The following is a 115343-nucleotide window of genomic DNA, read 5'->3' as shown; positions in this document are numbered from 1 at the left end:
GTTGAGCGACCACGTCGTCGCCTTCCACTCGCGTTTCAGCGCTTTGCTGCGTTCCAGGCGTGGGAAGACGGGGCGGGGCGCGATCGAGCACCAGCCGACTGGCGTGTCGCCATCAAAGGCGAGAACGCCCGAGGCCTCGCCGGATTCGACCAGCTCACGAAACGCCTTGCGATTTCGAGCGCCCTTCGCCTCGTCCCAGGTCTTGCCGCCCATGGGCACGCGCCACCACATGCACCAGCATCCGCCGCAGGCGCCGTTGGCGCCGAACAAGGCCTCGATGACGGGCCAGTCGGTGCGTCGCAAGGGGCGGGTACGCAACTCGGTCATGGGGCGATGTTGGCATGACGCATCAATCGGCCGGCGTTAAAGTGCGCGCCATGAAGAATCTCCGCGTCTCCCTGGTCCAGGGCGAAACCCGTTGGCACGACCCGTCCGGCAACCGCGACTATTACGCCGCATTGATCGAGCCCCTGCACAACACCACCGACCTGGTCATCTTGCCGGAGACCTTCACCAGCGGTTTCAGCAACGACGCGATCGCCGATGCCGAGACCATGCAGGGCCCGACCATCGACTGGTTGCGCGAGCAGGCCGACAGCATCGATGCCGCCATCTGCGGCAGCGTGCAGATCCGCGATGGGCAGGGCGTGTACAACCGCATGCTGTTCGTGACGCCCGATGGCGAAGTGCGCAGCTACGACAAGCGCCATCTGTTCCGTTACGCCAAGGAGCACGAGCGCTACGCCGCCGGCCGCGACCGCCTCACGGTGGAATGGAAGGGCTGGCGCATCTGCCCGTTGGTCTGCTACGACCTGCGCTTCCCGGTGTACTCGCGCAACCGCTTCGACGTGGAGCGCGCGGGCGGGCTCGACTACGACCTGCTCATCTACGTCGCCAATTGGCCCTCCGCGCGCAACTATGCGTGGAAGACCTTGCTGCGCGGGCGTGCCATCGAGAACCTGTGCTACGTCGCCGGCGTCAATCGCGTCGGTACCGACGGCAACGGCCTGCATTATTCCGGCGATAGCGCCATCGTCGACTTCCTCGGCCATCCGCTGACCGAGGCGACCGACGAGGAGGTCGTCTCCACGATGCTGTTGCAGGCGGCGCCATTGCTGGAACACCGCGAACGGTTCCCGGCGATGCTGGACGGGGATGCGTTTACGCTGCAGGGGTGAGCAATGCGGCGCTGGTGCACGCCACGGTGACGGCTACGACGTCGGATCGCCGATGTACCGCGCGGGCTCTGCTTTGAACTTCTGCAAGCACCGCAGCGAGCAGAAGTAGTAATCCTGATCCGCGTAATCCAAGTGATACGGAATCGGCACGGGTTCGACCGGCAGTCCGCACACGAGATCGACCGGCGCGCACCATGGCCGCGTGGAGGCAATGTGAGGTCGGGAGAGTTCCACGGTCGCTCCTCCGAGCATGCAGCACCTGGACGACGGGCTGTCGTCTCATTCGCGAACCTCTCATCACGCCTGGCCGCGTCGCCCATGCGTCACGCGGCCATGACGGCCGAGGTTGTAGCGCAGTGTGCGTCCGTGGCCGATACGGTCAATCCCTCTCTCGGGTGTCTCGGCGAATTTCATTCGCACTGAACGGTCGCTTACGCGAAGGCCCGCATTCAAACATGACGTTAACAACCGCTATGCGATTCATCTTCCTCCATTAATGAATCCCCCTGCGCCTTCCCAATGAGGCTTTCGAGTTTTTGCGATGGGCGTGTCATCGACTGGAGAGTGCCATGCCCCGCAACATCCTTCGCAGTACCGCCCTTGCCGCCGCCGTCGCGACGGTCACGCTTTCCGGTTGCGCCAGCTACATCAAGCGCGACGAATTCGATCGGACCGTCGCCGAGTTGCGTGCGGCCGACCAGCATCTGCAGCAGCAGATCGATGAGCTGGGCCGCAAACACGATGCGCTGGTCACGGAGATGCAAGGACGCATCCGCGTGGATGCCAGTGCGCACTTCGCCACCAACGAATCCGTGTTGAGCGATCAGGACAAGCCGCTGCTCGACGACTTCGCGCGCGTGATAAAGACCAGTCACACCGATGCGGTGGTGACTGTGGAAGGCTTCGCTGATCCGTCGGGCGCCACTGGTTACAACCAGCGGCTAGGTCAGCGCCGTGCCGAGGCCGTGCGCGACTACCTTGTCGGCACCGGCGGCATCAATGACGCGCAGATACGTGCGGTGAGCTATGGCGAATCGCGCAACCGCCAGGTGCGTCCGGGTGCGGTCGGCGAGGCCGGGCGCGACAATCGCCGTGTTTCGCTGGTGATCGACTACGCGGGTGCGCAGGCGATGCCGGCGGCGGCGCCGATGGAGCAACCGCAACCGCAGCCGCAGCCGGAGCAGGCGCCGCAGACGAACTCTGGGATGTGAGGTTGGTTCGCGCCTTTGACGTTTACGTTTATTAAGAGCGTCTGGGCTTCTTAAGAGCGTCTGGGCTTCGGTAGGACGCGCTACCCGACGGGACGGGGGTGCTCCGCCCCTCCGGACGGCATCCCTGCCTTTAGTCGGGGCCGCGGACCATCCTGGTCCGCTCTCCGCACCCCCATCCCATCGGGCAGCGCTTATCGCGAGCGTGCAGCGCGCCGCTTCGGCGCCGGAGCCCTTCTTCTCCCCGCGCGCGGGGAGAAGATGCCCGAAGGGCAGATGAGGGGAGCGAGCGCAGCGAGTTGCCTTTAGCACTTAATCAAAGCGCCCGAGATGAGTGGGAGGGCAGGCGGTGCCGGTGGGTAGGCGCGACTGTCAGCGGCATGGATGCCGCTGACCAAGCCTCCAAGGACGGATTCACGGCGTGTCGCGACTACCCACCGGCGCCGCCTGCCCGTGCCGAGATAGCCACCGCCGACGCACGTCAACTCAAAGTCAACAGCGCCGCTTGTGAAAGTAGACCTGCTCCGCAGCCCACCGCAGCGGCGGCGAATACAGCAGCAAATCGAAAGGCCAATCGAACTGCAACTTGTCGTAAGCCCAGCGCAGAGCGCGCTTGGTACGGAAGCGCGGCGCGGATTCGATGGCGATGCTTTCGGGCGACGGGCCGTCATCGCGCAGATGCGCGGCGATCGCGCGGCCTACGGTCCAGCCGTGTTCCCAGGCGGAGTGAATGCCGCCGGCGGTCACCGGCGACACGATGCCGGCGGCGTCGCCGGTCAGGATTACGCGCGCGTCGGCCATGTGCTGCACCGGCCCGCTGCAGGGAATCAATCCGGCGCGCGTGTGGCCGGGTTTCAGATGACGCGGCAGGCCGCCGGCCACGCCGACCCGTAGCAGGAAACCGTCGATGTCCGGCACGCGTGGATGGGCCGGGTCGTGGCGCAGTGCGAGTCCCGCCTGCACGCCGGTCGGGCTCTGCGCCACCCAGCCGATGTAGCCGGGTGCGTAGCGCTTGCTGATGAAGCAGTGCAGGGCGTCGTCGTCGGCGAGCCGTGCGCCTGGAAATTCGTATTCGATGCCGTAGAGGAACTGGCGCACGTGGCCCAGCCCGCAGCGCTCGGCCACGCGCGAGCGCGCACCGTCGGCACCGACCAGATAACGCGTGCGTCCCACGCCTTCGATCTGCCATCCCCCGTCGATGCGCTCGCAGCGGGTGAAGGCCGTGCCCAGGCGCAAGTCGACGCCGTTGTTGCGCAGCTCGTCCGCGAGCCAGCGCATCACGCCGGGCGTGTCGGTGGTGAGGAAGTAATAGCCCGGCGCGGCCAGCGCGATCTGCTTGAGGCTGGGCGCGTACAAGCGCACCTGCTCGATGCGGCGGGTGAGGTGCGCGGGGAGCTGATTTAGCAGGGTCTGCTCGGCGGCTTCCTTCACGATGATGCCGGTGGTGCGCAGCTTGTCGCCCGGATCGTGCTTGCGTTCGAGCACGCACACGCGCAGGCCGCGTTGCGCCGCGGCGAGGGCGGTGGCCGCGCCGGCGAAGCTCGCACCGACGACGAGAACATCGAAATCGAAGAAACCTGCTGCCATTGCCTGCCGCCGAGTCGTGATGGAGGCAGGATCGCGCCGCGTTGCGAAGCGGCTGGGGCGGCTGTGTGAAGCGGATGCGAAGTGTGGCCGCGCAGCTCAATCCCGCTGCATGCCGGGGCTAAACGAGTCGCCTGCGGCCAAGACGCGAACGCTCCAGCCACCACAGCACGGCAGAAACGAGCAGCCACGCGAGGAACCAGGGCCAGCGTCTTCCCGGCGCCGTCGTCATCGAGCCGGCAGAACTCGCCGGTTGCAGTGCTAGACGCTGGGTTGCGTCGTGGATTTCCCGCGCGGCGATGCCAGGCAAAGTCTGCGCATCACGAACGAAGAATGCAGCGCTCGCAGCGCCGTCGTGCAGCGTGTGCCAGCCGGACCTGCGCGGCCGATAACCGGCGCAACGGGCCGAACCGGTGGCCTGATCGATCAGAAGCGGGTCGGCTTGCTCGCCCAACGCAGCAACGCTCGCGCCATCCTTCAGTCCGCACAAGACCATGCGCGTGCCCTGGCGCCCATCCGTGGGAACGGCGAGCGCCGGACGCGCGAGCGGGCGCGCGACTTCAGCCACAGCGTCGCTCCATAGCTGCGCATGCAGATCGTCGCGACCGGCCAGTACGAGTTGGAACGTATCCATCGGCAACCAGGCGGCGATGCGGCCGCGGCCCAATGGACGCCATGCGGCGAGCGCCCGCCCCGCGTCGTCGCGCAGCCAGACCTGGGCATCGATTCGTAGCGGTTGGCGCGAGAGTTCGGGAAGCCGATCGGTGGCGATGGCGGTCGGCGCATCCGCCGAACCCGGGCCGAGGCGGGCCGCGGCGAATTCGTCGCCATCTTGTTCCGGCAGCTTGAATGTCGCCGGCGAGCCGTCGCTGGCCATGCGCAACCCCGAGACCGCCAGCGCGTTGCGCACGTTTGCCGGCGGTGCACCATCGATTCGCAACAGTAGACCAAGCCCGTTGCGCACCCCGTCGAGCAGCACGCGACGGCGTGCCTCGCCGAGCGCATCCCATGCGCGCTCGTCGGTGACCACGGCATCGAAGTTCTTCAGCGTCGCCGCATTCAAGGCGATCGGCGCGTCGCCCAGCTGCAAACCGGCACCGAGCTGGATCTGCGCCGTCATGCGTACGCCGCTGTCCAGGCCCCAGCGGCGCAGGTATTTCACTTCCGCATCCGGAGCACCGGCGAGCACGAGCACGCGCATCGGCGTCGGGGCGAAGACGTCGACAGGCAATGCGGCTTCTTCGACGGTTTCGCCCTGCGTATCGATGACACGTACGCGGAATTCGGCGAAGCCCGCCGTGCGCGTCGCACCGGTCAGCACGAAGCGGCCATCCGCTGACAGCGGTTGCCGGTCGATGCGCTGGCCGGCGGGATCGAGCAGCTCGACGTGGCCGCTCGCGACGCCATGCATGCGTCCCTTTACCGCGAAGTCCGCGCCCGACTGCGCCCGCAACGAAGCCGGAAGCTCGATGAGTCCGCGAGGCAGCGGCGCGGCGACGAAATCGAAGGGCAGGCCCGGCACGCTGTCGCGATCGCGCGCCGTAAGTCCGCGGCCGACGATGCGCAGACGCGCGGTGTCGGGATGGCGCCGCAGCGCGGTGGCGAGGTCGGGAACGGGCTCCGCCGATGCTGTCGCGCCGGCTTCGGGCAGCGATACCAGGCGCTCGTTCGCTGTCAGCGTCGTGCCGAGATCGGACGGCGCCAGAGCGGTGGCTACCACCAAGGTTTCGCTGCCGGTCTTGATGGCCGGCGGAAACAGCGTGCGGTAAAGCAGCGCCGCCGACGCCAGTTGCAGCAGCAAGAGCACCGCGACGCGCCAGGCCAGCGGACGCGGTGTACGGCGCCACGCGAACCACGACGCGCGGGCACTGCCGACGACGACGGCGAACACCAGAAGCAGCACGGCCCACCGTTGCATTTCCATCACGGCCGCTCCTGCAACGCGTCGAGATACGCCTGGCCGCTGCGATCCGGCTGCGGACGAGGCGCGGGCTGCGCCGGTGGACGTTTCAACAACGGCCACAAGCGGCTGCGCAGCAACTGCCGGCACGCGGCGCACGCCGGATCGCTGCGCACGCCATCGATCGCGGCGATCACGCCCAGTGCATCGGGTATGCGGCGCTCGTTCGCGCGCAGCCAGCGTTCGGCCCCATCGAGGTCGAGTGCCGGCGCGGTGCGGCCCGGCGGCACGGCGAGTGCGCGCCACAGCGTATCCAGCAAGGGCGACGCGGGCGTCGCGGCCGTCAACAGATCGCCGCGCGGTGCGAGGTTGTTGCGTTCGCCGCTGAGGCGCCGGCTTTCGTCGATCGGTGGCAATTCGGAGCCCACGCGCGCCAGATAAATACGACCGGCTTGCTGGACCTGCTTGATGTAGTCCAGCGCCTTGTATTCGTAGGGCAGGGCGAGATCGGGGCGGCCCTGGCGCAGATGCAGTTCCGCCTGCCACATCTGGTCGAGCGCCGACTTCAGCGTGCGGCGCGTTTCGGGATCGAGCAGGGTCGCGGCTTCGGCATTGTCGTGGGTGTGGCCGAATTCACTGAGCACGTCGCCGGCCTGGCCGAAGACCGTCGGACTGCTGGCGTCTTCGTGGTCGTGCGCGTCCGCGGTCGGCGTGGACGCGCGTTCTTCATGCGCCGGTTGCTCGCGCGGCGCCTGTGCGCGTGCCGCATCGGCTTCGTCTTCGGCGTCGGCCGTGGGCAACAGGGGGCGCGGTGGCGCGACGGGCTCCGCATCGGCTTCGGCGGTGGGCAGTGGGCGCTTGGGTGCCCCTTCGGATTCTTCGCCGAGGAACTGACCGTAGCGCAGGCGCAACAGGCGCTGGTCGACGCCGATGCCGTCGGAACGTTCCAGGTATTGCTCCGCGGCGAGCTTGCGGCGCTGCGCGAGCAGGGCTTCGCTGTCGATGATGATCTGTCGCTGGCTGCGGAAGTAGGCCGGCAGCGCCTTCTTGACCAGACCGTCGAGGCCGCTGGTTTCGGTCGTGTCTTCCGGCGGCCAGCGCAGGATGTAGCTCGCGCTGCGCGTGGTCTGCGGACTGGCCGCGCGGTTGTCGGTGACCGCGAGCTGCACGACGAAGTCGCTGCCCGGCGCCAGTCCCAGCGCCGCGATGTCGAAGCGATGCGTATAGCGCTTGCGCGTCGCGCTGCCCTGGCCGGCGAGCACCAGCATGCGCTCCTCGAAGCGGATGGATTCGCCTTCGCCCTGCGCAAGGGTGATCCGCAGCGGCGCGGAGGCTGCGAGCCCGTAATCGTCCTGCGCTTCGAAGGACACACTCCAGTCGCGTTGCCCTTCGCGGCGCAGCGTCAGCGTGTCTTCCGGCGTCAGCGCCTTGACCTGCGGCGCCTGGTCGGCCGCGACATCCAGGCGATACAGGCGATCGGGGCGCAGCGGCGGCGCAGCGTCGAGCACGATGCGGTACAGCAGGGGCGAATCGATCCGGCGCGAGGCGGTCCACGTATCGCCGTCGCGTACCAGCGCGATGCGCTGGCCGTCGTGGAAGGCGAGGGCCGCGCTCTTCGGCATAGGATCGAACTGCAACCTCCAGCGCACCTGTGAGCGCTCGGGCACTTTCGCTTCGAAAGTCGCCTCGTTGTGCGCGGGCAGCTGCGTGTACGCGGGTGGCGTGATCTGCAAGCGCACCTGCGTCACGCGCGTGTGATCCGGACGCGTCTTGTCGTTTGGCGCAGAGGCCGCAGCGGAATCGGTGGCGTGCGAAGCCGAGTGCCGCGGCCACAGCAGCAAGCCTGCCGCCAGCACGACGGCCAGCAACGTACAGCCCACGAGTCGCGACATCGGCCACTGTGGTCGCAGGTCGGGTGACGGCGCGAGTTGCAAGCGTTGCCGAAGCCGTTCCTGCTGCAAGCGTTGCAGTGGCGTGAGGTGCGCGGCATCGACGAACAGCAGCGCCGCGCTATCGTCCATGCGCGGGTCGCGCGCATCCAGGCGCCGGGCCAGCCAGTCCGTGCCGATGCGGCGCATCGCGAACGCAGCGACCGCGCAGGCAATAACCAGGCCGGCGACCAGCGTCGCCCACGCCCACGGTGTGCCGCCCAAGCGCCATGCGAGTGCCACCAGCACCGCGACCGCGGGCAGCGCGAACGCAAACGCGCGGGCCGCCACGCGCAGTCGCGATGCACGCAGCAACGAAGACAGCAGCGAGACCGTCGAGGTCGTCATGCCGGCGCCGCCTCGCGACGCGCGGTGGCGAGCAGGCGCTCGATAACGAACAGTGCCGCGATCAGCACGATCAGCCATGGCTGCAAGTCACGCGGCTGCTCCGGCCAGGCGCGCGCGCCGGTACGCGGCGCGTAGTCCTGTGCGGCTACGCGGGTCGGCAACGGTGCAGCGGGTGCGAACAGCGCCCACAGCCGTTGCGGAAAGTCCGCTTCCAGCAGTTGCGGCAGGGCCGAAGGCGTCAACGCTCGGGTCCACTGCAGGATGCGTCCGCGGCCGTGCGCCCATCCGCGGACGAGCGTCGCACCGGCGGCGTCCTGCCAGAGCGGAACACTCGTATCCGACGGCATCGGCACCTGCGCCGCCGCATCGACCAACACCACGCCGCCCTTGTCGACCCAATCGATCAGTGCCGGCGGCAAGGCGTCCGATGCGAGCCACACCAGTGGTTTGTCGGTTGCGGGCAATGCTTGTGCAGTGGCGCCCACGTCCACTTGATCGTTCGACGCTTTACCCGCAGGCGAAGCCGTCGCCTGCCAGGCGATCGCGGCCGCGCGCAGATAGCGCAGGCCCGCGGCGTCGTTCGTCGCATAGCGAATGATCAGCGGCGGGCGCTTCGTGGATTCATTGGTTTGGGAAACGGACGCGGGCGATTCCGGTGTGGCGTTGGCTACTACCCGCCACTCCACGCGCCGATGCAAAACCGGCGCGACCGCATCCGCGCCGTCGAGCAGGGCAGGTACGACGACCGTGACTTGCGTGTCGGCAGGCAGGGCCGCGTCGAGTTCACGCAGGAGGCTGCCGACGGCTTGCGAACGCGCGGGCTCGCGGCGTTCCAGCTCGGGAAAGCCGGGCGCCAGCCAACGACGTTCGCCGTGAAAGGCGTCGGCTGGCGGAACGGCGCCGGTGTCCGCGCCAGGCACTACGACCAGCCAACGCTTCGCCTGCGGTCCGCCGAATAACAACGGCTGCGCGAGCAGCAGCGCGCATACGACTAGCAGCAGTATCCGCACCAGCAACAACGGCCACTCCTCGAAGCGCAGCCGCGTGCGTGGCCGCGCACGCGCCGGCAACCAGCGCAATGCCGCGAACGCGGTGCGGTGCTGCTCGCTGCGCCGGCGTAGATGGATCAGCAGCGGCACGATCACCGCAGCGAGCGCGGCAAGTCCCAGCGGCAGCGCGAAGGCCAAGTTCATGCCGACTCGGTGTCCCCATACATGGCGAACAGCCGCCGCAAGGGCGCATCCAGCGCTTCGTCCAGGACGTATTCGACCTGCCGGATGCCGTTGGCCGCGAGCTGCAGCGCCAGGGCGCGGCGCGCCGCGGTGAAGCGGGCGAGGAATTCGCTGCGTACCGAAGGCGCATCCGTGAGCAGCTCGGCCCCGGATTCGACGTCGACGAAACGATGCCCGCCGCGGAACGAGAAATCGCGCTCTTCGCTAGTGAGGATGCGGATGGACACGACCTCACGACGCGCAGCGGACAGGCGCTGCGCGAACGCGATGGCGTTGTCGTCGAAGCCGTCGCCGAGCATCACCACCAGTGCGCCAGGCGCGATGCGCTCCCACAGCGGGCGTAGCGTCGTCTCCTCGGGCCAGGTCCCGGCCGCGCGCAGTTCGCGCAGGGCCATCAGGCAACGGTCGCGGTGGCGCAGTCCGGCATTGGCGGGCACGACCTCGAGGCCGTGCCCACCCAGCGAAGCGATGCCGAAGCGATCGCCCTGGCGCAGCGCGACTTCGATCAGGCAGGCGGCCAGGCCGCGCGCGGCATCCAGTCGCGTCCAGTGTTTGCGTGCCTCATCGCCTTGCGCCATCGAGGCCGTGGCATCGATGAGCAGCCAGACCGGAATCGGACTCTCGCGTTCGGATTCGCGCACGAAGAAGCGGTCCGAGCGCGCATAGAGCTTCCAGTCGATCTGGCGCAGCTCGTCGCCGGGTTCGTAGGCGCGGTACTGCGCGAACTCCAGGCCGGCGCCGCGGCTGACGCTGCGGTGCAGGCCGAAGCCGTGCGCGCCGGTGGCGCGGCGCGGTATCAGGCGCACGTCCTTCAGGCGGGCGCGTACCTCGCGCGGAATGAAATCCGGAGCCGACATCGCGACTGACTCAGCAGACCCGAGCGATCGTCACGCGCCGAACGGCACGCTGCGGATCAGCGCGGCGACGACGTCGTCGGTGCTCTTCTGTTCCGCTTCGGCGGTGAAGGAGAGCAGGATGCGATGGCGCAACACCGGTGCAGCGAGCGCCAAGACGTCGTCGCGCGTGGCTGCCAGGCGCCCGTGCAGCAGCGCACGCGCCTTGGAGGCGAGCACCAGCGATTGCCCGGCGCGCGGACCCGCGCCCCATTTCACCCACTGGCGGATGTCCGCGGGCGCCTCGGCACCATCCTTGGACGAGCCTGGACGCGTGGCGCGCACCAGACGCGTGATCCACGCGAGCAGGTCGTCGCCCAGGTGGATGTGGCGCACCAGCGCCTGCAGTTCGAGCACGTCCTCGCCCGACATCACCCGCGGCACGTCGGCGCTGCGGGTGCCGGTGGTCTGGGCGAGGATGCTGCGCTCCTCGGCTTCGTCGGGATAATCGACGCGCACGTGCAGGAGGAAGCGGTCGAGCTGCGCTTCTGGCAATGGATAAGTACCGGCCTGTTCGATCGGATTCTGTGTGGCGAGCACGAAGAACGGCGCGGGCAGGGTGTGGGTCACGCCGGCGTAGCTCACCGTGCGTTCCTGCATCGCTTCGAGCAGCGCGGCCTGCGTCTTCGGCGGGGTGCGGTTGAGTTCGTCGGCGAGCAGCAGGTTGGTGAAGATCGGGCCGGGCTGGAACTTGAACAGACGCCGCCCGGTGCCGTGGTCTTCTTCCAGGATCTCGGTGCCGAGGATGTCGCTGGGCATCAGGTCGGGCGTGAACTGCACGCGGCGGAACTGCAGCTCCAGCGCCTGGCCCAGCGAGCGCACCAGCAGCGTCTTGCCCAGACCGGGCACGCCTTCGAGCAGACAGTGGCCGCCGGCGAGCAGGCCGATGAGCAACTGCTCGACCACGGTTTCCTGGCCGACGATGGCCTGCGCAATGGCCTGGCGCAGCGTGGTGATCTGCGCGAGTCGCGTACGGATGCCGGCTTCGGTGAGGGTGTCGTTCATGGGTGTTCCTGGCTACTCGGCCATTAGTTGTTCAGTGCGTACATCACGATGTTCACCGCGAACTTGGTGTTGTCCTCGGCAAGAAAACGCTTGTTGCGCCAGTCGTAATCCCATTCGCAACCGTAGTCCTTGTTGCTGTAGAGAACGCCCAGGCGGCCGTCGATCTCGATGCCCTTGAGGTATTCGTGGACGATGTCGTCGCCCCAGCCGTTGAGTTCCAGCGCGGTCGCGGGCGGGCCGTCGAACTTGAAGAAGCTGCGGTAGAGCGGGTGATTCGCCGGCAGCTTGCGCAGTGCCGTCTCGCCGAAGATCGAGCGCATCTGCGCTTCGAACGAACGGGCGAACATGCCATCGATATCGTGGTTGCAGTCGTCGACGAGGACGAAGCCGCCGTTGCGCACGTAGCGTTCGAAATTACGCCGCTCGGCCGGATTGAATTCGACCAGCTTGTGGCCGGCGAGATAGCAGAAGGGGGCGCTGAAGATCTGCGCGTCGGACAGCGCGACGACATGCTCCTTGGGGTCCACGCGCAGGTTGGTGTAGTCGATCAGCGCGGTGATCAGGTTGGAGGGCATGCGCTGGTCGACGTCCCAGTCACCGGATTCGTATTTCAGCCGGGTGAAGCGAAAATCGTAGGCGCCGGCCGCCTGCGCCAGCGGCGCCACGGCCGCGGCCGTCGCGCCCGTAAGCAACAGGCGGAGGAACTGCGCGCGGTTCATAACGACCGCGCGGTATTGATGACATTGATGCCGTTGAAGCGCGCCGTGCTGGCGCCGTGCGACACCGCGGAAACCTGGCTGGGCTGGCCCTTGCCGTCGAAGAACGAGCCATTGAGGCGGAAATCGCGTTCGTCGCAGATCGCCACGCAGGCATTCCAGAATTCCGGTGTGCGGATCTGGTAGGCCCCGTCTTCGACCAGTCCGGTGACCTGTCCGTTCTTGATTTCGTAAAACAGCTGCCCGCCGAACTGCGCGTTGTAGCGCTGCTGGTCGATGGAGTAGGAGCCGCGACCATGGATGTACAGGCCGTTCTCGACGTCCTTGACCATCTCCGCCACGCTCAACGTTTGCTTGCCCGGCATGAGCGAGACATTGGCCATGCGCTGGAACTGCACGCTCGACCACGAGTCCGCGTAGCTGCAGCCGTGCGATTCGGCGTGGCCGAGGATATGCGCTTCGTCGCGCGTGGCCTGGTAGTCGACGAGGACGCCGTCGCGGATGAGGTCCCACTGCTTGGTCTTCACGCCTTCGTCGTCATAGCCGACGGCGCCGAGGCTGCCCGCATGGGTCTTGTCGGCGACGAAGTTCACGATCGGACTGCCGAAATGGAAGCCCGCGTCGCGCTTGTCCAGCGTGGCGAAACTGGTGCCGGCGTAGTTGGCTTCGTAACCGAGTACGCGGTCGAGCTCCAGCGGATGCCCGACGCTTTCGTGGATGGTGAGGAACAGGTTGCTCGGGTCGATCACCAGGTCGTACTTGCCCGGCTTCACCGACGGCGCCTTGAGCTTGGCGCGCGCATCGCGCGTGGCGGCCAGCGCATCGGCCATCACGTCGTAACTGCGGCCGTAGCCGACGATGCCGCCCGGCTGTTCGAAACGGCCCGCAGGATCGGCGTCGAGGTATTCGTAGCCCATGCCCATCGGCGCGGACAGGCCATTGCGCGTGCGGAACTTGCCGCTGGCCTTGTCCACCGCGGTGGCGGTGATCGGCAGCCAGATGCGGTGGATATCCTGGTCGATGTAGCTGCCGTCGGTGGAGGCGAAGTACTTCTGCTCGTTGATCAGGAACAGGGTGGAATTGAAGAAGTCCGCGCCGGCCTTCATCGCCGCGGCATTCACGCCGAGCAGCAGATCGACTTTCTCCTTGAGCGGCACGGCCATGCCGTTCTTGCGGATCGGCGTGGCCCAGCGCGCTTCACCGACACCGCGCACGGGCGCGAGTTCGACCTTGCGGCTGGAGGTCTTCGCGTTGGCGCGGGCGATCGCGAGCGCCGAGCGCGTGGCTTCGACCACGGCCTCGGGCGTTTGCCGGTAGGTGGCGGCGAAACCCCAGGCACCGTCGGCGAGCACGCGCACGCCGACGCCCGCGGACTCGCTGTTGACCACGTTCTCCACCCGGGTTTCGCGGGTGATGATCGACTGGCGCAGGTAGCGGGCGACGCGTACGTCGCAATAGCTCGCACCGCCCTTGCGGGCGGTGGCCAGTGCTGCATCGGCGAGTTGTCGACGCAGCGCTGTATCCGCAGGTTCCAGCAGGGCTTCGGCGGCGATGCTGCGGCCGTACGGCAGCAGCAGTCCGACAAGGCCGAGCCCCGAGAGGCTCAGGAAGTCACGGCGCTGCACGATGGGTCACACCGCATCCGAGAGCGAGGTGAAGGTGAAGTCGCGCAGCTTCATCGGCGGGATCATCATCACGAACGGCGATTCGTCGTCGCCCACGCGCACCGGCTTGCCCAGCTCTTCGATGTTGTTGAGCATGATCACCGGCGATTCGTTGAAGCGCATGTTCTTGATCGGATGCTTGATCTCGCCGTTCTCGATGTAGAACGTGCCGTCGCGGGTCAGGCCGGTGAGCAGCACGGTCTGCGGATCGACCATGCGGATGTACCAGGTACGTGTGACCAGGATGCCCTTCTCGGTGCCGCGGATCAGGTCGGCCGTCGACTTGTCGCCGCCGGCCATGATCAGGTTGCCGGGCTGGCCGACGGCGCGCTTGCCCTTCTGCTGCGCCCAGTAGCGCGAGTACTGCAGGAAGGACACCTTGCCGTCTTCGATGATCGGCGTCTTCTCGCGCGGCAGGCCGTCTTCGTCCCACGGATACACCGCGGAGTCGGCGTCCCACGGATCGGCCCAGATGTTCACGCGCTTGTCGTAGACCTGGTCGCCGAGCTTGTTGCCGCCGCCCTTCTTCGACAGGAAGCTGCGGCCTTCGTCGGCCTGGCGCGCGTCGAAGGAGAACATCATGAAGGAGATCAGGCCGGCGGACGCGGCCGGTTCCAGGATCACGGTGTACTTGCCGGGCTCGATCGCCTTGGCCTCGGCGGAATCCTTGGCCTTGCGGATCGCGGTGCGGATCTCGCGGCTGGCGTCGAAGCGCTCGACGTCGCGCAGGTTGCGGGCAACCCAGCCCGAACCGTGGCCGTCGTCGGTGCGCACGGTGCAGGTGTAGTCCACGCCCGTCGCCTTCTGATAGCAGAAGTTGCCGTTGCTGTTGGCGGAGGCGAAGAAGTTGACGTTGTCGCTGAGGAAGCCCGCGGCGACCAGCTTGTCGGCCTTGCACGGCGCGATCGAATCGGCGGCGACCTTGGCGCGGTAGTCGGCGGTGATCGCGGCGGTGCCTGCGTCGAAGGTCGGCGTCGGCTTGTAGGTCTGCTTCGGAATCGCCGGCATGAATTCCGGGTTTTCCGGCGCGAGGCGGGCGAGGTCTTCGGCGCGGCGGACCACGCGTTCCAGCGAGGCGTCGTCGAAGGAGTTGATCGTCGCCACGCCTACGCGCTTGCCGAACGCGACCTGCACGGCCAGGTCGACGTTGTCGACGATGCCGCTGGTGGTGACGTTGTTGAGGGCGAAACGCACGTTGCCGTTGGTGGAGCCGGTCAGCGTGGCGGTGCACTCGTCGGCCTTGGACAGCTTGACGACCTTGTCGAGGATGGCCTTGGCTTCGGCTTCGGTAAAGATGCTCATCGGGTTCTCCTAAAGTCGATCAGCCGAGCGAACGGGCCGTGTTGATGACGTTGATGCCGTTGAAGCGGGCGGTGGCCGAACCGTGCGACACCGCCGACACCTGGCCCGGCTGGCCCTTGCCGTCGAAGAACGATCCGCCCAGGCGGTAGTCGCTCTCGTCGCAGACCGCCGCGCAGGCATTCCAGAATTCCGGCGTGCGCAGCTGGTAGGCGACGTCTTCGATCTGCTGGGTGATCTTGCCGTCCTTGATTTCGTAGAACAGCTGGCCGCCGAACTGCGCGTTGTAACGCTGCTGGTCGATCGAGAACGAACCGTCGCCGATGATGTAGATGCCGTTCTCGACGTCCTTGATCATGTCGGCGACGCTGAGCTTGTCCTTGCCGGGCGCGAGCGAGACATTGGCCATGCGCTGGAACTGCACGCTCGACCACGAGTCGGCGTAACAGCAGCCGTCGGATTCGCTCTTGCCGAGGATGTGCGCCTGGTCGCGGATCGCCTGGTAGTCGACCAGCACGCCGTTCTTGATCAGATCCCAGCGCTTGGTCTTGACGCCTTCGTCGTCGAAGCCGACGGCGCCGAGGCTGCCCGGCTGCACCTTGTCAGCGAAGATGTTGACCTTGTCGCTGCCGTACTTGAACTTGTCCTTCATCTTGTCGAGCGTGGCGAAGCTGGTGCCCGCGTAGTTCGCTTCGTAGCCCAGCACGCGGTCGAGTTCGAGCGGGTGGCCGACGGACTCGTGGATGGTGAGCCAGGTGTGCGAAGGATCGAGCACCAGGTCGTATTTGCCCGGCTTCACCGACGGCGCCTTGAGCTTGGCGCGCGCCTGCTTGGCGGCCGCGACGATGTCCTCGCGCAGATCGTAGGAGCGGCCGTAGTTGACGACGCCGTTGGGCGAGACGAACTTCTGCGAGGGATCGGCGTCGAGGTATTCGAAGCCCATGCCCATCGGCGAAGAGAGTTCGGAGCGGGTGCGGAACTTGCCGCTTTCCTTGTCCACCGCGGTGACGGTGAAGGGCGCCCAGATGCGATGCACGTCCTGGTCGATGTAGGAGCCGTCGGTGGAGGCGAAGTACTTCTGCTCGTTCACCAGGAACAGCATGGAGTTGACGAAGTCGGCGCCGGCCTTGAGCGCGTCGGCATTGGCGCCGAGCAGCAGGTCGACCTTGTCCTTCAGCGGCACCGCCATCGAATTCTTCTTGATCGGCGTCTTCCACGCGACTTCGCCCACGCCTGGCGCCTTGGCCAGGTGCACCGGCTCGGTGCGCGTGCCCGAATTGGCCTTGGCGATCGCAGCGGCCTGTTGCGCGGCCTTCACTACGCTCTTGGGCGACAGGTCGTTGGTCGCGGCGAAGCCCCAGGCGCCGTTGGCGATCACGCGGATGCCAACGCCGGTGGATTCGGTGTTGACGACGTTCTGGACCTTGTTCTCGCGGGTGATTACGAACTGGCGCAGATAGCGCCCGACGCGCACGTCGCAGTAAGTCGCGCCGGCATCGCGCGCCGCCTGCATGGCGGCGTCGGCGATCGACTTCTTCATGCCGACGTCGAGGCTGGTGAGCAGGTCTTCGGCGGCGATGGCATTGCCGTAGAACGGAAGCGTAAGGCCGGCGAGGCCGAAGCCCGAAGCCTTGAGAAAATCACGTCTTTGCATCGCGATGCTCCGCTGTTGTGGGCCCGACGGCGTCATGCCTGCAGGCGCGCAAGTAGAAAGAGGGTGCTCGGCGACTTTCGCCGCCGCTACGCGAGGGCGTCAAGGGTGACTAATGGGCTATCGCGGCTTCGGTGTGAACGAAGCAGCTATTGGTGCAAACGAATATGTGATGCCGCGCAGCAAAGGCGATCCATCCATGAAGGTTTGTCGGCGGCAGCCATGCCGTATCGGCGAGGGCAGGCGGTGCCGGTGGGCATGCGTGACACGCCGTGAATCCGTCCATGGAGGCTTGGTCGGCGGCATCCATGCCGCCGACAGTCACGCATGCCCACCGGCACCGCCTGCCCTCCCACACATCGCGGGTGCGTTGGCAAAAAGCGGGGAAGAGCGAAGAGCGAAGAGCCCAGCAGTGCACCGCTTTTCTTCGAAGCGGCGATCTGCACGCTCGCGATTAGCGCTGCCTGCCGGGCTGGGGGTTGCGGAGAGCGGACCATGGATGGTCCGCGGCCCGACTAAAGGCAGGACTGCCGTCCGGAGGGTCGGAGCAACCCCCAGCCCGGCAGGCAGCGCGTCCTACCGAAGCCGACGCTTTAGTGCCCAATGCCCAGTGCTCAGAAAAGCGAAGGGCGCCCTAAGGCGCCCTCGCGAGTTGCTTCATTGTGCGGTGCGATCAACCACCGGAGTGACGACCGCCGCCCGGACGGCCACCACCGCGCGGGCCACCGGGACGCGGACCACCCGGGCGCGGGCCGCCAGGACGTGGACCCTTGCCGCCGGGGGCGTTGCCGCCCGGACGGTTGCCGCCGGGACGGTTACCGCCCGGCCGGCCGCCAGCGGGACGCGGGCCACGCGGCTTGTCGCCATACGGATTGAAACCGCCGCTGCCGGCGTGATCGGACGGGAAGTTCGGTGCGTTGCCCGGATGGCCGTAGGGCTTGGGTGCGCGCGGCTTGCCCTGGGCGCCGCCGCTGCGTTCACCGCCGTAACCGCCACCACCACTACGTTCGCCGCTGTAGCCGCCACCGCCGCTACGTTCGCCGCCGTAGCCACCACCACCGCTACGTTCACCGCCGTAGCCGCCGCCACCGGAACGCTGGCCGCGTCCTTGGTAGCCACCACCGCCGCCGCCAGGGCCGCGTGCGCCTTCACCCTGGCCGAAACCACCACCGCCCGGACGCGGCTTGTTGCCGAACTTCTTCGGACCGCGGTTTTCCGGATTGCGATGACCGGTGGGACCGGTGTCGACGCCTTCCGGCACGTACCAGGTGCGGAACGCGGCGGGATTGCCTTCCGGCAACGGCCGGGGACCCTTTTCCTTGCGCTGCTTGAACGGCTTCTGCGATTGCTTGGCCGCCATTTCGCCGCTTACGGTCAGGCCGCCGTGCGGCTTCTTGCCGCCGCGGCCGCCGCGGCGGTCTTCGCGCACATGGTCGAAGCGGCGCAGCTCGCGGCCTTCGTCGGCGGTGTTGTGGCCGCCGACATAACCTTGCGAACGGCTCTTGCCGGTGAGATCGATCGTGGATTTGGTCGCCTTGCGCTGGCCGATCACAGGCTGCAGCGTCAATGCCGAAGGCGTGTCGCTTTCCAGGCCGAGTTCGCTGCGCAGCGCCTCGACCTTGTCGGACGCCACTTCCTGTGAGTGACCGCGCAGCAATTCGCGCGGCAGGGAAACCTTGCCGTAGCGAATGCGCTTGAGGCGGCTGACCTGGCAGCCCTGCGATTCCCACAGGCGGCGCACTTCGCGGTTGCGGCCTTCCTTCACCACGACGCGGAACCAGTCGTGCGAGTCGCTGCCGCCGATGCGTTCGATTTCGTCGAACTTCGCCGGACCGTCTTCCAGGGCGACGCCGCGGGCGAGGCGGTCGACGATGTTGTCCGGCACCACCTCCTGGCCTTCCGGCGCGCGCACGCGGCAGACGTATTCGCGTTCGACTTCGTACGAGGGATGCATCAGTGCATTGGCCAGCTCGCCGTCTGTGGTGAGCAGCAGCAGGCCGGTGGTGTTGATGTCGAGGCGACCGATCGCGATCCAGCGCGCGCCCTTGAGCATGGGCAGCGATTCGAACACGGTCGGACGGCCTTCGGGATCTTCGCGCGTGGTGACTTCGCCTTCGGGCTTGTTGTACATCAGCACGCGCGCGGGTTCGGTCAGCGCGGTCGCGACGAAGGTCTTGCCGTCGATCTCGACCTTGTCGCCGCCGGTGACGCTCTGGCCGACCTGGGCGGTCTCGCCGTTGATCTTCACCAGGCCATCGGCGATGCGCTGTTCGAGCGCGCGGCGCGAGCCGAGGCCGGCCTGGGCCAGCACCTTGTGCAGGCGTTCTTCGAGACGGGGTGCGTCGGGCGTGGCGCCGGGACGCTTGAGGGTGAGCTTGCGGCTCTTTTCTTCAGTCATTTCTTTCTTGCTCCGACGAGGCCAAAGCGTCGTCATCGGTGGTGCTGTTATCAGCAAAGCCGGGCGTCATCGCGACGGCGTGGTCGTGCTCGTCTTCTGCGTAGTCTTCGTCATCGCTTGCGGCGGCTACGAAGTCGTTCTCGTCTGCCGCGGACTCGCCCGTCGCGGCTTCGGGTTCGCCATCGCTGGCGGTGTCTTCATCGTCGGCGTCATCGCGCACGTCGCCGGCGGAATCTCCGGACTCGCCGTGGCTCGCTTCGGCTTCCACGCCCGCCTGGGCGCCGATGCCGCCGGCCTCGATCGGTGTCGGATCGATCACGTTGTCGAACTGCAGCTGCGGTTCGAGCTCGCCGATGTCCTTCAATTCCGACAGCGGCGGCAGCTCGTCCAGGCGCTTGAGGCCGAAGTAGTCGAGGAAGCCTTTGGTGGTGCCGTACAGCGCCGGCTTGCCGGGTACGTCGCGGTGGCCGACGACGCGGATCCACTCGCGTTCTTCTAGCGCCTGGATGATGTTGCTGCTGACCGCCACGCCGCGGACCTGTTCGATCTCGCCGCGCGTGATCGGCTGGCGGTAAGCGATCAGGGCCAGCGTTTCGAGCGTGGCGCGCGTGTACTTGGTCTTGCGCTCGGTCCACAGGCGCGAGACCCACGCATGCACGTCGGCCTTCACCTGGTAGCGGAAACCGGAGGCGAGTTCCACCAGTTCGACGCCACGGCCGGCGCAGTCTTCACGCAGGGTTTCCAGCGCCTGTTCGACGGCGTCGTTGGGCGCCGGCTGGTCCTCGGGGAAGAGCGAATGCAGCTGCGCCAGCGTCAGCGGCTGGTTGGCGGCGAGCAGCGCCGCTTCCACGATACGGTTGATTAGGTCTTGGTCCATCAGGGTCAAATTGCGGTGTGGACGGTTGGGGTGTTCGAGTTCAAAGGCGGGAGCCGAGTGGTCCATTGAAGGTACCTGGGTGTTTGCTCGCAGCGAATCAGGCGCGCGAGTCGTCATTCGCCGCCGGCTCGTCGAACTCGCTGCTCAGTTCGATCTGCTCGCCATCCTTCATCAACGCGAGCGACTTTACGTAGATCGGCTGCAGCGGGCCTTCCTGGACGATCTCCACCAGCTGTTCCTTGGCCAGCGTGAGCAGGCCGAGGAAGGTGACGACCACGCCGAGCTTGCCTTCCTCCGCCGTGAACAGCGATTCGAAGCGGTGGAACACGCCATCCTTGAGCGCCTCCAGCAAGTCGCCCATGCGCTGGCGCACGCTCAGCGCGTCGCGCTTGATCGCGTGCTGGGTGAACAGCTCGGCGCGCTTGAGCACGTCGTGCAGGGCCAGCAGCATTTCCTTCAGCTCGACCGGCGGCGGCAGCTTGATGCTGGCGCGGTCGGGCACGAAGGCGGTTACCGGCGTGGTATCGCGGTCCTGGCGGGGCAGGGCGTCGATGTCCTCGGCGGCCTTCTTGAAGCGCTCGTACTCCTGCAGGCGGCGGACGAGTTCCGCGCGCGGATCGTCTTCCTCGGCATCCTCGGTCGCCGCACGCGGCAGCAGCATGCGCGACTTGATCTCGGCCAGCATCGCGGCCATCACCAGGTACTCGGCCGCCAGCTCGAAGCGCATCTCGTGCATCGTCTGGATGTACTCGACGTACTGGCGGGTGATCTCCGCGACGGGGATGTCGAGGATGTCCAGGTTCTGCCGGCGGATCAGGTACAGCAGCAGGTCCAGCGGGCCTTCGAAGGCCTCGAGAATGACCTCGAGCGCATCCGGCGGGATATACAGATCCTGCGGGATCTGCAGCACCGGCTGGCCGAGCACCATCGCCAGCGGCATTTCCTGCTGCTGCGGACGCTGGTTCCCGTTGCGATTGTTCTGCGGCGCGGCGGGCTCATTGCCGCCGCTGTTTACATCGCCGCTGGTTACTTCGTCGGTCATTTCGAAGCCGGCCCCTCCGGGCCCTGGCGTTGGCTTACGGCATCGGCGGTGCGGGCAGCGGGACAGAGCCCAGGCTGCGAACACGGCCGCAAGGTGCTACGGACAGCAAAGTCGAGAGCTGATTCGATAAAAGCTGGCCCCGGTGCCCGAATGGCCTTCAGCCTGCGCACCCGCGGGGCGGGGCGATGAGGCGGCGTGGCTTGCGGGCGTGGGCCGGGAGGGGCAGCAACGCACATCGACGTGCGTGTGCGACGGCGTGGGGAGGCCTGTCGCGACGGCCGCTGCTTCCGGCCTCAGGTTAGTTGTCGCCAAGGGTACGGGGTGGGGCTGGGCGTGTCCAGCCGGTTTGCGCCCGGAATGCGACCAAATCCCGCGCATCGCCCGCGCAGCGAGGGCGCGCCAGCTAAAATCCACGGCTTGTCCGCATCGGGAAGAGTAAAGGCATGTGGTACGTGATCGAAGGCCATGACGGCCCGGATGTCCTGTCCAAGCGGCTTGCGGCACGGCCGACCCACCTGGCCAGGCTCACGGCGCTGCGCGACGAGGGTCGCCTGATGCTGGCCGGCCCATGCCCGGCGATCGATGCGGAAGATCCGGGTCCGGCCGGTTTCAGCGGCAGTCTGGTGGTGGCGGAATTCCCGTCGCTGGACGAGGCCCGCGCCTGGGCCGACGCAGACCCGTACGTGGCGGCGGGCGTCTACGCTCGCGTCGACGTGCGCCCGTTCAAGCGAGTGCTGCCGTGATGCTGCCCAGGGCAGAGCGGGTCGAGGCGATCCGCGCGGCCATCGCGTCCGCGCTGGCCCCGGCGTCGCTGGAGGTCGAAGACGAAAGCCACAAGCACATCGGCCATGAGGGTGCGCGCGACGGTCGCGGCCATTTTCGTGTGGACGTGATCAGCGCGGCCTTCGCCGGCATGACGCCGATCGCCCGCCATCGCGCGGTGTATGCCGCCGTGGGGGAGCTGATGACGACCGACATCCATGCGCTGGCCATTCGGGCGCGTACGCCGGCCGAAGCCGAGAAAGGCTAATAATTGCCGCGTTGCAGCAATCGGTGATGGCAGAAAAGTCTTTGCAATACAGTTAGATGGAGCGTTTTTCAGGGTCGGGTTACGGCAAATTTACCCTTTGCCCTGAAAACGTTTACATTTCGTGACGCGTCCACGGGAACGGAAACGTTACATGGCAGGTGGGGTCACCATCAGAGACGTCGCGACGGCCGCCAACGTATCGGTGGCGACGGTGTCGCGCGCGCTCAATGGCCAGGCCAACGTCACCGCCGAGGTGCGCCAGCGCGTGCTGGAGGTCGCCCGGCGCCTGCAGTACTCGCCGCACGCCGCCGCGCGCAGCCTCAGTAGCAAGCGCACGCACATGCTGGGCGTCGTGCTGCCCGATCTGTATGGCGAGTTCTTCTCCGAACTGATGCGTGGCATCGATCAGGTCGCGCGCGAACACGGCATGCACCTGCTGGTGTCGAGCTATCACGGCCATCGCGACGAGCAGGGCGCGGCGATGCGCTCGATGCGCGGCCGTGTCGATGGATTGCTCGTGATGTCGCCGTACGCCGCTTCGCCGGCGGCTTCGGACGATGTCGCGCCGGGCTTGCCGGTCGTGCTTATCAACAGCCAATACGCCGGCGAGAACTACCTCTCGCTCGGCATCGCCAACTACGAAGGTGCGCGCGCGATGATGGCGCACCTGATTTCCACCGGATACCGGCGCATCGCCTTCATCGCCGGTCCGGAAGACAACTTCGACGCCTACCAGCGCCTTCGCGGCTATCAGGACGCGATGGCCGAGCTGGGGGCGCAGGAATGGGTGCTGCCCGGCGCATTCGATGAGGCCTCCGGACATCGCGCCGGGCAAGCACTCCTCGCAACCGGCGAACGGCCCGACGCCGTGTTCGCCGCCAACGACATGATGGCGTTGGGCTGTCTATTCGCGTTTTCGCAGGCGGGCGTGCGCGTGCCGCAGGACATCGCGATCGCGGGCTTCGACGACATTCCGCTGGCCGGATTCGTCTATCCGGGCCTCACCACGATGAACGTAGATATCAGCGGCCTGGGCGCCGCCGCCGCGCGGATGCTGCTGGGCCGGTTGGGTAAAGAAGCTGCGACCGAGCCTCCGGAGCCCATGGTTCCGGAACTGGTGATCCGCGAGTCCAGCCGCCGCCCACTCGACCGCGACAGCTCCTGACGGCCACTTTTTTCAAGACGTGATGTAACCGTTTACATGCCAAAAAACCCTGGGAGGGGGAGACGTATGAAACACCGCACTGGAAACATCCTTCGCCCCACGCCGACGCTGCTGGCGTGCGCGCTGGCGAGCTGCCTGTTCGCCGCAGCGACACCCGTATTCGCCCAAAGCACCGCCGCCACCGTGCGCGGCCAGGTGACCGTCGATTCCGGTCCCGCCGCGCAGGCCAAGGTCACTGCGACCAACGTTGCGACCGGGTTGGTCCGCAGCGTCGAAGCCTCCGGCAACGGCAACTACTCCGTCGCGGGTCTGCCGCCGGGTACTTACCGGATCGACGTGCAAGCCGGCGGCAATACCACTTCCAAGGTGGTCACGCTGCAGGTGGGCCAGACGGCGACGTTGAACCTGGCGGCCGGCGGTGTGGCCGAGTCCGCTGCGACCGGGCCGGTGACGGAGCTGGGGGCGGTGACGGTGACGGGCGTGCAGTTGGCGGAAACCAAAACGTCTGAAGTCGCGACCTATATCAGCAACAGGCAGATCGAGAAGCTCCCGCAGTCGTCACGTAACTTCCTCGCCTTCGCCGACATCGTGCCTGGCGTGCAATTCAAGCGGAACGAAAACGGCGAAACCTCGCTCCGGGGCGGCGCGCAAAGCGCGAACAGCGTCAACGTCTTCATCGATGGCGTCGGTCAGAAGAATTATGTCCTGCAGGGAGGCATCTCCGGCCAGGATGCTTCTTCCGGTAATCCCTTCCCGCAGTTGGCGATCGGCGAGTTCAAGGTCATCACCCAGAACTACAAGGCTGAATTCGACCAGCTGAGCAGCGCGGCCATCGTGGCGGCCACGCGGAGTGGTACGAACGATTTCGAGGGCAGCTTCTTCTGGGACAAGACGACGACGGCATGGCGTTCGCGTAACGACTTCGAAGAGCGCGGCAATTTCAAGCAGGAGTCGGGCGAGGAGCAGTACGGCGCCTCCTTCGGTGGCCCGATCGTGAAGGACGTGGCGCACTTCTTCGTGACGTACGAGCGCAAGGAGTTCAATCGCCCGCGCGACGTCATTCCAGGACGCGGCTATGTCTTCGCCAACGGGTTCGAGGGGTTGGGGCACGTCAGCGTGCCCTTCGAGGAAGATCTCTATTTCGGCAAGGTCGACTGGCAAATCGGCGAGAACCATTACTTCGAACTGACCGCCAAACGTCGAGAAGAAACGGAGGTCACCGGTGTTAACGGCACGGTCACGCTAGAACACGGCACAGCCAAGAAGAACGACGAGACTAGATTGGACCTGCGCTATCAGCTGACGCTGGGCGACTGGCTCAATGATGCGCATTTGACCTACGAAGACTCGTCGTTCAACCCGCGCCCGCTCAACGGTGGCGTTGGTTATGTGCTGACTCAGAACAACGAATGGTGGAATCCCATCATCCAGTTGGGCGGTGGCGCCGACTTCCAGGACAAAGGACAAGACGGCTGGGCATTCCAGGATGACCTGGCTTTCACCGGCATCGACGGCCACGCGTTCAAGGTGGGCATCAAATACAAGGAGGTCACTATCAAGGCCGCCGAGCAGCAGCCCTACAACCCGCAGTTCTATTACAACATCGACCAGAGCACGACGGTGCCGTTCACGGCTCGGTTCGGCGCGCCGCTGGCTGGCGTAGGCGATGGCAGCATTGAATCCGACAACAAGCAGTTCGGCATCTATTTCCAGGATGATTGGACGGTCAACGACCACCTCACGCTGAACCTTGGCCTGCGTTGGGACTACGAACAGACGCCCGCGTATACCGACTATGTCACTCCTACGTCGGTGATCGATGCCTTGAACGCGGTGGATCCGCGCGGCAACGGCACGCAGACCTATGCGCAGTCCCTGGCGCTGGGCGGCATCAACATCAACGACTTCATCAGCAACGGCCATAACCGCAAGGACTTCAAGGATGGCTGGCAGCCCAGGCTGGGCTTCTCGTACGACCTCTTCGCCGATCAGCGGCACGTGATCTTCGGAGGAGCCGGACGTTCCTACGACCGCAACCTGTTCGACTGGCTGCAACTGGAGAACACCAAGGCGACGTTCCCGACATATCAGTTCTACTTCAACTCGCCCACGTATTCGTGCACCGTCGGGGTCAACAACTGCTATCAGTGGGATCCGAACTTCTTCAATCCGGCCTCCCTGTACGCGCTGGCCTCATCGACGGGCGCCGGCCGCGAAATCGACATGCTCAGCAACGATCTGAAGACCCCGTATTCGGATCAGTACAGCCTGGGCATGCGCAACCTTTTCCAGCTGTGGGGCGCCCAATGGGCGTCGTCGGTGACGTTGTCGCGAATCGAAGGCCATGACGGATTCGCCTACCTGCTCGGCAATCGCAATCCGGACGGCAGTTTCTTCGCGCCGGGCGCCACTTGGGGACCGCCGTGGGGTGCGGGCGTTCCTGGATTTGGCGCCCTGATCCTGGGCATCAACGGCATCGAAACCCGCGCCAACTCGGTGCTGGTGAGCCTGGAGAAGCCGTTCACCAGCGCCTCGCCCTGGAGCGCCACGTTCGCTTACACGTACACGGACGCCAAGGAAAATCGGCAGTTCGGCGAGCACTATTCCTTGGACTATCCGACGCTGGCCGGCTACGGGTGGCGTAAGGCAGGCGGTGTCCCCGAGCACCGGTTTGTCGCGACCGGCATCTACGCGGCGCCGATGGGGTTCACCTTCTCGGGCAAGCTGACGCTAGCCTCGCAGACACCGCGTTACGGCACCAACTGCCTGGCCGGCGGCAACGATTGCACGGTGGACCAGTACGAACCAGATGGCACGTATGGCGAAAAGCGGCTGGATCTGGCGATGGAGAAGCAGTGGGATACGGGTAGCGATATCAAGTTCCGCGTGCGCGGCGATGTGTTCAACGTATTCAACTGGACCAACTACACCGGCTATGACGATTGGTGGGGTTTTGCCGGCGTCGCCAATCCGACCTTCGGCCATCCGAACTCCGCGTCCTACAAGACGCGCGAGTTCAAGCTGACGCTGGGCCTCAACTGGTGAGCGGTCGGCGACACGTGCGAGGCGCATCGACAGTGATGCGCCTCGTCCTCCCGCTGTTGCTGGCGGGAGGCCTGTCGGCATGCGGTTCGAGTAATTCGATTACCTCGTCGCAAGCTTCGCCGCCGGCACCGCCGGCGCCGAAGCACGCCTCAGGCAAGGCTCTCCCGCCGCTCTTCGACGACATCGAAAAACGCACCTTCCAGTTCTTCTGGGACACCACCAACGAGAAGAACGGGCTGACGCCGGATCGCTATCCGTCGCGGCCGTTCTCCAGTATCGCGTCGGTGGGCTTCGCGCTGACCACATATCCGATCGGGATCGAGAACGGTTGGGTCAGCCGCACGCAGGCGGTCGATCGCACGCTGACGACGCTGAAGTTCTTCCGCGATCTGCCTGCTGGACCGGAGGCGACGGGGAAGGGCGCTTATCACGGCTTCTACTATCACTTCCTTGACATGCAGTCGGGCCAGCGCTTCGACAAATGGGTGGAGCTGTCGAGCGTCGATACCACGCTGCTGATGATGGGCGTGCTGTTCGTGCGTGAGTACTACACCGGCGCGGATCCACGCGAACAGCAGATCCGCGCGCTGGCGGACGAGCTGTACCGGCGCGTCGACTGGACCTGGATGCAGCGCCGTGCGCCGCTGGTCTCGATGGGCTGGAATCCCGAGAAGCAGGACTTCATCGAGCACGATTGGCAGGGCTTCAATGAAGCGATGATGGTGTACGTGCTGGCGCTGGGTTCGCCCACGCATCCCATCGGTCCCGAGGCGTGGACGCAGTGGACCAGCACCTACGACCGCACCTGGGGCAAGTTCCAGGGGCAGGAATTCCTCGCCTTCGGTCCGCTGTTCGGCCATCAGTACAGTCACGTCTGGATCGACTTCCGCGGCATCCAGGACGACTACATGCGCAAGCGCGGCATCGATTACTTCGAGAACAGTCGCCGCGCGGTGCTGGCGCAGCGCGACTATGCGATCGCCAATCCGGATGGCTGGAAGGGCTACGGCAAAAACGTCTGGGGCCTCACCGCTTGCGATGGTCCGGTCAACACGCGTCAATCGTTTGATGGCAAGGAGCGCGAGTTCCGCGGTTACTCCGCGCGCGGCGCGGGACTGGGCGACAACTTCGACGACGGCACGCTCGCGCCGACGGCGGCCGTCGCCTCGCTGCCGTTCGCGCCGGACGAGGTGATTCCGGCGACGCTGGAAATGCACAAACGCTACGGCGAATTCCTGTACTCGAGCTACGGCTTCCTGGATTCGTTCAACCCGAGCTTCAGCTACGAAACGCCATTGGTAACCGGCCGGATCGTGCCCGGTCAGGGCTGGGTGGCCAGCGACTATCTCGGCATCGACCAGGGCCCGATCGTCACGATGATCGCCAACTACCGCAACGAATTCGTCTGGAACGTGATGAAGCGCAGTCCGTACATCCGCGCCGGCCTGAAGAAGGCGGGCTTCCGCGGCGGGTGGCTCGATGCCTCCGCGCCGGCGCAACCGGCTTCGGGGCAGAATGCGGACGGGTCGCAAGCCGGAAACTGAGCGGATGTCGATGCGAGGGTCAGGCCAGGGTCGTGCAATCCGCACCGTCTGTCGGGTACTCGGCGCGGTGCTGCTGGTGCTGGTCCTGGCGACGTGCACGCGCAAGCAGGATCAGCGCGAGGTCGTGCGCTTCTGGGCGATGGGCTACGAGGGCGAAGTCGTCGCGCAGCTGATTGCGGAGTTCGAACGCCGCAATCCCGGCATCGACGTGCAAGTGCAGCAGCTGCCGTGGACGGCTGCGCACGAGAAGCTGCTTACGGCGTTCGCGGGCGATGCCTTGCCGGACGTGTGCTCGCTGGGCAATACCTGGATACCCGAGTTCGCCCAGCTGGGTGCGCTGACGCCGCTCGACCCGTACCTCGCGTCCTCGACCGAAGTCGACGCGAAGGACTATTTCCCCGGTGCCTGGGATTCGGGCGTGATCGACGGCCACGTGTACGCCGTGCCGTGGTACGTCGAGACGCGCGTGCCGTTCTACCGCATCGACCTGCTGCAGGAAGCCGGCGTGAAGCAGCCGCCCCGCACCTGGGACGAATGGCGCCAGGCGCTCGCGGCGGTCAAGGCCAAGGTAGGGCCGGACCGTTACGCGATTCTGCTGCCGCTCAACGAATTCGAGCCGATGTTGAATCTGGCGATCCAGCAGCCCGATCCGCTGCTGCGCGACGGCGGCCGCTACGGAAACTTCCGCAGCCCCGGCTTCAAGCGCACGCTGGCCTTCTACAAGGAAATGTTCGACAAGGGCTGGGCGCCGCGCGTCACTAACGTGCAGATCTCGAACGTATGGGACGAGTTCGGTCGCGGCTATTACACCTTCTACGTCAACGGCCCCTGGAACATCGCCGAGTTCCGCAAGCGCTTGCCGCCGCGGTTGGCGCATTCGTGGATGACGATGCCGTTGCCTGGACCCAATGGGCCCGGTGCGTCGGTGAGCGGCGGCACCAGCTTCGTGGTGTTCAGTCAATCCAAGCACAAGGATGCGTCGTGGAAGCTGGTCGCCTTCCTCTCCGAGCCGGCCATGCAGACACGCTTCCATGCGCTCACCGGCGATCTCCCGCCGCGACGCAGCGCGTGGGCGAGTCCGGCGCTTACCAGCGATCCTTATGCGCGCGCATTCCGCGAGCAGCTGGAACGTGCCCGACCTACGCCCAAAGTGCCTGAGTGGGAACGCATCGCCCAGGAGATGCGCATCATCGGCGAACAGATGGTCGGCGGACGCTACAGCGTCGATGAAGCGGCGGCCGAACTCGATCGCCGCGCCGACAAGATGCTGGAGAAGCGGCGCTGGATGCTCGATCACGCAGCGACCGGAGCCGCGCCGTGATCCGCGCCTCCACGGCAGGCTGGATCTTCGCCGGGCCGGCGCTGGCGGTGATCGCCTTGTTCTTCGGTATTCCCGTGTTGGCGGCGCTCGCCCTGAGCCTCACCGATTTCGATATCTATGCGCTGGCGGATATCCATAACCTGCGCTTCGTCGGCCTCGACAACTACCTCGGCCTGTTGCAGAACCCGTTGTTCTGGAAGGCACTGGGCAACACGCTGTACTTCGTCGCGGTCGGCGTACCGCTGTCGATCGCGGTGTCGCTGGGTGCGGCGCTGCTGCTGCATTCGCGGGTCGGGTTGTTCAAGCCGTTCTTCCGTACGGCGTTCTTCGCGCCGGTGGTCACCACCGTGGTCGCGGTGGCGGTGATCTGGCGCTATCTGTTCCACACCCGCTACGGCCTGGTGAACTGGGGCTTGTCGGGGCTCGGCATCGATCCGATCGACTGGCTGGGCGATCCGTCGTGGGCGATGCCGACGATCATCCTGTTCGCGGTGTGGAAGAACTTCGGCTACAACATGATCATCTTCCTCGCCGGCTTGCAGTCGATCCCCGAGGATCTGTACGAAGCCGCGCGGATCGACGGCGCGTCGGCGCCGCGGCAGTTCTGGCATGTGACCCTGCCCATGCTCGGGCCGGTGCTGCTGCTGGTGAGCATCCTGACGATGGCGGGCTACTTCCAGTTGTTCGCCGAGCCTTACGTCATCACCCAGGGCGGGCCGCAGCAGAGCACGGTGAGCGTGCTGTACCTCATGTACGAGGAAGGCTTCCGCTGGTGGAACCTCGGCAATGCTTCCGCCGTGGCGTTCCTGTTGTTCGCGCTGATGATCGCGGTGACCAGCGGCCTGTTGTGGTTCGCGCGGCGGAAGGGAGCGGAGTGATGAATCCTCGCCTGGCCAAAGCCATCATCAACGGCTTGTTGATCGGACTGGCGGTGCTCAGCCTGGCACCGCTGCTGTGGATGCTGTCGGTGGCCTTCATGCAGCCCGGCGAGGCCAGCCACTATCCGCCGCCGTTCCTGCCGCAAGCGCCGACGCTGCACAACTTCCACGAGCTGTTCGCGCGCGCCGGCATGGGTCGCTACTTGTTCAACAGCTTCCTGATCGCCTCGCTGACCACGCTGATCGCGCTGCTGCTCAACACGATGGCGGGTTACGCTTTCGCCAAGCTGCACTTCGCCGGGCGCGAGCGCTTGTTCCGCGGCCTGCTGGCGGCGCTGGTGATTCCGGCGCAGGTGGCGATGATGCCGCTGTTCCTGATGCTCAAGCAGCTCGGGCTGGTCAACAGTTATGCCGGTGCGATCGTGCCGGGCATGGCCGGCATCTTCGGCATCTTCCTGGTGCGGCAGTACACGCGCTCGATTCCCGACGAGCTGCTGGAGGCGGCGCGGATCGATGGTGCTGGCGAGTTCCGGATCTTCTTCCAGATCATCCTGCCGGTGCTGAAGCCCATTCTGGTGACGCTGGCGATCTTCGTGTTCCTGGCATCGTGGAACGATTTCATGTGGCCGCTGATCGTGCTGAGCGACGGTCACCTGTTCACCTTGCCGGTCGCCCTGGCTTCGTTGTCGCGCGAGCACTACCAGGACAACGAAATGATGATGGCCGGGTCGGTGGTCACGATATTGCCGGTGTTGCTGTTGTTCCTGGTGCTGCAGCGGTACTACCTGCAAGGCTTGCTGGTGGGGAGTGTCAAGGGATGAGGCTGCGTCTGCGGATCGTTGCGCTGCTGGCTCTGCTCCCTGCGACCAGCGCCTTCGCCACTGACCTGCTCGACAATTTCGAAGACGCTTCGCCCTGGCGCGTGATCGCCTCCAACCAGGTCAGCGGAACCCTGCGCCAGACCGAAGGCGCCGACGGCCGTGCTCTGTGCCTGGACTACGACTTCAACGGCGTCTCCGGCTATGTCGGCCTGCAGCGCGATCTGCCGCTGGAGTATCCCGACGACTACGAATTCTCCTTTCAACTGCGCGGCGACTCGCCGGGGAACGACCTGCAGTTCAAGTTGATCGACGCCAGCGGCGACAACGTCTGGTGGGTCAACAAGCCGCGCTATGACTTCCCCAGGCAGTGGACGCGCGTCGTCTACAAGAAGCGGCACATCGGCAAGGCGTGGGGCCCTGCGCCGGATCCGGTATTGCATGCCAGCCGCAAGGTCGAGTTCACGGTTTACAACAGCGCGGGCGGCAAGGGCGCGGTGTGCTTCGACTCGCTGGAATTTCGCGCGCGCCCGGTCGAGACATCGCCGCCCCCGCGTCCTCAGGCGACGGCGACGGCATCACTCGGCAACAACGTGCCGGCGAACGCCGTGGACGATCGCGCCGATACCGCGTGGCGGGTGGGTAGCAAACGTCCCGCGACGCTCACGCTCGACTTGGGCCGCCCGCGCGAATTCGGCGGCCTGCGTCTGCACTGGAACCAGGGTGAGGCCGCCACGGCTTACGACATCGCCGTTTCGCAGGACGGGAAGCAGTGGCAGGACGTGCGCCGCGTCGCCGCCGGTAATGGCGGCGACGATCCCATTGCCTTGCCGGAGTCGGAGGCGCGTTACCTTCGCCTCGAACTGAAGAAAGGGCAAGGTGCGCGCTACGGATTGGCGGGCATCGATATCGAGCCTTTGTCCTTCGGCGCCACCCCCAACGACTTCGTCCGCGCACTGGCGAAGGACGCGCCGCGCGGCCAGTACCCGCGGGGCTTCCATGGTGAGCAGCCGTACTGGACGATCGTGGGCATCGACGGCGGACGCGAGCAGGGCCTGATCGGCGAGGATGGCGCGGTCGAAGTGGGCAAGGGGCGTTTCAGCATCGAGCCCTTCGTGATCAGCGACGGCAAGCTCGTTACCTGGGCCGACGTGCAGGCGACGCAGTCGCTGCAGGACGGTTACCTGCCGATCCCGAGCGTGCTGTGGCGGCATCCGGATTTCGGTCTGGAAATCAGCGCATTCGCCAACGGCGAGCCTGAGCAGTCGCAACTGCACGCGCGCTATCGCCTCACCAACACCGGCGCGCGTGCGCGCGATTTCACCCTGGTGCTGGCGGCGCGGCCGTTCCAGGTGAATCCGCCATCGCAGTTCCTCAATACCGTGGGTGGTGTCAGCGCGATTCGCGATATCGCCGCCGGCAAGAAGGGCTTCGCCGTCGACGGACGCGCGGTGCAGACGTCGCGGCCGGGAACGATCGCCATCGCCTCCACGTTCGACGAGGGAGAGATCGTCGATCGCCTGCGTAGCTGTTCCGCGTGCGGACAAGACGATGCCCGCGCGGCGGACGCGACTGGGATCGGCTCGGCGGGGCTGCTTTATCGGGTGAGTCTTGCCCCGGGTGAAAGCTACGAACTGGATTGGCGGACGGCGTTGACAGGCGAGCTGCCGCCGTCGGCGCTGCCGGCCGCTGCCGTGCAGGCGGATGTTGCGCGGACCTGGCACGACAAGCTGGATCGCGTGAAGCTGCAGGTACCCGCGCAGGGTCAGCCGCTCGTCGATACCTTGCGCACCGCGCTGGCACACATGCTCATCAGCCGCACGGGGCCGCGCCTGCAGCCGGGCACGCGTTCGTATGCGCGTGCGTGGATCCGCGACGGCGCGATGATCGCCGAGGGCCTGTTGCGCATGGGGCGCGAGGATGTGGCCGAGGACTTCCTGCGCTGGTACGCGCCGTACCAATTCGACAACGGCAAGGTGCCTTGTTGCGTTGACGATCGCGGCAGCGACCCGGTGCCGGAGAACGACAGCAACGGAGAACTGATCTTCGCCGTCGCCGAGCTCTATCGCTACACGCGCGATCGCGAACTGCTCGAGGCGATGTGGCCGCATGTCGCGGGCGCAGTGAAGTACATGGACGAGCTGCGCCTGAGCGAGCGCACACCGCAGAATCGCGCGTTGAACGCTGCTTTCTACGGAATGATGCCGGTGTCGATCAGCCACGAGGGCTACTCGGCCAAGCCGATGCACTCGTACTGGGACAACTTCTGGGCATTGCGCGGTTACAAGGACGCGGTGGATATCGCACAGTGGCTAGGCAAGGAAAAGGAAGCCGCGGCGTTTGCCAAATCGCGCGACGAGTTCCGCTCCGACCTCCATGCATCGCTGGCCGCCGCCGCCAGGCAAAAGGGCATCGACTTCCTGCCCGGCGCCGCCGAGCTGGGCGACTTCGATGCGACCTCGACCACCATCGCGCTCGCGCCGGGTGGTGAACAGGACGCGCTGCCGCAAGACCTGTTGCTCAACACCTTCGAGCGCTACGGGCGCGAATTCGTGGCGCGCCGCGACGGCACTCGCGAGTGGAAGGACTACACGCCGTACGAGCTGCGCACGGTGGGGGCCTTCGTGCGGCTAGGCTGGCGCGAACGTGCGCACGAGGCCCTGGATTTCTTCTTCGCCGACCAGCAACCACGCGGCTGGAACCAGTGGGCCGAGGTGGTCTCGCGTACGCCACGCACGCCGTTCTTCGTCGGCGATCTGCCGCACGCGTGGGTGGAATCGGACTACGTGCGCTCGGTGCTCGACATGTTCGCCTACACGCGCGAGCGCGACGATGCGCTGGTGATCGGCGCAGGCCTGCCGGCGGAATGGCTGGAAGGCGAGGGCGTCTCGGTGGAGGGGCTACGCACGCCGCTGGGAACCTTGTCGTATTCGCTGCAGGCCAAGGGCGACAGTTTGCGTCTGGCGTTGCGCCCGGGTCTGTCTCTGCCAAAGGGCGGCGTCGTGCTTTCGCTGCCGCCGCAATGGCGGAATGCACGTAGTCGCGGTGGTGCGCTGGTGAAGAACGGCGAGGTGCGCATCACGCGTGTCCCGGCCGAGGTAATTGTCGAGCGATAGCTGGGGCCTTTGCTCGTCATCCCCGCGTAGGCGGGGATCCAGCGACTTTGCTTTTATTTCTGCTGGTTTTGAAGAGCGGCCGGCTTCGGTAGGACGCGCTACCCGATGGGGTGCGTAAAGCGTCGGCTTCGGTAGGACGCGCTACCCGACGGGACGGGGGTGCTCCGCCCCTCCGGACGGCATCCCTGCCTTTAGTCGGGGCCGCGGACCATCCTGGTCCGCTCTCCGCACCCCCATCCCGCCGGGCAGCGCTTACCGCGAGCGTGCAGATCGCCGCTTCGGTCACGCTGCTCCTTCTTCTCCCCGCGTGCGGGGAGAAGATGCCCGAAGGGCAGATGAGGGGGAGCGAGCGCAGCGAGTTGCCTTTGCTCTTATCAAAGCGCCCGAGATGAGTGGGAGGGCAGGCGGTGCCGGTGGGCAGGCGCGACTGTCAGCGGCATGGATGCCGCTGATCAAGCCTCCATGGACGGATTCACGGCGTGTCGCGACTGCCCACCGGCGCCGGCTGCCCGTGCCGGGATCGCTACCGCTTATAGCAACGTCCCCTCACCCTGCTTCGCTGCGCGAAGCTGTCCCTCTCCCCGCAAGCGGGGCGAGGGGGTTAGTAGGGCAGCGGATCCGCCAACGACCGTCCATGCGTGGCGATCACCTTCGAATACCAGCGCGCACTGTCCTTGGGCGTGCGCTCCTGGGTCACGTAGTTCACGTGCACCATGCCGAAGCGCTTGGAATAGCCCAGCGACCATTCCAAGTTGTCCATCAGCGACCACAGCATGTAGCCGCGCACGTCCACGCCCGCCTGGATCGCATCGTGCACCGCCGAGATGTGCTTGCGCAGATAACCCATCCGCAGAGGATCGCGCACACGGCGGTTGCCGGCGTCGTCGACCTCAGCCGTCGGCGGATCGAAGAACGCCGCACCGTTCTCAGTGATGTACACGGGAAGATCGCCGTAAGTCTTCTTGAACCACAGCAGCAGATCAGTAAGACCCTGCGGAAAGACCTCCCAACCCGTTTCCGTGTACGTCCCCAGCGGCTGCTTCACCACGCCGGTATTGAGCGGATAACTCTCCGCCGCCTTGGTCACACTGCGCGTGTAGTAATTGATGCCGACGAAATCCAGCGGCTGATTGATCAGACGGAAATCGTCTTCCGGCCACTCCGGCCAAGCCTCGCCGAAGATCTCCTTCAACTCAGGCGGATAGTGTCCGAGCAGAGCAGGGTGCAGGTACTGCTCGTTCATGTAGGCATGCGCGCGACGTACCGCCGCCGCGTCTTCCGCCGAATCCGACGCCGGGTACTTCGGCTCGATGTTCACCACCAGACCGATCTCGTGCTTGCCCAGCTCGCGATATGCCTTCACCGCCGCGCCGTGCGCCCGCATCAGATTGTGCGAAGCGATCGGCGCCTCGAACTTGCTGCGATGCCCCGGCGCCAGCGCACCGTGCAGATAACCCCCGTCGGTGACCACCCACGGCTCGTTGAGCGTCACCCACTTCTTGACCCGGCCGTCGAGCGCGCGGAACAGCACGCTGCCGTATTCGGCGAACCAATCCGCGATGTCGCGGTTGAGCCAACCGCCGCGATCGTCGAGCGCCGCGGGGAGATCCCAATGGAAGAGCGTCAGCAACGGCTCGATGCCGTTCGCGAGCAACTCGTCGACCAGGCGCGAATAGAAGTCCAGCCCCTTCTGGTTGATACGCCCCGTGCCCTCCGGAAGGATGCGCGACCACGAGACGCTGAAGCGGTAGGCCTTGAGGCCCAGCTCGCGCATCAGCTTCACGTCGTCCTTCCAGCGGTTGTAGTGATCGCAGGCGACGTCGCCGGTGTCGCCGTTGAGCATCATCCCCGGGGTATGCGCGAAGCGGGTCCAGATGCTCGGTCCGGCGCCGTCGGCCAGGGGCGATCCCTCGATCTGATGCGCGGCAGTGGCCGCCCCCCACAGGAATCCGTCGGGAAAGACAGGGGCCTGGTTCTTGGGCGCATTCATCGAGAAGGGTCTCCGTGGCCGGGGGCCGTTGATTACTGGGCATGAAAACGGTTACATGGCGCAGGATAGCCCACGATTCGGTCGGATGCATGTCCCCGCGCGGGACGGAGGGAAACGGCAAGCCATGGCCAAGGTCACACTCGATCGCCTGCGCAAGGTCTACGCGAACGGCTTCGTCGGCGTCGCCGATGCGAGCTTCGAAATCGCCGACGGCGAGCTGATGGTGCTGGTCGGCCCGTCCGGCTGCGGCAAGTCCACCCTGCTGCGGATGATCGCGGGCCTGGAAGCCATCAGCGGCGGCGAACTGCGCATCGGCGAGCGCCGCGTCAACGAGCTGCCGCCCAAGGAGCGGGACATCGCCATGGTGTTCCAGAGCTATGCGCTCTACCCGCATATGACCGTGGCCGAAAACCTCGGCTTCGCCCTCAAGCTGCGCGGGATGCCGAAGGCCGACATCGTCGCGCGCGTTGCTGAAGCGGCCGCGATGCTGGAGCTGGACAAACTGCTGGAGCGCAAGCCCGGCGCCCTGTCGGGCGGGCAACGGCAGCGCGTGGCCCTGGGGCGGGCGCTGGTGCGCCATCCGCAGGTGTTCCTGCTGGACGAGCCGCTGTCGAACCTCGACGCCAAGCTGCGCAGCGGCATGCGCGTCGAAATCGCGCGGCTGCACCGCCGCCTCGGCACGACCATGGTCTACGTCACCCACGACCAGATCGAGGCGATGACGCTGGGGCAACGCATCGTCGTGCTCAAGGACGGGCAGATCCAGCAGATCGACACGCCGATGGCGCTGTACGCGCGGCCGGCGAACCTGTTCGTCGCGACCTTCCTCGGCAGCCCCGCCATGAACATCCTGCGCGGCCGCCTGGTTCGCGCGGATGGCCTGGCGCTGGAGCTGGGCGAGGGACGGCGCGTCGCCCTCGACGGTGCGGCCGCCACCGTGCCGGAGTCCTGGCTGGAACGCGACGTGGCCGTCGGCGTGCGCCCCGAGCACCTGCTTCCCGTCGCTCCCGGCCCTGCCTCGGCCTTCTCCGCGGAAGTGGAAGTCGTCGAACCCGTCGGCAGCGAGACCTACATCAACCTGCGCCACGGCTCGCAATCGCTGGTGGCCCGGCTGGCCCCGGACGTGCCCGTCCGGGCCGGTCAGGCGATGGCTCTGGGCCTGGCCCCGGGCTCGCTGCACTTCTTCGATGCGCCGAGCGGACAACGCCTGAAAGCGGGCGGCTGAGCCGCGCTCCGCGGGCATCGCCCTAGCCGGTATACTCCCGGCAAGCTTGTGTCATTTGGCGCAAGACTGTCTAAGTCAATCAATGGCTTAGACAATAATTCTAATTAGTTTTGACAATCAGCGGCGCTGCCTCCGGGGCGGCGTCAGGGGCTGCTCTGCCGCATGCGTCTTTCCACCATCAAGCTCTCCGGCTTCAAGTCCTTCGTCGACCCGACCACGTTGCACCTGCCGACCAATATGACCGGCGTGGTCGGCCCGAACGGTTGCGGCAAGTCCAACATCATCGACGCCGTGCGCTGGGTGATGGGCGAGAGCTCGGCCAGCCGCCTGCGCGGCGATTCGCTGACGGACGTGATCTTCGCCGGCTCCTCGGCGCGCAAGCCGGTGTCGCAGGCGCAGGTCGAACTGATCTTCGACAACTCCGATCACACCATCGCCGGCGAGTTCGCGGCGTTCAACGAAATCTCGGTCAAGCGCGTGGTCAGCCGCGACGGCCAGAGCCAGTACTACCTCAACGGCGCCAAGTGCCGCCGCCGCGACATCACCGATCTGTTCCTCGGCACCGGCCTGGGTCCGCGCAGCTACTCGATCATCGAGCAGGGCATGATTTCGCAGGTCATCGAGGCCAAGCCCGAAGAACTGCGCGTCTATCTCGAAGAAGCCGCCGGCATCTCCAAGTACAAGGAGCGCCGTAAGGAAACCGAGACCCGCATCCGCCACACCCGCGAGAACCTCGACCGCCTCAACGACCTGCGCGAAGAAGTCGGCAAGCAGCTCGAACACCTCAAGCGTCAGGCCCGCCAGGCCGAGCAGTACCAGGCGATCCAGGCCGAACGCAAGGTCAAGGACGCCGAGTGGAAGGCGCTGGAACACCGCGCCCTCGACCAGAAGTTGCAGACCCAGCGCGAGAAGCTCGGCCAGCAGGAAACCCGCCTGCAGCAGCTGATCGCCGAGCAGCGCGAAGCCGAACGCCAGATCGAAACCGGCCGCGTGCGCCGCGAAGAATCCGCCGAAGCGCTCAACAAGGCCCAGGCCGCCAGCTACGAAGTCGGTGGCGCGCTGGCCCGCATCGAACAGCAGATCCAGCATCAGCGCGAGATGTCCACGCGCCTGCAGCGCGCCCGCGACGAAGCCGCGAACCAGCTGGCCGAGATCGCCCAGCACATCGGTAGCGATCAGTCCCGGCTTGACGTGCTGCGCGCTTCGATCGAGGAATCCGAACCGCGCCTGGAACAGCTGCGTGCCGAGGACGAAGCGCGCCAGGATGCATTGCGCGACGCCGAAGCCAGGCTCAACGACTGGCAGCAGCGCTGGGACACGCACACCCGCGCGCAGGCGGAGGCCGCCCGCGCCGCCGACGTCGAACGCACCCGCATCGAACACCTGGATCGCCAGGCCCTCGACGCCGATCGCCGTCGCGAAACGCTCGCGACCGAACGCGCCGGCCTCGATCTGACCGCGCTGTCGGAAGCCTTCGCCGGCATCCAGGAACAGCACGACACCCAGAAAGAGTCGCTGGACACGCTCACCACCGAGCTGGAACAGCGCAAGCACACGCTCACCGAACTGCAGGACCAGCAGCGCGCCGCGCAGACCGGGCTGGCCGAAGTGCGCAAGCAGGCGCAGACCTCGCGCGGCCGCCTCTCCTCACTGGAAACCCTGCAGCACGCAGCGCTCGGCCAGGAGCAGGGCGCCGCGAGCGAATGGCTGCGCCAGCGCGGTCTCGACAACGCGGCCCGCGTCGGCGAGAAGCTCGTCGTCGAAAAGGGCTGGGAAAACGCGGTCGAAAGCGCGCTGGGGCAGTTGATCGAAGGCGTGCTGGTCGAAGCGCCCGAAGCGCTCGTCGACGCCATCGGCGATCTGGGCGAAGGCCGCCTGGCGCTGGTCGATCCGCACAACGACGCGGTGTCTTTCGCGCCGACCTCGCTGGCCTCCAAGGTCACCGGCCCGATTGCCATCCGCCGCATCCTCGCCAAGCTGCACACCGCCGAAACCTTGGCCGACGCGCGCGCACTGCTGCCGCAACTGGGCGAGGGCGAGTCGATCATCACCCGCAACGGCGAGCGCCTCGGCGCCGGCTGGGTGCGCGTGCTGCGTTCGGGCGCCGCCAAGCAGGGTGCCCTGCTGCGCGAGCGCGAGATCCAGGAACTGCGCGCGCAGATCGAAGAACTGCAGCAGCGCGAACACGAACTCGAACGCGGCATCACCGCGTGGCGCGACCGCCTGCTCGCCGCCGAGCAGCATCGCGAAGACGCGCAGCGCGCGTTGTACATGGCTCACCGCGGCGTGTCCGAACTCGCCGGCCAGCTGCAGAGCCAGCAGGGCCGCCTCGACAACGCCCGCAACCGCATCGAGAAGATCGACGCCGAACTCGCCCAGCTCGCCGGCACGCTCGACGGCGCACGCGAGCAGGGCAGCGAAGCGCGCGCCCGCCAGGAAGAGGCGGTCATGCGCATGGCCGAACACGAAGACAACCGTCTCCAGCTCGACGCCGAGCGCCGCGCGCTGTTCGAGGCGCGCGAGCAGGCGCGCACCATGGCTCGCGAATCGCGCGACGGCGCGCAGGCGCTGCTGCTCAGCGTGGAGACCCAGCGCGCCCAGATCGCCGGCCTGATGCAGGCGCTGGATCGCATGGGCGGCCAGCGCGGACAGCTCGATTCGCGCCTGGGCGAACTCGCCGAACAGCTCGCCGAAGGCGACGAACCGGTGCACCAGTTGGAAGAACAGCGCCAGGTCGCGCTGGAACAGCGCGTGCTCGTCGAGCAGAACCTCACCGCCGCGCGCACCGCGCTGGACGGCATCGACAACGAGCTGCGCCAGTTCGAACAGACCCGCCACGCCCGCGACGACCAGGCGATCGCCCAGCGCGAAGCCATCGGTCAGCGCCGCCTCGAACAGCAGGCCCTGGTGCTGAAGGCGGAAACGCTGAGTGCGGCCATCATCGAAGCGGGCTTCGTCATCGAAGACGTGGTCAACACGCTGCCCGACGACGCCGACGCATCGGTCTGGGAACGCACCGTCAGCGACCTCGACGGCAAGCTGCGCCGCTTGGAGCCGGTGAATCTCGCCGCGATCCAGGAGCACGCCGAAGCCGCCGAGCGCAAGGACTACCTCGACTCGCAGTTCACCGACCTCAACACCGCGCTGGACACGCTGGAAGAAGCCATCCGCAAGATCGACCGCGAGACCCGCGGCCGTTTCAAGGACACCTTCGACCGGGTCAATTCCAGCGTGCAGGAACTGTATCCGCGCCTGTTCGGCGGCGGTCACGCGTATCTGGAGCTCACCGGCGAAGACCTGCTCGACACCGGCGTGACGATCATGGCGCGCCCGCCGGGCAAGCGCGTTTCGAACATCTCGCTGCTCTCCGGCGGCGAGAAGGCGATGACCGCGGTGGCGCTGGTGTTCGCGATCTTCCGCCTGAATCCGGCGCCGTTCTGCCTGCTGGACGAAGTGGACGCACCGCTGGACGAAGCCAACGTCGGCCGCCTGGCGAACATGGTCAGCGAGATGAGCGAGCAGGTGCAGTTCCTGTTCGTCACCCACAACAAGGCGACGATGGAAGCCGCGCAGCAGCTGTCCGGCGTCACCATGCGCGAGCCGGGCGTCAGCCGCCTGGTGTCCGTCGACCTGGCCGAGGCCACGCGCCTGGCGGGTGCGGCTTAAGACAAAACGTTACATTCCCGCCTTTGGAATTCGTGAGGGAGTTCGCCTGATGTCCGACGTAACCCTGCTCCGCATCGGCATCCTGATCGCCGGCCTGATCCTGATCGGCGCGATCATCTTCTTCGGCCGGCCGCGCAAGCAGGAACAGGGCAAGCGCGTGCCGCGCCCGAGCATTGCCGATGCCTTCGCGCCGCGCATGGAGCCCACGCTGAGCACCCGCAGCGATGAAGTGCCCGCGGACAACTACGACGAGCGCGCCACGCAGAGCGAACTGGCGCTGGACAGCGCAGCGGGGACACCTGCCGCCGCGGTCTCCAACGACCTGGGCAAGCGCAACGAGGAATCGTTCGAAAAGATCGTCACCCTGTATCTCGCCGCGCGCGCCGGCGCCCGGCTGCACGGCCCGGACATCGTCGTCGCCGCGGAAAAGGCCGGGCTGACCTACGGCCACATGGGCGTGTTCCACCGCCTGATCGACAATCACGCCGAGCGCGGTCCGGTCTTCAGCGTGGCGAACATCATGAAGCCGGGCAGCTTCGACATGGCCACCATCCAGTCGATGGAGACGCCGGCGATCGCCTTCTTCCTGACCTTGCCCGCATCCGTGCCGGCGCTCGACGCCTGGGAAACCATGCTGCCGACCGCGCAGCGCATGGCCGAACTGCTCGACGGCGTGGTGCTGGACGATTCGCGCAATGCACTCGGCCGCCAGCGCATCGCGCATATCCGCGACGAACTGCGCGCCTACGACCGCCAGCGCGAAGCGCCGCCATTGACCAAGCCGGGGCGGTGGTGAGACCCGCAGCCCGCATCGCCGACCTGCGCCAGCGGATCGAAGACGCCAACTACCGCTACTACGTCCTGGACGATCCCAACATCCCGGACATCGAGTACGACCGGCTGCTGCGCGAGTTGGAAGCGCTGGAAGCCGAGCATCCGGAACTGGCATCGCCCGATTCGCCGACGCAGCGCGTCGGCAACGTGCCCTCCGGAAAGTTCGCCGAAGTGCGGCATGCCGTGCCAATGCTGTCGCTGGCCAATGCCTTCAGCCCCGAAGAGATTCACGAGTTCGTGGCGCGCATCGGCAAGGAAACCGGCGACTTCGAACCGACATTCTCGGCCGAGCCCAAACTCGATGGCCTGGCGATCAGTCTGCGCTACGAACACGGCCAGTTCGTCCGCGGCGCCACGCGCGGCGATGGCGCGACCGGCGAGGACGTCACGGTCAACCTGCGCACCGTGCGCGCCATTCCGCTGAAACTGCGCGGCAAGGCACCGGCCGTGCTGGAAGTGCGCGGCGAGGTCTACATGCCGCGCGCCGCCTTCGAGCGCTACAACGAATGGGCGCGCGAGAACGGCGAAAAGACCCTGGCGAATCCGCGCAACGGCGCGGCCGGCTCGCTGCGCCAGCTCGATCCGCGCGTGACCGCGCAGCGCCCATTGAGCTTCTTCGCCTACGCGCTGGGCGAGGTCGAGGGCATGAAGCTGCCGCCCACGCACTCGCAGACGCTGGCGTTGCTGCGCGACTTCGGCCTGCCGGTGTGTCCGCAGACGACGACTGCGCAGGGCGCCGAAGGTCTGCTGGCGTATTTCGAAGACATGGGCCGCCAGCGCAACGGGTTGCCGTACGACATCGACGGCGTGGTCTACAAGCTCGACCGCTACGACCAGCAGCGCGCGATGGGTTTCGTGTCGCGGGCGCCGCGTTGGGCGATCGCGCACAAGTATCCGGCGCAGGAAGAAGCCACCACGGTGGAGTCGATCGAGGTCAGCGTCGGCCGCACCGGCGCGGTGACGCCGTTCGCTGTGTTCACGCCCACTCACGTCGGCGGCGTCACGGTAGTGAAGGCGACGCTGCACAACGCCGATCAGGTCGCACGCCTCGACGTGCGCAAGGGCGACGTGGTGATCATCCGCCGAGCCGGGGATGTGATTCCCGAAGTCGTGCGCGTGATCGAGGAACGCCGCCCGACCGACGCGAAGGGCCGCCCGCTGAATCCGCCATTCGTGATGCCCACGCATTGCCCGGCCTGCGGCTCGGCGGTGGAGCGCGAGGAAGGCGAGGTCGTTGCCCGCTGCACCGGAGGCCTGTTCTGCCCGGCGCAGCGCGTGCAGGCCCTGTTCCATTTCGCTTCGCGGCGCGCGATGGATATCGAGGGCCTGGGCGAGCAGTTCATCGCAGCGCTGGTCGAATTCGACTACGTCCACACGGTCGCCGACCTCTACAAACTGACACTCGAGGACTTCCTCGAGATGAAGCGCCGCGCTGATGAGTCGGCGGGCGCGACGCCAGCCACGGTGAAGTCCGGCAAGGTCGCCACGCGCTGGGCCGAAAACCTGATCGCCGCCATCGACGCCAGCCGCAGCACAACGCTGGAGCGCCTGCTGTACGCGCTGGGCATCCGCGACGTCGGCGAATCGACCGCGAAGACGCTGGCCAAGCACTTCGGCGCGCTCGATCCGATCATGGCGGCGGACGTGGATACGCTGCGCACCGTGCCGGACATCGGTCCGGTCGTCGCCGCGCGCATCGCGCACTTCTTCGCCGAGCCGCATAACCGCGAAGTCATCGCCGCGCTGCGCGCCAACGGCGTGCATTGGAAGGAAGGCGCGCCGCAGCGTGCGAGCGAAGGGCCCTTGTCCGGGCAGACCGTGGTGCTGACCGGCGGCCTGGCCGCGATGTCGCGCGACGAGGCCGGTGCCAAGCTGGAAGCGCTGGGCGCCAAGGTTTCGGGCAGCGTGTCGAAGAAGACCTCGTTCGTCGTAGCGGGTGAAGCCGCGGGTTCCAAGCTCGCCAAGGCTCAGGAGCTCGGCGTCGAGATCTGGGACGAAGAACGGCTGTTGGCGTTCCTCGCTGAGAACGGCCAGTGAGCGAAGCCTGGCGGTCGTCAGCCAGTTTCGAAGCACTGCGGCTGCGCGCACGACTCAATGCTGCCATCCGCGGTTTCTTCGCCGAGCGCGGCGTGACCGAAGTGGAAACGCCGGTGCTGTCGCGCGCCGGCAACACCGATCCCAACATCGCCTCGTTCTCGCTGGAATTCAGCGGCCGCACCGACGGCGCGCCGCGCACGCGCTGGCTGCGCACATCGCCGGAATACGCGCTCAAGCGATTATTGGCCGCCGGTTTCGGCGACTGCTACGAGCTCGGCCGCGTGTTCCGCGACGGCGAAGCCGGCGGCCGCCACAATCCCGAATTCACCATGCTGGAGTGGTACCGGACCGGCTGGGACCATCGCCAGCTGATCCTGGAAACCGCTGCGCTGGTAAACGCTGCGCTGGCGCTGGTCGGCCGCAGCGCGCAATTGATCCAGGTGAGCTATCACGAGCTTTACCAGCAACGGCTGGGCATCGATCCGGCGACCGCGAGCGATACCGAGATGCGCGCCGCACTGGGCGACGTGGTGATCGATCCGGCCGGATTGACGCGTGACGACTGGCTGGATCTGCTGATGACCCACCGCCTGCAGCCGGCGTTCCAGGCCGATCAGTTGCTGGCGCTGTACGACTATCCGGCTTCGCAATGCGCGCTGGCGCGAATCCGCGACGACGGCGACGTGCCGGTCGCCGAGCGTTTCGAGTTGTACCTGGGTCCGCTCGAACTCGCCAACGGCTACCACGAACTCGCCGACGCGGTGGAGCAGGGCGCACGTTTCGACAGCGACCGACAGCGGCGCCAGGAGCGCGGCGATGTGCTGCCACCTCGCGATGACAACCTGCTGACCGCGTTGGCTGCCGGTTTCCCAGCCTGCGCCGGCGTGGCGCTCGGCATGGATCGGCTGATGATGGCGATGCTCGGCACTGCGCGGATAGCCGATGTGCTGGCCTTCGATTTCGCTCGAGCGTAGTTCGTTACCGGCTTCGGTGGACAGCGCTCACCGCGAGCGTCGTGGCTTCTTTGCTTCTGCTTCGCTTTCTATCGACGCACCCGAGATGTGTCGGGGCAGGCAGTGCCGGTGCGTATGCGTGACTGTCGGCGGCACGGATGCCGCCGATCAAGCCGCGCCCCCGCAAAAAAGCAGTTGCGATTGCGTTGAGCGCGCCGCAGCGCGTGTCTGCGGTTGAACGATGGGACAATTCACGGCGTGTCACGCATACGCACCGGCGCTGCCTGCCCGCTAGCAAAAGCAAAGTCCCTGGATCCCCGCCTTCGCGGGGATGACGAGCAACAGCGAAGCAAAAGCACCGGCGTTCGCCGGAATGACGAGCGAGGATTAGAATCCCAAGCATGAACGACACCTTCGACTTCGACCGCTACGACCGCATCCGCCCCATCCGCTGGACCGGTGATGCACTGGAACTGCTCGACCAGCGCAAGCTGCCGTTCGAGGTCGAGTACGTGCGCTGCGAAACCAGCGACGAAGTCGCGGCCGCCATCCACTCGCTCACCGTGCGCGGCGCGCCCGCGATCGGCATCGCCGCCGCCTGGGGCGTGGTGCTCGCCGGCATGAAGATCGAGGCCACCGACGGCGCCGAAGCGGTGCGCAAGCTCGAACCCGCCATGCAGCGCCTCAACGATGCGCGACCGACCGCCGTGAACCTGGCCTGGGCACTGGCGCGCATGCGCCGCGTGCTCGGCGCGGCCGGCCCCGACTGGCGCGACGTCATCGCGCGCGAGGCACAGGCGATCGCCGATGAAGACCTCGCCGCCAACCGCCGCATGGGCGCGCTGGGCGCGGCACTGATCACGCCGGAAAGCGGCGTGCTCACGCACTGCAATACCGGCTCGCTGGCGACGGCGGGCTTCGGCACGGCGCTTGGTGTGATCCGCGCCGGCGTCGCGCAAGGACGCATCGGCAAGGTCTACGCCGGCGAAACCCGGCCCTGGCTGCAGGGCGCGCGCCTGACCGTGTGGGAGCTGCAGCAGGACGGCATCCAGCCGACCCTGATTGCAGACTCCGCGGCCTCGCACCTGATGAAGACCGGCGCCGTGCAATGGGTCGTCGTCGGCGCGGACCGGATCTGCGCCAACGGCGACACCGCCAACAAGATCGGCACCTACCAGCTCGCCATCGCCGCGCGCCACCACGGCGTCAAGTTCATGGTCGCCGCACCGTCTTCCACCGTGGACATGGACACGCCCAACGGCGCCGCCATCCACATCGAGGAGCGCGACCCCGGCGAGATGTTCGCCATCGGCGGCGTGCGCACCGCCGCCCACGACATCGGCGCCTGGAACCCCGTGTTCGACGTCACGCCGCACGAGCTGATCGACGCGATCGTGACCGAGAAGGGCGTGATCGAGCGACCGGACGAGGCGGCGATGCGGGCCGCTTTCGGCGGCTGATTTTCGGTGATCGGGCGGGCTCGGACCCGCCCGCGTTCCAACCCCGCCGAAGGCCGTGAACAGCGGGTTAGGTTGAATCCATAAAAAGCCTCGTAACCCATTGTTTCCACGTGGGAATCAGGCTGTCTCGATATCACGTTTTGTGATACGATTTCACGTCTTTTGAAGCCGCCCCGAGCGAGCCGCAAAACACGCCCGCTCCGGGCGCGTTTTGCCTGGGCTTTTTTGCCCCGCGCCTGGCGGTCCGCACACCGCAAGCACACGGAACCCGAATGGCAGAGCTCGCCAAGGAAATCATCCCGGTCAACCTCGAAGACGAGATGCGTCGCAGCTACCTCGATTACGCCATGAGCGTGATCGTGGGGCGTGCGCTGCCGGATGTCCGCGATGGTCTCAAGCCCGTGCATCGCCGCGTTCTGTACGCGATGAACGAACTGGGCGCGCACAGCAACAAGCCGTACTACAAGTCGGCGCGTATCGTCGGTGACGTGATCGGTAAGTACCACCCGCACGGCGACACCGCGGTGTACGACACGCTGGTGCGCATGGCGCAGCCGTTCTCGCTGCGCTACATGCTGGTGGACGGGCAGGGTAACTTCGGTTCGATCGACGGCGACTCCGCCGCGGCGATGCGTTACACCGAAGCGCGCATGTCGCGCCTCTCGCACGAGCTGATGGCGGACATCGAAAAGGAAACCGTCGACTTCCAGCCCAACTACGACGAAAAGGAACTCGAACCCACGGTCATGCCGACCCGGGTGCCGAACCTGCTCGTCAACGGCTCCGCCGGCATCGCGGTTGGCATGGCGACGAATATTCCGCCGCACAACCTCGGTGAAGTCGTCGACGCGACCATCGCGCTGATCGACAACCCGGCGCTGGACGTCGACGGTCTGATGGAATACATCCCCGGTCCGGACTTCCCGACCGCGGGCATCATCAACGGCACCGCCGGCATCCAGCTCGCCTACCGCACCGGTCGCGGCCGCGTGCGCATGCGCGCCAAGGCCGACATCGAAGTGAACGAGGACACCGGCCGCGAAGCCATCGCGGTGACCGAGATCCCGTACATGGTCAACAAGGCTCGCCTGATCGAGAAGATCGCCGAGCTGGTGAAAGAAAAGAAGCTCGAAGGCATCAGCGAGCTGCGCGACGAGTCCGACAAGGACGGCATGCGCATCTTCATCGAGGTCAAGCGCGGCGAGTCCGCTGAAGTGGTGCTCAACAACCTCTATCAGCAGACGCAGATGGAGTCGGTGTTCGGCATCAACATGGTGGCGCTGGTCGACGGCCGCCCGCAACTGCTGAACCTCAAGCAGATCCTCGAAGCCTTCGTGCGCCATCGCCGCGAAGTCGTCACCCGCCGCACCATCTTCGAACTGCGCAAGGCCCGTGCCCGTGCGCACATCTTGGAAGGCCTGACGGTCGCGCTCGCCAACATCGACGAGATGATCGAGCTGATCAAGACCTCGGCGAATCCGAACGAGGCGCGCGAACGCATGCTGGCGCGCACCTGGGAGCCGGGCCTGGTCGCTTCGCTGCTCGCCGCCACCGGCGCCGATGCATCGCGTCCGGAAGACCTGCCGCAGGGCGTGGGCCTGATCGACGGGGGCTACCAGCTCACCGAGACCCAGGCGCAGCAGATCCTGGAAATGCGCCTGCACCGCCTGACCGGCCTGGAGCAGGACAAGCTCACCGACGAGTACAAGGAACTGCTCAAGACCATCGCCGGCCTGATCGAGATCCTCGAGAACCCGGCCGTGCTGCTCGAACTGATCCGCACCGAGCTGCGCAACCTCAAGGAAGAATTCAACGACGCCCGCCGCAGCGAGATCCGCGCTTCGGAAGAAGACCTCGACATCCTCGACCTGATCGCGCCGGAAGACGTGGTGGTGACGCTGTCGCACTCCGGTTACGCCAAGCGCCAGCCGGTCAGCGCCTACCGCGCGCAGAAACGCGGCGGCAGGGGCCGCAGTGCGGCGTCGACCAAGGACGAGGACTTCATCGACAAGCTCTGGCTGGTCAACACCCATGACACGTTGCTGACCTTCACCAGCGCCGGCCGCGTGTTCTGGCTGTCCGTGCACCAACTGCCGGATGCTGGTCCGAACGCCCGTGGCCGCCCGATCATCAACTGGATTCCGCTGGAAGCCGGCGAACAGGTCCAGGCGGTGGTGCCGGTGCGCGAGTACGCGGAAGGCAAGTACGTCTTCTTCGCCACCCGCAACGGCACGGTCAAGAAGACCCCGCTCACCGAGTTCGCCTTCCGCCTGCAGCGCGGCAAGATCGCGATCAACCTCGACGACGGCGATGCGCTGGTCAACGCCGAACTGACCGACGGCAGCCGCGACATCATGCTGTTCGCCAGCAACGGCAAGGCCGTGCGCTTCGCCGAGAGCGAAGTCCGCTCGATGGGCCGTACCGCCACCGGCGTGCGCGGCATCCGCCTGGCCGCGGGCGAAGTGGATAGCGAGGGCGAAGGCGAGGGCGACGAGACCGCCGCCGCGCCGGCAGCCGGCGCGCGCGTCGTCAGCCTGATCGTGATCGACGGCGACGGCGACATCCTCACCGCCAGCGAGCGCGGTTACGGCAAGCGCACCCCGGCGTCGGAATACCCGCGCAAGGGCCGCGGCACCCAGGGCGTGATCGCACTGAAGACCACCGAACGCAACGGTTGCTTGGTGGGCGCGGTGCAGCTGTCCGATCACCACGAAGTGCTGCTGATCTCCGACGGCGGCACCCTGGTGCGCACCCGCGCCGCCGAGATCTCGCAGGTCAGCCGCAACACCCAGGGCGTCACCCTGATGCGCCTGGCCGCGGACGAGTCCCTGCAGGCGATCGAGCGGCTGGATGCGTCGCTGGATGACGATGGCGAGGTGGATGCGGTGATTCCGGGGCCGATGGAAGTCGTCCCGGATGCGGCGCATCCCACAGAACAGGCTGACTAAAACTCGCTGATCTCTCGCCCGTAGCAGGGTCGAAAACGCCGCCTTCCCAGGCGGCGTTTTTCTTTTTTGGGTCAGAGAACTCGTGTGCCGAAACCGGTTGGCCGGCGCCGCCGCGAAACCACGTAAGGCTGCATCTTTCGGGCGCCCTCGTTCCCGGCGAAGCGATGCTAAACGCCAGTTCACTGGCACGTTTTCGCACGCGATCGACGCCATTGTGTGACGCCATTCCGGTTCTATACGCTTGTGCGCAAACCTGGGGAGAGTCGCATGAAGCGCGTTACGTGTTCGGACGGATCCGTGCAGTGCCGTCCGCTGTCTGGTCGTTCGATTTCCAAGCATGTGGTGTGGCAGGGGCTGGCGCTTTTCGCCCTGGCGGCGATGCTCGCCCTCGGCGGGTGCAAGCGCGACGCCAACGGGCAGCTGCCGCAAGTCAGCGGCGAGAAGATCGCCGCCAAGCGCGAAGCGGTGAAGGGCTTCGGCCTGGTCGCCGCGTATCCCGATCAGGCCAGCGACGACGAACTCGCGCTCGCTCTGGAGTTCAGCCGCCCCCTGGTCGGCACACAGGAATTCGACTCGCTGATCGCCGTGACCGACAAGGACGGCGCGCCGGTCAAAGGCAGCTGGGTGCTCGACGACGACGGCGCGGACGAAGCCAAGGTGTTGCGCTTCCCGCACGTGGAAGCGAGCAAGGAATACATCGTCACGCTCAAGGCCGGCCTGACCGCCGCCGACGGCAACCGCCTGGGCAAGGAAGAGAAGCGCACCATCTACACCGGACCGCTGGAGCCGGCGGTCGCCTTCGCCTCGCAGGGCAGTGTGCTGCCGGCGCGCGAGAGCCGCGGCCTGCCGGTGGTGTCGGTGAACGTGTCCGAGGTCGACGTCGAGTTCCTGCGCATCAAGGAAAAGGAACTGCCCAAGTTCTTCGCCGAGTTCCAGCGCGGCGGCCGCCGCAGCGCCTGGGACCTGGAGCGCGAGTATTCCTGGGACGACGACGAGGGCATCAGCCACGGCCGCACGCCGCTGTCCAAGCTGGCCGAGCCGGTCTACGTCAACCGCTTCGTCCTGGGCGGCAAGAAGAACGAGCGCGTCCTCACCTACCTGCCGCTGCAGGACATCGAGGAGCTGCGCGAGCCGGGCCTGTATTTCGCGGTGATGAAGAAGGCCGGCACGTTCAAGGAGGAATTCGACACCGCCTTCTTCACCGTCAGCGACCTGGGCCTGCATGCGCGCGCCTACAAGGATCGCCTGTTCGTGCACGCCGCTTCGCTTGAAAGCGGCGCTGCCATCAGCGGTGTCGAGCTGAAGGTGCTCAATGGCGACGGCGAGGCCGTGCTGAAGTCGACCACCGACCGCAACGGCAACGCCATGCTCGACTACAAGCTCGACGCCGCGCACGTGCTGATCGCGCAGCGCGGCAGCGACGTGTCGATGCTGCCGTTCAACCAGCCGGCGCTGGATCTGTCCGAGTTCGCGGTCGCAGGGCGCGAGCAGGCCTGGTTCGACGTGTTCGCCTGGTCCGGCCGCGATCTCTACCGCCCGGGCGAAACCGTGCGCCTGTCGGCGCTGCTGCGCGACCAGGACGGCCAGCCCATTGCGCCTAAGGGCAAGAAGGGACTGCAACCCGTCTTCGTGCGTTACGTCCAGCCCGACGGCAAGACCTTCCTGGAAACCAGCCTGCAGCCAGACGCGCAGGGTTACGTCCGCCACACCCAGGTGATTCCGGTCGATGCGGCGACGGGCCGTTGGCGCGTGGAGTTCCGCACTGACCCCGCGAGCAAGGAAGCCGTGCAGGGCATGACCCTGCGCGTCGAGGAATTCCTGCCCGAACGCATGAAGCTGGATCTGGCCGCGCAGGAAGTCATCAAGCCGGGCGAACCGCTGCGCCTGCAGGCGACCGGTGCCTATCTCTACGGCGCGCCCGCCGCGTCCAACCGCTTCACCGCGAAGCTCACCGTCGCGGTCGAGCAACATCCGCTGGAACAACTGCCGGGCTGGTTCTTCGGCGATCCCACCCTCGATCTGCCCAAGGAAGCCAGGGACGTCATCGACACCAGCCTCGACGCCGACGGCAAGCTGCAGCAGGACATCGCGCTGCCGGCCGAGGCCAAACCGGTCAGCACCATCGCCGCGATGGTGACCGGCAGTGTGTTCGAAACCGGCGGCCGCAGCGTCAACCGCAGTCTCAAGCGCGTGCTGTGGCCGGCGGACAGGCTGGTCGCGGTGCGGCCGCTGTTCGACGACAAGGAAGGGTCGGACGCCAACGCCAACGCCGCCTTCCAGATCGCCCGTTATGGCAGCGACGGCAAGCTCTATCCGGGCAATGGCCTGCGCGTCACCCTGGTGCGCGAACACCGCGACTACCACTGGAACTGGGAAGACGACGGCTGGGATTACGACTTCACCCGCCGCTACCAGGACATCGCCACCCGCACCCTCGATGTCGGTGTGTCGCCGGCCAAGATCGACTTCCCGGTGGAGTGGGGCGATTACCGGCTCGATGTCTATGACCCGGCGACCAAGCTCACCACGCGCTATCCGTTCAAGGCCGGCTGGAGCTGGAGCGACGAGAACCGCGGCCTCGATGCGCGGCCGGACAAGGTCAAGCTCGCGCTCGACAAGACCGCCTACAAGGCCGGCGACCTGCTCAAGGTCACGCTGACGCCGCCGCACGAAGGCAAGGGCCTGCTGATGGTCGAGAGCGACCACATGCTCTATGTGCAGGACATCGAGGCGAAGGCGGGCAGTACGTTCGAGGTTCCGGTGACCAAGGATTGGGAGCGCCACGACGTTTATGTCACCGCGCTCGTGTTCCGCGGCGGCACCGCCTCCGACAAGATCACCCCGGCGCGCGCGGTCGGCATCGCGCACGTGCCGATGGATCGCCGCGAGCGCACGGTGGCGGTTGGCCTGGCGGTGCCCAAGCAGATGCGTCCGGAGCGCGATCTCGCGGCGACCGTGAGCGTGCCGCAGCTGGCTGGGCAGGAGGCTTTCGTCACCGTATCGGCGGTGGATGTGGGCATTCTCAACATCACCCGCTTCCCGGTGCCCGATGCCGGTAAGCACTTCTTCGCCCAGCGTCGCCTCGGCGTGGATGCGTACGACGTGTACAGCCGCGTGATCGAGAGTTTCGACGGCGGCACGGCGAAGATCCGCTTCGGCGGCGACATGGCGCCGCTCGCCCTGCCGCAGGCGCGCCGGCCGACGGCGCACGTGCAGACCGTCGATCTGTTCACCGGTCCGGTGAAGCTGGACGCCAAGGGCCTGGCGCGAGTGAAGCTGGCGGTGCCCGATTTCAACGGCACGCTGCGCGTCTCGGCGCTGGTGTTCGCGGGCAATCGCTACGGCAGCAAGGACGACGAAACCGTCGTGCGCGCGCCGGTACTCGCCGAGGCGAGCCTGCCACGCGTGCTGGCGCCCGGAGACCGCAGCAGCGTGACCCTGGACGTGCAGAACTTCACCGGCAAGGCCGGCGAGTTCAAGGTCCAGGTCGACGGCATCGGTCCGTTGTCGCTGGCGGATGGCACGCGCAGCGCGAAGCTCGGTGTCGATGGCAAGACGACCTATACCTTCCCGCTGGTCGCGCGCGAGGGCTACACGACCGCGCAGGTGCGAGTGAGGGTGAACGGCAACGGCTTCAGCGTCGATCGCAAGTACGACCTGCCGGTGCGGCCGGCGTGGTCGGCGGTCATGCGTTCGCGCACGCGCGTGCTCAACGAGCTGGGCCCGGTGCCGCTGGGCACCGATCTCGCCGACGGGCTGATGCCCGGTTCGGTGCAGGCGCGCATGGTCGTCAGCGCATTGCCGCCGATTCCCTTCGCCGCGGCGCTCGAAGACGCGCTGAAGTATCCCTACGGCTGCGCGGAACAGACGACCAGCAAGGGTTATGCGGCGCTGAAACTGGATGAGGCGACGGCGAAGATGCTCGGCGTCACCGGTCTCAACGCGAAGCAGCGCCGCGAGCGCATGGAAGGCGCGTTCGGCCGCTTGGCCTCGATGCAGGTCAGCTCCGGCCACTTCTCGATGTGGGGCGACGGCGATTACATCAACCAGGCGCTGACGCCGTACATCGTCGAGTTCCTGCTGGACGCGCGCGAAGCCGGTTTCGCGGTACCGGAGACCATGCTGCAGAAGGCGCTGAAGGCGCTCAACGAGGACCTGCTCGCCGGTGGCGCGCCGTTCTACGGCTACGACAATCGCGACCACCTCAAGTTCGCCTACCAGGCGCATGCCGGCTACGTGCTGGCGCGCGTCAACCGCGCGCCGCTGGGCACGCTGCGGGCGCTGTACGACAACAACCGCAAGCAGAGCATGACCGGCCTGCCGCTGGTGCATCTGGGCCTGGCGCTGTCGTTGCAGGGCGACAAGACGCGCGGTGCAAAGGCGATCGCAGCGGGTTTCGCAATGGACCCGAAGGAACGCCCGATCTACCTGGCCGACTACGGCACGCGCCTGCGCGACGACGCCCTGATGATCGCGCTGCTGCATGAGCGCGGTTACGCCAAGCCGGAATACGACGCGCGCTCGGTGGCATTGGGTCGCGAACTCGATGCGCGCCGCAACATGCGCTGGTTCTGGCTGAGCACGCAGGAGCAGGTGGCGCTGGCACGCCTGGGCAAGGCGCTGATGGCCGACCAGAAGAAGATGGTGTCGGGCCAATGGAAGATCGCCGGCGAGACCTTCGATGTCGCCGAAACGCGCATCACCGGCCGCACGGTCAACTACGACGCCTTGTCGCGCGGCGTGAGCTTCCTCCCGCAGGGGCAGCCGCCGCTGTACGCGAGCCTGGAAGTGGCCGGCGTGCCGCGCACGGCGCCCGAGCCGGATGCCACCCTCGTCACGGTGACGCGCAAGTACTACAACACCGACGGCAGCGAGTGGAGCGGCGGCACGCTGGAAGAGGGCGACAGCCTGATCGTGCAGCTGACCATCAAGAGCCGCGAGAACATTCCCGATGCGCTGGTGACCGATCTGCTGCCCGCTGGCCTGGAGATCGAGAACTTCAATCTCGGCGATGCCAAGCAGTGGGCGGGCGTGGTTGTCGACGGCATCGAGATCGCCGACCGCGACGAGGCCGCCGAGACGCGCCACGAGGAATATCGCGACGACCGCTACGTGGCCGCGCTCAAGCTCAACACCTACGACACCGCGAAGCTGTTCTATCTGGTGCGCGCGGTGACGCCGGGCACGTACACCGTCCCGCCGCCGCTGGTCGAGGACATGTATCGCCCCGATATGCGCGGTGTGGGCAAGGCGAGCCCGGCGATGTTGACGGTGAAGCAGCCGGGGCGGTGAGGGTTGAACAGCAAAATGGATCCCGGCCTACGCCGGGATGACGAACAAGAGCGGCCAGCCTTCCGTTCCTTCGGAAGGCTCCGCATCCACCGCCGCTTCCCGCTCCAATTCGCACTGGCGGCATTGCTGCTCCTCACCGCGGCGATGCTGCTCGACCTGGCCTTTCCGCTGCCGTTGCCGAAGCAACGCGACGCCGGCGCGGTGGTGCTGGCGCGCGATGCCACGCCGCTGCGCGCGTTCGCCGATCGCGGCGGGATCTGGCGTTACCCGGTAACGACCGAGCAGGTCTCGCCGCTGTATCTGCAAGCTCTGCTCAACTATGAGGACCGCTGGTTCTGGCGCCACGCCGGCGTCAACCCCTTTGCGTTGGCGCGTGCGGGCGGGCAGTGGCTGCGTCAGGGCCGTGTAGTTTCCGGCGGTTCGACCTTGACCATGCAGGTCGCGCGCATCCTCGACCAGCCGGCGGGGCGCCGGCAAACGCGTACGCCCTGGGCGAAGCTGCGCCAGCTCGCGCGAGCCGTGCAGCTCGAAGTGCATCTGAGCAAGCGCGAGATTCTCGCGCTGTACCTCAACCGCGCACCGTTCGGCGGCACCATCGAAGGCGTCGAAGCCGCGAGTTGGGCGTACCTGGGCAAACCCGCGGCGCGTCTGTCGCATGCCGAAGCCGCGCTGCTGGCCGTGCTGCCGCAATCGCCCAGCCGCCTGCGTCCCGATCGCGAAGCCGAACGCGCACGCGTCGCGCGCGACAAGGTGCTGGCGCGCATGCAGACGCTCGGCGTGTGGTCGGCGCAGGAAGTGCGCGACGCGCGGATGGAACCCGTCGTCGCGCGTTCGCTGCAGCCGCCGCAACACGCTTCGCTGCTGGCGCAACGCTTGCGTTTCGCCCATCCGCAGACGACACGGATCGAGTCGACCATCGACGCCGATTTGCAGCGCACGCTGGAAGACCGCGTCTCCGCGTACTTCTCCGATTTGCCCGAACGAACTTCCGCCGCGCTGCTGGTGGTCGACAATGCCACGCTGGAAGCGCGCGCCTATGTCGGCTCGGTGGAGTTCGCCGACAAGGCGCGCCTCGGCCACGTCGACATGGTCAAGGCGTGGCGCTCGCCCGGTTCGACCTTGAAGCCGTTCCTTTACGGCCTGGCGCTGGATGATGGTCTGATCCATTCCGAAAGCCTGCTGGTGGACGCGCCGCAGGCGTTCGGCGATTACCGGCCGGGCAATTTCGACATGGCGTTCAACGGCCCGGTCGGTGCCGCCGAAGCGCTGCGTCTGTCGTTGAACGTGCCCGCCGTCGATCTGCTCGATCGCGTCGGCCCTTCGCGCTTCGCCGCGCGGCTGGCGAATGCCGGCATCGACTTGAAATGGCCAGACGGCGCCAAGCCCAATCTCGCGATGATCCTCGGCGGCACCGGCGCGCGCCTGGAAGACCTCGTCGGCGCCTATGCGGCGCTGAATCGCGAAGGCGTCGCCGGACGCGTGCGTTATCAGCCGCAGGATCCGCGTGTCGAACGCCGCCTGCTGTCGCCGGGGGCGGCATGGATCATCCGCGACACGCTGGAAGCGAATCCGCGGCCCGGCAGCATCGCCGATACGTTTGAAATGGGCGGCCGTCCGCGCGTGGCGTGGAAGACCGGTACCAGCTACGGCTTCCGCGATGCGTGGGCCTTGGGCAGCACACGCCGCTACACCGTCGGCGTGTGGGTGGGGCGCCCGGATGGCACGCCGTTGCCGGGCCAGTACGGCGTAGTGACCGCGTTGCCGCTGCTGTTCGAAGTCGTCGACAGCCTGCCGGCGCAGCGCGGCGATGCGGCGCCGCGGCCGCCGCCGCGCAATGTCGAGCAGATCGACATTTGTTGGCCGCTGGGTCTACCGCCGGATCCCCAGTCGCCGCAGCTATGCCGACGCCGATTGAAGGCCTGGACGCTCGATGGCGTCGTGCCGCCGACGTTCGCCGAACGCGATGCGCGCCTGTGGAACGCTGGGCGCGAGCGCTTCGAAGTCGACGCACGCACCGGATTGCGCTTGTCCGCCGACTGCGCCCAGCCGCACGAGCGGCGTCCGTCGCAGATCGCGCGCTGGCCGGCGCTCGCTTCGCCGTGGCTGTCGCAGGAAGCGCGCGCCGCGGCACGCCTGCCGGCGCTCTCGCCCGATTGCAGTGCCGACGGTCGCGAGGCGACCGAAGAACTGCGCATCGAAGGCATCCACGACGCCGCCACGCTCGCCCGCGCGCCCAACAGCGCCGCGCCGCTGCGCTTGTCGGTGCGTGCGATCGGCAGCGATGCGCGCATCCGTTGGCTGCTGGACGGCAAGCTCGTCGGCGAATCGCAGGGCGCGGGGCTGTTTCCTTACGACTTCGGCGACGCGGGTGCGCACACGCTGACCGCGCTCGCCGACACTGGAGCGTGGTCGCGGGTGAGCTTCCGGGTACTGCGCTGACGCTTCGCTGCTCTGAATCAGCCTGCTTCAGCGAGGGCGTCCAGCATGTACTCCGCCGAAGACACCTTGAACTCGCCCGGCGCTTCCACGAACAGCTTCTTCACCGTGCCGTTGTCCGCATACAGGGCGAAGCGGCGCGAACGCTTGCCCATGCCGTAGGCGCTGGCATCCAGTTCCAAGCCCAAAGCGCGGGTGAAGTCGCCGTTGCCGTCGGCCAGCATCAGCAGACCGTCGGGCACGTGCTGGCTCTGGCCCCAGGCCTGCATCACGAACGGATCGTTGACGGACATGCACAGCACGCTGATACCGCGCGCGCTGAACCGATCGAAGTGCTCCACGTAGCCCGGCAGATGGCGCTCCGAACAGGTCGGCGTAAACGCACCGGGGACGGCGAACAGCACGACTTTCTTGCCGTCGAACAGCGTCGGCGTATCCACGATCTCGACGCCGTTGTGGATGCGCTGCAGCGGAACTTCGGGGATGCGGTCGCCTACCTGGATCGTCATGTGGGGTCTCGTGTGGGAGGAGCTTCACGCAGTCTAGACGCCTTGGAGGAAGGTGACGTCAATCCCGCCGCGCGATGCGCTAACCTCGAATGCCAGCGGCGGCCGGCCGCAGGCCCCACCCCGGAGTCCCATGCAATTCAAGGATTACTACGAAACGCTTGGCCTCGAGCCCGGCGCTGGCGAAGCCGAGATCAAGACCGCCTATCGTCGGCTGGCGCGCAAGTACCATCCGGACGTCAGCAAGGAGGCGGGCGCGGAGGAGAAGTTCAAGGCGGTCAACGAGGCGTACGAAGCGCTGCGCGATCCGCAGAAGCGCGCCGCGTACGACCAGCTGCGTGCGCGCGGCTATCGGCCGGGCGATGAAGTGCAGCCGCCGCCGGGCGGTTTCGCCGATGGCTACGGCGGCGTCGATTTCGACGAGATCTTCGCCGGCGGCGGCGCGGGCGGCGGTTTCAGCGATTTCTTCGAGAACCTGTTCGGTCGCGGCCGCGCCGGTGGCTTCGGCGGCGCGGCACCACCACGCGGCGATACGCGGGCCAAGCTGGCGGTGTCGCTGGAGTCGGTCTATGCCGGTAGCCCGGCGCGGATCGGGGTCGGCAATCGCACGCTGGACGTGCGCATTCCCAAGGGCATCAGGCCGGGCCAGGTCATCCGCCTGGGCGGGCAGGGCAGCGCGGGCCGCGACTTGCTGCTGGAAATCGAATACGCGGCGCACCCCCAGTTCGAGGTCGACGGCCGCAACATCATCTACGTGCTTCCGGTCGCCCCTTGGGAGGCGGCGCTGGGCGCGACGGTGAGCGTGCCGACCTTGGGCGGCGCGGTTGAGCTGAAGATCCCAGCGCGCTCCGAGAGCGGGCGCAAGCTGCGGCTGCGCGGCCGTGGGTTGCCGGGCGCGACGCCGGGCGACCAGATCGTCGAGCTGGAAATCCTGTCGCCCAAGCCGGAGACGCCGGCGCAGCAGGCGGCGTACGAAGCGATGCGCGATGCCTTCGGCGACGACTGGCGCCGCGACTGAGCGGCTTGGCAGGGCAACGAAAAAGGCGGGCCTGGCCCGCCTTTTTTCTTACTTGATCACCTGGGTGATGATCTCGGCGAGATCGCTCTCGCTGAAAGGCTTGGTGATGTAGGCCTTGGCGCCCTGGCGCATGCCCCAGACGCGGTCGGTGTCCTGGTCCTTGGTGGTTACCAGAATGACCGGGATGTGCGCCGTCGCTGGATCCTTGCTGATCGAGCGCGTGGCCTGGAAACCGTTGAGGTTCGGCATCACCACGTCCATCAGCACCAGGTCCGGCAATTCGCGCTTGCACACTTCCACCCCGGCGGCACCGTCCTCGGCGGTGAGCGCCTCGTGACCCAGCTTCTCAACGATGCGACGGATGCCCATCAGCTGCGAAGGCGAATCGTCGACGATCAGGATGCGAGCCATCAGGATTTCCCCAGGAAGTCGGCCGATTGTAACGGGGCGGAGTGACGCCGCAACCCGCTAGACCGCCACCAGGGTACGGCCGAATGAGCCACCTGTGAGCATCGTCGCAAACACTTCGGGCAATTGCGGCAAAGTGATTTCGCGCGTGCAGATGCGGTCGAGATGTCGCGGCTTCCAGTCGCTGGCCAGGTGCTGCCAGACCGCCTCGCGGATGTCGCGGGCGGTACCCGCCGAAGCGACGCCGACCAGCGAGACACCGCGGATGATGAACGGCATGACCGTGGTCGGCAGATCGGCGGTCGCGGCCAGGCCTGCGCTGGCGACATTGCCGTAGGGGGCCGTCTGCGCCAGCAGACTGGCGAGCATGCCGCCGCCGACATTGTCGAGGCCGCCGCCGAAACGGGCGGATTCCATCGGCCGCGCGGTCGCGAGCGCGTCCCGGCCCAGCACCTGGCTGGCGCCGATCGCCGTGAGGTAGTCGGCATGCTCAGGCTTGCCGCTGATCGCGTGCACCTCGAAGCCCGCGCGGCTGAAGATATCGACCGCCAGCGAGCCGACCCCACCGGTCGCGCCGGTGACGGCCAGCGGGCCCAGGGCGGGCGCCTGTCGGTTCTCCTTCATCCGGAACAGCGCCAGCGCGGCGGTGAACCCGGCGGTACCCAGGATCATGCTTTCGCGCAGGTTCAGGCCCTTAGGCAGAGGGATGACCCATTGCGATTCCAGCCGCGCGTATTCGCCATAGCCGCCGTCGCGCGTCTCGCTCAGGCCGCTGCCGGTGACGAGCACCGCGTCGCCTTCTTTGAACTTCGTATCGGTCGACGCGACCACGTGCCCGGCCACGTCGATGCCGCCGACCAGCGGAAACCGGCGCAGGATCTTGCCCTGGCCGGTACCGGCGAGCGCGTCCTTGAAGTTGACCGACGAGAAAGCGGTCTTGATGACGACTTCGCCGGGCGCGAGATCGTCGAGCGAGATCGTCTCGATGCCGCTGCGGTAGCCGCTGGCGTCGTTGTGGATGCGGAAGGCGGTGAAGTCGGTGGGTGTGGGCATTTGTTTTTGCTCGTCATCCCGGCGTAAGCCGGGATCCAGTGCCTTTGATCGTGTCACAACCGAGATCGCTGTATCAGCCGAGAATGTCAGGATACAGGTCACGCCACTCTGGATTTGAAGTCTCAATCAGCTTCAGTTTCCAGGTGCGCTTCCACTCCTTAAGCGCCTTCTCACGTTCGATCGCGGACGCCATCGTCGGATGCTGCTCGTACCAAACCAAAGTATGGACGCCATACTTCTTGGTGAAACCCTCAACGGCGTCGGTCTTGTGTTCGTAAACGCGTTTGACGAGATCCGAGGTCACTCCGGCGTACAGAGTCCCATTCCTTTGACTCGCGAGAATATAGACGCACGGATCCTTCATTGATTCGTCCTTGAATGAAGCAGCGGCAGAGCAACGGCAAAAGCCCTGGATCCCGGCTTGCGCCGGGATGACGAGCGAAGAGACTGTCAGCGCAGCTGCTTGCGCCGCTTTTCGTCCATCCACTTGTTCGCATCGGCCGGACGGTAGGCCTGCATCCACTCGATCATCGTGGCGATGTCATCGCCGTGCCAAAGGTCGCGGCGTTGGTCCGGATGCAGGAAACGCTCTTCGACCATGCGATCCAGCATCGACATCAATGGCGCATAGAAGCCATCGACGTCGAGGAAGGCGCAAGGCTTGTCGCCGATACCCAGCTGGCGCCAGGTCAGCATCTCGAACATCTCGTCCAGCGTGCCGAAGCCGCCGGGCAGGGCGACGAAGCCGTCGGCAAGATCGAACATGCGCGCTTTGCGCTCATGCATGTTGGCGACGACTTCGAGCCGGGTCAGGCCCTTGTGTGCGACTTCCCAGTTGACCAACTGCTCGGGAATGACGCCGATCACTTCGCCGCCGGCTTCGAGCGCCGCGTCGGCGACGATGCCCATCAGGCCGACATTGCCGCCGCCGTACACCAGCGCCAGCCCTTCCTTGGCAAGGCGGTTGCCCAGCGCGATCGCGCGTTCGGTATAGACGGGTTTGCTGCCGGCATTGGAGCCGCAATAGACACAGACGGAACGCATATCGCTCTACGGATGATCAGGTGGATTCGAGCAGCATGATGCCGGAAAAACGCTTCATCGCTTCGCGCCGCCGTTTCGGTTGCAGCCAGCGCAGGAGATTCCATAGCCAGGCGTTGGGCATCGTGCGCTTCAGCCGCAGGGATTCGTCCCAGTGCGGCCGGAACTCCACTTCGCGCCAACCGAAGGGCGCAAAGAAGGCGGTGTTCTCGGCCGGGCCGAAACGGAACGGCGCGTTGCCCTGTTCGAGCAAGGGCTGCCATTGCCGCTCCAGGAACTTGAGCAGCATCGGCGAGGCGAGGTCGGAGAGCCACCACTTCGCCTGCGCGACATCGTGCAGGTCGCGCGCGAGGGCGGCGACGTCTTCGGATTCGAGGTAGATCAGCAGCCCTTCGGTGATCGCCAGTACCGGGCCATGCGCTGCCGCGCGTGCGAATACGTCGCGCCGCGCGGCGGCATCGCGCAGGTCGGCGGCGACGAATTCCAACTGGCAGCGCGGCGTCTCCGCGTCCATGTGCGAGCGGAAGTAGTCGATCATGTCCGGCAGATCGACATGCAGCCAGCGCAGCGAAGCGGGCAGGTCGAGACGGTACGGCCGTGCGTCCAGCCCGGCGGCCAAGTTGAGCACGGTCGCCGCGCCCTGCTGCACGCAGCGCAGGATGATCTCGTCCATTACCGCGGTGCGCACGACCATCGGCCAGCTCATCGTGCGGCCGCGCGGCATGGCGTCGACGATGGCCTGGCCGCGTTCGCCGCCGAGGCGGCGCGCGTACGGGTCGCGGAAGATCGCATCCGCGCGTTCGCTTTCCATCGCGCGGTAGATCGCGACCCACAGCGCGGTGTCGGACACGTTGCGAATCGGGTTTGCCGAAGTCATGCGCGAACTCCTGGTCCGAAAAGCAGAACGGCGCACCGAGGTGCGCCGTTCCAATTTACCGCAGTCGATCGGGAAAGGCTCAGTTGGCCTTGTGGATCGAGCGCTTGTGCACGGCCATCGCGGCGTCGTGGACGGCTTCCGACAGCGATGGATGCGCGTGGCAGATGCGGGCGAGGTCGTCGGCCGAACCCTTGAACTCCATGGTCAGCACGCCTTCGTGCACCAGCTCGGAGACGTTGGCGCCGACCAGGTGCATGCCCAGCACGGTGTCGGTTTCGGCATGTGCGAGCACCTTCACGAAGCCCGCCGGTTCGGCCATCGCCACCGCGCGGGCGACCGCCGCGAACGGGAAGCTGCCGGCCTTGTACGGAATGCCTTCGGCCTTGAGCTGCTCTTCGGTCTTGCCGACCCAGGCAATTTCCGGCTCGGTGTAGATCACCCACGGCACCGTGTCGAGATTGACGTGGCCCGGCAGGCCGGCGATCAGTTCGGCCACGGCGATGCCTTCTTCGAAGCCCTTGTGCGCCAGCATCGGGCCGCGCACGCAGTCGCCCACGGCCCACACGCCGTCGACGCCGGTGTGGCAGTGCTCGTCGACTTCGATCATGCCGCGCTCGTTGACCTTGACGCCGGTGCCCTCTGCGAGCAGGCCCTTGGTCGCGGCGCGGCGGCCCACGGACACCAGCAGCTTGTCGACGACGATGGTCTGTTCGCCCTTGTCGTCCGTGTAGGTGACATGGACGCCGTCCTTCTTCACCTCGGTCTTGCTGACCTTGGCGCCCAGGCGGATGTCCAGGTTCTGCTTCTTGAATTCGCGCGCGGCGACCTTGGCCACTTCTGCGTCGGCGGCGGCGAGGAAGTTCGGCAGGGCTTCGAGAATGGTGACTTCCGAACCCAGACGGTTCCACACGCTGCCCAGTTCCAGGCCGATCACGCCGGCGCCGATCACGCCGAAACGCTTCGGCACCGATTCGAAATCCAGCGCGCCGACGTTGTCGACGATGTGCTCGCCGAACTTCGCGAACGGCAGTTCGATCGAGTCCGAACCGGCGGCGATGACGACGTTGGTGCCCTTGAGCTCGACTTCGCTGCCGTCGTGCTGCTTCACCTTGACGACGTTGCCCGGCTGCAGCGTGCCGAAGCCGTAGAACGGCGTGATCTTGTTGGCCTTGAACAGCATGCCGATGCCGCCGGTGAACTGCTTCACGATCTTGTCCTTGCGGGCAATCATCGTGGGGATGTCGATCTTCGCGTCCTGGGTCGTGATGCCGTGGTCGCCGAAGAGGTGGTGCAGGTTGTAGAACTGGCGCGAGCTGTCGAGCAGCGCCTTGGACGGGACGCAGCCCACGCGCAGGCAGGTGCCGCCCAGCGCCGGCTTGCCGTCCTTGCCCAGGGCGGCGTCGATGCACGCGGTCTTCAGGCCGAGCTGCGCGGCGCGGATGGCGGCGTGGTAACCGGCCGGGCCGGCGCCGATGACGACTACGTCGAAGTTCTGCTGTTCGCTCATGGAGGTCTCTTCTTTCTAGCCGGAGCGCGAACGCGCTGCGCGAAGCTGATAGCGGGGGAGGGATTCGAACCTGTGGGCCAAACGCAGGACGGGAACCGCTGCCGGTTCCCGTCCCCGATGCATTACATGCCCAGCAGCATGCGGTGCGGGTTTTCCAGCTGGTTCTTGATGTCGACCAGGAACAGCACCGCGTCCTTGCCGTCGATGATGCGGTGGTCGTAGGACAGCGCGATGTACATCATCGGTGCGGCGATGACCTGGCCGTTCTCGACGATGGCGCGTTCCTTGATGGCGTGCATGCCCAGGATCGCCGACTGCGGCGGGTTGACGATCGGCGTCGACATCAGCGAGCCGAAGGTGCCGCCGTTGGTGATGGTGAAGGTGCCGCCCTGCAGGTCGTCCAGGCCGAGCTTGCCGTCGCGCGCCTTCTTGGCGTATTCGGCGATCTGCGCTTCGATGTCGGCGAAGGACAGGCGCTCGACGTTGCGCACGACCGGCGTGACCAGGCCCTTGTCGGTCGACACGGCGATCGAGATGTCGGCATAGCCGTGATAGATGACGTCGTTGCCGTCGACCGAGGCGTTGACCACCGGGTACTTCTGCAGCGCGTTCGCGGCGGCCTTGGCGAAGAAGCTCATGAAGCCGAGCTTGATGCCGTTGGCCTTCTCGAAGGCTTCGCCCAGCTCCTTGCGCATCGCCATGACCTTGCCCAGGTTCACTTCGTTGAACGAGGTGAGCATGGCGATCGAGTTCTTCGACTGCATCAGGCGCTCAGCGATGCGGGCGCGCATGCGGGTCATCGGCACGCGCTCTTCCGGACGCGCGCCGCCGCCGACGCCGGCGGTCTTGCCGCTGGCGTAGTTGACGATGTCTTCCTTGGTGACCATGCCGCGGCGGCCGGTGCCTTCGACCTGCGCGGCATCGACGCCGGCGCTGGCGGCGGCGAAGCGCGCACCCGGCGGCAGTTCGACGCCGGCGGCCTTGGCGGCGGCCGGAGCGGCAGCGGCGGCGGCCTTGGAAACGACCGGCTGCGCTTCAGCGGTGGTGGCGGCCTTGTTCTTGGCGTCGTCGCTGGCGGCAGCCTTCGGCGCTTCCGCGGCCGCGGCGGCGCCGGCTTCGATCACGCCGATGATCTGCTGGCTGTTGACCGTCGCGCCTTCGGCGAACTTGATTTCCTTGAGCACGCCGTCGACGGGCGAGGGCACTTCCAGCACGACCTTGTCGGTTTCCAGGTCGACCAGGTTCTCGTCGCGCTTGACCGCGTCGCCGACCTTCTTGTGCCAGGTGGCAATGGTGGCGTCGGAGACCGATTCGGGCAGGACGGGGACTTTGATTTCGGTGCTCATGGATGAGTCCTTGGAGAAGAGATTGCTGTATCGAACAGGCAGGTTCGAGAGGAGCGGCGGTTATTCGGGGCTGGCTTCGCCACGCAGCGGATTCACCAGTGCATCGGCGACCAGCGCGTTCTGTTCGAGCACGTGATCGGCGAAATGCCCCGCCGCCGGCGACGGCGAACGCTGGCGGCCGGCATAGTGCAGCGACTGCTTCGGCGCGAGGCACGCGGCCAGGTGATGGCGGATCTGGTACCAGGCGCCCTGGTTCTGCGGTTCTTCCTGGCACCACACCACGTCGGTCGCGCCGGCGAAGCGCTTGAGCTCGGCGGCGAGTTCGGGGCGCGGGAACGGATACAGCTGTTCCACGCGGACGATGGCGACGTTGTCGAGCTTCTGCTTCTGCGCTTCTTCCAGCAGGTCGTAATAGACCTTGCCGCCGCAGACGATTACGCGCTTGACCTTCTTGGCGTCGGCCGTGGCATCCGGAATCAGGGTCTGGAAGCTGCCCTTGGACAGATCGTCCATCGTCGACACCGCCAGCTTGTGGCGCAGCAGCGACTTGGGCGTCATCACCACCAGCGGCTTGCGCGTGGTCATGCGCATCTGCCGGCGGATCATGTGGTAGGCCTGCGCCGGCGTGGTCGGGGTGCAGACGATCATGTTTTCCAGCGCGCACATCTGCAGGAAGCGCTCCAGGCGCGCGGAGCTGTGCTCCGGGCCCTGGCCTTCGTAGCCGTGCGGCAGGAACAGCGCCAGGCCGCACAGGCGGCCCCACTTGGCTTCGCCCGAGGACAGGAACTGGTCGATCACCACCTGCGCGCCGTTGGCGAAGTCGCCGAACTGCGCTTCCCAGATGTCGAGCGTCTGCGGATCGGCGGTGGAGTAGCCGTATTCGAACGCCATCACCGCTTCTTCGCTCAGCAGCGAGTCGATGATGGTGACGTCGGTGGGGTTCTTCACCAGGCGGCGCAGCGGCAGCACGTATTCGTCCGTGGTCTGCTCGTGCAGGATCGCGTGGCGATGGAAGAACGTGCCGCGGCCGCAGTCCTGGCCGACCAGGCGCAGCTTGTAGCCTTCCGTGAGCAGGGTGGCGTAGGCGAGGTTCTCGGCGAAGCCCCAGTCGCCCGGCTGTTCGCCGGCCGTCATCTTGCGGCGGTCTTCGTAGATCTTGGCGACACGCGGGTGCAGCTTCAGCGTGTCGGGGACCTCGTTGATGGTTTCGGCGAGCTTCTTCAGCTTCTTGCCGTCGAACTTGGTGTCGACCTTGTCGCTGAGCTTGCCCTTGAGATAGGGCGTCCAGTCGATGGCGAATTCGTCCGGGGTGACCGCGACCAGCTCGGTGGTGACGACGCCATCGTCCAGCTTCTGGCGGAGGCCATCGACCAGCGCCTGCGCTTGCGCGTCGTTGACCACGCCTTCGGCGATCAGCTGCGCGGCGTACAGCTCGCGCGGCGTCTTGTGCTTGCGGATCACCTGGTACATCAGCGGCTGCGTTGCGGCCGGCTCGTCGGCTTCGTTGTGGCCGTGGCGGCGGTAGCAGACCAGGTCGATCACTACATCCCTGCCGAAGCGGCTGCGGTAGTCGAGCGCGAGTTCGGCGCAGAACACCACCGCTTCGGGATCATCGCCGTTCACGTGCAGCACCGGGGCGCCGACCATCTTCGCCACGTCGGTGCAGTACAGCGTGGAGCGCGCGTCCTGGCGTTCGCTGGTAGTGAAGCCGACCTGGTTGTTGATGACGATGTGGATGGTGCCGCCGACGGCGAAGCCGCGCGCCTGCGACATCTGGAACAGTTCCATCACCACGCCCTGGCCGGCGAACGCGGCATCACCGTGGATCAGCACCGGCACGACCTGCTGGCGGCCCTTGTCGCCGCGGCGGGTCTGGCGCGAACGCACGGAACCGGCGACCACCGGGTCGACGATTTCCAGGTGCGAGGGATTGAAGGCGAGGGCGAGGTGCACCGGGCCGCCGGGCGTGGCGACGTCGGCGCTGAAGCCCATGTGGTACTTCACGTCGCCCTGGTGGGCGAGGTCGTTGTGGACGTGCTCGAACTTGCCTTCGAACTCGTCGAACAGCTGGCGCGGCGGCTTGCCGAGGGTATTGACCAGGACGTTGAGGCGGCCGCGGTGGGCCATGCCGATGATGACGTCCTTGGCGCCCTGTTCGCCGGCGCGGCGGATGGTGGTGTCCATCAGCGGGATCAGCGCGTCGCCGCCTTCGAGCGAGAAGCGCTTCTGGCCGACGTACTTGGTGCCGAGGTAGCGCTCCAGGCCATCGGCGGCGGTGAGGCGTTCGAGGATGCGCTTCTTGTCTTCGGCGCTGCGGCCGAACTTGCCGGCGACGCTTTCCAGGCGCTCCTGCATCCAGCGACGCTGTTCGACGTCGGTGATGTGCATGTATTCGGCGCCGATGCTGCCGGTGTAGGTGGCCTTGAGCAGAGCGACGAGGTCGCCGAGCTTCATGCGGTCCTTGCCCGCGACGCCGCCGGTGCTGAATTCCGCGGACAGGTCGCTCTCGGAGAGGTGATGGAAGCCGATCGCGAGATCAGGCGCCTCGACCTTGGCCATCATGCCCAGCGGGTCGAGATTCGCGGCGAGGTGGCCGCGCGACCGGTAGGCGGTGATCAGCTTGCCGACGGCGCGTTCGCGCTCATCGCCCGCACCGGTGGCGGGCGCGAGTTTGCCGGAAGCGGCGAGACGACCGGCGATACCGATCTGCTCGATGACGGCGGAGTGGGGGACGTCACCGGCTTCGCGGCCTTTGAGGCCGTCGAAATAGGTCTTCCACTTGGCCCCGACGCTGTCGGGGTCGACCAGGTACTGCTCGTACAGGTCTTCGATATAGGCGGCGTTGGCGCCGAGCTGCGAGGACTGGGCAAACTGCTTGAGAAGACTGTCCACGATGATGTCGGGAAGATCCAAGTTGTGAGGCAAGCGGTTGATCCGGCGAGCTTTTTTGGGGTGCGCCGGTGCGTCGGGCTGCAGGTGACGCGAAAGGGCCAAAATTATAGCCGCAGGCCATGTCGCGCTGCATCAAGCGGTTACGGAATAAGCGGCCCGGGCGGGCCTGTCGTCGATGTGGGGACGCGGCCGGAGCGGAGGAAGTCCGTGCCGGGAACGATGAGTTTTCGCCGTGACGTTACGACTGAAAACGGTCCCTCTTGCTTTTGCTCGCCATCCCACGAAGGCGGGGATCAGGGACTTTGCTTGTCTCTGCTTTAGAAGCTGCCGGCTTCGGCGGGACGCGCTGCCCGCCGGGATGGGGGTGGCTGCGACCCTCCGGACGGCAGTCCTGCCTTTAGTCGGGCCGCGGACCATCCATGGTCCGCTCTCCGCCACCCCCATCCCGGCGGGCAGCGCTAATCGCGAACGTGAAGTTCGTGGCTTCGGCCCATGCGCACCTTCTTCTCCCCGCGAGCGGGGAGAAGATGCCCGAAGGGCAGATGAGGGGAGGCGAGCGCAGCGAGTTGCCTTTGCTCTTATCAAAGCGCCCGAGATGAGTGAGAGGCAGGCGGTGCCGGTGGGCAGGCGCGACTGTCAGCGGCATGGATGCCGCTGACAAGCCTCCATGGACGGATTCACGGCGTGTCGCGACTGCCCACCGGCGCCGACTGCCCGCCCGTACACATGACGCGTGGTAGCAATGCCGCTTAGATCCCTAGCGCCCGATATTCACTACAAGGCCGCGCCCGTTCCCACACCGGCTCAAACACGCCTTGCAACTGTCGAGCACGAGCCGGCTGATCGATCCGGGTTTCGCCCTCGGGACGATGGCCAAGCGTCCGGAAGTACCAGCCACCGCGATCGTTGACTACGAAGGCGGATGCATACGCACGGTCCACCGGCTCGTCGATCACGCGGAACGCGAAAGCAGTGGGTAGCCGCTGCGACAGCGCGATCAGCGGCGCATGCGCCGACTGCGGCGCGACCGCGTCCTGCAGCAGGATGTGAGCCGTGCCGCGATGCGTACCGAAACGGCGCAGCGCCGCCACCACGTCGGGATGGTCCAGTAGCCCCGGATCGAGTTCGCGGCTGTAGATCCACAACTCCCGGCGTGCCGTGCCGATCACGCCGAGCATCGCAGCGATCGCGGCCTCGTGCGTCTCGACCGGATTGGCCGCATCGAGCAGGCGACGCATCGACTGATGCTCGATGCCCGCTTCCTGAAAGCGCTCGCCATAGGGCAGAAACCCATGCCGCGCATAGAAACCGATCGCACTGGCCTGCGCATGCAGCGAAACCTCGTGCCAACCCAACTCGCGCGCCTTGTCCAGCAGCGCCAGCAACAACGCATCGCCGACGCCGCGGCCGCGCCAATCGGCGAGCACGGCCATGCGGCCGATCTTGTGCTCCGGCGTCAGCCGGCCCGTACCGATCGGCTCACCCCGCGCATCCAGCGCAACGACGTGATGGCACTGCGAATCGAGCGCGTCCAACTCCAGCTCCAGCGGCACGCCCTGTTCCTGCACGAATACCGCTACGCGCACCGCGCGCAACTGCGGCAGCGCCGCCTGGTAATCGACGGCCTGGACGGTGAATGCCGGTTCCGGCGCGGTGACGACGCTCATTCTTCTTCCTCGCCTCCGCTCGAGAGGCTGTAGTGGCCGGCCTGCAACAACTCGTGGATGCGATCCCTGCCGGTCTGCGAAAGCGCCGCGTACGCCGCGCCATCGATCCCCTTGGCATTGGCAACGGATTTGGCGTCGCGAACCGGCAACTCGTACCCCTGGCCGTTGACGAACAGCCGCGCACCGCGGCCCGCCTTGCGCCAGGCCATGCGCGAATACGGATGCCGCATCAGCGTGGCGCCGCCGTGCTGTAGGTCCCATTCGATTTCGATGCGCGACCGGGTTTCGGGGGCGGCCATCACTTCGCCCGCATTGCGGTACAGCGTGATGAAGCGGCCGAACCAATCGCCGAGCCGCTCCGGATCGTTCATGCGCAGTGCGTTCAGCGCCTCGATCGCCCGGCGCATCGCGTCGTCGTCGATCTGCGCCGGGTCCTTGGCCGGGGCCAGGTCAGGGTCGACGTAGCGCAGGCTCTCGTCCGCATCGGCCGCGAGCGTGTCGACGAAGTCGCCGAGCAATTCCGCCGCGCTGGGTGCACGCATGCCCACGGAGAACGTCAGACAGGCATCCTCGGCCACGCCGTGGTGCGGCACGCCCGGCGGCAGGTACAACATGTCGCCGGGCCGCAGCAGCCATTCGTGCGTGGGGTGGAACTCGCGCAGCAGCTTCAGCTCGACGTCGTTGCGGAATTCCGTGGACGGCGTGCCCTTGCCCAAGGATTCCGACGCGTCGATCTGCCAGCGCCGATGGCCCAGCGCCTGCAGCAGGAAGACGTCGTACTGGTCGACGTGCGCGCCCACCGAACCACCGGGCGCCGCGAACGACACCATGATGTCGTCGATACGCCAGCGCGGCAGGAAGTCGAAGGCATCGAGCAACGCCGCCACGTCGCTGTCCCACTTGTCGACGTCCTGCACCAGCAGCGTCCAGTCGTGGTGCGGCATGTCGGGGAAAAGCGCTTCCTCGAACGGACCGTGGCGCAGCATCCAGCTATCTCGCTCGCGGTCGTGGGCGACGATGCGCGACAGCGTGCCTTCCTCGCAGGCCAGGCCGGCCAGGTCTTCGGGCTGGATCGGCGATTCGAAATCGGGGAAGGCGTTGCGGATCAGCAGCGGCTTCTTCTGCCAGTACTCGCGCAGGAATTGCGCGGCGGGCATGCCGAGGGGCGGATGCGCACGCGCGTCGATCTCGAACAGCGCGTGCTTGGTTGCCGCAGCGGGTGCGGTCGACTGGGCTTTCTTTTGTGCCATGGCGATTTTGTCGGAGTGAGGGCTCAGTGCGTGGCGATTTCGTCGTAGCCACGACCGCGGAATTCGATCAGGCACCAGCCATGCCCGTAGGGGTCGGCGAGCTGCACGAGGCGTCCCCATTTGGCATCGCGGGTCGCGCCTTCCTGCACTGCGCCGGCAGCGATGGCGCGGGCCAGGGCGGCGTCCAGGTCGTCGACAGCGAGGTCGGCGTGCACCGGCGTCCAATGCCGCGCGTAGGCGCGCGGGGAATCGCCGGCACCGATCGTGCCTTCCTGTTTCGCCAGCAGATACAGCGGCGCTTCCAGTCCGAGCAATTCCACGGCGTCGGCGCCGAAACGACGCCCGGCGTGCAGGCCGAAGGCCGCGGTGTAGAAGGCTTCCGCGGTCGCGATCTCGGGTACGTCCAGGTTGAGCAGCAGCTTCACGGCACGCCCCTGCGATGTGGGGCGCGCATTCTACTTCGCTGCGGGTTTGCTGAGCGTTGGGAAGCGAGCGGTGCAAAGAAGAGGGCCGCGTGAAGCGGCCCTCTTCGCATCCGATCAGATCTCCCGCGCCAGGCGGTCCGCCAGGCCGATGTAGCTGGCGGGCGTCATGGCGAGCAGCCGCTGCTTCGCGTCCGCCGGAAGATCCAGCGTAGCGATGAACTCGCGCATCGACGCTTCGTTGATGCCCTGGCCGCGGGTCAGGGCCTTCAGCTGCTCGTACGGGTTCGGCAGGCCGTGGCGGCGCATCACCGTCTGCACGGCTTCGGCGAGCACTTCCCAGGCGGCGTCGAGGTCGGCGGCCAGGCGTTCCGGATTGATGCTCAGCTTGCCCAGACCGCGCTGCAGCGATTCGAAACCGATCAGCATGTGGCCGAACGCCGTGCCCAGTGCGCGCAGCACGGTGGAGTCGGTGAGGTCGCGCTGCCAGCGGCTGATCGGCAGCTTGGCGGCGAAATGCTCGAACAGCGCGCTGGCGATGCCGAAGTTGCCTTCCGCATTCTCGAAATCGATCGGATTGACCTTGTGCGGCATGGTCGAGCTGCCGACTTCGCCGGCCTTCACCGCCTGCTTGAAGTAACCCTGCGAGATGTAGCCCCAGATGTCGCGGCACAGGTCGATGGCGATGGTGTCGATGCGCTTGGACACGTCGCACAGCTCGGCGACGCCGTCGTGCGGTTCGATCTGGGTGGTGTAGGGCTGCCAGGTCAGGTCCAGCGATTCGACGAAGCGGCGCGAGAACGTCGTCCAGTCGATATCGGGATACGCGGCGACGTGGGCGTTGTAGTTGCCCACGGCGCCGTTGATCTTGCCCGGCATCGGCAAACCGGCGAGCACTTCGCCCTGACGCTGCAGGCGGGCGACGACGTTGGCCAGTTCCTTGCCGACGGTAGTGGGCGAGGCGGTCTGGCCGTGCGTGCGCGAGAGCATCGGCACGGCGGCGTGTTCCTGCGCCATCGCACGCAAGGTCTGGATGAGTGCGTCGAGCTTGGGCAGCAATACGTCCTGCCGCGCTTCGTTGAGCATCAGCGCGTAGCTGAGGTTGTTGATGTCCTCGCTGGTGCAGGCGAAATGCACGAATTCCAATGCCGGGCCAAGTTCGGCGTCGTCCTTGAGGCGTTCCTTGATGAGGTATTCGACCGCCTTGACGTCGTGATTGGTGGTGCGCTCGATTTCCTTCACGCGCGCGGCGTCGGCGACGGAGAGGTTGTCGGCCAGGGCGCGCAGGCGGGCGGTGGCTTGGGGGGAGAACGGCTTGAGCTCGACGATGCCCGGTTCGTTCGCCAGGGCCAGCAGCCATTCGACCTCGACCTTCACGCGCGCCTTGATCAGGCCGAATTCCGAAAAGATCGGGCGCAAGGCGTCGACCTTGCCGGCATAGCGGCCATCGAGCGGGGACAGGGCGAGCAGTTGGGTTTCGACGGACATGGCGGGCGGGGCTGCGAAAGGCAAACCGCAATTCTACAGGGGGTGGGGTCGGCCTGGCCTTTGCTCGTCATCCCCGCGAAGGCGGGGATCCAGGGACGTTGCTTTGGCTTATCGGCTTCGGGCTGGCTTCTTCGGTAGGACGCGCTACCCGACGGGACGGGGGTGCTCCGCCCCTCCGGACGGCATCCCTGCCTTTAGTCGGGGCCGCGGACCATCCTGGTCCGCTCTCCGCACCCCCATCCCATCGGGCAGCGCTTACCGCGAGCATGCAGATCGCCACTTCGGCGCCGGAGCTCTTCTTCTCCCCGCATGCGGGGAGAAGATGCCCGAAGGGCAGATGAGGGGGAGCGAGCGCAGCGAGTTGCTTTCGCTTTTTCGCCAACGCGCCCGAGATGTATGGGAGGGCAGGCGGTGCCGGTGGGCAGGCGTGACTGTCAGCGGCATGGATGCCGCTGACAAGCCTCCATGGACGGATTCACGGCGTGTCACGCCTGCCCACCGGCGCCGCCTGCCCGCGCCGATAAGCCATCAGCGCGGTGCCGACGTAAGACCGGGCGGCGTAAGCTGGAGACAGCCCCCAAGGAGAGCGTCATGGCGAAGCAGCCCCGCAGTTCCAAAGCAGGCTCGAAGCCCGCAGGCAAGAAACCCGCAGGCAAGAAACCCCAGGGCTTCCGCCTGGAACACGACAGCATGGGCGAACTGCGTGTCCCCGCCGAAGCGCTCTGGGGCGCGCAGACGCAACGCGCCGTGCAGAACTTCCCGGTCTCCAACGTCGCGATGCCGCGCGAGTTCATCCGTGCACTCGGCCTGATAAAAGCAGCGGCGGCCGAAGTCAACGGCGGCTTCGGCCTGCTCGGCAAGACCGCAGCGGCCGCGATCCGCGCCGCGGCCATGGAAGTCGCCGATGGCCGCCATGACGCCCAATTCCCGATCGACGTGTTCCAGACCGGCTCGGGTACCTCGAGCAACATGAACGCCAACGAGGTCATCGCCACCCTGGCGACGCGCAACGGCCGCGCCAAGGTGCATGCGAACGACCACGTCAACCTCGGCCAGAGCTCCAACGACGTTATCCCGACCGCGATACGCGTATCGGCGCAACTCTCCACGACCGAACAACTGCTGCCCGCGCTCAAACACCTGCGCAAGACCATCGAACGGCGCGGCAAAGCGTTCCACAAGGTGACCAAAACCGGCCGCACCCACCTGATGGATGCGATGCCGCTGACCTTCGAACAGGAATTCGGCGCCTGGGCCTCGCAACTGCAATCCGCCCAGGACCGCATCGAAGACGCACTGAAGCGATTGCGCCGCCTCCCCATAGGCGGCACCGCGATCGGCACCGGCATCAATGCCGACCCGCGCTTCGGCCGCGCCATGGCGCGCGCGTTGTCGACGATGACGACCACGCGCTTCGAATCCGCCGACGACAAATTTGAAGGCCTCGCCGCGCAGGACGATGCGGTGGAACTGTCGGGCCAACTCAATGCCCTCGCCGTCGCGCTGATGAAGATCGCCAACGACCTGCGTTGGATGAATTCCGGCCCGCTGGCGGGCCTGGGCGAGATCGAATTGCCGGCGCTGCAGCCGGGCAGCTCGATCATGCCGGGCAAGGTCAACCCCGTGATTCCCGAATCGCTGGCGATGGTGTGCGCGCAGGTGATCGGCCACCACGCGGCGATCACGGTGGCCGGACAGAGCGGCAACTTCCAACTCAACGTGATGCTGCCGCTGATCGCTTACGACCTGCTCGATTCGATCCGGCTGCTGGCGAATTCGATGCGCTTGCTCGCCGATGCGGCCATCGCCGGCCTGCGCGTGCGCGAGGACCGCGTCCGCGAAGCGCTCGACCGCAATCCCATCCTGGTGACCGCGCTCAATCCGATCATCGGATACGAGAAGGCCGCGGCGATCGCCAAGCAAGCCTACAAGGAAGGGCGCGCGGTTCTGGACGTGGCCATCGAACTCAGCGGATTGCCGGAGAAGGAACTACGCCGACTGCTCGATGCCCGCGCGCTTACGAAGGGCGGCATCCACGGCGGATCATCCGGCGGCGGTTAGCCGCCTGCGAAAAGGATGGGGTTGGACCCGCCGACACCGGCATGCGGCGAGTCCAACCCGTCCTGTGCACTCGTTGCGCGCTTAGCGCTTCGTTTCGGTTCCGGCGTCTTTCTTCGCGGTCGCGTCCTGCGGCGTTTCGTTGCGGACGGCATCGCGGACCGCCGAGCGGACTTCTTCGCGAATTTCCTGACGGATTTCATCGTGCGAGGCATGGTGCATGTCGGCGTGCTCGTCGTTTTCCTTCATGCACTCGTCGATGTCTTCCTGCGTCATCGTCGCGTATGGCTTGAACTCCGGCAGCGAGGCGGCGAGCTGCTGCTGCGAGGCCATCATCGCGGGCAGACGGCCGCAGAGCTTGGCCGCAGCCAGCTTGATCCCGCCGGCTTCGGCCTCGACGCTCTTTTCGATGTCTTTGTCGGACTTGCCCGAGAAGATGCCCTTGAAGGCTTCGCCCATGGCCTTGGCGGCCAGGTCGGCACCCTGCACGCCGATCTCCATGCCGCTCTCGGCCACGCCGATGATGTGGGCGCGGTATTCCAGCAGCATCGCGCGCTGCTGGGCGTTGATCGCGACCGCCTTGCCGTCGATCAGCAAGTCGCCTTTCGGCGTGATCTCGGCCTTCGGGCGCTTGTCGTTTTCGTCATCGCTGAAGACGCTGACGCCGTGATGATCGCCCGACTTGGTGTGGACACCGCCATTGAGGCTGATGTTTTCGGTCGCGAGCTTCTCGCGCGCCTTTTTGATCTCGCCGTCGACGAGCTTGCCGAGCGAACTGGTGGGCTGCGTAGTGGACGCCGAGGGGGTGGAAGAAGCCGGTGCAGCCGGTGCCTTGGAGGAGTTGCTGCAGGCGACCAGCGGCATGCTCAGGAGCAGGGCGGTGGCGAGGTGGCGGGCGTTCATGGGTGGGTCCTTGGGTGCAAGGGGCTTTGTGGTTTGTAACGCTGCGGTTGTTGCTTCGGTTGCGCTACGGTGCCGTGTAGGTGGCGCTTCTTTTGGCTCTGCAGTTGCCGTCCTTGGCGAGGCTCATCGGCTTCGGGTCGTCCTGCCCGGCCATCCGTGGCCGGGCGTTCGGCGCCGCATGCGCTGCCGATAGGGCAGCGCATAAGCGCGGCGCCTCACCCTCACCCCTCGTCCCGCCACCTGCGCAGGCGGATCGCGCCGAAGATCATGACTAGGCCGGCGATCGCGCCGATCCACATGCCGGGCATCTTCAGGCTTTCGATCGCGGTCATCGCGGAGAACTGGTGCAGCGTGCCGTTGAAGTTGTTGGCGTGCTCGCCGAAGTCTTTCTGGTAGAGGATGTCCGTGCCCGGGAACGTGCCCAGCAGCAGGCGGCCGACGATGTTCGACCAGTACCAGGACGCGTCCAGGTTGAAGAGCTTGGTCACATCGAACCAGGTGACGAAGATGCCGGAGAACACCGGAATCATGATCGCCCACAGGAACGGCTTGCTACGCGACCAGGCCGAGCACAGCAGCAGCCAACCGACGGTGGGCAGCGCCCACAAGGCATAGACCGGCAGAGCGATCAGGAAGCTCGCGACCACGGAGAGCGGGCTGCCCGGACCCCACAGCAGGGTGATCGGGTTGCCGCCGTGCAGCAGCACGACCACGCTCAGGATCAGCATGAAGCCGATCATCGTCGCCAGCGAAGCGGCCAGGGCCAGGATCGGTGCGACCAGCAGAGCGCTCAGTCCCTTGGAGACGACGGTGTCGCGGTCCGAGATCGGCAGCGACTTCCAGAACAGGACGCTGCGGTCCTTGCGGTCGTCGTACAGCGCGCCCAGGCAGTAGAAGAAGACGACGAAGCCCAGGACGATGAAGGGCCAGGCCGAGGAGACCGCCAGGCTCAAGTCGATGCCCTTGCCCAGGTGCGCCATTTCCTCCGGACCGAGCTTGCCGGTGAGGGCGCCCAGGTCGAGGCCGTTGATCATGACGTCGCCGTCGATCTGCAGCTTGCCGTCGCTCATGGCGCGCCGCGCGGCGATCTCGCCGAAGAGGATCGCCAGGACGGTCAGCAGCAGCGAAATGCCGCCGGCGACCAGGGGTGCCCAGAAGAAGCCGCCCTTGTGTTCCCAGAACTCGCGCTTGAGCAACAGCTTGAGCTTGTGGGTGGGATGCGGCGTGGTCACGACGTGGGGATGGGTTTGTGCAACGGCGTTCATGCGTAGGTCCCTTTCATGATGGCCACGAACAGGTCGGCCAGGCCCGGGATGCGGGTTTCGCCGAACGGGGACAGACGCCCCTGTTCGATGCCGTCGAACAGCATCACGGTCTTGCCGAAGGGCAGGGCGCGCTCGTCGATGGGCTTGAGGCTGCGCGCCTCGGTGGCGCGGTCGCCGTTCACGAGCACTTCGACGTAACGGTCGCCGAGGGTTTCCATCGGCGCATCGAGCACGATCTTGCCGTCGCGGATGAACATCACGTCGGTGAGGATGTGTTCGATCTCTTCGACCTGGTGGGTGGTGACGATGATCGTCTTCTCTTCGTCGAAGTAGTCCTCCAGCAGGCGCTGGTAGAACTGCTTGCGATAGAGGATGTCCAGGCCGAGCGTGGGTTCGTCCAGCACCAGCAGCTTGGCGTCGATCGCCATCACCAGGGCCAGGTGCAGTTGCACGATCATGCCTTTGGAGAGTTCACGGACGCGCAGTTCGGGCTTGAGCTGGGTGTGGGCGAGGAAGCGCTCGCACTTGGCGCGGTCGAAGCGCGGGTGCACGCCGGCGACGAACTCGATGGCTTCCTTCACCTTGATCCAGCGCGGCAGCACGGCCACGTCGGCGATGAAGCAGACATCGCGCATCAGATCGTCGCGCTGGGTGCGCGGGTCGCGGCCGAGGACCGACAGTTCGCCCTCGAACGGAATCAGGCCCAGCAGCGCCTTGAGCGCGGTGGTCTTGCCGGCGCCGTTGGGACCGATCAGGCCGATGATGCGGCCGGTGGGGATTTCGAAGTTGGTGCCGTCCAGCGCCAGCTTGTTCTTGTAGTGCTTGCGCAGGCCGCGGGCGACGACGACGGGGCGGCTTTCGGTGGCGATGGTGTCGGAGGCGTTCATTGCGCACCGCCAGTGGCTTCGGCCGCGAGCAGCTCGTCGATCTTCAGGCCCAGACGCTTGATGCGTTCGATGACCTGCGGCCATTCCTCACGCAGGAAGCGCTCACGCTCGTTGAACAGCAACTTCCTTGCGGCTTCTTCTGTGACGTACATGCCCAGACCCCTGCGTTTTTCGACGAGTGCCTCGTCCGCCAGTTCCTGATAGGCGCGCGAGACGGTGATTGGATTGAGCTGATACTCGGCGGCGACCTGCCTTACGGAGGGCAGGGCATCGCCAGGCTTGAGCAGGCCATCGAGCATCATCGCGATGACGCGCTCCTTCAGCTGGCGATAGATGGGAGCGCTGTCGCTCCATTGAATTGCGGTCATATCAGCCCCGCGGCGAGAAGGAGAAGTACGGCATGACGATGGTCTGCCGGCGGTGGCGCAGGCCCTTGCGGGGCGAGCGTTGGGTGGCTTGGGCGTCCATGTCCCCGTTCGCCTCGATCGCCAGCGCGGAAGCGGCGGCGAGTCTGGCGGAAAGAGCAACGGCCTGGGCCAGCGAGTCGATGTCCTCGTGCTGGCCGGCGGCGGTACGGAAATCTTGCGGCGCGCCGCCCTGCACGGACGTGGTACCGGCGGGCACCGCAACCATCAGTGCGATGGCGAGTGCGGCGCCGGACGCCGTGACGGCGGAGAGCGAATTGCGGAGCTTGCGGTTCATGGCGAACGTCCTGCTCGTTGGTAGACCGGTGTTGTATGCAACTATAACACCTAAACACATACAGTCAACCGGCCGGTTACCCAACTGAAGTCATGGGCGGTTGTGCTGGGGGTGTTTGCGCGGTGTCGCCATGATTTCTTTAGTAATCAGTGGCTTACCGGTTCTCCATGCGGAGCCGAGCAGCGGGGAAGGTCGCTGGAGCCGACTTTCTGCCGGGACAACCGAATCAACGGGCGCAGCAGCGGCACGGCGAAATGGGGGCGGGGAAAGGAGTCCGGTGGCTTCCCCGACGCTAAAAATCCAGCGCTTCACGTCGATCGAGGCAGACATGCACCGCATCCGGCGCGCGCCGCGTCGCCAGTGCGGCGCGGGCATGTTTCTCCTCGCAGATCCATGCAGTGCAGAAAACTGCTAACCACGCTGCATTGCTCATGCTCCGCAGCCCCGCGACAATAGCCGCTTCGTGCCGATCGATCGGCGCGTCCCACCAGGAGTGTTCATGAAGCTCTTTTTGCGCAGCGTCGCTGCGCTGTTGACCACGGCGGCCGTGCTGTTCGGCGCCACCGCTTTCGCACAGGACAAGACCGTGTTGACCACTGATCGTGAGAAAGCCAGCTATATGGTGGGTTCGGACGTCGCCCATGAGATCGCGCCGGTCGGCCCCGATCTCGACGCGGCGGCCTTCGAGAAGGCCGTCCGCAATGCCTTCGCAGGCGGCAAGCCGCTGCTGACGCCGGACGAGGCCAAGGCCACGGGCGAGGCGCTGATGGCGCGTATCGCTGCGCGCAATGGACGTCCCGCCCCGGATGGCAAGACTCCGGACGTGGCGAAGGACAAGGTCGGCCTGCTAGTGGGCACCGACGTCGGCCGCTCGCTGGCGCGGATCCAGGGCGAGATCGATTTGCCGGTGTTGATGCAGGCGCTGCGCACCACGCTCGCCAACGGCAAGCTGCTGATGAGCGATGAGGAGCTCAACACGGTCCGCCAGGCCTTCTCGCAGAAGATGCAGGCGAAGCTGCAGCTCGAAGCCGCGGCGGCCGCCGACAAGAACAACGCCGAAGGCGCGCAGTTCCTCGCCAAAAACAAGGCGGTGAAGGGCGTGTTCACCACGCCGTCGGGCCTGCAGTACATGGTGCTGCGCCAGGGCGCGGGCCAGCGTCCGCGCGTTACCGATCACGTGCGCGTCAACTACCAGGGCGCCCTGTTGAACGGCACCGTATTCGACAGCTCTTACGAACGCGGCCAGCCGACCGAGTTCGGCCTGGGCCAGGTGATTCCGGGCTGGACCGAAGGTCTGCAGATGATGCCGGTGGGCGCGAAGTACCGCTTCTGGATCCCGGGCGACCTGGCCTACGGCCCCAAGGGAACCCCCGGCGGTCCCATCGGTCCGAACTCCACGCTGGTGTTCGATGTCGAACTGTTGGCGATTTTGCCGCAATAACCCGTCGCAACCAGCCGCCGCGCACTGACGCGGCGTTCAGCCGGGGCCATGCACCTTGCCCCGGCCTTGCCCTTCGATTTCCAGGAGTTTTTCGATGATCCAGTCTTTGCGCCACGTGTCCGTGGCCCTCGCTGCTGCCGCACTGGCCGTTACCGTCACTGCCTGCAATCCCCCCGCCGACAAGGCCAAGACCGATGCCAAGGCCGAAGCGGGCGACAAGGATTTTGGCGGGCAGATCGCCGGTCTGCCGTCCAAGAAGGACAAGGTCAGCTACATGATCGGCATGCAGATGGGCAAGTCGCTGGAACAGGTCAAGGATGAGGTCGACGTCGACGTCATCGCCAAGGCGATCAAATCCTCGGTCGCCGGCGAAAAGATGCTGATGGACGACAAGCAGGCGCAGCAGATCGCGGAAGCCTTCGGCCAGGAAATGCAGGCCAAGCAGCTCGCGAAAATGATGGCCGACGCCAAGAAGAACAAGGAAGCCGGCGCCAAGTTCCTCGCCGAGAACGCCAAGCAGCCGGGCGTGAAGACGACCGCCTCGGGCCTGCAGTACCAGGTGATCACCGAAGGCACCGGTCCCAAGCCCAAGGACACCGACGTGGTGAAGGTGCACTACAAGGGCACCTTGCTCGACGGCAAGACCTTCGACAGCTCCTACGATCGCAATACGCCGGCGACCTTCCCGCTTTCGGCCGTCATCCCCGGCTGGCGCGAAGGTCTCGCGCTGATGCCGGTCGGCAGCAAGTACAAGCTGTGGATCCCGGCGTCGATCGGCTACGGCGAAGCCGGTACCCCGGGTGGTCCGATCAGCCCGAACGCCACCTTGGTGTTCGAAGTCGAACTGCTTGAAATCGTGAAGCCCGAACAGAAGTAAGCGCGGGTGCCATGAAACTGTCGTGGCGGTTTCACTCGGCGTGAAACCGCCGCTGCGTAAGTTCGCGGGCTGCGCTGCAGCCCGCACGAAAATCCGGCGGAATGTGCGCTCCCACATACTCCCGCTCATACCACCGGCCAGGTAAGGAAATCACTGCATGCGCGTCACCATCTTCGGCACCGGTTATGTCGGCCTCGTCACTGGAACCTGCCTGGCCGAAGTCGGCCACGACGTGGTTTGCGTCGACATCGACGCGGCGAAGGTCGATGGCCTGAACAACGGCATCATCCCGATCTACGAGCCGGGCCTGGAGCCCATGGTCAAGGCGAACCACGCCGCCGGCCGCCTGCACTTCACCACCGATGCGGCCAAGGCGATCGAGCACGGCAATACGATCTTCATCGCCGTGGGCACGCCGCCGGACGAGGATGGCAGCGCCGACCTCAAGTACGTGCTGGCCGTGGCCAAGACCGTCGGGCAGAACCTGTCCAAGCCGTCGGTGATCGTCGACAAGTCCACCGTGCCGGTGGGCACCGCCGACAAGGTGCGCGCGGTGATCGCCGCCGAACTCCAGGCGCGTGGCGCGCAGATCGAATTCGATGTCGCCTCCAACCCGGAGTTCCTCAAGGAGGGCGACGCGGTCAACGACTGCATGCGCCCGGACCGCATCGTCATCGGCGCCAGCAATCCCGCGTCTATCGAACAGCTCAAGCGCCTGTACGCGCCGTTCAACCGCAACCACGAGCGCATCGTGGCGATGGACGTGCGCTCCGCCGAGCTGACCAAGTACGCCGCCAACGCGATGCTGGCGACGAAGATCAGTTTCATGAACGAGATGGCGAACATCGCCGAGCGCGTCGGCGCCGATATCGAGCACGTGCGCCACGGCATCGGTTCCGATCCGCGCATCGGCTACAGCTTCATCTATCCGGGCGCGGGCTACGGCGGCTCGTGCTTTCCCAAGGACGTGCAGGCACTGGAGCGCACGGCGAAGCAACACGGCTACTCCGCGCAAATTCTGGAAGCCGTGGAAGCCGTGAACGCGCGGCAGAAGCACCGTGTGTTCGAACTGCTCAACGATCACTACGGCGGCAGCGTCGCCGGCAAGACCGTGGCCGTGTGGGGCCTGGCGTTCAAGCCGAACACGGACGATATGCGCGAGGCGTCGAGCCGCGCGCTGCTGGCGCGTTTGTGGGAAGCGGGCGCGAAGGTCCGTGCCTACGATCCGGAAGCGGGCCACGAAGCCGAGCGCATCTTCGGCCAGCGCGACGATCTGGTGCTGTGCGAAAGCGCGCGCCAGGCGCTGGAAGGCGCCGATGCGCTGGTCATCCTCACCGAGTGGAAGCAGTTCCGTAGCCCGGATTTCAGCCGCCTCGCCGCCACGCTAACCGACAAGGTCGTCTTCGATGGCCGCAACATCTACGAACCGCAGGAAGTGGAGCAGGCAGGCCTGGCTTACTACGGCATCGGCCGCGGCCGTTCCGTCAAGAACAACGGCATGAGCTGAGCCATGGCGCCCGAAGATGTCCAGCAGCGCCTGACCGACCTGGAAACGCGGATCGCGTTCCAGGAACAGGCGCTAATCGAACTCAGCGATGCGCTGGCCGCGGCTCGCGACGAAGAAGCGCGTACGGCATTATTGCTGCATCGCGCGCTCGAAGAGCTCAAGGCGATACGCACCACGCTTTCCTCCGCGCCCGTGACCGGCGATGCTTCGCTGGAACCGCCGCCCCCGCACTACTGAACCTGCAATCCGCAGTAACAACGCAATGAGCGACAGTCTTCGCGATCAGCTGCTCGGCCTCGGCTTCAAGCCGGCGCCCAAGCCCGAACGAACCGAGGCCAAGAAGCCCGGCTCCCAGCACGGCAAGCCTCAACAGGGCAGGCCGCCTCACGGCAAGCCGCACCCTGGCAAAGCCGATGCCCGCAAGCACGGTGGAGCCCCTGGCAAGCCTCAGCAGCGCTCGGGGCAGAAGCCGGGCGCAGCGCCGCGCGGGCGCGACGAGATGGATCTGGGCAAGGCCTATGCGCTGCGCGCGCAGCGCGAGAAGGACGAACGCATCGCCGCCGAAGCCGCGAAGCAGGAAGAAGCGCGCAAGCGCCGCGAAGCGCGCGCCAAGCTCACCGAGCTGGTGAAGGACAAGGGGCTCAACGTCGCCGACGCGGAAATCGCCCGCCACTTTCCCTATGGCGGCAAGATCAAGCGCATCTACGTCACCGCCGATCAGCTCAAGGCGCTCAACGCCGGCGAGCTGGGGGTGCTGCAGCTCGACGGCCGCTATCTGCTCGTCACGGCGGAACTCGTCGCCCAGGCGGAGGAAATCTTCCCGCCGGCGATCGCACTCAAGGTCGACCCGAACGCACCCGCCGAAGACGATCCGTACGCCGATCCGCAGTTCCAGGTGCCCGACGACCTGGTGTGGTGAGGTCCGCGAGAACGGTGCGCTGACTCAGGTCGCGAGTGCCTGGATGGCGCGCCGCAGCTTGGAGATGCCCAGGTCGCGAATCAGGCGATGCGAGGTGTGCGGCAGCGGCGAATCGTCGATGTCGTGCGGCGCCACATTCTTGCCGTGCACGCCGGGCAGGAATTCCAGGCCCGCGGCCGCGTAGCAGTGCTGGACCAGCGCCGAGCAATACAGCGCGCCTTCCTGCGCCAGCAGGTTGTTGCGGCTGCGCAGTCGCGTGCTGTGCATGGCCAGCAGCGTGCCGGCCAGTTCCAACAGGGAATAACTCGATAGACCGGCGAGTAGGTCCAGCGCGGCCATCTGCACCTGGCGCGTCTGCGTGGCGTCCAGGTGGAAATCCAGGATCGCCAGGTTGGGGAAGGCGTCCTCATCGAAGTAGCGCGACGCGCGGTTCTCCTGCACCCCCAGGCGCACTTGCCGATAGCGCACGTCGAGGTCGGATTCGATCACCCACCATTGCCCATCGCTGCGCCGCTCGCTGAAAACGAACGCGTGCGACCACAAGCTGCGGTGGCCATCCGCCGTGAGCGGCGCCTGCGCCTTGCGGATCAGCTTGTTGATCAGGTCGCGGCCGCCGCACAGGCCGATCCTGCCCGGTGCGGCGTGCCGTTCGATGAAATCGGCGTTGGAAAGTCCGGTCATAAGCGTCGCGACGGCGCGTTGAAGATTCGGCTACTCCGGATCGTAGTCCAGGTTGGAGGCCAGCCACCGCTCCGCCTGCGCAAGCGATACCCCCTTGCGCCGCGCGTAGTCCTCCACCTGCTCCTTCGACACCCGCCCGACCACGAAGTACTGGCTCTGCGGATGGCTGAAGTAGTAACCGGAGACGGCAGCGGCGGGGTACATGGCAAAGCTTTCGGTGAGCTTCACGCCCGCCCTGCGCTCCGCATCGAGCAGGCGGAACAGCGTGGCCTTCTCGCTGTGCTCCGGGCACGCGGGGTAGCCGGGGGCCGGGCGGATGCCGCGATACTTCTCGTCGATGAGCGCGTCGTTGTCGAGCGCTTCGTCTGCGACGTAGCCCCAGAATTCGCGGCGCACGCGTTGGTGCAGGCGTTCGGCGAAGGCTTCGGCGAGGCGGTCGGCCAGGGCCTTGAGCAGGATCGCGTTGTAATCGTCGTGATCCGCTTCGAAGCGGGCGACGTGTTCCTCGATGCCGATACCCGCCGTGACGGCGAAGCCGCCGATCCAGTCCTGCCGGCTTGAATCTTTCGGGGCTACGAAGTCGGCGAGGCAGAAGTCCGGGCGATCCGCCGGTTTGTCCGCCTGCTGGCGCAGGAAGCAGAACGTGGCAGGACCCGCGTCGGTTTCGACGATGACGTCGTCGCCGCTCGCATTCGCCGGCCACAGCGCAAACACCGCCTTCGCCGTCAGCCATTTCTCGGCGACGATCCGCTTCAACATCGCCCGCGCGTCGCGATAGAGCTCGCTGGCCTGCGTGCCGACGACGTCGTCGGTGAGGATCGCCGGGTACTTGCCCGCCAGTTCCCAGGTGTTGAAGAACGGCGTCCAGTCGATGTATTCGATCAGCTCGGCCAGCGGGTAGTCGTCAAGCACGTGCAGGCCGGGCTGCTTCGGCGCCGGCGGCACATAGTCGCTCCAGCCGCCGTCGAACCGCTGCCCACGCGCCTTCTCCAGCGACACCAGGCGCTTGCCATCGCCGCGATTCTTGTGGCGCTGGCGGATCTCCGCGTAGTCGGCATCGTTGGCGGCAACGAATGGACCGCGCAGGTCGGTGCTGATCAGCGACTGCGCCACACCTACCGCGCGCGAGGCGTCCTTCACCCACACTGTGGGCGACTTGTAGTGCGGATCGATCTTCAGCGCAGTGTGCGCACGGGACGTGGTGGCTCCGCCGATCAGCAGCGGCATGTGGAAGCCCTGGCGCTGCATTTCCCGCGCGACGTGGCTCATTTCTTCCAGCGAGGGCGTGATCAGGCCCGACAGGCCGATCAGGTCGGCATTCTCCGCCTTGGCGCGGTCGAGGATGGTCTGCGCCGGCACCATAACGCCCAGATCGATCACCTCGAAGTTGTTGCAGGCGAGCACGACGCCGACGATGTTCTTGCCGATGTCGTGCACGTCGCCCTTGACCGTGGCCATGACGATCTTGCCGTTGGACTTGCCGACGTCGCCGGTGCGCAGCTTCTCGGCTTCGATGTAGGGCAGGAGGTAGGCGACGGCCTTCTTCATCACCCGCGCCGACTTCACCACCTGCGGCAGGAACATCTTGCCGGCGCCGAACAGGTCGCCGACCACGTTCATGCCGTCCATCAGCGCGCCTTCGATCACGTCCAGCGGGCGCGTGGACTGCGCGCGGGCCTCTTCGGTATCGGCCTCGATGTACTGGTCGATGCCGTGCACCAGCGAATGCGAGAGGCGCTCGCGCACCGGCTTTTCGCGCCAGGCGAGGTCCTCGGTTTTCTTCTCGCCCTTCTTGCCCTTGTAGCGGTCGGCGATTTCCAGCAGGCGTTCGGTGCCGTCGGCGCGGCGGTTGAGCACCACGTCTTCGACGCGTTCGCGCAGCAGCGCGTCCAGATCGTCGTACAGGGGCAGGGCGCCGGCGTTGACGATGCCCATGTCCATGCCGGCCTTGATCGCGTGGTACAGGAAGACCACGTGGATCGCCTGCCGCACCGGCTCGTTGCCGCGGAAGGAGAACGAGACGTTGGAGACGCCACCGGAAATGTGGCTGAAAGGATGCCGGCGCTTGAGTTCGCGGCAGGCCTCGATGAAGGCTACCGCGTAGTCATTGTGCTCCTCGATGCCGGTGGCGATCGCGAACACGTTGGGGTCGAAGATGATGTCTTCGGGCGGGAAGCCGATCTGTTCGGTCAGCAGCCGGTAGGCGCGCGAGCAGATCTCGATCTTGCGTTCGATGGTGTCGGCCTGGCCGGCTTCGTCGAAGGCCATGACCACCACCGCCGCGCCGTAGCGGCGCACGAGCCGCGCCTGGCGCAGGAACTCGGCTTCGCCTTCCTTCATCGAGATGGAATTGACGATGCCCTTGCCCTGCAGGCACTTCAGGCCGGCCTCGATCACGCTCCACTTGGAGCTGTCGACCATCACCGGGATGCGCGCGATATCGGGTTCGGCGGCGATCAGGTTGAGGAAGGTGACCATCGCCTGCTCGGAGTCGAGCAGGCCCTCGTCCATGTTGACGTCGATGACCTGGGCGCCGTTCTCCACCTGCTGGCGGGCGACGACGACGGCTTCGTCGAAGCGGCCTTCCAGGATCAGTTTCTTGAACTGCGCCGAGCCGGTGACATTGGTACGCTCGCCGACATTGACGAAGTTGCTCTGCGGCGTGATCTGCAGTGGCTCCAGACCGCTGAGCCGGGTCTGGCGGGGAAGTGCTTGCGACATCAGGCGGCGTCCACCAACTGCGGCACCTGCCGGGGAGCGACGTCGGCGACCGCATGCGCGATCGCGGCGATATGAGCGGGCGTGGTGCCGCAGCAGCCGCCGACCAGGTTCAACAAACCGGCCTGGGCGAACTCGCGCAGGACCGAGGCCATGTCCTCGGGCGTCTCGTCGTAGCCGCCGAACGCATTGGGCAGGCCGGCGTTCGGATGCGTGCTGACGTAGGCATCGGCCACCTGGGCCAGTACGTCGACGTGGGCGCGCAGGTCCTTGGCGCCCAGCGCGCAATTCAAACCGATCGAAAGCGGCTGCGAGTGACGCAGCGAGTACCAGAATGCTTCGGCGGTCTGCCCCGACAGTGTGCGGCCGGAGGCATCGGTGATCGTGCCGGAGATCAGCACCGGCAGGCGCGCACCGCGCGCTTCGAAGGTTTCTTCGATGGCGAACAGCGCCGCTTTCGCATTGAGCGTGTCGAAGATGGTTTCGACCATGATCACGTCGGCGCCACCGTCGATCAGGCCGTCGGTGGCTTCGCGGTAGGCGACGCGCAGCGCGTCGAAGCTGATGGCGCGAAAGCCCGGCCGGTTCACGTCCGGACTCAGCGAGGCGGTGCGGCTGGTGGGGCCGAGTACGCCGATGACGAAGCGGGGCCTGGACGGGTCCTTGGCTTCGACCGCGTCGCAGGCTTCCCGGGCCAGGCGGGCGCCGGTTTCGTTGAGCTCGCGCGCGAGGTGCTGGAGGCCATAGTCCTCCAGCGAGATAGTTGTCGAGTTGAAGGTGTTGGTTTCGATCAGGTCGGCGCCGGCATCGAGATACTGCGTGTGGATCTCGCGGATGATCTCCGGGCGCGTCAGGCTCAGCAGGTCGTTGTTGCCGCGCTGGTCGCGCGAGCAGCCGCAGCCTTCGCCGTGGGCGTGGCCGTCCGGCGCATGCTGGCCGTCGTAGCCGTCGGCGAAGCGGGTGCCGCGGTAATCGTCTTCCTGCAGCTGGTACTGCTGGATCATGGTGCCCATCGCGCCATCGATCACCAGGATGCGCTGCTGCAGCAGGCGCTGCAGCGCTTCGACGCGGGCGGGGTTGAGCCAGGGGAGGGCGTTCATTTCAGTTCTTCTTTGCGGTCTTGCGGGGTGTGCTGTCGGGTTTGGCGTCGCCAGGCTTGCGTGCCATCAGGGCGATCAATTCGAAATGGGGCGGGCGGCGTTCGCGGGTCACCGCTTCGCTGCTGATGATGTCCAGGCCAGCCTTGGCGACGAACTTCTGCAGGTCCTTCTCGCTGAAACCGAGGTTGACGTGGCCGTAGGCTTCCACGACCTGGCGGTGTTCGTGCTTGGCCAGACTGGTAAGCAGCAGGCGGCCGCCGGGGCGCAGCACGCGGGCAGCTTCCGTCACGGCCTGGCCCGGATGCTCCGAATAGGTGAGCGCGTGCATCAGCACCACCAGATCAAACTGCTCGGCCTGGAACGGCAGGTTGTGCATGTCGCCCTCGCGCACCTCGACGTTCTGCAGTTTGCGCAGCCGCTCGGACGCGGCCAGGACGACCTTGGTGCTGGAATCCAGGCACACGTAGCGATTTGCGTGGGGCGCCAGCAGTTCCGCCAGCACGCCGTCGCCGGAGGCGATGTCGAGAACGTCGCCAGGCTGCAGCAGCGGCACCGCTGAACGTGCCAGCGCTTCCCAGGTGCGGCCCGGGGAGTAATGACGCTCCATGTCGCCGGCCACCGAGTCGGCCCAGTTCTGCTCGCTGGCGCGCGCGGCCAGCACGCCGGTCACGCGATCGCGGTCCTGGCGCAGCAGCGGGTCGTCGCTGCCTTCGCGCAGGGTCTGCCACAGCGCCCGCTGCGCGGCGTCGAGCGCGCCTTCGTCGAAGCGGTAATAGGCCGACACGCCAGAGCGGCGATCGCGCACCAGGCCGGCTTCCTTGAGCTTGGACAAATGCGTGGACACGCGCGGCTGGGCCAGGCGCGTGATCGCCGACAGCTCGGCGACGGTGAGCTCCTCGCGTTCGAGCAAGGCCAGCAGCCGCACGCGCGTGGCGTCGGCGAAAACCTTCAATCGTGAGGACCAGCCTTCCAGATCCATGCGGAGCCTTTTATCAACCTATCGCGATATAGCGATAAGTGTGGGCCGGCGGTCCCATCGGGTCAAGCAAGACAGGCAAAAGGTGGGGTTATTTCGCGCCGAGGGCTACAATTCGCGTCTTCGCCGAGTCAGCAAAAGGGTACCGACGTGGATTTCCGCTTCACCGAAGAGCAGTTGATGATCCAGGACGTGGCGCGCCGCATCGCGCAGGAGAAGATCGCGCCCAGCGCCGAGCACCACGACCAGACCGGCGAATTCCCGCTGGAGAACATCCGCACCCTTGGTGAGAACGGCCTGATGGGCATCGAAGTGCCGGCCGAATACGGCGGCGCGGGCATGGATCCGATCAGCTACGTGCTGGCGATGATCGAAATCGCCGCCGGCGACGCCGCGCACTCGACGATCGTGTCGGTCAACAATTCGCTGTTCTGCAACGGCATCCTCAAGTTCGGCAGTGAAGAGCAGAAGCAGAAGTACGTGCGCGCCATTGCCGAAGGCCGCGAAATCGGCGCCTTCGCCCTGACCGAGCCGCAGTCGGGGTCCGACGCCACCGCGATGCGTTGCAAGGCGGTGAAGCAGGCCGACGGCAGCTACCTCATCAACGGCAAGAAGAGCTGGATCACCTCCGGCCCGGTCGCCAAGTACATCGTGCTGTTCGCGATGACCGACGCCGACAAGGGCGCGCGCGGCATCACCGCGTTCCTGATCGACACGGCCAATCCCGGCTTCCACCGCGGCAAGACCGAGCCCAAGCTCGGCATTCGCGCCTCGGCGACCTGCGAGATCGAATTCGCCGACTACGTCGTCCAGCCGGAAGACGTGCTGGGCAAGGAAGGCGAGGGCTTCAAGATCGCAATGGGCGTGCTCGACGCCGGCCGTATCGGCATCGCATCGCAGGCCATCGGCATCGCCCGCGCCGCCTACGAGAAGACCATCGAGTACGTGAAGGAGCGCAAGGCCTTCGGCGCGCCGATCGGCACCTTCCAGATGACCCAGGCCAAGATCGCCGACATGAAATGCAAGCTCGACGCGGCCACGCTGCTGACGCTGCGTGCGGCCTGGCAGAAGGGCCAGTTCGAGCAGGGCGGCGCGCGTTTCAGCAACGAGGCGGCGATCGCCAAGCTGACCGCTTCGGAAGCGGCGATGTGGATCACCCACCAGGCCGTGCAGATCCACGGCGGCATGGGCTATTCCAAGGAAATGCCGCTGGAGCGCTATTTCCGCGACGCCAAGATCACCGAAATCTACGAAGGCACCAGCGAGATCCAGCGCCTGGTCATCGCGCGCAACGAAACCGGATTGCGCTGAAGCAGTTTCCCCCAAGGCCCGCGCTAGCACCGCGGGCCTGATTGCTTTGCACCGCCACTTACGTATTTGCACTAACCACACCTAACGGACCGGATTCCCACGTTCCCATGAGCACCGTACCCAAAGCTCCGCGCAAGGCCGCCAGCAAGGCGACCGCCAAATCTGTCGCCGCCAAGCCTGCCGCTGCCAAGCGGGCGCCCGCCAACGAGAGCCAGGCCGTTTCGCTCGAGCCCATCCTCGCCGCCATGCGCAAGCGCCTGCCCAAGGCGCGCCATGCCGAGGGCGAAGCTTTCATCAACGCGTTCTATCGCCGCATGAGCGACGACGAGTTGCCGCAGCACAGCGCCGACGGCTGGGCCGCGCTGGCGGTGGACTTCCTCGATTTCGCCCGCGCGCGCAAGCCGGGCACGGCGCTGGTGCGCCTGTTCAACTCCTCGATCAAGAGCCATGGTTGGGAATCGGCGCACACCGTGCTGCAGATCGCCAACGACGACATGCCGTTCCTGGTCGACACGGTGACGATGGCGCTGGCCGAGCAGGGCATCGGCGTGCACGTGCTGGGCCATCCGGTGGTGACGTTCCAGCGCGACAAGGCGGGCAAGCTGGTCGCGGTCGGCAACGGCACGCCGGAATCGCTGATGCATCTGGAGATCGATCGCCAGTCGCCCGGCGACATGCCGAAGATCCAGAAGGCGATCGAAACCGCGCTGGCCGACGTGCGCGCGATCGTGCGCGACTGGGCGCAGATGCGCGATCGCATGCAGCAGATCGCCGCCGAGCTGGGTTCGCGCAAGTTCCCCTCCGACGAGAACGCGCGCCACGAGTCGCAGGAATTCCTGCGCTGGGCGGCGGACAACCACTTCACGTTCCTGGGCTATCGCGAATACGAAGTGGCCAAGCAGGGCGACGACGAAGTGCTGCGTGCGATCGACGGCACCGGCCTGGGCCTGATGCGCGGCCATGACGCCGGCCGCCCGCGTTCGGTGAAGTCGCTGCCGGCGCACAGCGTCAGCAAGAAGGAAGGCGCCGAAGCGCTGATCCTGACCAAGACCAACGCCCGCTCGACCGTGCACCGTCCGGGCTACATGGACTACATCGGCGTGCTGGATTTCGACGCCAAGGGCAAGGCCATCGGCGAAAAGCGTTTCGTCGGCCTGTACACCTCCAGCGCCTACAACCGCCGTCCGTGGGACATCCCGCTGGTGCGCCAGCGCCACGAATACGTCATGCAGCAGTCGGGCCTGGCGCCGAACAGCCACAGCGGCAAGGCGCTGCGCCACATTCTGGAAACCCTGCCGCGCGACGAGCTGTTCCAGGCAACCGGCCCGGAGCTGCTGAGCACCGCCACCGGCGTCCTCGGCCTGCAGGAACGCGTGCGCAGCAAGCTGTTCCTGCGCCGCGACCGCTACGGCCGCTTCTTCTCCGGCCTGGTCTACATCCCGCGCGATCGCTTCAACACCGACGTGCGCCATCGCATCGAAGCGATGCTCAAGGACATGCTGCACGGCGAATACGTGGACACCAACGTGCAGCTCAGCGAATCGCCGCTGGCGCAGTTGCATCTGGTGATCCGGCCGAAGTCGGGCGACGTCGTCGAAGTCGACAACGCTGCCATCGAAACCGGCCTGGCCAAGATCATCCGCAACTGGCAGGACGACCTGCGCGAAACCCTGGTGGCTCGCCATGGCGAACACGACGGCCTGGTGCTGTCGAACAAGTACGGCCGCGCGCTGCCGACCGGTTACATCGAAGAGGTCGGCGTCGAAGTCGCCGCGCAGGACATCGCCAATCTCGCCGCGCTGACCGGTGCGGACGATCTGCGCCTGAGCCTGCACCGCACCCACAAGGGAGTGGGCGGCCTGCGCTTCAAGTTCTACCGCCAGAACGACGACATCCCGCTGTCGGACGCGCTGCCGATGATGGAGAACATGGGCCTGCGGGTGATCTCCGAGCATCCGTACCGCATCAGCGCGAACGGCCAGGTGTTCTACGTCCAGGACTTCGAAGTCGAAACGACCGGCGCCGAGCTCGATCTGGCCAGCCTCGATGAGAACTTCGAAGACGCCTTCGCCCAGATCTGGCGCGGCAACGCCGAGAACGACGGCTTCAACCGCCTGATCCTCGGCGCCAGCCTGTCCTGGCGCCAGGTCGCGATGCTGCGCGGCTACTGCAAGTACCTGCTGCAGGTCGGCGTGCCGTTCTCGCAAAGCTATGTGGAAGCGACGTTCGCGCGCTATCCGATCCTGGCGCGCTTGCTGGTGGAAGTGTTCGAAGCCAAGTTCGATCCCGCCACCGGCAGCGAGAGCAAGGCCGAGATCAAGTCCGGCATGGAGCGCTTCCGCGCGCAGCTGGCCGCGCTGGCCGGCGACGATGCCGCGCTGCTGGCCGCCGTTTCGCCCGTCGTCGACGCGCGTTCGGGCAAGCGCGCTGCGCAGGTCGACACCGCGCGCACTGCGTTCAAGGCGCTGCTCGACCGCGTCGCCAGCCTCGACGAGGACCGCATCTTCCGCAGCTTCCTCGGCGTCATCGACGCGACGCTGCGCACCAGCTACTACATCCAGTACAGCAACGGCGTGCGCAAGGATGGCGGCCCGGCGGACTACGTCAGCTTCAAGTTCGATTCCAGCCAGGTGCCGGATCTGCCCAAGCCGCGTCCGTACCGCGAGATCTTCGTCTACGGTCCGCGCGTGGAAGGCGTGCACCTGCGCTTCGGCCCGGTCGCGCGTGGCGGCCTGCGCTGGTCGGATCGCCGCGAGGACTTCCGTACCGAGGTGCTGGGCCTGGTGAAGGCGCAGATGGTGAAGAACACCGTCATCGTGCCGGTCGGTTCGAAGGGCGGCTTCTACTGCAAGCAGCTGCCGAACCCGAGCGTGGACCGCGATGCGTGGTTCAACGAAGGCGTGGCCTGCTACAAGCGCTTCATCAACGGCCTGCTGGACATCACCGACAACATCACGCCGGACGGCAAGATCGTCTACCCGACGAATGTCGTACGCCACGACGGCGATGATCCGTACCTGGTCGTCGCGGCGGACAAGGGCACGGCGACGTTCTCCGACATCGCCAACGGCATCGCGGCCGCGCACAAGTTCTGGCTCGACGACGCCTTCGCGTCCGGCGGCTCGGTCGGTTACGACCACAAGGGCATGGGCATCACCGCGCGTGGTGGCTGGGAGTCGGTCAAGGGGCACTTCCGTGCGATGGGCCGCGACTGCCAGAAGGAAGACTTCACGGTCGTCGGCGTCGGCGACATGTCGGGCGACGTGTTCGGCAACGGCATGCTGCTGTCGAAGCACATTCGCCTGCTGGCGGCGTTCGATCACCGCCATATCTTCCTCGATCCGAACCCGGACGCCGCGATCTCGTTCAAGGAACGCGACCGCATGTTCAAGCTGCCGCGTTCGTCGTGGGACGACTACGACAAGAAGCTGATCAGCAAGGGCGGCGGCGTGTTCCCGCGCTCGGCCAAGTCGATTCCAGTCTCGGCCGAAACCCGCGCCGCCTTGGGTATCGAGGCTCCTAATGGAAATGCAGGCGTCAGCGCGCTGAGCCCGAACGAGCTGATGAACGCCATCCTCAAGGCGCCGGTCGACCTGTTGTGGAACGGCGGCATCGGCACCTACGTCAAGGCGACCAGCGAAACCAACCAGCAGGTCGGCGACCGCGCCAACAACGCGCTGCGCGTGGACGGCCGCGAACTGCGCTGCAAGGTGGTGGGCGAGGGCGGCAATCTGGGCCTGACCCAGCTCGGCCGCGTCGAGGCCGCGCAGCATGGCGTGCGCCTCAACACCGACTTCATCGACAACTCCGCCGGCGTGGATACCTCGGACCACGAGGTCAACATCAAGATCCTGCTCAACGGCGAAGTGCAGAAGAAGAAGCTCACCTTCGACGCGCGCAACAAGCTGCTGGCGTCGATGACGGATGAAGTCGCCGACCTGGTGCTGGCCGACAACTACCGCCAGAACCAGGCGATCAGCCTGATGGAGCGGATGAGCGTGTCGCGCATGGGTTCCAAGCGCCACTTCATCTCGACGCTCGAATCGCGAGGCCTGCTCGATCGCCAGATCGAATATCTGCCCAGCGACGCCGAGTTGGTGGACCGCAAGTCGCGCGGCCAGGGCCTGACCCGGCCGGAACTGGCGATCTTGCTGTCGTATTCGAAGATCGTGCTGTTCCAGCAGTTGGCCGAGTCCGACGTGCCGGAAGATCCGTATCTGTCCAAGGAGCTGGTGCGCTACTTCCCGAAGCCCTTGCAGGACAAGTACGCCAAGGCGATGGAAGGCCACCGCCTGAAGCGCGAGATCATCGCCACCGCGGTGACCAACTCGATGGTCAACCGCATGGGCGCGACTTTCACCCTGCGCATGACCGAGGACAGCGGCCGCACGCCGGGCGAAGTGGCCAAGGCCTTCACGATTACCCGCGAGACGCTCGATGCCCGCGCACTGTGGACGCAAATCGACGGGCTGGACGGCAAGGTGCACGAGTCGGTGCAGATCGACGCGCTGCAGGTGATCTGGAACCTGCAGCGTTCGTTCACCCGCTGGCTGCTGTCGCGTCCGGGTGCGATCCCGGACATCGCGACCGCGGTGAACCGCTATTTCGACGGCTACAAGGACATCCGCGCCGGCGAAAACATTCTTGGCCCGCTGCAGCGTCCGGGGTACGAGGCCTCGCTGCGCGAGTGGAAGGCCAAGGGCGTGCCGAACGACCTGGCCCTGCAGTTGTCCGCGCTACCGTACATGGAGCCGGCCTGCGACGTCATCGAGATCGCCCGCGAGCGCAAGCTCAAGGTGGTCGACGTCGCGAAGGTCCATTTCCGACTGGGCGAAGCGCTGAACCTGCCGTGGCTGAGCACGCAGATCGACAATCTCGCCGTCGAGGGCCGCTGGCATGCGGTCGCCCGCGGCGTGCTGCGCGAGGAACTGGCCACGCAGCATCGTGCGCTGGTGCAGCAGGTGCTGGCGATGCCGGGCGCCAATGCCGAGGCCAAGGTGCAAAGCTGGCTGCAGCGCGACGATGCGTCGTTGCGCTTCACGCTGTCGATGCTCAACGAACTGGCGGCGCAGAAGTCGCTGGATTACCCGACGGCTTCGGTGGCGGTGCAGCGGTTGTCGCAGGTGGCAAGCCGCGGGTGAGTGAACGCGCTTAGCCGATGCCTTATTGGCATCGGCTGCGTCCGCGAACGCGAACGCTCGGCCATGGATGGCCGGGCCGGACGACCCGAAGCCCGATCTGCTTCGCCATGGATGGCAGCGATTTCGTTATTAATGCGCAGCCGGCCGCATGCTTGCCTCGTCACGCCCCCGCGGTATGCTCCACGCCATTCGCAACGGAGCCGCCGATGACCGCGACGCCACGCCTTGCCTTTCTCGCCAGTCCCTCCGAAGAGGCGCAGAGTGCGCTGGCGCAGATGACGGCCCGCTACGGCGACCACGCGCCGGAGGAAGCGGACGTGCTGGTTGCCCTCGGGGGCGACGGTTTCATGCTGCAGACGCTGCATCGCCACGCGCGGCTGGGCAAGCCGGTGTACGGCATGAAGCTGGGCACGGTCGGTTTCATGATGAATCACCAGCGCAGCGAGGATCTGATCGGGCGTATCCACGCCGCGGAGCCCGCGATGCTGCGGCCGCTGGAAATGGTCGCGCAGACCGAATCCGGCGCAACGGTTGGTTCGCTCGCCTACAACGAGGTCTCGCTGTTGCGGCAGACGCGCCAGGCTGCGCATCTGTCGATCGATCTCAATGGGCAGACCCGCCTCGACGAGCTCATTTGCGACGGCGTGCTGGTCGCTACGCCCGCGGGCAGCACGGCCTACAACTTCTCAGCGCACGGACCGATCCTGCCGCTGGGTGCGAACGTGATCGCTTTGACGCCGATCGCCGCTTTCCGGCCGCGTCGCTGGCGTGGTGCGGTGCTGAAGGCCGATACCGAGGTGTGTTTCCGGGTGCTCGATCCGTTCAAGCGGCCGGTGAGCGCCACCGCGGATTCGCACGAGGTCCGCGACATCGTGCAAGTCACCATTCGCGAATCGCGCGACCGGACGGTGACGCTGCTGTTCGATCCGGAGCACAACCTGGAAGAGCGGATTCTGGCGGAGCAGTTCACTAGCGGGTGAGGCTGAAGCAACAGCCGCTGTACGGGCAGGAGGACGGTGCCGGTGGGTCTGCGTGACACGCCGTGAATCCGTCCATGGAGGCTTGTCAGCGGCATCCATGCCGCCGACAGTCACGCAGACCCACCGACACCGCCCTCCCCACACACATCGCGGTTGCTCGTCAAAGAGCAGAGCAAAGTGCAAAGTACAAAGCAGAGCGAGGCGCGCCTTTCATTGGAAATGGCGATCGTCACGCTCGCGCTTAGCGCTGCCCGCCGGGATGGGGGTGGCGGAGAGCGGACCAGGGATGGTCCGCGGCCCGACTAAAGGCAGGACTGCCGTCCGGAGGGTCGGAGCCACCCCCATCTCGGCGGGTAGCGCGTCCCGCCGAAGAAGACAGCTCCTAAAGCAGAGATAAGCAAAGTCTCTGGATCCCCGCCTAAGCGGGGATGACGAGCATCGCAACCAACGAGACCGCTCCGTCGTACCATTCCCCCATGCCCGACCGCGACGCCGACCCGCTGATCGTAGCGATCTCCTCCCGTACCCTCTTCGACATGGAGGACAGCCACGCGCTGTTCGAACGGGAGGGCATCGACGCCTACGCCGACTTCCAGCGAACCCATGAGGACGACATCCTCGAACCAGGCATCGCCTTTCCGCTGGTCCGCAAGCTGCTCGCGTTGAACGAAGGCGCGCCGCCCGACGCGCCGCGTGTCGAAGTCATTCTGATCTCGCGCAATTCCGCCGACACCGGCCTGCGCATCTTCAATTCGATCGCGCACCACGGCCTGGCGATCAAACGTGCCGCCTTCAGCAACGGCGCCGCGCCATATCCCTACATCCGTCCCTTCGGCGCGGACCTGTTCCTGTCCACCCACGCCGAAGACGTGCGCAACGCACTCGCTGCCGGCATTGCCGCCGCCACGTTGCTTCCCGCCAAGGCGCCGCAGCACCGCCACGACCAGCTGCGCATCGCCTTCGACGGCGACGCGGTGATCTTCGACGACGAAGGCGAGCGCGTATCGCGCGAAGGTGGACTCGCTGCCTTCGCCGCGCACGAACGCGCACATGCGGGCGAACCGCTGTCCGGCGGTCCGTTCCGCGGTTTCCTCGATGCGTTGCATCGCCTGCAGGCGGCGTTCCCGCCCGGACAGGCCTCGCCGATCCGCACCGCACTCGTCACCGCACGCTCGGTGCCCGCGCACGAACGCGTCATCCGTACCTTGCGCGAATGGGGCATCCGCCTGGACGAAGCCCTGTTCCTGGGAGGCCGATCGAAGGGCCCGTTCCTCGAAGCCTTCGGCGCCGACATCTTCTTCGACGATTCCGAGCACAACATCGTTTCCGCACGCGATCACGTGGCTGCCGGGCACGTGCCGCACGGTGTGGCGAATCGCAACTGACGTTACCGGGAGTCTTCATGCCGGAGCTTCGCCTCGCACGACACGCGGACATTCCGGCGCTACAGGAGCTGATCGCGGCGTCAGGCCGCGCACTCAGTGTGGGCTACTACTCCGCGGAACAGGCGGACGCCATAACCCGTCATGTCTTCGGCGTCGACACCCAGTTGATCGATGACCAGACCTATTTCGTCATCGAAGCCTGCAAGCGCATCGTGGCCTGCGGCGGATGGAGCAAACGCCGCACCCTCTTCGGTGGCGATCAGACCAAGCGCGGTCCCGATCCGTTGCTCGACCCGGCCACGGAAGCGGCCCGCATCCGCGCCTTCTTCGTCGCTCCCTCGATGGCCCGCCAAGGCCTGGGCCGTCAGCTGATGGATGCCTGCGTCGCGGCGTCCCGGCTCGCCGGTTTCTCCAGGCTCGAACTCGTCTCGACACTGCCGGGCGAACCGCTGTATCTGGCCAGCGGGTTCGCCGTGATGGAGCGCTTCGAACTCGACTTGCCCGGGGGCGTGCGGGTTCCGGTTTCACGGATGGGGCAGGGGATATAGGCTGGTCGCTGCTTAGCCGACCAGGACTGCCGGACAGATGAAGCGCGCATGGGTTTGGTTGGCTCTGGTGCCCTTGGTGATCCTGGGCATCGCCAGGCCGTCGCTCGATCGTGGCGTGGAATTGTCGAGCGGGGATTACGACTCGAACTCGGACTGTGTCGTGCGTGGCGACGAGCTCACGTATCACACGCCCGACAACTTCATCGATGGACTGCTCGGCGGACACGGCCGAGGGTATGAGACCCTCCAGTTCAACCCCAAGGCCTATCGCGTCGTCTTTTCGTCCGGTTCCGACGAAGTCGAGCTGGTGAGAGTGCGCGATTGCGGCGTGCATCTGCGGGGCGAGGAATTCACGGTCGATGGCAACAGCGTCGACATCGCTGTCACGTCCAAGCGTGGTCGGCTGGTCGTGGACCGTATTCCCGATCGGGGACGCGGCACGGCGCGCGAGTTGGTCGTCGACGTTCCCTGGGAAAGAAAGTATCGGATCCCCGCATCCGATGGAGATCTGGATACATTCGACCTCGCTGCACCTCTTTTCGACGCACACGCCCTGGTAGTGAGCGGATTCGCGGCGAAGGGGCAGGGCATGTCGTACGAGGTCTACGACTACGCGAAGGCGCGCCGCCTCCATTTCGAGATTCCGGAGGCGATGCTGCCAGCCGAAGTGAATCAGACAATCCGGATCAAGGGAGTGACTGGCTGAGGCTTCAGAAAAAAAGCGTTAATGCCGGCTCCAGGCTAAACGAGCTAGTCGCGAACGCTGCAACACTCCGTCACTTCCATCGGGCTAGTGCATCTGGATTTGGAACGCAAACTTGCGCGTACTGGCTCGCGCTGGTCCTGGTAGGCGAGTCCGATCACTCCTGAGGTTCTCCCGTGAAGATTCAAGAATTGCTCAAGTCCAAGTCCGGCGCCGTGGTCACCATCGATGTGGGTGACACGATCGGAGCCGCAGCCCAGAAGATGACGGCCCATAAGATTGCGGCCTTGGTCGTGACCCGCCTGGCGCGCCCGGTGGGCGTGGTGTCCGAACAGGACATCGTCACCGCCGTGGCCCAGGATGGTGCGCAGGCCGGCGGGCGTCCCTTGAGTCAGTTCATCAAGAGCGCCATCGAGAGCATTGCACCCGAGAGCAGTCTCAAGCAGGCCATGTCGATGATGACGCATGCGCGCCTGCGCCATCTGCCGGTGATCAGCAACGATGAGCTCGTGGGCATCGTCAGCTTGGGCGACATCGTCAAGAATCGCCTGGACGAACTGGCGCTCGAGCGAGACGTGCTGCGCGACATCTACATCGCCGCGCATTGATCAACCCACGAACCGCAACGGCACCACCGCCGCATCGCGGCCTTCGAGGTGCGTGCCGACGCGGTCCCCTTGGCGCTGGAACACGACATCCACGCGCTTGTCGTCCAGCGCTAAGCGCCGCACGGCGACGCGGTCTATGCCCGTGGGCAGCATCGGCCGCTCGACGCGCACCTCGCCGCGCCAGCCGTCGATTTCCAGTCCCAGGCAGGACTGCAGCAGCATGAAGGCGCATCCGGCGGCCCACGCCTGCGGCAGGCAGGCGACGGGATACGCGACCGGGGTCGACGCCTGCGCGCGTGGAAACCCGCAGAACAGCTCCGGCAAGCGCAGATCGAAATGGACAGCGGCTTCGAACATGCCGCGCAGCAGGCGCACCGCCGCGGCGCGATCGCCATAACGCGCCAGGCCGGCGGCGCACAGGGCGGTGTCGTGCGGCCACACCGAGCCGTTGTGATAGGACATCGGGTTGTAGCGAACCTCGTCCGCGGCGAGCGTGCGCAGCCCCCAGCCGGTATGGAACATCGGCGTCAGCAGGTTCGCGCCGACCAGCGCGGCGCGCTCGGGATCCGGCAGGCCGACGAATAGCAGGTGCCCCGGATTGCTCGCGCGCACGCGGCACAGCGCGCCCTCGCCGTCGACGGCGATGCCGTAGTAGCCGACATCGCTCATCCAGAAGCGGTCTTCCACCGCGGTGCGTAGGCGTTCCGCGCGTTCCTGCCAGCGCATCGCCGAGTCGATGTCGTTGCGGCGCTTGGCCAGGACGGCCATGGCGCGAAATGCAGCGAAGGCGTAGCCCTGTACTTCGACCAGCGCGATCGGCCCACGCGGGAACGTGCCGTCGGCGTGGAATACGGAATCCTCGCTGTCTTTCCAGCCCTGGTTCGCCAGGCCGGTGGCGGATGCCCGCGCGTAGTCCAGGAAACCGTGGGAGTTGGCATCGCAAACGCGCTCGATCCATTCCGTGGCCGCGCGCAGCGCAGGCCACAGGCGTTCGATGAAGAGCAGGTCGCCGGTACGTTCCGCGTAGGCGCCCGCCAGCGTCACGAATAAGGGCGTCGTGTCGACGCCGCCGTAATAGCGGCCGAAGGGCAGTTCGCGCATCGCCGCCATTTCGCCCTTGCGCGTCTCGTGCATGATCTTGCCGGGCGCCGCATCGAGGAAGGCGGATTCCTCCTGCGCCTGATGATGGGCGAGGAAGGCGAGCACGCCGCGCGCGATGGCCGGATCCAGCCACAGCGTCTGCATCGCAGTGATGACCGCATCGCGGCCGAACGGCGTGGAAAACCAGGGAATGCCGGCGTAGGGATAGGGGCCGGTTTCCAGTTCGCTCGTCAACAGCGCCAGGTCCGCGCGCGACTTTTCCATCCACGCGTCGAACAGCGGCCCGCCGCTGTGGATGTGGCTGCTGCGCCGCTGGCGGCTGCGCATCGCAGCGCGCGCCTGCACGGCGGCGTCGCGGAAGCGTTGCGGCGACGGCATGTCGGCGGTCGCGATCCCGCATTCGACATAGAGCTCCTGGCGGGTGCCCGGTTGCAGCTCCAGCACGAACTCCGCCGCGTCGGGTGCGCATACGGAAGGTTCTTGCGAGAACGACAACACCGAGGAGCGCAGTGCCTCGTCCAATCCCTGATAACGGAAGTGCACCGAATGCGGCGCAGGTTCCGCTGCGAGCAGTTCTCCGCGCGCGGCGCGCACCGAGCCGCGTACTTCGAACATGTCGCGGAAGTCGGCCGCGAAGGTCAAACGCAACGGCAGCCGCACGACGTCGCGGCCGAAGTTGGTGCAGGAGATGCGTTCATACAGGCGGTCGTAGCGCAGGAAGCGCTCGCGCTGGATATGGATGACGCCCTGCGCGGCGGGACTGCCCCCGAGTGGCGGCAGAGGCCGATTGGTAAGGTGCGCGACGAACATCACGTTGTCGCGGGTCACCGCGGCGCTGAGCAGGGCCGGCGCGGAGTCGCCCAGGCGCAATGCATAGCGCGAAAGCAGGCGCGTGTCGTTGTGGAAGAAGCCGTCGCTGCCGCCCTCGATGTCGCCCGCAGCGTCGGCCACGATGAAACTGTCGCCGTCCTTGAGGACGTAAGTCATGGACAGGGAGTTGCTCGCGATCGGCTCCATGCTCACGCCGTCAGCAGTTGCCCGGCCTCGCCGCTGCGCATCAGGCGGCGATAGAGATCCGTGTAGCGATCCGCCATGACTTCGGCGGAGAAGCGCCGCTCGAAGACGGCGCGCACGCGGCGGCGATCCAGCCGCGCGACTTCGTACACCGCTGCGACCGCTTCATCCTCGCTGTGCACGATGCGGCCGGTCACGCCGTCCTCGATGATTTCCGGCACCGATCCGCAGGGCCAGGCGATCACCGGCGTGCCGCAGGCCATGGCCTCGATCATCACCAGGCCGAAGGGCTCGGGCCAGTCGATCGGAAACAGCAGGGCGGCGGCGTTGCCCAGGAACGCGGCCTTTTCGGTGTCGTTGATCTCGCCGATGTATTCGATCAGCGGGTCGTCCAGCAGCGGGCGGATTTCATGGGTGAAGTAGGCTCGATCGGCGTTGTCGACCTTGGCGGCGATCTTCAGCGGTATGCCGGTGCGCCGCGCGATGGCGATCGCGCGGTCGGGGCGTTTTTCCGGCGACAGGCGCCCGAGGAAAGCGAGATAGCCGCCGCGCGGCACGGACGAGTAGGGCAGCAGCGAGGAAGGCAAGCCGTGCGACACCGTGCCCAGCCAGCGTGCGAAGCGCAGCGGACGCCGCTGGTGGTCCGAGATCGACACGAGCGGAAATTGCGGCCAGCGCCAGTACGCCTCCGAAAGATCCTTGAGGTCGAGCCGTCCGTGCAGGGTGGTGACCGTGCGCTCGGCGATGTCTTCGAACATCGGGAAATGCAGCAGATCGACATGGAAGTGAAGGATGTCGAATTCGTGTGCGCGCCGCCGCACTTCGTGCAGCATCGACAGATGGGCGGCGAGATCCGATTTGAGCGGCGCCGGATCGAGGCGGATCGCCTGGTCGCGCACGGGTATGAGCTCGGCACGGGTGACGGCGTCCGCACTCGCGAACAGGGTGACTTCGTGGCCCAGATCGACGAGGGCATCGGAGAGGTAGGCGACGATGCGCTCGGTGCCGCCATACAGCTTGGGCGGAACGGCCTCGTAGAGCGGTGCGACCTGGGCAATCTTCATGAAGTACGTCTCGCGAAACCTTGGCGACGGGGCTGAGAAAACCAGCGTGCCTGTCCGCGCGTGGACGCCGCGTATCCACGTGCACGAGGAATGCACGAAGCGTGCCGTGTTGCGTGAGGAAAGCGCTTGGCCGTGACCCGTGAAAATGCGCCGGGGCGGATTACGCGGCCGTAAAGATCGGCGAGCGAATCACTCGTCGAGCGCCGCCGGATCGGGTGTGAATGGGAGTCGCACGTCGGTAACGCGCCAAACCCAGCCTTGCCGGCTGAGCACGAAGGTCACCGGATCGCCGTCGGCATTGCGCACCGTGGCGGTGAAGCGGGAAAGGGATTCATAGCGATAGGACGCGCCTTCCAGCGGATCGCGTGGCGGCGCGGCCGCGTACGCGTCGTCGCTTTGGCGCTGCCCGCTCAGGCGATGCCAGAAATTGCGGCCTTCCAGCAGCGCGGCCAGGCCCGCAGGGGTCGCGAGCGCATCGACCGCGGTGCCACTGGCTCCGCTAGCCAGACGCAGCGCCAGTGCGCCCAGGAGATTCGATTGCACGTCGGCTCCGGCGCGTCGCACGACGTAATCGTCGATCTGCTGCTTCAGGCTGGTGCGCAGCGCCGGAAAGTCGACGTACTCGGAAAGCTTGGCGGCATCCTGTGCGGCGATCGCGGAGCGGATGCCATGGACGGCGACGAAGGGGCCGGCGGCGAGCCAAGCGAGGACAAGCGCGAAGGCGAGAACGGCAAGTGCGAGCCACTTCTTCATGCATTCGGTCACTTCGGGACGATGGCCCAGAATAGCCCGAGGGCGTGGAAGGGGCCGACACGAGGCCGGCCCCTCCAGACTGCGGTGCGATCAGGAACGATCAAAAGCGAACCGCGCGGCCGCGGCTTTCGAGCGGGGCCATCCGGCTCTGGTCGTTCAATTCCAGCGCGCGGATTTCGTACGGCGCGCCGAAGCCGGCGGGCACGTGGGCGCGATCGAAGCCCAGCACGAGCGTGTGCTGGCCGCGCTCGAACCCCGCCGCAGAATGCGCCTGCGAAACCGGGGCCAGCGAACCGTCGGCACCGGTGGCATAGAGCGTGCCCCGCACTTCGTAGCGTCCCGGCGAAGCGTTTTCCACCGGCACGACGGCGCGCAGTTGCGCTGCGTCCACCGTCACCTCGCCGCCGAAGTGCGCCGTGGGCGCGGCCACCGCGAAGGCGGTGCGTGCGTCGCGCGAGATGCCGTCGCCCGTGGCGAACACCTGCAGTTCCCACAGGCCGGGCGAGGCGCTGGCCTGCAACGGCAGTTTCGCGCGTGCGACGAGCTGGCCCTGGGCGTCCGGCTTGACGGTGATCGCGCGACTGCTGCCGTCGGGGGCCACCAGCAGTCCTTCGGCCTGTGCGGGGATGGCGCGGCCGGTGCGCGAAAGCGCCACGGCTACGGTGACGGTGTCGCCGCCCAGCACATGCGAGCGATCGGTCTTCGCCGTCAGCACCACATCGCTATCGGGCTCGAACACGTGGACGACGTAACGGCCCTGCGCCTGTTCCGCGCGCAGCGAATACGCACCGGCGCCGTTTTCGCGCGCCAGTTTGACGACCGCCGTCCCAGTGCTCACGTCCATGCCTGCCGCGCGCAAGGCATCGGCGTCGGCGGCCTGTTCGAGTCGCGCGGTGCGGCCGTTGCCGTGCACGGCGATCTTGCCGGCATCGAGCGGCGCCGCGCCGTGGGTGGGGCTGATGCGTATCAGTGCGCCCGGTGCGGACGTTTTCAGTGCAACGCCGTTCCGCAGTTCGGCGCCGTCGACGGTCTGCCAGTACTCGCGACTCTCCGCGGCGAAGGTTGGCGAAGGCGACAGGGTCGCGTCGGGTTCGAGCCGCCAGGAAAACGAAACAGGTGCACGTTCGAACTGTCCAGCGGGTGCAGGCAGCGCCACCAGTCGCGTCGGCACCTGATCGGCCTGGCCGGGCGGGAGCAGCGGTTGCGCCGCGACGGCGGCGAGCGAAAACGAAGCGAGGGCCGCGGCCAGCGCGGCATTGAGGTTCATGCGCATGGTCGCCCCTTAGAGTCGGAGATCGTTGCGGAGGATAGTGTCGAGCGTGAAGCAGGCGCGGCGACTCTGGTTGTGGCTGAGCGGTTCGGCGCCGGCCGTGCGGCTGGTGTCGTAGAACCACACGCTGCCGGCCGCGGACTGGCTCGTGCAATTGAGAAAGCCGTCGGAGCAGCTGTTGAGCCAGTTCTGCGTGGTTTCCAGGCCGACGTTTTCGGTGTATCCGCCGCAATAGCTGTCGCTGTCGAACGGCGAGGAATCCACGTCGGTGCCGACCACGCTGCGGAAGGTCTTGGGCAGCGCCGGCCGTCCGCTGGTGCCGTAGAGGTAGTTGGCGTTGTAGTAGGCCATCCAGCTCACTTGTTGCTGGCGCACGGCGTCGGACTGGTAGCCGAGCAGCCAACCCAGCGAGGTTTCGAACACGTTGCCGTTGATGACGGCGTCGGCCAGGGGCGTGCCCGCGGAGGACGGTGCGAGTGCGTTGACGCGGACGATCTTGCTGATGATGTTGGGGTAGCGGCTGTCCCAGGTCGGATTCGACAGGATCCAGCGCATCACGTTGCCGCCGTTGGAGTGGGTGATGACGATGAGGCGGGTGATGCCTTTGCTGCTGATGAAGTTGCTGAGTTGTCCCGCCAGGCATCCGGCGGCGCGGCTGTCCCACATGTATTGGGTGAAGTCGCAGTTGATGACGACGTAGTTGCCGGTGTTGGTCAGGCCCTGGCGTACGGAGTCGACCATGGCTGGTTGCCAGTAGTCCTGGTAGGCGTTGGTCTGGGATCCGGTGCCATGGACGAAGGCGACTCCGGTGACGTCAGCGGCGGAGGCGCACGGTGCCGCGGCGGCCAACAGCAGGCCGCAAACAAGGTTCCTCATGTTTCGTTCCCTCGAACTGCAGCGGCTTGGCCCAACGGCTTCGCCGCGGAAAGTCCTGCTCACTGCGCCGGGCCCCACGGCGCATCGCGGGCGAGCATACCCATACGTACGGGTATGTCATGCGGCGGCGCGGCAAGGGCAGTTGGTATCCCGAGTGGGGGAGCAGGTATCCGGGCGGGGCGGGCGGTGCCTATCCGGGCGGGCAGGCTGTGCCTATCCGGGCGGGGCAGGCGGTGCCGGTGGGCAGTCGTGACACGCCGTGAATCCGTCCATGGAGGCTTGTCAGCGGCATCCATGCCGCTGACAGTCACGCCTGCCCACCGACACCACCTGCCCCCGACACATCGCGGACTCGTTGGCAAAAAGCAAAGCTTTCCGCGCCGAAATGACGATCTGCACGCTCTTCTTCTCCCCGCGCGCGGGGAGAAGATGCCCGAAGGGCAGTTGAGGGGAGCGAGCGCAGCGAGTTGCCTTCGCTTTTTTGCTCAGCGCATCCGTGATCTGTGGAGGGGCAGGCGGTGCCGGTCGGTCTGCGTGACTGTCGGCGGCATGGATGCCGCCGACCAAGCCTCCATGGGCGGATTCACGGCGTGTCACGCAGACCGACCGGCGCCGCCTGCCCTTGCCGGGATCCCACAGACACACACGAAAAAGGGGCGGTAATCGCCCCTTTTTCAAACCATCACCGCGAATGCGGCTTGAACTTGCGCGGCTTAGGCCCGCCGCCGCTCGGGCGCGGCCCACGCGGAGGACGCGAATCGTCATCGCGGCGGAACGGCCGATCGCCGCCACCTTCACCAGGACGGCTGATGCGCAACGGCTGGCCAGCGACGCGCACGCGCTTGAGGTGCTCCATGACCTCGCGCGGCATGCCCTCGGGCAGATCGATCAGGCTGAAGTCGTCGCGAATGTCGATGCGGCCGATGTAACGGCTCTCTAGCTCCGCCTCGTTGGCGATGGCGCCGACGATGTTGCCGGGCTTCACCCCATGGCGATGCCCGACTTCGATGCGGAACGTCTCCATGCCCGCCTCGGGCGCGCGGCGCTCCTCGCGCGGCGGCCTCGGTGCACGCGGCGCCTCGTCATCGAAGAACGCTTCGGCCGCGTTGTGGCCAGCGTGGTGCGACACGACTTCGCCCACCGCCCCGGAGTGCTCCTGCGGACGCGGACGATCGCGTTCGAACTTGCCGGTGCGCGGGCCGTCGAAGTCGCTGCGCGCGCGCTCGGACATGCGCTTGGCGAATGGCGCCTTGCCTGCCGGGGCACCGTCGAACCGCGTCTTCTCGAAACCGGCATCTTCGCGATGCGGACGCAACTGCTGCGCCGTGGCCTGCAACAATAGCGGCATGTCGCCCTGTACCAGCTTGGCCAGGGCCGCGGCGATCTCCACCGCGGGCACGTTCTGCTCGCGCTCGTAGCGTTCGATCAGATCGCGGAACATCGCCAGCTCGTCGCTTTCCAGCGCCGTGGTGATGCGGCCGAGGAACTTCGACACGCGCTGCTCGTTCACCGTCTCGATGGTGGGGAGCGCCATCGGCTCGATCGGCTGCCGCGTCGCGCGTTCGATCGCACGCAGCATGCCGCGCTCGCGCGGCGTGACGAAGAGGATGGCCTCGCCCTTGCGGCCCGCGCGACCGGTACGGCCGATGCGGTGGACGTAGCTTTCGGTGTCGTACGGAATGTCGAAATTCAGCACATGGCTGATGCGCTCCACGTCGAGGCCGCGCGCGGCGACGTCGGTGGCGACGAGCACGTCGATGCGGCCGTCCTTGAGCTGGCTGATCGTGCGCTCGCGCGCCTTCTGGTCCATGTCGCCGTTGATCGCGGCGGCGGAGATCCCGCGCGCGGACAGCTTGTCGGCGAGCTCCTCGGTGCCCAGCTTGGTGCGGGCGAAGACGATCATCGCGTCGAAGGGCTCGGCCTCGAGGATGCGCGTGATCGCATCGAGCTTGTGCACGCCGCTCACCGCCCAATAGCGCTGGCGGATGTTGGCGGCGGTGGTCGTGGTGGTTTTGATCGCCACTTCGACCGGATCGCGCAAATAGGTCTGGGCGATGCGCTTGATCGGCGCGGGCATGGTCGCGGAGAACAGCGCGACCTGGCGCGTTTCCGGGATCTTCTTCAGCACCGCCTCGACGTCGTCGATGAAGCCCATGCGCAGCATCTCGTCGGCTTCGTCAAGAACGAGGCAACGCAGCTGCGACAGATCCAGCGAACCGCGCTCGAGGTGATCGATCACGCGGCCGGGCGTGCCGACCACGACCTGCACGCCGCGCTTGAGCGACGCCAACTGCGGCGTGTAGCTCTGACCGCCGTAGATCGGCAGCACGTGGAAGCCGGGCAGGTGGTGGGCGTACTTCTGGAAGGCCTCGGCGACCTGGATGGCCAGTTCGCGCGTCGGCGCCAGCACCAGCGCCTGCGGCTTCTGCTGCGCCGGGTCGATCCTGGCGAGGATCGGCAGCGCGAAGGCCGCGGTCTTGCCGGTACCGGTCTGCGCCTGGCCCAGCACGTCGCGGCCCTGCAGCAGCGGCGGGATGGTGGCGGCCTGGATCGGCGAGGGCGTTTCGTAGCCGACGTCGGCCAGCGCCTTGAGCAGAGGCTCAGACAGGCCGAGATCGGTGAATTTCACGGACGGCGTGTCCGTGGGCGGGGAAGTCGGGGGGGTGGGGGCGCTCATGGCAGCCTCGATGACGCCAGCGCATGGCCGGTCTGGGCGCATAGTGTAACGGCAGGCGCCCGAGTCTCGGCTCGACATCCCGATCACCGGAAGCACGCTAAGCGAGAGCACGCTAAGCGAGGGTCACGACTAGCGAGGAGGCACGATGAGCGAAACCACAGCGAACCCGCAATGGAACGACGACGTACGCGAGATCCCCAGCCTGATCCGCGCGATGTACGCGTGCATTTCCGGCCCGGCCGGCGCGCCGCGCGACTGGCGGCGGTTCCGTTTCCTGCATCGTCCCGAAGCGCTGAGCCTGCGCACGGTGGTGCTGCCGGACGGCGCGACGCGCCCGCAGATATTCACCCAGGAGCAGTACATCGCCGACGTCGAGCCGTTCTTCGCGGTGAACGACTTCTACGAGATCGACATCGGCCACCGGGTCCAGGTCTTCGGCCAGGTCGCGCATGCCTGGAGCCTGTATGAGGCGCGCACCGCGCCGGATTCGCCCGCGGTGATCAAGCGCGGCGCCAACAGCATCCAGCTCTGCCACGAAGAAGGGCGCTGGTGGGTGGTGAGCACGATCTGGGACAACGAGCGGGAAGGGGTGCGGTTTGATTTGTGGTGAGGCAGCACTCCCGTGAACCTGCGATTCGACAACCGCTTCCTGCGCGAACTTCCCGGCGATGCCGAAACCGGCGCGCGGGTGCGCCAGGTCGAAGGCGCGGCCTGGTCGCGCGTCGCGCCGACGCCGGTGACCGCGCCGCGGCTGCTCGCCTATTCGCGCGAGATGGCCGAGCGGCTCGGCATCGACGAGGCCGAAGTGCATTCGCCGCGCTTCGCCGAAGTGTTCGGCGGCAATGCGCTGCTGCCGGGCATGGATCCCTACGCGGTCAACTACGGCGGCCACCAGTTCGGCCATTGGGCCGGGCAGTTGGGAGACGGACGCGCGATCACCTTGGGCGAGATGATCGATCGCGGCGGGGACCGCTGGGAGCTCCAGCTCAAGGGCAGCGGGCTGACGCCGTATTCGCGCACCGCCGATGGCCGCGCGGTGCTGCGTTCCTCGGTTCGCGAATTCCTCTGCAGCGAGGCGATGCATCACCTCGGCGTGCCGACCACGCGTGCGCTGAGTCTGGTCGGTACGGGCGAGGCCGTGGTCCGCGACATGTTCTACGACGGCCATCCGCGCCCGGAACCGGGCGCGATCGTCTGCCGCGTGGCGCCTTCGTTCCTGCGCTTCGGCAACTTCGAGCTGCCGTACTCGCGCAGCGATCTGCCGCTGTTGCGACAGTTGGTGGACTTCTGCATCCGCCGCGACTTCCCCGAATTGGAAGGCGACGGCGAAGCGCTGTACGCGGCCTGGTTCGGCGAGGTCTGCGAGCGCACCGCGGTGATGATCGCCCACTGGATGCGCGTCGGTTTCGTACATGGGGTGATGAACACCGACAACATGTCGATCCTCGGCCTCACCATCGACTACGGCCCCTACGGCTGGATAGACAACTACGACCCGGACTGGACGCCCAACACCACCGACGCACAGGGCCGCCGCTACCGCTTCGGCTGGCAACCGAAGATCGCCTACTGGAACCTGATCCGTCTCGCGCACGCGATCTCGCCGCTGTTCGAAGACCCGCAGCGGCTCAACGAAGGCCTGCAGCGGTTTGCCGACGTCTACACCCGCGAAGATCGCGACACCATCGCGCGCAAGCTGGGACTGGCCGAGTGCCGCGATGCGGATGTCGAGCTGATGCAGGATCTGCACACGCTGCTAGCCGACGCGGAAGTGGACATGACGCTGTGGTTCCGCGGTCTGTCGCAGGTGGACGTGCACGCACCGTCGCTGGCGTCGCTGGCCGATGCGTTCTACGCCGAGGACAAGCGCGAGGCGGCGCGCGCCGCCTTCGACGCCTGGCTGGCGCGCTACGCGGCGCGGGTGCGCGAGGACGATGCGGATCCCGAGACGCGTCGCGCCCATATGGACAGGGCGAACCCGAAGTACGTGCTGCGCAACTACCTGGCCCAGCAAGCGATCGATCGGGCCGAGCAGGGCGATCTGGACGGTGTGCACGAGCTCCTGGAGGTGATGCGCAAGCCGTACGACGAGCAGCCCGGACGCGAGGCCTTTGCGCAGAAGCGGCCGGACTGGGCGCGGCAGAAGGCGGGCTGTTCGATGCTGTCCTGCAGTTCCTGATCCGCGGCGCACTGCCTAGAATTCGCGTCCCATCTACGCAGGACGCATCGAACGCATGACCCGGAACGCATGGCTGTGGCTGGTAAGCGGTCTGACCGTTGTGGCGCTGGCAGCGACGTACGTGTTCGAACCGTCGCCGAGCACAACGTCGGCACTGCCGCGCACCCATGTCGGCTGGTCCGCGCAGGTGCGATTGGTGGCGGGCGATGGCGTGCGCGGCTTCCGCGACGGCGTGGCCTTGCAGGCACGATTCAGCGATCCGTACGGTATCGCCCGCGCGGACGACGGAACGTTGTACGTGGCCGATGCCGGCGACAGCAACCGCATCCGCAGGATCGGTCGCGATGGTGCCGTCACGACCTGGACGGGTTCGGCCGAAGGCTTCCGCGACGGCGTCGGCGCCTCGGCGGCGTTCAATACGCCCTCCGGCATCGCACTGGATCACGCGGGCTACCTCTACGTAGCCGATACTGGCAACCATGCCATCCGCAAGGTTGCGCCGGACGGCGCCGTGACCACGCTGGCGGGTACCGGCGTGGCCGGATTTCGCGACGGACCGGGCGCGCAGGCGCAGTTCAACGGCCCCATCGGCGTCGCCGTGGATGCGGCTGGCCAGGTCTACGTCGCCGACACCTACAACGATCGCATCCGCGTCATCGGGACAGATGGCATCGTCCGCACGTTGGCAGGCGGCGACGGCCCCGGCGATCAGGACGGGCGCGGCACCGAAGCGCGCTTCGATACGCCCAGCGCGGTGGCGGTGGACCCGCGCGGCAATGTCTGGGTGGCCGACACGCGCAATAACGCCATTCGGCGCGTAAGCAGGCAGGGCATCGTCACGACGCTGGCACCTCGCACAGGCGAAGAGGCGCAGTGGACTTTGCGCCGGCCGGTCAGCATCGCGATCACCCATGACGGCATGCTGTACGTCGGTGAACTCTTCCAGGGGCGCGTGCTGCAGGTCGTGCCGCACGGACGCATCGCCGTGATCGTCGATGCCACGCCCGGACAACGACTGGCGCGACCGGCCGGCATCACGCTGGATGGCGGCGATGGCTTGTACGTAGCCGATGCTAGCGCGTACCGGATTCATGCCATCAGACCGGCGTCCGCGGAGTCCTTGCCGCTCGCACTTCGCGTGACCGGTCCAGCGCCGGCGAATCCGCTTCCCGACACGCAGGGACGCTGGCCCCTGCGGCCACAGGACGGTTGGCATGAAGTGGTGGGAACGCTCGGCGAAGTACGCGGGAACTACCAGGGCGAAAGCCGCGATCATCTCCACAACGGCCTGGACATACGCGGAGATGTGGGGCAGGAAGTCGTGGCCATCGCCGACGGCAAGGTCAGCAATCCTTCGGCGAGCTGGGGCTCGGTATACGAACTGGGCGAGGGCATGGCCCTCGACGACATCAGCTACATCCACATGCGGGTAGGGCGCACGGCGCAGGACGTGCCGATCGACCCAGCGCGGTTCGTCCAGATATTCGATGCCGCTGGCACGCTCGAGCGGGTGCGCGTGCGACGCGGAACGCGTTTCAAGGCGGGCGACGTGCTCGGTACGATCAATCCGATGGCGCACGTGCACCTGGTCGTCGGCACGACCGGGTATGAACGCAACGCGATCGCCTTGGGCTTCCGCAACTATGCGGACCACTACGCGCCGCACATCGAGCGGATCGATCTGTTCGACACGCGCGAGCAGCCGCTGCGGCAGACGCAGGACGGACGCGTGCTGCTGGGGCGCGAGCTCGACGGCGTGCGGATCGTCGTGGATGCCTGGGACCAGGTCGACCACAACCTGCCGCGCCGGCGCCTCGGACTGCATGCGCTCGGATACCAGTGGCTCGATGCCGCCGGGCGGCCCATGGCTGGTTACGAGACGCCGCGGATGTCTATCGATTTCGGCCTGATGCCTTCAGATGAAGCGGTCAAGCTCGCTTATGCGGCCGACAGCGGCATCACCGTTCACGGCAGCCAGGTGACGCGCTTCCGCTACGTTGTCACCAACACGGTGCGCGATGGAACCTTCGCAACAGGCGCCTGGCTGCCCCATGACCTGGCCGCGGGCGACTACATGCTCCGCATCACCGCGAAGGACTACAGCGGCAACGCGGCCATCGCCGGGCGGGACCTGCCGGTGCGCCTGAGATAAGGCGGGCCATCGGCAGGGCCACCGCGTAAACTGACGGGATGCCCCTGATTACCCTGCAAAACGCCGACTACGGCGTCGGCGGCCCGCTGCTGCTGGAAAATGTCGCCCTCTCCATCGATGCCGGCGAGCGCATCGCCCTGATCGGCCGCAACGGCGCCGGCAAGTCCACGCTGCTGAAACTGCTGGCCGGCGAGATCCACGCGGACGACGGCGAAGTCCGCGTCGAAGGCGGCGTGCGCATCGCCCGGCTCGAACAGGAAGTCCCCGCGGGCGCCGAGGGCGATGTCTGGGACGTGGTCGCCGCGGGCCTGGGCGAACTCGGTGCCTGGCTGGCCGAATACCACCACCTCAGCCACGCCGAGCACGTCGATACCGAGGCGCTTGCCCGGGTGCAGGCGAAGATCGAAGACGCACAGGGCTGGTCGCTGGACCAGCGCGTGACCGAGACGCTCACCCGCTTGGACCTGGACGGCGACGCGGTGTTCTCCGGACTGTCGGGCGGCATGAAACGCCGCGTGCTGCTGGCGCGTGCACTGGTGTCCGCGCCGGACGTGCTGCTGCTGGACGAGCCGACCAACCACCTCGACATCGAAGCGATCGACTGGCTGGAAGGTTTCCTCAAGGCCTGGGCGGGTGCGCTGGTGTTCGTCACCCATGACCGCCGCTTTCTGCGTGCGCTTGCCACCCGTATCGTCGAGATCGATCGTGGTCAGGTGACCAGTTGGCCCGGCGATTGGGCGAACTACGAGCGCCGCCGCGAAGAACGGCTCAACGCCGAGGCGCAGGAAAACGCGCGCTTCGACAAGCTGCTGGCGCAGGAAGAAGTCTGGATCCGCCAGGGCATCAAGGCGCGCCGCACCCGCGACGAGGGCCGCGTACGCCGGCTCAAGGCGATGCGCTCGGAGCGCCAGCAGCGCCGCGATCTGACCGGCAACGTGAGGATGGAAGTCGCGCAGGGCGAGGCGTCCGGGCGCAAGGTCATCGAAGCCAAGGATGTTTCGTTCGGCTACGGCGGCGAGGCGATCGTGCGCGATCTGTCGACCGCGATCATGCGCGGCGACCGCATCGGCCTGATCGGTCCCAATGGCAGCGGCAAGACCACGCTGCTGAAGCTGCTGCTGGGCGAACTTGCGCCGACTTCCGGCGAGATCAAGCTCGGCAGCAACCTGCAGGTCGCGTATTTCGATCAGTACCGCGCCACGCTGCGCGAGGACTGGAACGCGATCGAGAACGTCGCCGAAGGCCGCGAGAGCGTGGAGATCAACGGCAAGCACAAGCATGTGATCGGGTATCTGCAGGATTTCCTGTTCACGCCCGAGCGTGCACGTGCGCCGATCACGCGCCTGTCTGGCGGCGAGCGCAATCGCCTGTTGCTGGCCAGGCTGTTCGCGCAGCCATCCAATCTGCTGGTGATGGACGAGCCGACCAACGACTTGGACGTGGAAACGCTGGAGTTGCTGGAAGATCTGCTCTCCGACTATCCGGGCACGCTGCTGCTGGTCAGTCACGATCGCGATTTCCTCGACAACGTCGTGACTTCCACCCTGGTGATGGAAGGCCAGGGCAGGGTGGGGGAATACGTCGGCGGCTACAGCGATTGGTTGCGCCAGCGGCCGCAGATGGCGGCGCCGCAGCCGGCCAAGCCCGCAGCGACCGCGCCGGTTGCGGCGGCATCGGTCGCAGTGGCTTCGCCGGCACCTGCGAAACGCAAGCTCAGCTACAAGGACGCGCGCGAACTGGAGCAGTTGCCGGCGCGAATTGAAGCGCTGGAAGCGCGCGTCGCCGAGTTGACCGAAGCTATGAACGATCCGGCGTTCTATCAGCGTGGTAGTGCCGAAATCGCGACGCACAACGCGAGCTTGGCCGCGGCGCAGGTCGAGCTGGATGCGGCCTACAGCCGGTGGGCCGAACTGGATGGTTGAATTGGGGGCGAAGCGCTAGGCGTCCCCGGCCTCTGCCTTCCATGCACTTAACCGATCAACTGCGCGGTCTTGGCTCCCGGCGATGTCATTGCGCAGGTTCTTGGTCTGTCGCCGAAACAGCAAACACGATGAAAATCGCACCCATAACAAGCACCCCTATGGGAAATCCCCACAGGGCTCCGAAAGTCTTGAGCGTACAGTCCCTAGGGCTTTTCGCATCGTAAAAAACCTGCACGCGGTCGCCAATGTGGTAGCCCCCGATCATGCCATTTTGTGCGGCCTCTATCACTTGTCCGTCTTTTGTAGTGAAGGTCACCTCGGGATGGGAGCCACCGTAAGGTAATCCCGTAACAATGCCATCTGCAGTTTCGGCTCGGTCGACGAACCGCTTGACTGAAAGGCACCAGGCCGCGCCAACAATGAGAATCAAAACCCCCGCTGCCGCAAAAATCACGGCCTTAGCAGCTGCCTCAACTGGATCGTTCTTATAGGTTTTCATCGCTTGCTACTGGTGGGAATTCCACAAGAATCATGCTGTCGCTTTTGCGCGTCATCCCCCAGGATGCGGGGGCTACGGGTGTAGCGTCGCAGTTGTTGTGTTAACTATTTTTTGCTTTTTTGCGTGGCGAATCGAGATGCATGGAAGGGCAGGCGGTGCCGGTGGGCAGGCGCGACTGTCGGCGGCATGGATGCCGCCGATCAAGCCTCCATGGACGGATTTACGGCGTGTCGCGACTGCCCACCGGTGCCGCCTGGCCGTGCGGGGATCGCGACGGGGCGTCCCCTCACCCTGCGTCGCTGCGCGACGCTTTCCCTCTCCCCGCAAGCGGGGCGAGGGAGAGGCGGATTCAATGCATACCGACCGTTCCCAATGACCCTTGCGCGCTTGCGTACGCCACGCGTTAATCGGGCCACTTCACCTCGGGGGAATCGGCATGCGCAGCCTCATGACGGCAGTCTTCGTCTTCGCGGCGCTGACCGCGGCCGATGCGCGCGCGGAGATCAAAGAGTCCGCGGCGAACGGGTTCACCCTCGAAAATTCGCAAACGGTCCCGGTCGATGCCAAGACCGCCTGGAACGCCCTGATCAACGACGTCGGCCGCTGGTGGCCCAAGGACCACACCTGGTGGGGCGATGCCGGCAAGCTGTCGATCCAGCCGCGCGCCGGCGGCTGCTTCTGCGAAATCGATGGCGAACGGCAGGCGCTGCACATGACCGTGACCTTCGTCGATCCCCAACACACACTGCGCATGACCGGCGGCCTCGGCCCGCTGCAGGGCATGGGCTTGAGCGGCGCGATGGAGTGGCGCTTCGCCGAAGTCGAAGGCGGCACCCGGATCACCCTGTGGTATCGCGCCGGTGGCTATACGCCGGATGATCTGCGCAAGTTCGTACCCGTCGTCGATCAGGTGCAGGGACAACAACTGGGCGGCCTGGCCGACTACCTGCGCACCAAAGCCAAAGCCAAA

At 66.4% G+C, this 115343-nt stretch carries 83 protein-coding genes and 1 pseudogene (1 of these 84 running past the window's edge); 39 read left to right on the top strand and 45 right to left on the bottom strand.

Annotated elements, in window-relative coordinates; genetic code table 11:
- Positions 1-327, bottom strand: partial view of a GNAT family N-acetyltransferase gene (locus tag ACYVJ8_RS06740; RefSeq protein ID WP_460710515.1) — the 5' portion only. Its footprint begins 252 nt before the window's first position; 327 of the gene's 579 nt are visible here — the first part of the coding sequence; its start codon is at positions 325-327; its stop codon lies beyond the left edge, outside the window.
- Between the two features lie 50 nt (positions 328-377).
- On the opposite strand from ACYVJ8_RS06740, the gene ACYVJ8_RS06735 reads away from it, so the two are divergent.
- Positions 378-1178, top strand: coding sequence for an amidohydrolase (locus ACYVJ8_RS06735; RefSeq protein ID WP_460710513.1), 801 nt, complete (start codon positions 378-380; stop codon positions 1176-1178).
- A gap of 33 nt (positions 1179-1211) precedes the next feature.
- On the opposite strand, the gene ACYVJ8_RS06730 is transcribed toward ACYVJ8_RS06735, so the two are convergent.
- Positions 1212-1430, bottom strand: a complete 219-nt coding sequence (locus ACYVJ8_RS06730; protein ID WP_460710511.1) for a YHS domain-containing protein — start codon at positions 1428-1430, stop codon at positions 1212-1214.
- 317 nt (positions 1431-1747) lie between these two features.
- On the opposite strand from ACYVJ8_RS06730, the gene ACYVJ8_RS06725 reads away from it, so the two are divergent.
- Positions 1748-2389 (top strand): OmpA family protein, encoded by a 642-nt coding sequence (locus tag ACYVJ8_RS06725; RefSeq protein WP_460710509.1) that lies wholly within the window; start codon positions 1748-1750, stop codon positions 2387-2389.
- Between the two features lie 489 nt (positions 2390-2878).
- Here the strand turns inward: ACYVJ8_RS06725 and ACYVJ8_RS06720 are convergent, their stop codons facing one another.
- The 13 genes from ACYVJ8_RS06720 to ACYVJ8_RS06660 all read right to left on the bottom strand — a co-directional run bounded on the left by ACYVJ8_RS06720 (position 2879) and on the right by ACYVJ8_RS06660 (position 20923).
- Positions 2879-3973, bottom strand: coding sequence for an NAD(P)/FAD-dependent oxidoreductase (locus ACYVJ8_RS06720; protein ID WP_460710507.1), 1095 nt, complete (start codon positions 3971-3973; stop codon positions 2879-2881).
- A 118-nt stretch (positions 3974-4091) separates the two neighbouring features.
- Positions 4092-5894, bottom strand: a complete 1803-nt coding sequence (locus tag ACYVJ8_RS06715; RefSeq protein ID WP_460710505.1) for a carboxypeptidase regulatory-like domain-containing protein — start codon at positions 5892-5894, stop codon at positions 4092-4094.
- Entirely contained in the window at positions 5894-8146 is a 2253-nt protein-coding gene (locus ACYVJ8_RS06710) for a hypothetical protein (RefSeq protein ID WP_460710503.1), read from the bottom strand. The genes ACYVJ8_RS06715 and ACYVJ8_RS06710 overlap by 1 nt, the downstream gene beginning before the upstream one ends.
- Complete coding sequence (locus tag ACYVJ8_RS06705) at positions 8143-9339, bottom strand: BatA domain-containing protein (RefSeq protein ID WP_460710501.1); 1197 nt, start codon at positions 9337-9339, stop codon at positions 8143-8145. Before ACYVJ8_RS06705 ends, ACYVJ8_RS06710 begins: the two co-directional genes overlap by 4 nt.
- Positions 9336-10235, bottom strand: coding sequence for a DUF58 domain-containing protein (locus ACYVJ8_RS06700; RefSeq protein ID WP_460710499.1), 900 nt, complete (start codon positions 10233-10235; stop codon positions 9336-9338). Before ACYVJ8_RS06700 ends, ACYVJ8_RS06705 begins: the two co-directional genes overlap by 4 nt.
- Positions 10236-10265: 30 nt before the next feature.
- Positions 10266-11276: an AAA family ATPase gene (locus ACYVJ8_RS06695; protein WP_460710497.1), complete on the bottom strand. Its 1011-nt coding sequence runs from the start codon at positions 11274-11276 to the stop codon at positions 10266-10268.
- Between the two features lie 23 nt (positions 11277-11299).
- Positions 11300-11995, bottom strand: coding sequence for a DUF4159 domain-containing protein (locus ACYVJ8_RS06690; protein WP_460710495.1), 696 nt, complete (start codon positions 11993-11995; stop codon positions 11300-11302).
- On the bottom strand, positions 11992-13617 hold the full coding sequence (locus ACYVJ8_RS06685; RefSeq protein WP_460710493.1) for a TldD/PmbA family protein: 1626 nt from the start codon (positions 13615-13617) through the stop codon (positions 11992-11994). The genes ACYVJ8_RS06690 and ACYVJ8_RS06685 overlap by 4 nt, the downstream gene beginning before the upstream one ends.
- A gap of 6 nt (positions 13618-13623) precedes the next feature.
- The gene (locus ACYVJ8_RS06680) at positions 13624-14958 is read right to left on the bottom strand and encodes a TldD/PmbA family protein (protein ID WP_460710491.1); all 1335 of its coding nucleotides are present in this window, start codon (positions 14956-14958) and stop codon (positions 13624-13626) included.
- Between the two features lie 19 nt (positions 14959-14977).
- On the bottom strand, positions 14978-16609 hold the full coding sequence (locus ACYVJ8_RS06675; RefSeq protein WP_460710489.1) for a TldD/PmbA family protein: 1632 nt from the start codon (positions 16607-16609) through the stop codon (positions 14978-14980).
- A 670-nt stretch (positions 16610-17279) separates the two neighbouring features.
- Positions 17280-19004, bottom strand: a complete 1725-nt coding sequence (locus ACYVJ8_RS06670; RefSeq protein WP_460710487.1) for a pseudouridine synthase — start codon at positions 19002-19004, stop codon at positions 17280-17282.
- Entirely contained in the window at positions 18997-19881 is an 885-nt protein-coding gene (gene scpB, locus ACYVJ8_RS06665; RefSeq protein ID WP_460710485.1) for an SMC-Scp complex subunit ScpB, read from the bottom strand. Before scpB ends, ACYVJ8_RS06670 begins: the two co-directional genes overlap by 8 nt.
- A gap of 97 nt (positions 19882-19978) precedes the next feature.
- Positions 19979-20923: a segregation and condensation protein A gene (locus tag ACYVJ8_RS06660; protein WP_460710483.1), complete on the bottom strand. Its 945-nt coding sequence runs from the start codon at positions 20921-20923 to the stop codon at positions 19979-19981.
- 443 nt (positions 20924-21366) lie between these two features.
- On the opposite strand from ACYVJ8_RS06660, the gene ACYVJ8_RS06655 reads away from it, so the two are divergent.
- The 9 genes and pseudogenes from ACYVJ8_RS06655 (at position 21367) to ACYVJ8_RS06615 (ending at position 33840) form a co-directional block, all read left to right on the top strand.
- Positions 21367-21666 (top strand): YciI family protein, encoded by a 300-nt coding sequence (locus ACYVJ8_RS06655; RefSeq protein ID WP_460710482.1) that lies wholly within the window; start codon positions 21367-21369, stop codon positions 21664-21666.
- Positions 21666-21953 (top strand): BolA family protein, encoded by a 288-nt coding sequence (locus ACYVJ8_RS06650; protein ID WP_460710480.1) that lies wholly within the window; start codon positions 21666-21668, stop codon positions 21951-21953. Before ACYVJ8_RS06655 ends, ACYVJ8_RS06650 begins: the two co-directional genes overlap by 1 nt.
- Before the next feature lie 151 nt (positions 21954-22104).
- On the top strand, positions 22105-23118 hold the full coding sequence (locus tag ACYVJ8_RS06645) for a LacI family DNA-binding transcriptional regulator (RefSeq protein WP_460710478.1): 1014 nt from the start codon (positions 22105-22107) through the stop codon (positions 23116-23118).
- Between the two features lie 66 nt (positions 23119-23184).
- Positions 23185-26163 carry a TonB-dependent receptor gene (locus ACYVJ8_RS06640; protein ID WP_460710476.1) on the top strand — a complete coding sequence of 993 codons (2979 nt, stop codon included), beginning with the start codon at positions 23185-23187 and terminating at the stop codon, positions 26161-26163.
- Positions 26164-26198: 35 nt separating this feature from the next.
- Positions 26199-27668: pseudogene (locus tag ACYVJ8_RS06635) on the top strand (glucoamylase family protein); the annotation flags it as partial.
- Between the two features lie 49 nt (positions 27669-27717).
- Positions 27718-29028, top strand: coding sequence for a sugar ABC transporter substrate-binding protein (locus tag ACYVJ8_RS06630; RefSeq protein WP_460711085.1), 1311 nt, complete (start codon positions 27718-27720; stop codon positions 29026-29028).
- Positions 29025-29906: a carbohydrate ABC transporter permease gene (locus ACYVJ8_RS06625; RefSeq protein WP_460710474.1), complete on the top strand. Its 882-nt coding sequence runs from the start codon at positions 29025-29027 to the stop codon at positions 29904-29906. Before ACYVJ8_RS06630 ends, ACYVJ8_RS06625 begins: the two co-directional genes overlap by 4 nt.
- A complete protein-coding gene (locus ACYVJ8_RS06620; RefSeq protein ID WP_460710472.1) occupies positions 29906-30727 on the top strand; it encodes a carbohydrate ABC transporter permease in 822 nt (273 codons plus the stop codon). The genes ACYVJ8_RS06625 and ACYVJ8_RS06620 overlap by 1 nt, the downstream gene beginning before the upstream one ends.
- Complete coding sequence (locus ACYVJ8_RS06615; protein ID WP_460710470.1) at positions 30724-33840, top strand: discoidin domain-containing protein; 3117 nt, start codon at positions 30724-30726, stop codon at positions 33838-33840. The genes ACYVJ8_RS06620 and ACYVJ8_RS06615 overlap by 4 nt, the downstream gene beginning before the upstream one ends.
- A 601-nt stretch (positions 33841-34441) precedes the next feature.
- On the opposite strand, the gene ACYVJ8_RS06610 is transcribed toward ACYVJ8_RS06615, so the two are convergent.
- Positions 34442-35830, bottom strand: coding sequence for a GH1 family beta-glucosidase (locus ACYVJ8_RS06610; RefSeq protein WP_460710468.1), 1389 nt, complete (start codon positions 35828-35830; stop codon positions 34442-34444).
- A 124-nt stretch (positions 35831-35954) separates the two neighbouring features.
- On the opposite strand from ACYVJ8_RS06610, the gene ACYVJ8_RS06605 reads away from it, so the two are divergent.
- The 9 genes from ACYVJ8_RS06605 to pbpC all read left to right on the top strand — a co-directional run bounded on the left by ACYVJ8_RS06605 (position 35955) and on the right by pbpC (position 56684).
- The gene (locus tag ACYVJ8_RS06605; RefSeq protein ID WP_460710466.1) at positions 35955-37055 is read left to right on the top strand and encodes an ABC transporter ATP-binding protein; all 1101 of its coding nucleotides are present in this window, start codon (positions 35955-35957) and stop codon (positions 37053-37055) included.
- A gap of 162 nt (positions 37056-37217) precedes the next feature.
- Positions 37218-40721 (top strand): chromosome segregation protein SMC, encoded by a 3504-nt coding sequence (gene smc, locus ACYVJ8_RS06600; RefSeq protein ID WP_460710465.1) that lies wholly within the window; start codon positions 37218-37220, stop codon positions 40719-40721.
- A 49-nt stretch (positions 40722-40770) separates the two neighbouring features.
- Complete coding sequence (zipA, locus tag ACYVJ8_RS06595) at positions 40771-41517, top strand: cell division protein ZipA (protein ID WP_460710463.1); 747 nt, start codon at positions 40771-40773, stop codon at positions 41515-41517.
- Positions 41511-43592, top strand: a complete 2082-nt coding sequence (gene ligA / locus ACYVJ8_RS06590; protein WP_460710461.1) for an NAD-dependent DNA ligase LigA — start codon at positions 41511-41513, stop codon at positions 43590-43592. The genes zipA and ligA overlap by 7 nt, the downstream gene beginning before the upstream one ends.
- Entirely contained in the window at positions 43589-44566 is a 978-nt protein-coding gene (gene epmA, locus ACYVJ8_RS06585) for an EF-P lysine aminoacylase EpmA (RefSeq protein WP_460710459.1), read from the top strand. Before ligA ends, epmA begins: the two co-directional genes overlap by 4 nt.
- 380 nt (positions 44567-44946) lie before the next feature.
- Positions 44947-46005 carry an S-methyl-5-thioribose-1-phosphate isomerase gene (gene mtnA, locus ACYVJ8_RS06580; protein ID WP_460710457.1) on the top strand — a complete coding sequence of 353 codons (1059 nt, stop codon included), beginning with the start codon at positions 44947-44949 and terminating at the stop codon, positions 46003-46005.
- A gap of 272 nt (positions 46006-46277) precedes the next feature.
- The gene (gene gyrA / locus ACYVJ8_RS06575; RefSeq protein WP_460710455.1) at positions 46278-48953 is read left to right on the top strand and encodes a DNA gyrase subunit A; all 2676 of its coding nucleotides are present in this window, start codon (positions 46278-46280) and stop codon (positions 48951-48953) included.
- Between the two features lie 378 nt (positions 48954-49331).
- Positions 49332-54245 (top strand): alpha-2-macroglobulin family protein, encoded by a 4914-nt coding sequence (locus ACYVJ8_RS06570; RefSeq protein WP_460711083.1) that lies wholly within the window; start codon positions 49332-49334, stop codon positions 54243-54245.
- 15 nt (positions 54246-54260) lie between these two features.
- On the top strand, positions 54261-56684 hold the full coding sequence (gene pbpC, locus ACYVJ8_RS06565; protein WP_460710453.1) for a penicillin-binding protein 1C: 2424 nt from the start codon (positions 54261-54263) through the stop codon (positions 56682-56684).
- 17 nt (positions 56685-56701) lie between these two features.
- Here pbpC and ACYVJ8_RS06560 read toward each other — a convergent pair whose 3' ends face one another.
- Positions 56702-57190, bottom strand: coding sequence for a redoxin family protein (locus ACYVJ8_RS06560; protein WP_460710451.1), 489 nt, complete (start codon positions 57188-57190; stop codon positions 56702-56704).
- Between the two features lie 130 nt (positions 57191-57320).
- On the opposite strand from ACYVJ8_RS06560, the gene ACYVJ8_RS06555 reads away from it, so the two are divergent.
- Positions 57321-58205 (top strand): DnaJ C-terminal domain-containing protein, encoded by an 885-nt coding sequence (locus ACYVJ8_RS06555; RefSeq protein ID WP_460710449.1) that lies wholly within the window; start codon positions 57321-57323, stop codon positions 58203-58205.
- Positions 58206-58253: 48 nt separating this feature from the next.
- Here the strand turns inward: ACYVJ8_RS06555 and pilH are convergent, their stop codons facing one another.
- From pilH to purB, 12 genes are all read right to left on the bottom strand, one after another.
- A complete protein-coding gene (pilH, locus tag ACYVJ8_RS06550; protein WP_460710447.1) occupies positions 58254-58616 on the bottom strand; it encodes a twitching motility response regulator PilH in 363 nt (120 codons plus the stop codon).
- Positions 58617-58673: 57 nt separating this feature from the next.
- A complete protein-coding gene (locus tag ACYVJ8_RS06545) occupies positions 58674-59666 on the bottom strand; it encodes a YhdH/YhfP family quinone oxidoreductase (RefSeq protein ID WP_460710445.1) in 993 nt (330 codons plus the stop codon).
- A 73-nt stretch (positions 59667-59739) separates the two neighbouring features.
- On the bottom strand, positions 59740-60153 hold the full coding sequence (locus ACYVJ8_RS06540; RefSeq protein ID WP_460710443.1) for a GIY-YIG nuclease family protein: 414 nt from the start codon (positions 60151-60153) through the stop codon (positions 59740-59742).
- The gene (locus ACYVJ8_RS06535; RefSeq protein ID WP_460710441.1) at positions 60117-60710 is read right to left on the bottom strand and encodes an LOG family protein; all 594 of its coding nucleotides are present in this window, start codon (positions 60708-60710) and stop codon (positions 60117-60119) included. Before ACYVJ8_RS06535 ends, ACYVJ8_RS06540 begins: the two co-directional genes overlap by 37 nt.
- A 16-nt stretch (positions 60711-60726) precedes the next feature.
- A complete protein-coding gene (locus ACYVJ8_RS06530) occupies positions 60727-61584 on the bottom strand; it encodes a class I SAM-dependent methyltransferase (RefSeq protein WP_460710440.1) in 858 nt (285 codons plus the stop codon).
- A gap of 79 nt (positions 61585-61663) precedes the next feature.
- Positions 61664-63091, bottom strand: coding sequence for a dihydrolipoyl dehydrogenase (gene lpdA / locus ACYVJ8_RS06525; RefSeq protein ID WP_460710438.1), 1428 nt, complete (start codon positions 63089-63091; stop codon positions 61664-61666).
- Between the two features lie 122 nt (positions 63092-63213).
- Positions 63214-64437 carry a dihydrolipoyllysine-residue succinyltransferase gene (sucB, locus tag ACYVJ8_RS06520; RefSeq protein ID WP_460710436.1) on the bottom strand — a complete coding sequence of 408 codons (1224 nt, stop codon included), beginning with the start codon at positions 64435-64437 and terminating at the stop codon, positions 63214-63216.
- 60 nt (positions 64438-64497) lie between these two features.
- Positions 64498-67329 (bottom strand): 2-oxoglutarate dehydrogenase E1 component, encoded by a 2832-nt coding sequence (locus ACYVJ8_RS06515; RefSeq protein WP_460711081.1) that lies wholly within the window; start codon positions 67327-67329, stop codon positions 64498-64500.
- A gap of 749 nt (positions 67330-68078) precedes the next feature.
- Complete coding sequence (locus ACYVJ8_RS06510) at positions 68079-68996, bottom strand: GNAT family N-acetyltransferase (RefSeq protein ID WP_460710434.1); 918 nt, start codon at positions 68994-68996, stop codon at positions 68079-68081.
- A complete protein-coding gene (locus ACYVJ8_RS06505; RefSeq protein ID WP_460710432.1) occupies positions 68993-70246 on the bottom strand; it encodes a ribosomal protein uL16 3-hydroxylase in 1254 nt (417 codons plus the stop codon). Before ACYVJ8_RS06505 ends, ACYVJ8_RS06510 begins: the two co-directional genes overlap by 4 nt.
- Before the next feature lie 23 nt (positions 70247-70269).
- Positions 70270-70671, bottom strand: coding sequence for a VOC family protein (locus ACYVJ8_RS06500; RefSeq protein WP_460710430.1), 402 nt, complete (start codon positions 70669-70671; stop codon positions 70270-70272).
- 114 nt (positions 70672-70785) lie between these two features.
- The gene (purB, locus tag ACYVJ8_RS06495) at positions 70786-72156 is read right to left on the bottom strand and encodes an adenylosuccinate lyase (protein WP_460710429.1); all 1371 of its coding nucleotides are present in this window, start codon (positions 72154-72156) and stop codon (positions 70786-70788) included.
- A gap of 591 nt (positions 72157-72747) precedes the next feature.
- Here purB and ACYVJ8_RS06490 point away from each other — a divergent pair.
- Complete coding sequence (locus tag ACYVJ8_RS06490) at positions 72748-74217, top strand: class II fumarate hydratase (RefSeq protein WP_460710427.1); 1470 nt, start codon at positions 72748-72750, stop codon at positions 74215-74217.
- Between the two features lie 81 nt (positions 74218-74298).
- On the opposite strand, the gene ACYVJ8_RS06485 is transcribed toward ACYVJ8_RS06490, so the two are convergent.
- From ACYVJ8_RS06485 to ACYVJ8_RS06465, 5 genes are all read right to left on the bottom strand, one after another.
- Positions 74299-75117, bottom strand: a complete 819-nt coding sequence (locus tag ACYVJ8_RS06485) for a YggN family protein (RefSeq protein ID WP_460710425.1) — start codon at positions 75115-75117, stop codon at positions 74299-74301.
- Positions 75118-75338: 221 nt separating this feature from the next.
- Positions 75339-76382: an ABC-2 transporter permease gene (locus tag ACYVJ8_RS06480; RefSeq protein ID WP_460710423.1), complete on the bottom strand. Its 1044-nt coding sequence runs from the start codon at positions 76380-76382 to the stop codon at positions 75339-75341.
- Entirely contained in the window at positions 76379-77269 is an 891-nt protein-coding gene (locus ACYVJ8_RS06475; RefSeq protein WP_460710421.1) for an ABC transporter ATP-binding protein, read from the bottom strand. The genes ACYVJ8_RS06480 and ACYVJ8_RS06475 overlap by 4 nt, the downstream gene beginning before the upstream one ends.
- Positions 77266-77637 (bottom strand): GntR family transcriptional regulator, encoded by a 372-nt coding sequence (locus tag ACYVJ8_RS06470; RefSeq protein ID WP_460710420.1) that lies wholly within the window; start codon positions 77635-77637, stop codon positions 77266-77268. The genes ACYVJ8_RS06475 and ACYVJ8_RS06470 overlap by 4 nt, the downstream gene beginning before the upstream one ends.
- Before the next feature lies 1 nt (position 77638).
- Complete coding sequence (locus ACYVJ8_RS06465) at positions 77639-77971, bottom strand: hypothetical protein (protein ID WP_460710418.1); 333 nt, start codon at positions 77969-77971, stop codon at positions 77639-77641.
- 499 nt (positions 77972-78470) lie between these two features.
- On the opposite strand from ACYVJ8_RS06465, the gene ACYVJ8_RS06460 reads away from it, so the two are divergent.
- The 5 genes from ACYVJ8_RS06460 to ACYVJ8_RS06440 all read left to right on the top strand — a co-directional run bounded on the left by ACYVJ8_RS06460 (position 78471) and on the right by ACYVJ8_RS06440 (position 82715).
- Positions 78471-79412, top strand: coding sequence for an FKBP-type peptidyl-prolyl cis-trans isomerase N-terminal domain-containing protein (locus ACYVJ8_RS06460; protein ID WP_460710416.1), 942 nt, complete (start codon positions 78471-78473; stop codon positions 79410-79412).
- A gap of 94 nt (positions 79413-79506) precedes the next feature.
- Positions 79507-80289 carry an FKBP-type peptidyl-prolyl cis-trans isomerase gene (locus tag ACYVJ8_RS06455; RefSeq protein ID WP_460710414.1) on the top strand — a complete coding sequence of 261 codons (783 nt, stop codon included), beginning with the start codon at positions 79507-79509 and terminating at the stop codon, positions 80287-80289.
- A 157-nt stretch (positions 80290-80446) separates the two neighbouring features.
- The gene (locus tag ACYVJ8_RS06450) at positions 80447-81796 is read left to right on the top strand and encodes a UDP-glucose dehydrogenase family protein (RefSeq protein WP_460710412.1); all 1350 of its coding nucleotides are present in this window, start codon (positions 80447-80449) and stop codon (positions 81794-81796) included.
- Positions 81797-81799: 3 nt separating this feature from the next.
- Positions 81800-82033 carry a SlyX family protein gene (locus ACYVJ8_RS06445; RefSeq protein ID WP_460710411.1) on the top strand — a complete coding sequence of 78 codons (234 nt, stop codon included), beginning with the start codon at positions 81800-81802 and terminating at the stop codon, positions 82031-82033.
- A gap of 25 nt (positions 82034-82058) precedes the next feature.
- A complete protein-coding gene (locus ACYVJ8_RS06440; protein ID WP_460710409.1) occupies positions 82059-82715 on the top strand; it encodes a DUF2058 domain-containing protein in 657 nt (218 codons plus the stop codon).
- A 24-nt stretch (positions 82716-82739) separates the two neighbouring features.
- On the opposite strand, the gene ACYVJ8_RS06435 is transcribed toward ACYVJ8_RS06440, so the two are convergent.
- Genes ACYVJ8_RS06435 through ACYVJ8_RS06420 form a run of 4 tightly spaced genes read right to left on the bottom strand, consistent with a single transcriptional unit; the run spans position 82740 to position 88193 of the window.
- Positions 82740-83396 carry a hypothetical protein gene (locus ACYVJ8_RS06435; RefSeq protein WP_460710407.1) on the bottom strand — a complete coding sequence of 219 codons (657 nt, stop codon included), beginning with the start codon at positions 83394-83396 and terminating at the stop codon, positions 82740-82742.
- Positions 83397-83426: 30 nt separating this feature from the next.
- Positions 83427-86117, bottom strand: coding sequence for a methionine synthase (gene metH / locus ACYVJ8_RS06430; protein WP_460710405.1), 2691 nt, complete (start codon positions 86115-86117; stop codon positions 83427-83429).
- Entirely contained in the window at positions 86117-87214 is a 1098-nt protein-coding gene (locus tag ACYVJ8_RS06425; protein ID WP_460710403.1) for a homocysteine S-methyltransferase family protein, read from the bottom strand. The genes metH and ACYVJ8_RS06425 overlap by 1 nt, the downstream gene beginning before the upstream one ends.
- A 1-nt stretch (position 87215) precedes the next feature.
- Positions 87216-88193 carry an ArsR/SmtB family transcription factor gene (locus tag ACYVJ8_RS06420; protein WP_460710401.1) on the bottom strand — a complete coding sequence of 326 codons (978 nt, stop codon included), beginning with the start codon at positions 88191-88193 and terminating at the stop codon, positions 87216-87218.
- 90 nt (positions 88194-88283) lie between these two features.
- Here ACYVJ8_RS06420 and ACYVJ8_RS06415 point away from each other — a divergent pair, with 90 nt between their 5' ends.
- From ACYVJ8_RS06415 to ACYVJ8_RS06385, 7 genes are all read left to right on the top strand, one after another.
- Complete coding sequence (locus ACYVJ8_RS06415) at positions 88284-89501, top strand: acyl-CoA dehydrogenase family protein (protein WP_460711079.1); 1218 nt, start codon at positions 88284-88286, stop codon at positions 89499-89501.
- Between the two features lie 107 nt (positions 89502-89608).
- Positions 89609-94642, top strand: coding sequence for an NAD-glutamate dehydrogenase (locus ACYVJ8_RS06410; protein ID WP_460710399.1), 5034 nt, complete (start codon positions 89609-89611; stop codon positions 94640-94642).
- 206 nt (positions 94643-94848) lie between these two features.
- A complete protein-coding gene (locus ACYVJ8_RS06405) occupies positions 94849-95622 on the top strand; it encodes an NAD kinase (protein ID WP_460710397.1) in 774 nt (257 codons plus the stop codon).
- Between the two features lie 476 nt (positions 95623-96098).
- Positions 96099-97007 (top strand): 5'-nucleotidase, encoded by a 909-nt coding sequence (locus ACYVJ8_RS06400; protein WP_460710395.1) that lies wholly within the window; start codon positions 96099-96101, stop codon positions 97005-97007.
- Positions 97008-97024: 17 nt separating this feature from the next.
- Positions 97025-97555 carry a GNAT family N-acetyltransferase gene (locus ACYVJ8_RS06395; protein WP_460710393.1) on the top strand — a complete coding sequence of 177 codons (531 nt, stop codon included), beginning with the start codon at positions 97025-97027 and terminating at the stop codon, positions 97553-97555.
- A 37-nt stretch (positions 97556-97592) separates the two neighbouring features.
- Entirely contained in the window at positions 97593-98261 is a 669-nt protein-coding gene (locus ACYVJ8_RS06390) for a hypothetical protein (protein WP_460710391.1), read from the top strand.
- Positions 98262-98434: 173 nt separating this feature from the next.
- On the top strand, positions 98435-98866 hold the full coding sequence (locus ACYVJ8_RS06385; protein ID WP_460710390.1) for a CBS domain-containing protein: 432 nt from the start codon (positions 98435-98437) through the stop codon (positions 98864-98866).
- Here ACYVJ8_RS06385 and ACYVJ8_RS06380 read toward each other — a convergent pair whose 3' ends face one another.
- From ACYVJ8_RS06380 to ACYVJ8_RS06355, 6 genes are all read right to left on the bottom strand, one after another.
- Entirely contained in the window at positions 98867-100954 is a 2088-nt protein-coding gene (locus ACYVJ8_RS06380; protein ID WP_460710388.1) for an amylo-alpha-1,6-glucosidase, read from the bottom strand. It lies immediately after the preceding gene.
- A gap of 32 nt (positions 100955-100986) precedes the next feature.
- Positions 100987-102045, bottom strand: a complete 1059-nt coding sequence (locus tag ACYVJ8_RS06375; RefSeq protein WP_460710387.1) for a glycosyltransferase family 4 protein — start codon at positions 102043-102045, stop codon at positions 100987-100989.
- Positions 102046-102234: 189 nt separating this feature from the next.
- Positions 102235-102798, bottom strand: a complete 564-nt coding sequence (locus ACYVJ8_RS06370) for a DUF2939 domain-containing protein (RefSeq protein ID WP_460710385.1) — start codon at positions 102796-102798, stop codon at positions 102235-102237.
- Between the two features lie 100 nt (positions 102799-102898).
- Positions 102899-104071, bottom strand: a complete 1173-nt coding sequence (locus tag ACYVJ8_RS06365; protein WP_460710383.1) for a DUF4785 domain-containing protein — start codon at positions 104069-104071, stop codon at positions 102899-102901.
- 9 nt (positions 104072-104080) lie between these two features.
- Positions 104081-104944 (bottom strand): hypothetical protein, encoded by an 864-nt coding sequence (locus ACYVJ8_RS06360; protein WP_460710381.1) that lies wholly within the window; start codon positions 104942-104944, stop codon positions 104081-104083.
- Positions 104945-105626: 682 nt separating this feature from the next.
- The gene (locus tag ACYVJ8_RS06355) at positions 105627-107621 is read right to left on the bottom strand and encodes a DEAD/DEAH box helicase (RefSeq protein ID WP_460710379.1); all 1995 of its coding nucleotides are present in this window, start codon (positions 107619-107621) and stop codon (positions 105627-105629) included.
- Positions 107622-107766: 145 nt separating this feature from the next.
- Between ACYVJ8_RS06355 and ACYVJ8_RS06350 the strand changes: the two genes are divergently transcribed.
- The 4 genes from ACYVJ8_RS06350 to ACYVJ8_RS06335 are packed head-to-tail and all read left to right on the top strand — an operon-like array spanning position 107767 to position 113874.
- A complete protein-coding gene (locus tag ACYVJ8_RS06350) occupies positions 107767-108231 on the top strand; it encodes a hypothetical protein (RefSeq protein ID WP_460710377.1) in 465 nt (154 codons plus the stop codon).
- A gap of 12 nt (positions 108232-108243) precedes the next feature.
- Positions 108244-109800: a protein adenylyltransferase SelO gene (locus ACYVJ8_RS06345; protein WP_460710375.1), complete on the top strand. Its 1557-nt coding sequence runs from the start codon at positions 108244-108246 to the stop codon at positions 109798-109800.
- 55 nt (positions 109801-109855) lie between these two features.
- Positions 109856-111952 carry a gluconolaconase gene (locus ACYVJ8_RS06340; protein ID WP_460710373.1) on the top strand — a complete coding sequence of 699 codons (2097 nt, stop codon included), beginning with the start codon at positions 109856-109858 and terminating at the stop codon, positions 111950-111952.
- A gap of 38 nt (positions 111953-111990) precedes the next feature.
- Entirely contained in the window at positions 111991-113874 is a 1884-nt protein-coding gene (locus ACYVJ8_RS06335; RefSeq protein WP_460710371.1) for an ATP-binding cassette domain-containing protein, read from the top strand.
- Between the two features lie 85 nt (positions 113875-113959).
- On the opposite strand, the gene ACYVJ8_RS06330 is transcribed toward ACYVJ8_RS06335, so the two are convergent.
- On the bottom strand, positions 113960-114373 hold the full coding sequence (locus ACYVJ8_RS06330) for a DUF3592 domain-containing protein (RefSeq protein ID WP_460710369.1): 414 nt from the start codon (positions 114371-114373) through the stop codon (positions 113960-113962).
- 436 nt (positions 114374-114809) lie between these two features.
- On the opposite strand from ACYVJ8_RS06330, the gene ACYVJ8_RS06325 reads away from it, so the two are divergent.
- Positions 114810-115343: SRPBCC family protein (locus ACYVJ8_RS06325; protein WP_460710367.1), on the top strand; the 534-nt coding region annotated here is incomplete at its 3' end.

The organism is Lysobacter terrae (assembly GCF_054782215.1).
Note: the sequence above shows the minus strand (reverse complement) of the source record. Positions and strands in the feature narration are given on the sequence as shown.

What these genes read in the sequence shown, in the direction of transcription:
- ACYVJ8_RS06710 (WP_460710503.1), bottom strand. Translation starts at nt 8,146, where the DNA reads ATGACGACCTCGACGGTCTCGCTGCTGTCTTCGTTGCTGCGTGCATCG.
- ACYVJ8_RS06365 (WP_460710383.1), bottom strand. Translation starts at nt 104,071, where the DNA reads ATGCGCATGAACCTCAATGCCGCGCTGGCCGCGGCCCTCGCTTCGTTT.
- ACYVJ8_RS06570 (WP_460711083.1), top strand. Translation starts at nt 49,332, where the DNA reads ATGCTCGCCCTCGGCGGGTGCAAGCGCGACGCCAACGGGCAGCTGCCG.
- scpB (WP_460710485.1), bottom strand. Translation starts at nt 19,881, where the DNA reads ATGGACCAAGACCTAATCAACCGTATCGTGGAAGCGGCGCTGCTCGCC.
- ACYVJ8_RS06530 (WP_460710440.1), bottom strand. Translation starts at nt 61,584, where the DNA reads ATGACTTCGGCAAACCCGATTCGCAACGTGTCCGACACCGCGCTGTGG.
- ACYVJ8_RS06705 (WP_460710501.1), bottom strand. Translation starts at nt 9,339, where the DNA reads ATGAACTTGGCCTTCGCGCTGCCGCTGGGACTTGCCGCGCTCGCTGCG.
- gyrA (WP_460710455.1), top strand. Translation starts at nt 46,278, where the DNA reads ATGGCAGAGCTCGCCAAGGAAATCATCCCGGTCAACCTCGAAGACGAG.
- pbpC (WP_460710453.1), top strand. Translation starts at nt 54,261, where the DNA reads ATGGATCCCGGCCTACGCCGGGATGACGAACAAGAGCGGCCAGCCTTC.
- ACYVJ8_RS06445 (WP_460710411.1), top strand. Translation starts at nt 81,800, where the DNA reads ATGGCGCCCGAAGATGTCCAGCAGCGCCTGACCGACCTGGAAACGCGG.
- ACYVJ8_RS06470 (WP_460710420.1), bottom strand. Translation starts at nt 77,637, where the DNA reads ATGACCGCAATTCAATGGAGCGACAGCGCTCCCATCTATCGCCAGCTG.
- ACYVJ8_RS06715 (WP_460710505.1), bottom strand. Translation starts at nt 5,894, where the DNA reads ATGGAAATGCAACGGTGGGCCGTGCTGCTTCTGGTGTTCGCCGTCGTC.
- ACYVJ8_RS06735 (WP_460710513.1), top strand. Translation starts at nt 378, where the DNA reads ATGAAGAATCTCCGCGTCTCCCTGGTCCAGGGCGAAACCCGTTGGCAC.
- ACYVJ8_RS06675 (WP_460710489.1), bottom strand. Translation starts at nt 16,609, where the DNA reads ATGCAAAGACGTGATTTTCTCAAGGCTTCGGGCTTCGGCCTCGCCGGC.
- ACYVJ8_RS06405 (WP_460710397.1), top strand. Translation starts at nt 94,849, where the DNA reads ATGACCGCGACGCCACGCCTTGCCTTTCTCGCCAGTCCCTCCGAAGAG.
- ACYVJ8_RS06450 (WP_460710412.1), top strand. Translation starts at nt 80,447, where the DNA reads ATGCGCGTCACCATCTTCGGCACCGGTTATGTCGGCCTCGTCACTGGA.
- ACYVJ8_RS06425 (WP_460710403.1), bottom strand. Translation starts at nt 87,214, where the DNA reads ATGAACGCCCTCCCCTGGCTCAACCCCGCCCGCGTCGAAGCGCTGCAG.
- ACYVJ8_RS06395 (WP_460710393.1), top strand. Translation starts at nt 97,025, where the DNA reads ATGCCGGAGCTTCGCCTCGCACGACACGCGGACATTCCGGCGCTACAG.
- ACYVJ8_RS06615 (WP_460710470.1), top strand. Translation starts at nt 30,724, where the DNA reads ATGAGGCTGCGTCTGCGGATCGTTGCGCTGCTGGCTCTGCTCCCTGCG.
- ACYVJ8_RS06670 (WP_460710487.1), bottom strand. Translation starts at nt 19,004, where the DNA reads ATGACTGAAGAAAAGAGCCGCAAGCTCACCCTCAAGCGTCCCGGCGCC.
- ACYVJ8_RS06545 (WP_460710445.1), bottom strand. Translation starts at nt 59,666, where the DNA reads ATGCCCACACCCACCGACTTCACCGCCTTCCGCATCCACAACGACGCC.
- ACYVJ8_RS06375 (WP_460710387.1), bottom strand. Translation starts at nt 102,045, where the DNA reads ATGAAGATTGCCCAGGTCGCACCGCTCTACGAGGCCGTTCCGCCCAAG.
- ACYVJ8_RS06460 (WP_460710416.1), top strand. Translation starts at nt 78,471, where the DNA reads ATGAAGCTCTTTTTGCGCAGCGTCGCTGCGCTGTTGACCACGGCGGCC.
- ACYVJ8_RS06725 (WP_460710509.1), top strand. Translation starts at nt 1,748, where the DNA reads ATGCCCCGCAACATCCTTCGCAGTACCGCCCTTGCCGCCGCCGTCGCG.
- ACYVJ8_RS06690 (WP_460710495.1), bottom strand. Translation starts at nt 11,995, where the DNA reads ATGAACCGCGCGCAGTTCCTCCGCCTGTTGCTTACGGGCGCGACGGCC.
- ACYVJ8_RS06465 (WP_460710418.1), bottom strand. Translation starts at nt 77,971, where the DNA reads ATGAACCGCAAGCTCCGCAATTCGCTCTCCGCCGTCACGGCGTCCGGC.
- ACYVJ8_RS06650 (WP_460710480.1), top strand. Translation starts at nt 21,666, where the DNA reads ATGCTGCCCAGGGCAGAGCGGGTCGAGGCGATCCGCGCGGCCATCGCG.
- ACYVJ8_RS06695 (WP_460710497.1), bottom strand. Translation starts at nt 11,276, where the DNA reads ATGAACGACACCCTCACCGAAGCCGGCATCCGTACGCGACTCGCGCAG.
- ACYVJ8_RS06610 (WP_460710468.1), bottom strand. Translation starts at nt 35,830, where the DNA reads ATGAATGCGCCCAAGAACCAGGCCCCTGTCTTTCCCGACGGATTCCTG.
- ACYVJ8_RS06420 (WP_460710401.1), bottom strand. Translation starts at nt 88,193, where the DNA reads ATGGATCTGGAAGGCTGGTCCTCACGATTGAAGGTTTTCGCCGACGCC.
- ACYVJ8_RS06330 (WP_460710369.1), bottom strand. Translation starts at nt 114,373, where the DNA reads ATGAAAACCTATAAGAACGATCCAGTTGAGGCAGCTGCTAAGGCCGTG.
- ACYVJ8_RS06435 (WP_460710407.1), bottom strand. Translation starts at nt 83,396, where the DNA reads ATGACCGGACTTTCCAACGCCGATTTCATCGAACGGCACGCCGCACCG.
- ACYVJ8_RS06680 (WP_460710491.1), bottom strand. Translation starts at nt 14,958, where the DNA reads ATGAGCATCTTTACCGAAGCCGAAGCCAAGGCCATCCTCGACAAGGTC.
- ACYVJ8_RS06505 (WP_460710432.1), bottom strand. Translation starts at nt 70,246, where the DNA reads ATGGCACAAAAGAAAGCCCAGTCGACCGCACCCGCTGCGGCAACCAAG.
- ACYVJ8_RS06490 (WP_460710427.1), top strand. Translation starts at nt 72,748, where the DNA reads ATGGCGAAGCAGCCCCGCAGTTCCAAAGCAGGCTCGAAGCCCGCAGGC.
- ACYVJ8_RS06605 (WP_460710466.1), top strand. Translation starts at nt 35,955, where the DNA reads ATGGCCAAGGTCACACTCGATCGCCTGCGCAAGGTCTACGCGAACGGC.
- ACYVJ8_RS06560 (WP_460710451.1), bottom strand. Translation starts at nt 57,190, where the DNA reads ATGACGATCCAGGTAGGCGACCGCATCCCCGAAGTTCCGCTGCAGCGC.
- ACYVJ8_RS06730 (WP_460710511.1), bottom strand. Translation starts at nt 1,430, where the DNA reads ATGCTCGGAGGAGCGACCGTGGAACTCTCCCGACCTCACATTGCCTCC.
- smc (WP_460710465.1), top strand. Translation starts at nt 37,218, where the DNA reads ATGCGTCTTTCCACCATCAAGCTCTCCGGCTTCAAGTCCTTCGTCGAC.
- zipA (WP_460710463.1), top strand. Translation starts at nt 40,771, where the DNA reads ATGTCCGACGTAACCCTGCTCCGCATCGGCATCCTGATCGCCGGCCTG.
- pilH (WP_460710447.1), bottom strand. Translation starts at nt 58,616, where the DNA reads ATGGCTCGCATCCTGATCGTCGACGATTCGCCTTCGCAGCTGATGGGC.
- ACYVJ8_RS06720 (WP_460710507.1), bottom strand. Translation starts at nt 3,973, where the DNA reads ATGGCAGCAGGTTTCTTCGATTTCGATGTTCTCGTCGTCGGTGCGAGC.
- ACYVJ8_RS06340 (WP_460710373.1), top strand. Translation starts at nt 109,856, where the DNA reads ATGACCCGGAACGCATGGCTGTGGCTGGTAAGCGGTCTGACCGTTGTG.
- ACYVJ8_RS06455 (WP_460710414.1), top strand. Translation starts at nt 79,507, where the DNA reads ATGATCCAGTCTTTGCGCCACGTGTCCGTGGCCCTCGCTGCTGCCGCA.
- ACYVJ8_RS06380 (WP_460710388.1), bottom strand. Translation starts at nt 100,954, where the DNA reads ATGACTTACGTCCTCAAGGACGGCGACAGTTTCATCGTGGCCGACGCT.
- ACYVJ8_RS06555 (WP_460710449.1), top strand. Translation starts at nt 57,321, where the DNA reads ATGCAATTCAAGGATTACTACGAAACGCTTGGCCTCGAGCCCGGCGCT.
- ACYVJ8_RS06510 (WP_460710434.1), bottom strand. Translation starts at nt 68,996, where the DNA reads ATGAGCGTCGTCACCGCGCCGGAACCGGCATTCACCGTCCAGGCCGTC.
- lpdA (WP_460710438.1), bottom strand. Translation starts at nt 63,091, where the DNA reads ATGAGCGAACAGCAGAACTTCGACGTAGTCGTCATCGGCGCCGGCCCG.
- ACYVJ8_RS06370 (WP_460710385.1), bottom strand. Translation starts at nt 102,798, where the DNA reads ATGAAGAAGTGGCTCGCACTTGCCGTTCTCGCCTTCGCGCTTGTCCTC.
- ACYVJ8_RS06400 (WP_460710395.1), top strand. Translation starts at nt 96,099, where the DNA reads ATGCCCGACCGCGACGCCGACCCGCTGATCGTAGCGATCTCCTCCCGT.
- ACYVJ8_RS06355 (WP_460710379.1), bottom strand. Translation starts at nt 107,621, where the DNA reads ATGAGCGCCCCCACCCCCCCGACTTCCCCGCCCACGGACACGCCGTCC.
- ACYVJ8_RS06660 (WP_460710483.1), bottom strand. Translation starts at nt 20,923, where the DNA reads ATGACCGACGAAGTAACCAGCGGCGATGTAAACAGCGGCGGCAATGAG.
- metH (WP_460710405.1), bottom strand. Translation starts at nt 86,117, where the DNA reads ATGTCGCAAGCACTTCCCCGCCAGACCCGGCTCAGCGGTCTGGAGCCA.
- mtnA (WP_460710457.1), top strand. Translation starts at nt 44,947, where the DNA reads ATGAACGACACCTTCGACTTCGACCGCTACGACCGCATCCGCCCCATC.
- ACYVJ8_RS06535 (WP_460710441.1), bottom strand. Translation starts at nt 60,710, where the DNA reads ATGCGTTCCGTCTGTGTCTATTGCGGCTCCAATGCCGGCAGCAAACCC.
- sucB (WP_460710436.1), bottom strand. Translation starts at nt 64,437, where the DNA reads ATGAGCACCGAAATCAAAGTCCCCGTCCTGCCCGAATCGGTCTCCGAC.
- ACYVJ8_RS06620 (WP_460710472.1), top strand. Translation starts at nt 29,906, where the DNA reads ATGAATCCTCGCCTGGCCAAAGCCATCATCAACGGCTTGTTGATCGGA.
- ACYVJ8_RS06700 (WP_460710499.1), bottom strand. Translation starts at nt 10,235, where the DNA reads ATGTCGGCTCCGGATTTCATTCCGCGCGAGGTACGCGCCCGCCTGAAG.
- ACYVJ8_RS06630 (WP_460711085.1), top strand. Translation starts at nt 27,718, where the DNA reads ATGCGAGGGTCAGGCCAGGGTCGTGCAATCCGCACCGTCTGTCGGGTA.
- ACYVJ8_RS06645 (WP_460710478.1), top strand. Translation starts at nt 22,105, where the DNA reads ATGGCAGGTGGGGTCACCATCAGAGACGTCGCGACGGCCGCCAACGTA.
- purB (WP_460710429.1), bottom strand. Translation starts at nt 72,156, where the DNA reads ATGTCCGTCGAAACCCAACTGCTCGCCCTGTCCCCGCTCGATGGCCGC.
- ACYVJ8_RS06480 (WP_460710423.1), bottom strand. Translation starts at nt 76,382, where the DNA reads ATGAACGCCGTTGCACAAACCCATCCCCACGTCGTGACCACGCCGCAT.
- ACYVJ8_RS06655 (WP_460710482.1), top strand. Translation starts at nt 21,367, where the DNA reads ATGTGGTACGTGATCGAAGGCCATGACGGCCCGGATGTCCTGTCCAAG.
- ACYVJ8_RS06335 (WP_460710371.1), top strand. Translation starts at nt 111,991, where the DNA reads ATGCCCCTGATTACCCTGCAAAACGCCGACTACGGCGTCGGCGGCCCG.
- ACYVJ8_RS06410 (WP_460710399.1), top strand. Translation starts at nt 89,609, where the DNA reads ATGAGCACCGTACCCAAAGCTCCGCGCAAGGCCGCCAGCAAGGCGACC.
- ACYVJ8_RS06390 (WP_460710391.1), top strand. Translation starts at nt 97,593, where the DNA reads ATGAAGCGCGCATGGGTTTGGTTGGCTCTGGTGCCCTTGGTGATCCTG.
- ACYVJ8_RS06475 (WP_460710421.1), bottom strand. Translation starts at nt 77,269, where the DNA reads ATGAACGCCTCCGACACCATCGCCACCGAAAGCCGCCCCGTCGTCGTC.
- ACYVJ8_RS06440 (WP_460710409.1), top strand. Translation starts at nt 82,059, where the DNA reads ATGAGCGACAGTCTTCGCGATCAGCTGCTCGGCCTCGGCTTCAAGCCG.
- ACYVJ8_RS06360 (WP_460710381.1), bottom strand. Translation starts at nt 104,944, where the DNA reads ATGAGGAACCTTGTTTGCGGCCTGCTGTTGGCCGCCGCGGCACCGTGC.
- ACYVJ8_RS06640 (WP_460710476.1), top strand. Translation starts at nt 23,185, where the DNA reads ATGAAACACCGCACTGGAAACATCCTTCGCCCCACGCCGACGCTGCTG.
- ACYVJ8_RS06485 (WP_460710425.1), bottom strand. Translation starts at nt 75,117, where the DNA reads ATGAACGCCCGCCACCTCGCCACCGCCCTGCTCCTGAGCATGCCGCTG.
- ACYVJ8_RS06350 (WP_460710377.1), top strand. Translation starts at nt 107,767, where the DNA reads ATGAGCGAAACCACAGCGAACCCGCAATGGAACGACGACGTACGCGAG.